Origin of the sequence: Nitrosomonas ureae, assembly GCF_001455205.1 — a bacterium.
In the GTDB taxonomy this organism is placed as follows: domain Bacteria; phylum Pseudomonadota; class Gammaproteobacteria; order Burkholderiales; family Nitrosomonadaceae; genus Nitrosomonas; species Nitrosomonas ureae.
Genome location: NZ_CP013341.1, coordinates 921,049 through 1,036,391, shown reverse-complemented (window position 1 = coordinate 1,036,391; position 115,343 = coordinate 921,049). Strand labels below are relative to the sequence as shown.

The following is a 115,343-nucleotide window of genomic DNA, read 5'->3' as shown; positions in this document are numbered from 1 at the left end:
CTATTAAGCAAACAAGCCGAATCGATCAGATCTGAGGGGAATCGGTCAAAAGCTGGAGAATTATCAGGTTGAACACTCGGAATCGTTCCAATGACAGTGGTAGAAACCTAAATTGAACAAGATCTGATCGTTAAGCTTGAAGAACTCAGATCTATCTATTCTGTCGCTCTGAGTTTTCCGGAGAAAAATGATTTGAGAGGAGGATAAGATGAAGAATCAAATGAGTTATTCACCGGAAGTACGAGAATGAGGCGTAAGATAGGTATTCGAACAGTAAAAGGAGCATGAATCGCAATGGCCGGCGATCAAATCGATCGCATTAAAGATTGGCTGTACAGCGGAGATGTTGCGCACTTGGTTAAGGCGAACAGAGACTGATCAGGGGCACTGCTTAATATTCCACCGGTAACGGATCCAAGCTGCGCCACAAATACCATGTCGCGACCGAGCGCCAGGGTTGCCAGGGTTGGGCGAGTTCCAGCATGGTTTTTTTGTCGATGCTTTGTTTATCGAGGTAATGCAAGCTGATTGCGCGTTGTAGGCCGATGTCATCGAGCGGTAACACATCCGGGCGTTGCAAGTGAAAAATCAGGAACATTTCCGCAGTCCAACGCCCAATGCCTTTTATTTTGCTCAATTGCGCAATGATGGTTTCATCGTCCATGCCAGCCCAGCCGGTTTCATTCAATTTCCCTTCCATAAAGTGCCGCGACAAGTCCTGCAGGTAGATTATTTTTCTTGCGGAGAGTCCGCAGGCGCGTAATGAATCCGGTTCTTGCGCGGTAATCGTGTGCGGCGCGATGTCAGGAATGGCGCCGATGATTTTTTGCCAGACGCTTTCGGCAGCTTTGACGGAAATCTGTTGTCCGACGATGGAGCGCGCCAGAGTGGTGAAAGCGCAGCCGCGCGAAGTGAGCGTGGCATCTTCAAATTGTCGTATCAGTTGGTGCATGACTTGATCGCAGGCGGCCAATTCCTGCGTTGCCTGCGTCCAGTATTCGGGAGTCATATGTGTGATGAAGTGGGAAAATTAATCGAGGTGGATGCATAATTTTGCGTGCACTGCATGTCATTGGAGATCATTATCGCAGCAAAAATCAAAATACGCCGGAGATTTTTCTATCTATCTTATTTATTTGAATAATTTACAGCTCGATTCGTTGTAATTGGCTTCACATTTAAGTCTTTGTCGTATAACTATAAAAACCCAATTTCTTGCTTGACTATCGAGAATTTATTGATTAAAGTGGGAAGCAGTGGGAGAATGTGGGTAAATTTGGTGTGCCTCGATGAATTTTCCCCTTATATGAGGAGACAGCATGTTTCGTGGCGTCACGCAGCTCAGTCTGGATGCAAAAGGTAGGCTTGCGATACCCGCAAGATACCGTAGCGAGCTGATGTCTACCTGCTCAGGACACTTGATTGTAACTGTTGATCCTTCAAAGTGTTTGTTGATTTATCCTCAGCCAGCCTGGGAACCGATAGAACAAAAACTCAATAATCTTTCCAGCTTTGATACGGTAACTCGCAACTTGCAAAGGTTGCTGGTGGGTAATGCCTGCGATGTCGACATGGATGCCGCGGGTCGTATTTTGGTATCGCCTCCACTGCGTCAGTTTGCCGGTCTATCCAAGGATGTGGTTTTGGTTGGCCAGGGCACGAAACTTGAATTGTGGGACGAAGCGCAATGGAATTTACAAATTGAAATTGCAATGGCATTCAAGGATAGCGGCATGCCTCCTGAATTGGAAGGATTTTCGCTGTAGTTGATAGGATAAAAAGGAACACATGCATATCCCGGTGTTGTTGCACGCAGCCGTTGAGGCATTGGCGCTGAAACCGGATGGAATTTATGTGGATGCAACTTTCGGGCGCGGCGGGCATAGTCGATTGATCTTGTCGGGATTGGGTGAATGCGGCCGGTTAATTGCGCTGGATAGAGATCCGGCGGCGGTATTGTCGGGCGCGGCAATTACGGACCAACGATTTTATATTCGCCACGGCAGTTTTTCCAGAGTACGGGAGATTCTTCAGACCATGGGAATTACGCAGATTGACGGCGTGTTGCTCGATTTAGGCGTGTCGTCACCCCAATTGGAAGATACTGCCCGGGGTTTCAGCTTCCGGTCGGCGGGTCCGCTTGATATGCGCATGGACACCAGTGGCGGGCAAACCGCGTCAGAATGGCTGTCGACAGTGACGGAAAGTGAATTGGAATGGGTGATAAAAGAGTATGGAGAGGAACGATTTGCCAGACAGGTTGCACGAGCGATTATTACGGCAAGAACGCGACAGCCTATTGTTACCACTTTACAGCTGGCCGAGATTGTCGCTGCGGTGGTTCGCGCGCGGCAGCGGGACAGTAAACGGCACCCGGCAACACGTACTTTTCAGGCGATACGGATTTATCTCAATCAGGAGCTTGAAGAATTGGCACTGGTTTTGCCGCAATGCGTGGATTTATTAAACCCGGGTGGACGATTGGTAGCAATTAGTTTTCATTCTTTGGAAGATCGGATGGTGAAGCAGTTTATCCGGTCAGCCGCCAGTGCTGACAATTTGCCGCGTGGTGTACCGGTACGGGAAGAAGAATTACAGCGGTTCAGTAAGCAAACTTTACGGACGGTAGGCCGGGCAATTCGTTCGGATGAACTTGAAGTGGCGGAGAATGTTCGATCAAGGAGTGCAGTGATGCGTGTGGGTGAAAAAATCTAGTTCCAATTAAACGGAAAATAAAGTGTTCAAATTGAATATCTTCCTTATTCTGGTGTTAATTGCATGCGCATTAGGTGTGGTGACCGCGCAGCATACGGTACGGAATCTTTTCATGACGCTGGAGAAAGAAAAAGAAATAGAACAGAAATTGGAAGTGGAATGGGGAAGGCTACAATTGGAACAAAGCACTTTGATTATGCATGGACGCATAGAGCGGATCGCGACAGAGCATTTGAACATGAAGGTGCCGACCGCTTCGAGCATACAGATTGTATCGATCAATACGGCAGAAAATGAAATGAATGCGGAAAGGGTTAGACCATGATTAAACCGGCACCACCGCTAATCAAATTGTCAGCATGGCGCTCCAGGCTGCTGTTTGGTATGTTGGTGCTGGGTTTGATCAGTTTGGCGGCGCGTGCTGCCTATCTCCAGGGAATGAATAATGAATTTTTACAAAAGAAAGGCGAAGCGCGTTATAGCCGTGTAGTGGAAATGAACGCCGATCGTGGGATGATCACAGATCGGAATGGTCATATCATGGCAATCAGCTCACCGGTCGCTTCAATATTTGCCGATCCGAAAGTGGTGGTGATTAAACCTGAAAAATTGCAGCAACTAGCTCACTTGCTGGAGATGAGTAGTGCTGATCTTAATGCGCTTCTTACCAAGGAAAATAGGCGTTTTGTTTATTTGAAGCGGCAGATAGTGCCGGATACCGCCGAAAAGATCATGCAAATGAAGATCAAGGGTATTTATTTAACCAGTGAGTCCAAGCGTTATTATCCGGAAGGCGAGTTTGCCGCGCATGTGTTGGGTTTCACCGATATCAATGACGAAGGTCAGGAAGGTGTCGAGCGTGGCTGGGAGCAAACACTTGCCGGAGAGTTGGGCCGCCGTCGGGTGATCAAGGATAACAAAGGGCAGGTCATTGATGAAGATGTCGACAGTATTCGTTTTCCCAAGCCTGGGAAGGATCTGGTTTTGTCCATCGATAGAAGAATTCAGTATCGTGCACATGCGGAACTGAAACAAGCGGTTCTGGCTAATCGGGCAAAAGCCGGCAGTATCGTGGTTCTGGACGCGCAGACTGGGGAAATATTGGCGCTTACCAATTGGCCTGCCTATAACCCAAACAGAAGATCAACCATTAATAATGAAAGGCTCCGCAATCGAGCTTTGATTGATACTTTCGAGCCCGGTTCGACATTGAAACCGTTTACGGTAGCGATTGCACTGGAAGTCGGAAAGGTCAATTTCAATACGATTTTGCAGACCGCGCCTGGAACATGGCAAGTAGGTAGAAAAACCATACGGGACGTCAGCAACAAAGGGGAATTAACCGTTGCCGAGATCATTCAGCAATCGAGTAATGTGGGTACGGCAAAAATCGCACTATCGATGGAGCCGCAGACAATGTGGGAAATGTTCAATCGCTCAGGATTCGGCACGCTGACCAATTCGGGCTTTCCCGGTGAAGCCAGCGGAATATTGCGGCCCTATAATCGGTGGCGTCCGATTGAGCAGGCTACTATGTCCTATGGGCATGGCATATCCACCAGCTTGATACAGCTGGCGCGCGCTTATACGATCTTTACCAGTGGTGGTGAATTAAAACCCGTTTCTTTGCTGAAGCAAAATATCCCTGTCATGGGGCAGCGCGTAATTTCACGCGATACCGCATGGGCAATAAGTCGCATGCTGGAGATGGCGACCCAACCCGGAGGAACGGCGCCATTGGCGCAAATAAGCGGGTATCGCGTTGCTGGTAAAACGGGTACGGCGCATAAACTGATCGACGGGCAGTATGCAAGCAAAAGTTATATTTCCACATTCGTCGGATATGCACCCACATCGAATCCACGCTTAATCATTGCTGTGATGATTGATGAGCCATCAGCAGGAAAATATTTCGGTGGTGCTGTGGCTGCCCCTATCTTTAGCAAAGTCATGTCCGGCGCTTTGCACATTCTGAATGTTCCTCCCGATGCGCCAGCCAATAATGTCATTACCTTTACCGCAACACCGGAAATGGAGGAGGAAGGGTGAGTTTAATGACGGTAAAAAAGAAAGGATCGAAAGGATTTGATTTTCATCGACTTGAAGAATTGGGCGTGGAGATTAAGAATCTGGTGGCGGATAGTCGTCAGATAAAATCGGGCGATACCTTTCTGGCTTACCCAGGGGATACGACGGATGGGAATAAATTTATTCCCCAAGCCATTACAGCAGGCGCCAATGCGGTGCTCTATGATCCGAGAAATTTCGTATGGAAATCTGAATGGCATATCCCTGCATTAGCGGTAGATGATCTCAAGATGAAAGCGGGCTTGATCGCCAGCTATGTTTATGGTCACCCGTCACAAAAATTATGGGTGGTGGGAGTTACCGGAACTAATGGCAAAACATCATGCAGCCATTGGTATGCACAGGCCATGGTGAATTTGGGTCGCAAGACGGCTGTGCTGGGAACGCTGGGGAGTGGGTATATAGAGAATTTACAAGAATCAGAAAATACAACGCCTGATGCCACGGTCTTGCAGCGTTCATTCAAGAAATTCGTCGATGAAGGCGCTAAAAGCGTTGTAATGGAGGTGTCTTCGCATGGTTTGGCGCAAGGCCGAACCCTAGGTACGGCATTTTCAGTTGCTGTGCTTACCAACTTATCCCGGGATCATTTGGATTATCACCAGGATATGGATGCGTACGCGGCTGCCAAATCTAGCCTGTTTTTTTGGCCGGGATTAAAGTACGCCGTGGTTAATATGGATGACGTGCTAGGCGTTGAATTGTCACGGCAACTTGTCAATAAATCCACTAAAATAATCGGTTACGGATTCCGCTACCCCGATGACCGTGATTCAAGGCAATTTAAAATGGTGCATGGCTCAAATCTGAAATTTGATATTCATGGCATGGAATTTGATATTGAATTTGAAGATAGCCATGAACACTTAAGAATAGGTCTGCTGGGAAAATTCAATGCATCTAATTTGCTGGCTGTCGTCGCGGTTTTATTAGCAAGCGGCATTCGATTGTCGGATGCGGTTCGTTCACTTCAAAGCGTGCAATCCATTCCGGGAAGAATGGAAAAATACTACGGAGTTAATCAATCGACTATTATCGTTGATTACGCGCACACTCCGGATGCATTGGAAAAAGTCTTGTGCACGTTACGTGAACTTTTGCGTATCGAGGGTCGAAATGCGCGCTTGTTCTGCGTTGTAGGGTGCGGTGGCGACCGGGACAGGGGAAAACGCGCCATGGTGGGGGAAGTTGCAACACGTTTGGCGGATGAAGTTATTTTTACCAGTGATAATCCACGTTCGGAAGATCCTTTGCACATTATTGAAGATATTGCTGCCGGGGCAGTCGAAGAGAATTATCAGGTAGAAATGGATCGTGCGCTGGCAATTTATCAGGCAATCGCCAATGCGCGTAGCAATGATATTGTATTGATCGCGGGTAAGGGCCATGAAAAATTTCAGGAAATAAAGGGACAAAAAATTTCTTTTAGCGATGCCGAAGTGGTACAACAGGTGCTGAAGGAAGTGTCGGTGAAAGTGAGGGTGCAGCAATGATGATGGTGGATGAAGCTGCACAAGTATTACATGCCGATTGGAGTGGGTCGAATGTACGTTTTACCGGGGTTAGCACTGATAGCCGTACGGTAAAGCAGGGTGAGCTCTTTGTGGCTTTAATCGGTGAAAGATTTGATGGCGGTAAATTTGTTTCTAATGCCAAGGAAAAAGGCGCGGTAGCGGTCTTGCTCCAGAAAGATGCTGAGCTTGCTGGTTTGCCGGGTGATTTTCCCGCGATTCGAGTCAAGGATTCGCGTTTGAGTCTGGGAGAGCTGGCGGCATATTGGCGCAGCCGTTTTTCGCTACCTGTGATCGGTGTGACGGGTAGTAATGGTAAAACAACAACGAAAGAAATGGTTGCGGCAATATTACGCGTAGCAGCAAGCGGTGATGCAATTATCAACGATCCGGTAGAGTACGTACTGGCTACCGCGGGCAATTTGAATAACGATATCGGTGTGCCGCAAATGTTATTGCGCTTACGGCAGCAGCATCAATATGCAGTGATTGAAATGGGCATGAATCATGTTGGAGAAATTGCTTATCTAACGCGATTGGCCCGGCCGAATATTGCAGTGATTACGAATGCAGGTGCTGCGCATATTGAAGGATTGGGTTCTGTCGAAGCTGTTGCGCGTGCCAAAGCAGAAATTTTTGTCGGTTTGGATCAGTCCGGAAGAGCGATTTTTAATGCGGATGATCGGTATGCGTTGTTATGGCGCGAATGTGCCGGCGCAAGAGAGATTATTGATTTTGGTTTAACAGAGAATGCACGGGTAAGTGCTGTGTACCAGCTGGGTCGATTAGTCAATACGCTGCAGCTGAGATTGCCTGACGCAACCGTTGAGGTGAAGTTACAAGCACCAGGGGTGCACAATATCTATAACGCCCTGGCTGCGGCGGCTGTCGCCTGGACTCTGGGCATCGGGAAAGAATGGATTGCTGCGGGCCTTGAGCGCTTCCAAAGTGTACAAGGCCGGTTGCAAAAAAAATGTGGTCTACATCATGCACTGCTAATCGATGATACTTACAACGCAAACCCGGAATCGGTACGGGCTGCTTTGGCTGTGTTGGCTGCGGCTGAGGGCAAAAAAATACTGGTGTTGGGGGATATGGGTGAATTAGGTCAATTAGCCATTGACTTACATCGCACAATCGGTAGGGATGCGCGGAAAGCGGGATTGGATCAATTGTTGACTTTGGGTAAATTAAGCGCCTACGCTGCGGAAGAATTTGGCAAAGGCGCGCGCCATTTTAATTCCATCGATGAATTACTGAAAGTTACGAAGAGCCTGCTTGCCGATGATGTCACTTTGCTGGTGAAAGGATCGCGCTTCATGCAAATGGAGCGTGTAGTGAGGCAGCTGGAACAGACCGAGGAACTGTCATGTTGTTAGCGCTTTCTCAATGGCTGGCGCAGGATATACGAGCTTTCAATGTATTCAGCTATATCACTTTGCGCACCGTGCTGGCTACGCTGACGGCATTAGTGATTTCTTTCATTATTGGCCCTCTGATGATACGAAAGTTGACTGCCTATAAGATTGGGCAATCCATTCGTGATGATGGTCCGCAAACTCATCTGGTGAAAACGGGCACGCCGACAATGGGTGGTGCCTTAATTCTGATGTCAATCCTGCTGACTACTTTGCTGTGGTCTGATCTGGGTAATCGCTATATCTGGGTGGTGCTGCTGACAACGCTGGGATTCGGGGTAATTGGCTGGATCGATGATTATCGCAAAGTAGTTCATCGCAACCCTAAAGGGCTTTCAGCAAAAGCCAAATTTTTTTGGCAATCAATCATTGCAATTGTTGTCGCGGTCTATTTGGCATCAACTGCGGAAATTTCAGCACAAACGGACATGATTGTGCCATTTTTTAAAGAAGTGGCGATCCCACTAGGATTCGCGGGGTTTGTTGTTTTAGCCTATTTTGTTGTTGTTGGCACCAGCAATGCGGTAAATCTAACCGATGGCCTGGATGGCTTGGCTATCATGCCCACAGTGATGATCAGTAGCGCCCTCGCAATTTTTGCTTACGCAGCCGGGCACATTGTTTTTGCAAAATATCTTGGAATTCCCTATATCCCCCATGCAGGAGAATTGGCTGTTTTTTGTGGCGCCATGTCGGGTGCGGGTTTGGCTTTTCTGTGGTTTAACGCATATCCTGCTGAAGTATTCATGGGCGATGTAGGTGCGTTGGCATTGGGCGCCGCTTTGGGGGTTGTTACGGTGATTGTGCGCCAGGAAATTGTGCTGATCATTATGGGTGGTGTTTTTGTGGTGGAGGCTTTGTCCGTCATGTTGCAAGTAGCCTCCTTCAAATTGCTGGGCAAACGAGTTTTTCGCATGGCGCCTTTGCATCATCACTATGAATTAAAAGGCTGGAAAGAAAATCAGGTGGTAGTCAGATTTTGGATTATTACCTTTATCCTGGTTCTGATTGGATTATCAACATTAAAGTTAAGATGAATTTGCAAGGTAAAGCAGTACTGGTATTGGGAATGGGTGAGACAGGCTTGTCAATGGTGAAATGGCTGCTCCGACAAGGCGCAAAAGTTCGTGCTGCTGATAGTCGGCAGGAGCCGCCAACTTGGAAAGAGATGATAGAAAAATATTCTGAAGTACAAGTTTACAGGGGTAAATTTGAAGCCCAAATTTTGGATGGCATAGAGATTATTGCGATAAGCCCGGGCGTTCCTGTGGCGGATTCTTTTGTGCAGCAAGCTATTCGACTGGGTATACCGGTAATTGGAGATCTGGTGCTTTTTTCCTGGGCGCTGGAGCAAAATAAGCTGCCAAAACCCAAGATTCTGGCGATCACGGGATCGAATGGAAAAACAACAGTGACATCAATGGTCGGGGCTATGTTGAGAAAATCCGGTTGGGATGTCGCGGTAGCCGGAAATATCGGTCCAGCGGTTCTGAGTGTACTGATGGAGCAACTGGATGTTGGAAACTGGCCGCAGGCATGGGTTTTGGAAACTTCCAGCTTTCAGCTGGAAACAACCCATAATTTGAATGCCGATGTAGCGACAGTGCTCAATGTGAGTGAAGATCATTTGGATCGCTATACCTGTATGCAAGATTACATCGCAGCGAAATTAAAAATCTTTCTGCGGGAGAACGGTAGTGTATGCGCCCAAATTTTGAATCGAAACGATTCCAGAATCAGCGAAATGGCTTTGGCTGAGGGAAAGCAAATTACATTTGGGTGGGATATGCCGCCCACTCATGTCGACTTCGGTATCTTGCAGGACGGTGATGATCTGTGGTTAATGGAGGGCCCTCATCGCTTAGTGAGAACCACTGAGCTTGTGGTCAATGGATTGCACAATGCTGTCAATGCGCTTGCAGCGTTAGCTATGTGCCGTGCGTTGGATATCGCCATTGATCCCCTTGTATCGGCTTTACGGGAATTTCGCGGTTTGCCGCACCGGATGGAAAAGGTCGCGGCATTTAACGGCGTCACCTTTTTTGATGATTCCAAAAGCACCAATGTGGGTGCGACTATCGCAGCATTAAATGGTATGAAACAGAATGTCATTTTGATTGCAGGAGGTGATGGTAAGGGGCAGGATTTCTCGCATTTACGGCAGGCAGTTGCCGAAAATACCCGTGCGGTGGTGTTGATTGGGCGCGATGCAGAAATTATTGCAGATGAATTGAAAGACTGTGGGGTTCCTATACATTTTGCAACCACCATGGAAGAAGCCATGCAGAAAAGCTTTTTGTTAGCACAGGCGGGTGACGTGGTATTGCTTTCACCGGCATGCGCCAGCTTTGACATGTTTAGAAATTATATTCATCGTGCCGAGGTGTTCGTGGCTGCGGTTAAAGATATTGAAAACAAGTTTTTTAATTTTGGACAGAAAAAACATTAAATAATGATGATTTATCAGGCAATCAATCAAAAACCGAGGATCATGGCCGATTTTGATCAGGCTTTAGTGTGGTCTGCTCTGCTGTTGCTGAGTATTGGCTTGGTCATGGTTTACTCTGCTTCGATTGCAATTGCAGAGGCTCAGTTTGGGCCTGATCGTGCCGGCTACTATTTATGGCGGCACAGTGCTTATCTGGTGCTGGGGCTGATCTTGGGATTGATTGCTTTTCAAGTGCCCATGCAGGTATGGCAGAAATACATCGTATATCTATTTATGATCGGTGTTTTATTGCTGATACTGGTTCTGGTGCCCGGTATTGGGCATGAAGTCAATGGTAGTCAGCGCTGGATATCACTGTATGTGGTAAATATTCAGCCCTCTGAATATATGAAGTTATTCATGGTGTTATATGCTGCTGATTATGTGAATCGCAAAGCGGCTGATCTGAATTCCTTGCAAAAAGGGTTTCTTCCCATAACCGTCATATTATCCATAGTAGGGTCTTTATTGTTGCTGGAGCCGGATTTCGGGGCTTTTTTTGTAGTGTCTGTCTTAGCCATGTCAATTCTTTTTCTGGGGGGGGCTAGCTTAAAAATTTTTATCGGACTAATCGGTATTCTGGCGCTGGGCTTATATGAATTAATCATAAGATCAGACTATCGATTAAGCCGGGTAATTGCATTTATGGATCCTTGGGCTGATCCGTATGGTAAAGGTTACCAGTTAAGTCACGCCCTGATTGCGTTTGGCCGCGGTGAGTGGCTCGGTGTAGGTTTAGGCGGCAGTGTGGAAAAACTGTTTTATCTACCTGAGGCGCATACCGATTTCTTGCTTTCCGTGCTGGCAGAGGAGCTTGGGTTTGTTGGCGTTGCCGTGGTAATCATTTTATTTATGTGGCTTATCGCGCGCGCATTTGTTATTGGCCGACTGGCGGCAAAACTGGAAAATTCATTCTCAGCATTGGTGGCACAGGGGATCGGTATCTGGATTGGTGTGCAAGTGCTGATCAATATGGGCGTCAATATGGGTGTTTTACCTACAAAAGGGCTAACGCTGCCCTTGCTAAGCTATGGCGGTAGTAGTATTACCGCGAGTTGCCTTGCTTTGGCAGTGTTGTTACGAATTGATTGGGAAAACCGTCGGCGTTTGCGAGGACTTCCCGCATGATTAAACAGACTATTTTGATCATGGCGGGCGGCACGGGAGGTCATGTTTTTCCGGGATTGGCAGTCGCTGATTATCTGAGACAAATGGGCTGGCACGTGGTATGGCTTGGAACCGAAGCGGGCATGGAATTAAAGCTGGTGCCGCAGCGAGGCTACGACACTGAGGTGATCAGTTTTTCAGGGCTGCGCGGCAAGAGCCTGGTTACTTGGCTAATGCTCCCGCTGCGTTTGATAAGGGCATTTCTGCAAAGTATCAAAATCATTAGAAGCGTTAAGCCTGACGTGGTTCTGGGAATGGGGGGATATCCCGCTTTTCCGGGTGCTATGATGGCATCGCTATTGAATAAACCGTTGATCATACATGAGCAGAATTCGGTACCCGGTTTAACCAATAAAATTTTGGCAAAACTGGCGGATAGGGTTTTTTTGGGCTTTCCGGATGCAATCTTGAATAACAAAAAGAAATCCATTTATTCAGGCAATCCCGTGCGTACTGAGATTATGTTGATAGAAGAGCCTGAGAAACGATTTTCGGGCAGGCAGGGAAAATTGAATTTGTTGATTGTAGGCGGTAGCCTGGGTGCTCAAATATTAAACACCATTGTGCCGGAGGCGCTGAAATTAATGCCTGAAAATCTCCGTCCACGGATTGTTCATCAGGCTGGTATAACGCAATTTAAGCTGGTTCAGCAGGCATATACCGATCTGCAGATGGATGTCGAAGTCGTTGCGTTTATTGATGACATGGCCAGCCGTTATGCGGCGTGTGATTTAGTATTGTGCCGTGCGGGCGCATTGACGGTCGCAGAATTAAGTATAGCCGGAGTGGCCAGTATTTTAGTGCCCTATCCACACGCGGTTGATGATCATCAAACCTGGAATGCGCGATTCCTGTCCGATCACGGAGCTGCTGTATTAATTCATCAGAGCAATTTGACCGCGAAGAAATTGGCGGATTTGTTAGCGGATTTGTCGCGGGAGAAATTACTCGAGATGGCGATAACGGCTCGCAGCCGATCAAAACCGGAAGCAACCCGGGTTGTAGCTGAGGCATGCATTGAATTAAGTGGAGCGCTGAATGAGGCATAAAGTCAAACACATTCATTTTGTCGGTATTGGCGGTGCAGGCATGAGCGGGATTGCCGAAGTATTCGTTAATATGAAATATCAAGTCAGTGGCTCCGATTTGATGGATAACCCAGTGACTCAGCGTTTGGCCAAGCTCGGCATAAAGATTTATGTGGGTCACGCGGGTGAGCAAGTTAAAGGCGCAAACGTTGTAGTTACTTCAACTGCAGTCAAATCCGATAATCCTGAAGTGATCGCGGCCAAAAACAGAAATATCCCCGTGGTTCCACGTGCCTTGATGCTGGCAGAATTGCTGAGATTGCGCACAGGTATAGCGATAGCGGGTGCGCACGGGAAAACCACCACGACCAGTTTAATTGCAAGTATTCTGGCAGCGGCTGATATGGATCCCACATTTGTTATCGGGGGAAAGCTCGAGGCGGCAGGTTGTCATGCCAAATTGGGTAGCGGTGAGTTTATTGTTGTCGAAGCGGATGAATCCGATGCTTCGTTTTTGTATCTACAGCCGGTACTTGCAGTTGTGACAAATATCGATGCAGACCATATGGAAACATATGGTTATGATTTTAATAAATTAAAGCAAACGTTTGTGGAATTTCTGCAGCATTTACCTTTTTATGGGATGGCAGTGGTTTGTATCGATGACGCCAATATACGCGAGGTAATGCCTGCAATTACAAAACCCATTACTACCTACGGCATGTCTGAAGATGCGCAAGTTCGCGCTACCAATATCCAGCATAGCAATCATCAAATGAAATTTACTGCAGTAATCGGCGTAAATGGCTCTGCCCGCAGACTGGATATCACGCTGAATTTGCCCGGATTGCATAATATACAGAACGCCTTGGCAGCGATTGCGGTCGCCAATGAAATTTGTGTGCCTGATGCCGCCATAGTCAAGGCATTAGCGGAATTCAAGGGTGTGGAGAGACGCTTTCAACAGTTTGGAGAAATTAGATTATCAATGCAGAAGAGCTTTACATTGATTGATGATTACGGTCACCACCCGGCGGAAATGGAAGCAACCATGAAAGCAGCGCGAGGTGCCTTTCCGGGCAGGCGTTTAATCGTTGCGTTTCAACCACATCGCTACACGCGGACACGGGATGTGTTTGAGGATTTTACTAGAGTTTTGTCACAAGCTGATGTGCTGCTGTTAACAGAAGTGTATCCCGCAGGCGAAGACCCCATTGTTGCCGCTGATAGTAAATCCTTAGCCCGTTCAATCCGGGTGCTGGGAAAAGTGGAACCTATTTATATTGAAGATATTGATGATTTGTCAATCGCCATTCTCGATGCTGTGCAGAATAACGATATCGTTCTGGTGATGGGAGCAGGCTCAGTAGCAAAGGTGGCTCCACATATTGCGCAAATGGAAAGCAAGTTAATAGTAGTCAATGGTAATGATTATTGAGGGCCAATGAGTAATGACCGGCTTGTCAGAAAACGCAAGAACAAATATACCAGCAACAGATCTGGCGTTTATTGAAATGAATATGCCATTGATATGCCGCGGGGAAATGCGTGTTGATGAGCCTATGAGCCGACATATTTCATGGCGCACCGGCGGTAATGCGCGGCGTTACTATATGCCTGTAGATTTGGATGATTTTGCGGACTGCCTGCGGGAATTTTCGTATGAACCTATCTTTGTGATTGGATTGGGCAGCAACTTGCTGGTTAGAGATGGTGGAATTCAAGGTACTGTCATAGCACTGCATGCTCAATTAAATGATTTGCAATTGATTGAGCACAATCAATTCGATGGGCTCATTTACGCAGGTGCTGGTGTGGCGTGCGCAAAAGTGGCGCGCTTCGCTGCCAAACATGATTTAGCTGGTGCAGAGTTTCTGGCAGGGATACCCGGTACGGTCGGCGGAGCGTTGGCCATGAATGCGGGCTGTTATGGATCAGAAACTTGGGAATTTGTCGAGCGGGTACAAGTTGTCAATCAGGAAGGGCGAATTTTTATACGCACTCCGGATGAGTACGCGATTGGTTATCGCAGTGTAAAGCTGCATCAGTCGTCAAATGGCAATAACCTGGAATGGTTTGCGGGGGGATATATCAAATTATCGCAAGGAGAGCAGGCAGAATCACGGCAGCGAATCAAACAATTGCTGGCGCAACGCATTGCAAGTCAGCCGCTCAACCTGCCAAACGCCGGATCGGTGTTTCGCAATCCGCCGGGAGATCATGCAGCGCGTCTGATCGAGGCCAGTGGGTTGAAAGGGTGTTGTGTGGGTGGTGCGATGGTATCACCTCAGCATGCTAACTTCATTGTTAACATGGGCAATGCAAAGGCAGCGGACATCGAAGCCTTGATCTTGATGGTGCGCAATAGAGTTAGAAAAGCAACGGGGATCGAGTTGATCCAGGAAGTTCGAATCATTGGCGATGCCAGGAGACTGACATAGTGATAAGTCATAATTTTGGCAAAGTGGCTGTTTTGCTTGGCGGTCGATCCGCAGAGCGTGAAGTTTCTTTGCAAAGCGGTCAAGCTGTTCTGGACGCGCTGATTCGAAGCGAAGTGGATGCTTATTCATTTGATCCGGCGGAGCAAGCACTTGAAGACCTGCTGCGGCAAAGTTTTGATCGTGCGTTTATCGCACTGCACGGACGTTTTGGCGAAGACGGCACCATTCAAGGTGTGCTGGAATGGATGAGGTTGCCTTATACTGGCAGCGGGGTGATGAGTAGCGCCTTGGCTATGGACAAATGGCGTACTAAATTATTATGGCAAGCAGTAGGCATTCCATCTCCACGGTATGTACTATTACAAGCCGACAGTAATTTTGAAGAGGTTTCCGAATTGCTGGGATTGCCATTGATTGTTAAGCCGGCGCGAGAAGGTTCCACAATCGGCTTAAGTAAAGTGACTCATAAAAATGATTTGTTGCCTGCTTATCAATTGGCGGCCCAGTATGATGCTTTAGTGCTGGCCGAAGAATTTATCGTGGGCAAGGAGTTAACGGTTGCCATTCTGGGTGAAACACCTCTGCCTATAGTGAGAATAGAAATAACGGGTGAACTTTATGATTATCAGGCCAAGTACGTATCGAATGACACTCAGTATTTCTGCCCCAGCGGTTTATCGGATGAGCTGGAACTAGAGATTCAAGCCCAAGCCTTGCGGGCTTATAACGTATTGGGCTGCCATGGCTGGGGTAGAGTTGATTTGATCCTGACACAAACCGGGCAGTTTTATTTTCTTGAGGTGAATACGTCTCCGGGCATGACTAGCCATAGTCTGGTTCCTATGGCAGCCAAGACTGCGGGAATTTCATTTGAAGACCTGGTGATGAGAATATTGGATTTATCTCATGTGGAATAACCATCATGCTCTGGATTTGTTAGCCAAATCATTATTTGCCATGGTGGCAATGGCAGTGTTGTATGAAATCGGTATGCAGCTAATCAGGCCGCCGCTGTTTCCGATAAAAGAAATTAATCTGCAGGTTGTTCAGGGTACAGAAGATAATAATTCACAATTACAGAATGTTACCTATGCACAAATAGAGAATCTCGTACGCAAAGAGATCGAGGGAAATTTTATTTCAGTTAATTTAACCGCATTGCGAGAAGCTTTTGTAAAATTACCATGGGTACGGGATGCCCGTGTAAATCGGGAGTGGCCTCACGGATTAAATGTTACGTTAGAGGAACATCAAGCATTGGCATATTGGGGAAGTCAGGCCTTGGTGAATACTCATGGTGAGGTATTTCGAGTTACCGCTGATGTGGATTTGCCAGTTTTTATTGGCCCAAATGAAGCCAGTGCTCTTGAAGTAACGCAGCAATATAGACGTTTTAATCAAATATTAGCGCCTCTACAGCAGCAAATTGAACAAGTCATGTTGACGCAGCGTTATGCATGGCGCATTCATTTGAATACGGGGACGGTATTGGAACTGGGACGGAATGAGATTGAGGAGAGATTGATTCGCTATGTTTCAGTATATGACCACAGCATTGCCCGGTTAAATCAGCAAGAGTCACTGGTATATGTTGATTTGCGTTACCCCAATGGTTTTGCTATCCGCCTGCCCGAAACGATGCAACGAGAGCCTCATAAATCCGCTGTTAAGAGAGAAACGTGAGATAGAATTTAGATGAATAAAACTAGAGACAATAGAAATTTGATCGTCGGACTTGATATTGGTACATCAAAGATTGTAGCCATTGTTGCGGAAATCCTTCCAGAAGGAGGAGTCGAAATTATTGGATTGGGCAGTCATCCTTCACGCGGATTAAAAAAAGGCGTTGTGGCCAATATTGAAACAACCGTCAACGCGATTCAGCGTGCATTGGAAGAAGCGGAATTAATGGCGGACTGTAAAATTCATGAAGTATATACCGGGATAGCCGGCAGCCACATCAAAGGTTTTAATTCAAATGGCATGGTTCCTATCAAGGACAAGGAAGTCACCGAGAAAGACGTGGAGCGAGTCATGGAAGCGGCAAAGGCTGTCAATATACCCGCTGACCAGCAAATTCTACACGTTCTGAATCAGGAATTCATTATTGATGGCCAGGAGGATGTGCGCGAACCGGTCGGTATGAGCGGCATACGCTTGGAAGTGAAAGTACATATTGTGACAGGCGCAGTTTCGGCTGCACAGAATATCGTGAAATGCGTACATCGATGCGGTTTGGAAGTGCGCGATTTGATATTGCAGCCATTGGCATCAGCAATGGCCGTATTATCTGAAGATGAGAAAGATCTGGGTGTGTGCCTCGTCGATATTGGCGGTGGAACGACAGATATTGCGGTATTTACACATGGGGCGATTAGACATACTGCGGTGATACCCATTGCTGGCGATCAAATAACCAATGATATTGCGATGGCCTTGCGCACGCCGACCAAAAGCGCGGAGGATATCAAATGCCGCTATGGTTGCGCATTGAGGAGTCTTGCAGATACTAAAGAAATGGTTGAAGTTCCGGATGTGGGTAATCGTGGTTCGCGCCAGCTTTCCAAACAAACCTTGGCGGAAGTGATAGAACCCCGTGCGGAAGAGCTTTATTGTTTGGTGCAGGCTGAGCTACGTCGGAGTGGATTTGAAGAGCTGCTTTCATCGGGTATCGTAATAACCGGGGGGTCTGCTTCGCTACGCGGGATGGTGGAATTGGGTGAAGAAATATTTCATATGCCTGTGCGGCAGGGCTTGCCCAATTATCACGGCAATTTAAGGGAAGTAATCCATACGCCTCGATATTCGACAGGGATTGGTTTAATTCTGGCAGGTATGCAACAGATGCAGCATCAACATGGTTCAAGATTACAAGGAGGTTCTGCCAAGCAGATTTTCTCCAGAATGAAGGGGTGGTTCCAAAGAAACTTTTAATTAGAAATCTCAAGGGTTGTATTAACAGTCAGGCAGCTTTAATTTCAATGTACTAAAAGGAGAAACAATATGTTCGAAATCATGAATAACGATACTCAAGAGGCGGTCATCAAAGTTGTTGGTGTGGGTGGCTGCGGAAGCAATGCTGTGGATCATATGATCCAGAATGGAATGCAAGGCGTTGAGTTTATCAGTATGAATACTGATGCGCAGGCATTGAAAACTAATAAAGCTCCAACGATCTTGCAATTGGGCACAGGAATTACCAAAGGATTGGGTGCAGGCGCTAACCCTGAAATCGGACGTGAAGCTGCACTTGAGGATCGTGATCGTATCGCTGAATTGATACAGGGTGCAGATATGCTGTTTATTACCGCCGGTATGGGGGGAGGTACAGGTACAGGCGCAGCGCCGGTCGTGGCGCAAGTTGCGAAAGAGATGGGTATTTTGACCGTAGCGGTTGTCAGTAAGCCTTTTTCATTTGAAGGGAAACGTCTGGTTGCAGCTAAAGCGGGTATGGAAGAACTGTCTCAGCACGTTGATTCATTGATTGTTATTCCTAACGATAAACTAATGATGGTGTTGGGTAATGACATCTCTATGTTGGATGCATTCAAGGCAGCTAACGATGTGCTTCACGGTGCAGTAGCCGGAATCGCGGAGGTTATTAATTGTCCAGGCCTAGTAAATGTTGACTTTGCCGACGTCAGAACGGTTATGTCTGAAATGGGTATGGCAATGATGGGCTCGGCGATAGCTATGGGTGTTGATCGCGCAAGAGTGGCTGCGGAACGTGCTGTTTCGAGTCCATTGCTGGAAGATATTTCTTTGTCAGGCGCGCGTGGTATTTTGGTAAACATTACAGCCAGTCAAACACTGAAAATGCGTGAAGTACATGAAGTAATGAATACAATTAAGGATTTGACTGCTGAAGATGCCACAATTATTGTAGGTACAGTTATCGATGAAGGTATGACTGATAATTTGCGTGTGACGATGGTAGCTACAGGACTAGGCAGTCTTGTTGGTCAGAACCAGAACCAAAATTCTCCATTAACCGTTGTACATACTCGTACCGGAACCGATGACAGGGATTCCATTTTTTCTGCTGAAGAGCCAGCTGTTATGCGCACAGGCAGAAGAAGCAATGCCACCGTGGCAGCTATGCGCCAATCAGGTGTAGATCCTATGGATATTCCAGCTTTTTTAAGAAGACAAGCGGATTAATCAGCCTTATTTTTATGATCTTGAGAATACATTACTGACTCGAAAGCGGTACATTGAAAAGAATAATTGATACCCCGCTTCCTGTAGCGGGGATCTTTTATGAACTTTTTGAAAATGTGCTGTGATAAAGAATGATCGAATCATTCATATATGTATGTTTTCCTGACAGTGTTCTGGACGAAATAGTGATGTAGTATTGCGCGCTGCTGATGCATTTTATTTTTTAGCACCTTAAGGCTTATTCCAGCTTTCCCTGCCACTGTTAACAACCTTTCTTTCTTGATTATTCCTTACTACTGAAATAACTCTATTTTTCCGTAAGTTTGATTTATTATCAGTAATTTGTCGAATTGTGGCGGTATTGCTCGTAGTTTGACCGACTTTAAAAATGGAAATTGCTCCGGTCAGATCCTTGGCTTGATTTTCCAGAGATTCTGCGGATGCTGCAGCTTCTTCCACCAACGCAGCATTCTGCTGTGTAACTTCATCCATTTGTGTAACTGCTTGATTGACCTGCTCGATGCCTGAGCTTTGTTCTTGGGAGGCGGCTGTAATTTCCGACATAATTTCAGCAACATGTTTAATCGAAGTAACGATTTCCTCCATAGTCTTGCCTGCTTCATTTACCAAATTGGTTCCATTTTCAACTTTTTCCACCGAGCTATCGATAAGGTTTTTTATTTCCTTAGCTGCCGCTGCGCTTCGTTGAGCCAGATTTCGAACCTCTGTAGCAACAACAGCAAACCCCCGGCCTTGTTCGCCAGCACGAGCAGCTTCTACAGCCGCATTCAAAGCAAGAATATTGGTCTGAAAAGCAATTCCGTCAATTACACTTATAATGCTTGCAATCTTATTGGAGCTCTCACTAATCAAAGACATTGTATTAACCACGTCATTCATTAACTGACCTCCCCGAAGCGCAATATTACTTGCGTCTGTCGAGAGTTGATCAGCCTGTCTGGCATTATCGGCATTTTGTTTTACTGTAGAAGTAAGTTCCTCCATACTGGATGCAGTTTCTTCAAGTGATGAGGCTTGTTCCTCTGTACGCTGTGATAAATCCAGATTACCACTGGCTATTTCACTGGATGCCTGACGCACTGATTCAGCGCTGTTGCGAACATCTGAAACGGTTGCTCTGAGATTAATGCCCATTTGCGTAAGGGATTTAATCAAAACACCAAACTCATCCGAAAACTTATTGGTGATTTTGGATTGCAGATCGCCAGCAGCGAGGGTATTCGCTATTTCAATAGCTTTATTCAAAGGTTCCAGCGTATTTCGCCTTATCAAGAATCCAGCTAAACACATTAATAAAGTACCGCTGGTGGCGGTAGTTAAAATAAAATCATCTAACCATGAAGTTGTTGCTGTTTGCGTTAACCCCCACCAAGCAGCACCTACCGCACTTAATAACAGGAGTGTTGGTATAGACAAATACAGTGCGATACGCTTACCCAAAGTCATTTTAAGAATTGAGGTAACCTTGCCAATAAAATCGGTACGAGCAATGCCGCCATTTTCAATTTTTAGATTTCCAGCTGTCCCATTAATAAATTGACGATATATTGGCGCGATTGTTTCGATTACTTGACGAGAGGGCTTTGTGCGCACAGATAAATAGCCAACAATAGATCCATTTTCTATCAGGGGTGTGGCGTTACCAAGAACCCAATAAAAATCTCCATTTTTACGGCGATTCTTAACCAGGCCAGTCCATGGTTTGCCAGCTTGAAGTGTTCTCCATAAATCTTCAAATGCCTGTGGTGGCATATCAGGGTGCCGCACAATGTTATGCGCTTTACCTATCAGTTCTTCTGTCGAGAATCCACTAACATCAATAAAAGTCTGATTTACATAGGTAATACGTCCCTTTGTGTCAGTCGTGGATAAAATTAGGGTATCATCTTCAATAGGATATTCTGTGTTAGAAACTGGCAGATTTACTCTCATCGCTGTCATCCTTCCTGTATTTATAAAATTTTGTAAGCAATGCAGCGGCCTATATTTTAAAAAATGAAATACTGATAGCGAGAGTATTGATCTAGATCAAATGTGGTGCAAATAAAGTTTTGTAACAATATGGGGAGCCTAATGATTGACGTTTCTGTTTTGTTTACTTGGTAGTGTTGTCGAATTGTGAAAGTATTGCTTGTAGCCTGGCTGACCATTAAAAATAAAAACTACTCCAACCAGGTATCAACAGAAATGAATTATTGATATCAAAATACAGTAAAAGTCTGCTCCGGATAAATCCGTTTAATGAAATGGCAATTACTTAATCATACTGATGAGATTTCTATTTTCATGAAGTGTTAGACGTAGTCCTAATTGTAGCAATTTATCCCAAGCGTCTCCCTGTGCCACCCCTTTAATCATCCGATCTATCATTGCAGCATCGGATAAGCCCTGCATTAATACTTGCAGGCTGATGCGCTTGGCTGCAGCTTGTACTGATTTTTGCCGATCACCCCAGATTCTGGCGGTTTGTAGTAGCTGAACGGGTGATTGACCCGTGTCGAGGCCCTTGCGGATGATAATGAGTTGTCGTATTTGTTCAGTTAAGGTGGCGAGAATGAGTAACGGAGCAACACCTTCAGCCTGCAAACCAGTCAGGATACGGATAAAGCGTGCGGAATCCGCATTGATCATGGCGTCTGATAATTGAAATGCATCATAGCGTGCTACATTCAGCACCGCATCTTTGATTTGCTCGAAAGTTAAAATGCCGCTGGGGTAGAGCAATGCGAGTTTCTGAATTTCCTGGTGTGCGGCGAGTAAATTGCCTTCCACTTGATCCGCAAGAAATTGCAGCGTGGCAGAATTAGTTTTTTGTTGCTGTTTGTCAAGACGTTGTCCGATCCAGATGGGTAGCTGGTTACGTTCTATTGGGTAGGCCTGGATTAGAACGCCGGAGGTTTCAAGTGCTTTGAACCATCGAGTTGCTTGTCCTTGTTTATCGATCCGGGGTAGCGTGATGAGTGTCAGCGTGTCTGGGGGCAGGGTATCGCAATAGGTCTCAATGGCTTTACCGCCTTCCTTGCCGGGTTTGCCGGAAGGGATACGAATATCCATAATTTTGCGCTCACCAAACAAGGACAGGTTATTGCCGGTATACAGCAGATCAAACCAATCGAAGTGCTGATCTACAGTGAAGACTTTGCGTTCGGTGTATCCATGCTGGTACGCGTGAGCGCGAATCAGGTCCGCAGCTTCCAGAATCAGCAGCGGTTCGTTGCCAAATAAAGTGTATAGAGATGCAGTTTGCTTTTGCAGGGATTGCGATAATTGCTCAAGCTTTATGTGCATGGTAAAGATACATTACGCGAAACGATCACAGGATTACTGCGTGCTTTCCGCGGGAAACTTAATCGTCGATAAACGCCACAGGATCTGTTGAATTGCGTCGGATTGCATATCTTTTAGCAATATCCTCTCTTCCGCTTCCTTAGCTAGGATTTGTGCATCCAAAAACGGTAGAACCCGGGTTAAGGATATTTCAGTATTCGGCACGATTTCGATGCCTTTATTATCCAATACGCGATAATTTACCCGGTAAATCAAATTAAAATCCCGTACGCGGCCACCACCGGACAAAGATAAAATGGCTCTTTCATTTATCGCACTGATAATGTCCAGGGTTGCTTTCGCTTCTGCAGCGCTTTGAGATAAACGGGTTGTCGGTGTGGCTTTGATCATGCGCTCCATCTCTATACCGATCGTATGTCCTTCCGGCGCCGTAACATATATTGTCTTGAACGGTAGCGCGGCGGCTTGTCCGCGCAGCTTAAACCCGCAGGCTGTCAATAATAAAATCACAACGATCAGGATAAGAAACTGCTGTTTATGTATTTTTACCATGGACCAAGGGTGTGAATTAGTTATACAACGATATTAACCAGTTTTTTAGGTACGATAATGATTTTTTTAATAGCTTGCCCATCAGTAAATTTCTGTACCTGCTCATTAGCCAGAGCGGCTTTCTCCACGGCTTCCTTGTTTGCATCCTGGGCGACGCAGATTTGCCCGCGCAGCTTGCCATTGACTTGCACGATCAGTTTGATTTCGTCTTGCACCATTGCGGTATTGTCTGGTTGGGGCCAAGATTGCGCAAAAAGCTCAGTTCCCGGTCTTAGCTCATGCCAAAGTTCATGACAGATATGCGGCACAATCGGGGACAGCAATAGTACGATATTCTCCAAAGCTTCCTGCATCAGATTGCGGCTGACGGGATTGTTATCCTGGCATTTCACCAAGCCATTCATAAGTTCCATTACAGCAGCAATGGCGGTATTGAACGTGTGGCGACGCTCCAGGTCATCTGTTACTTTAACAATGGTGTGGTGCAGTTGGCAACGCAGGTCCTTGAGTTCCGGGGATAACGCCTGGTGTAAAGCGGGATCGATCTTGATCACACCAGATTGAAGATGGATATAAGCCTGTCGCCATAAACGTTTGAGAAAACGGTAAGCGCCATCGACACCAGTATCGGCCCATTCCAATGTTTGGGTCGGTGGACTGGCGAACATCATGAACAGGCGGGCTGTGTCGGCGCCATACTCTTGCACTAGGTTTTGCGGATCAACGCCATTATTCTTGGACTTTGACATGGTACCGATCCCGCCCGATTCGATCGGCTGATTATCCGCCAATAAAATTGCGCCGCAACGTTTACCTTGCTCATCATGCTGAATCTGAACCTCGGAGGGATTGTAATAGACAATTCTTCCGCTGGCAGTTTTGCGATAAAAAATTTCATTCAGCACCATGCCCTGGGTCAGTAGATTGGCAAACGGTTCGTCCAGAGCCAATAAGCCAAGATCGCGCATGACCTTGCTCCAGAAACGCGAATACAGCAAATGCAAAATGGCGTGCTCAATACCTCCGATGTACTGATCGGCCGGCAGCCAGTAATTAACGCGCTCGTCGGTCATTGCCTGGTGCTGATCCGGGCAAGCATAGCGTGCGTAATACCAGGATGAATCAACAAAGGTATCCATCGTGTCGGTTTCCCGGCGCGCGGATTTACCGCATTTGGGGCAGGCGCATTCGTAAAAAGACGGTGTTTTTGCTAATGGATTGCCGGAACCATCGGGTACCAGATCCTGTGGTAATACGACCGGCAGCTGATCGTCCGGAACCGGCACCACACCGCAATCGGCACAATGGATCAGTGGAATCGGACAGCCCCAGTAACGTTGGCGCGAAATGCCCCAATCGCGCAAACGATATTGCACGCGTTTGTTGCCCAAGCCTTTTTTTTCAAGGTCAGCAGCAATGGCATCTACCGCAGTACTATGACCGAGGTTATTGTATTTACCTGAATTGATACAAACGCCGATTTCTTTGTTTGCATACCATTCTTGCCAGTGAGTGGTAGAAAAAGGTGTATCAGTTCCGTAGTTATCATCACTAAACGCCCCTTCCCGGCTTTTTGTAATAACTTGTGCGATAGCAAGATCATATTTTTTTGCAAATTCAAAATCGCGTTCATCATGCGCAGGAACCGCCATCACTGCACCTTCGCCGTATCCCATCAAGACATAATTAGCAACCCACACGGGTAACTTCTGTTCACTGAGAGGATGGATTACGAATAAGCCGGTATCCATGCCTTTCTTTTCTTGAGTGGCCAGATCCGCTTCCTTGGCGGAACCGAGTTTGCATTCCTGAATGAAAGCTTGCAGGGATGGATTGTTCTGAGCGGCATGCAGCGCAATCGGGTGTTCGGCGGCGATGGCCACGTAGGTTGCACCCATCAGCGTGTCCGCGCGGGTAGTGAACACCTTCAAGTCTTGCGGCGTACCGGACGCGGTATCGGCGGGGAAGGTAATGTCGACGCCGTAGCTTTTACCGATCCAATTGGCTTGCATGGTTTTGACTCGTTCCGGCCAGCCGGTCAGTGTATCCAGAGCATTAAGCAGTTCGTCCGCATACTGCGTAATTTTTAGATAATACATCGGGATTTCGCGTTTTTCCACTGGAGCTCCGGTACGCCAGCCGCAGCCATCAATCACTTGCTCATTGGCCAGCACGGTTTGATCAACCGGATCCCAATTGACCGTGCCGGTGGTCTGGTACGCCAGCCCCTGTTCCAGCATGCGCAAAAATAGCCACTGATTCCAGTGATAATAACTTGGGTCACAAGTAGTAATCTCACGTTCCCAGTCGATGCTTAATCCCAGACTTTTTAGTTGCTTGCGCATGTAGGCAATGTTGTCGTAGGTCCATTTGGCGGGAGAAACATTATTTTGCATCGCGGCATTTTCTGCAGGAAGGCCAAATGCGTCCCAGCCCATCGGTTGCAGTACGTTGAAGCCCTGCATACGGTGGTATCGTGACAATACATCACCGATGGTGTAATTTCGCACATGTCCCATGTGCAATTTGCCTGAAGGGTAGGGGAACATCGATAAACAGTAATATTTTGGTTTTCCGGGAGTTTCCATTGCCTTGAATGCGGATATGCTATCCCAATATTGCTGCGCGTTTTTTTCGATTTCCTGGGGATGGTATTTTTCTTGCATGAACGTGAAGTCTAGCTTTTACTTGAGATAGCTAATTATACCGTGATGTATCCGGATGAATTGTGTCTATTATTAGCTCATATTGACAGAAGCAATATTTGTTTGATCTTATCAGGGATTCTTTTTAGCGGAATAAGCCCCATTAGAGTTTCGATTTAAATGCATTATCAATATCCTAAGATTACTTGTATTATGTTTTTTAGAACTGACACGATAATCCTGCGCGCAAACTAATCCAGACGAAAGCCGATTTTAAGCTTTACTTGATAGTGCGCAACTTTGCCATCAACGATATGGCCGCGTGTTTCCACAACTTCAAACCAATCCAGGTTACGCAGGCTTGTGCCGGCTTTTGCAACCGCTTGTTGGATGGCATGATCACTGCTTTGGGTTGACGAGCCAACAATTTCTATAATTTTATAAACATGATCGCTCATTCTGGCTACCCTTTCCTTTCTATTGTCGAGAATTGAGTTATACCATATTCTTGCTATCAGGCGCATGAGTCGTTTTGTTCATTATTAACCCAAAGAATTTGCATGTCCTTGCGATTGAAAGATGTATCATCTTAAAATCGAATGAAAAATTTCACTGATCCAATATATGGAGAATATTAATCATGAAGTTTAGATTATTACTAATTTTATTCATTATCCTTTTACTTGCAGCTTGCGCAACCACGCCAACGGGGAGAAGCCAGCTAGCTTTTATGCCTGACAGCGAGCTTGATGCTATGGGATTACAGGCATTCACTACGATGAAGAATGAAAAATCAATTAGTCAGAATACGCGAGAAAATCAGTTTGTACGTTGCGTTGCAAATACTATTACACGCGAGATTGGAGGAGATTGGGAAGTGGTGGTGTTTGAAGACAGCACGTTGAATGCCTTTGCTTTGCCGGGAAACAAAATTGGTGTTCATACCGGATTGGTTGATCTTGTCGATAATCAAGATCAGTTAGCTGCCGTGATCGGTCATGAGATTGGTCATGTGCTGGCGAAACATAGCAACGAACGGATGTCGCAGAAATTAGGTGCGCAAATGGGGATGTCAATCATCGCGGCAGTCGCTGCACCGACTACTCCCATGGGGCAAACCGCATTAGGTTTGCTTGGGGTTGGTACACAATATGGTTTAATTATGCCGTTTAGTCGCCTGCATGAAAGTGAAGCCGATACAATGGGCATTGAATTAATAGCGAAGGCCGGATTTAATCCGGAAGAAAGTATTACATTATGGCAGAAAATGGCACAGGCTAGCCAAGGCGAACAGCCAGCTGAATTTCTGTCGACTCATCCGTCTCATGAAACCCGCATTGAAGATTTGCGGGCACTCTTACCTAAGGCGAATAAGATGATGCAGCAAGCACGTGCAGCCGGTAAAAAACCTAATTGCAAAAAATAAGAACTCATTGCTTAGGCTCTGATTCATGTGCCGGGAAATCCAGTTCAACTTTTGCACCGTCTGGATCATGACAAAATAATTGCCAGATTTCCAATCCTTTGAGGCGTTGCAATTCATAATCGATATTGTATTGTTTTAAGGTATCAACCATGGCTTGTAGATTGGATGCGGTAAAAGCCATGTGGTCTATGACCCCCGCGGCGTTGATTGGCATAGATCTGCCCGCCATGATATGCAGTATTGCTCGATCTCCAACATAAAGCCATGCACCTGGAAATGCAAAGGGTGGGCGATAGCCTTCTTTAAGTCCTAAGATATTGATGTAGAAAGCTTTACTTTTTTCTAAATTGTTACTTAATACGGTGAAATGATTCATATCTATTACAGTCATTTTTATTCTTTCCTATAAATATAGCTATGTAACATGGTGTTATGTAGTGAACTAAACGAATAAATAAAATCGAAACGACCCAAGAATTCATTTGATTGGGTAATTCTCCCCTATATCAGAGGTGCAATACAGTAGAATTTTCTATTCTAAACGAAGAGGAATTTTACTGATGAAGAAGCAACGATTTACGGAAGCCAGATCGTGCAAATATTGAGGCAAGCTGAGGTATTCTGATTTTCATGGAATCCGAAGTTTCATAAAACTGAAGAGATGAAATGGAGGATAAAGGTGGAATAATCGCGTAATCAATATAGCCAGGAATTTTGGTAACAATCAGTCAAGTTTTTAAAGAAAGTGAATTAACTCTGGTTAAAGCAGGGAAACGGCTGTTATTACCCACCAAGGGAACATTAAAGAATTGGATTTATGCTGATAAACAAGGTGAATTCGCAACTGAGAGGTAACCATCATAAGCCGCTGACCGAACTTGAGTCAGAGCAATCCAGAATCAAATGGGGGAGTTAGCACAAGTCAAGATGGAGTGTGATTTCATAAAAAGTGTGATGGAGATTCAACCGGTCATTGCAACACTGCTGAAATTTTCTGAGAGTGACTTTCATGTCGGGAGAGTACGTTCACCTAGTGAGAAAATGCCAGGTTGGAATTAGAAATACTAGCTTCACACCGACGTAAACAAGAAACCTACAGTGCAAAGCGCTTGCTAGCGGAACGCGGTGTACAGGCCACGCATACCATGTTGCGGAAGAAGCTCTGGGCTTGCGCTGTAAACAAAGGCCAAAATTCAAGGTAACGACCGATTCTAAACACAATTTGCCAGTTGCACCTAATATTCTGAACCGGGAATTTGCTGTTAATGCGCTTGGTGAAGTATGGATCAGTGCTATCCTCTATATTCCTACGGCCTTGTATTTGGCTGGAATAAAACAGCTGTTTAATGGTGAACTGGTGTGGGTTATGCCATGAATGAGAGAATGATAAAGAGCTTGGTTATGTAGGCATTATTTCGTGTAGCTGCCGTAAACATCCCGATGAGGAACTCATTCTTTACTCAAATAGTAAGAATACGCATACCAGATTTCAATAATGGATTGACTCAATGCGATTTCTAAGCGCCTGAAAAGAACTAATTATATGTTGCTTAGTATAGATAAGATTTTCTTACGCTACTCTTACATATGGTATGAAATTAAAAAGTACTTAGAAAATTAATCTCTAAGTGCATAATTACTGGTGGGTCTGGCTGGACTCGAACCAGCGACCAAGGGATTATGAGACGCAACTATTAAATTAGAACTTAATATAATCAATTACTTGAAACGCTTGCCAAGCACAAAACCAGTATCAAACAACCTCAAGTAATGCTATTTCTGCAGCACTTTGGCACAAATTTGACACAGTGAGTTTTATGATTACTTAGCAATGACTGTTTCAATATCTGTTTGCTGCTTCAATTTGCAAATCATGCTTATCTATGCCAAGATTAATTATGATTACTTCTGATTAAGGAATATGAAATGGCAAGTGAAACAGGACGCATGAGTGTATCAGTGACACCAGAAAAACAAGAAAAACTGGATGCTGTGGCACACAGTCTGGATCGTTCCAGAAACTGGCTAATTAATCAGGCTATTGATCACTATCTGGAAATTTACGATTGTCAAACAAAAAAAATTCAAGAACGTTTAGATATTGCTTCAGGAAAAAATGCAAAATTTCATTCAAGTGATGATGTTGATTCCACGATAGATAAATTCAAAGCATGAGCACTGTTGTATGGTTAGATGAAGCACTCGAAGATTTAAAATTAATTGGTGAGTATATTGCTCAAGAAAACGCTAATGCTGCCTATAATGTTTTAATTAAAATAAAAGCTACTGCAGATAATCTATCGCTTCACCCCGAAATTGGTCGCTCAGGTCGTGTGTTCGGTACACGCGAGATAGTAATAAGTGACCTTCCTTACATTCTTGCCTATCAAATAACCGACAGAGATATTCGCATATTGGCTGTCATGCATACATCCAGAAAATGGCCTGAAAATTTTAAACATTCTTGATAGCAATACTTTTCTAAATTTTTACAATATGTTTCGAGATAGGAACGGTTCACACTTGATGCAACAATTCTTGTTGTGCTTACCAAGGTTACCGGAATCATTGCTGGTTATTTTGTAGCGAAAACATCACTTTCTTCTAGATAGTGTAGTCATGAGATAAAAGATATGAGATTCTTTTAGTGAAGGAGGATTTTATATGACACAAGTACATCGCAGGCACGATATATCGGATAAGGTTTGGGCATTGCTGGAGCCGCATTTACCTGGACGGGAAGGTAGTTGGGGCGGTATAGCAAGAGATCATCGTCAATTTATTGATGTGGTTTTCTGGATTATTCGCACGGGTGCGCCATGGCGTGACTTACCGCCGGATTATGGAAATTGGAGTAACACGCCACCGACGTTTTATCCGTTGGCGTGATAAGGGAGTATGGGAAAGATTACTGGAAGTTCTGATTGACGAAGAACCGGATTACGAATGGCTAATGATCGATGCTAGCCATTGCAAAGTGCATCCGCATGCGGCAGGTGCAAAAGGCGGCAATCAAGATATGAGTCGCACAAAAGGGGGCTCAACACAAAGATACATCTGGCCGTGGATGCGCATGGTATGCCGCTCAGAATTATTATTACGGAGGGTACCAGCGCAGATTGCACACAGGCTGATCGCCTGATCGAAGGGCTTGATGCTGATTATTTGCTGGCAGACCGTGGTTATGACAGCAACGCAATTATTGAACAGGCAAGGAGGCAGGGTATAAAAGCCGTAATCCCCCCAAAGAAAAACCGCACAGCACAAAGGTTTTACGACAAAGAACTCTATAAATTACGGCATCTTGTCGAAAATGCTTTCCTCCATCTCAAGAGATGGCGTGGGATCGCCACAAGATACGCCAAAAACACCGCATCTTTCCTCGCCGCTGTACAGATCAGATGCATCGCTCTCTGGACAAATATCTCATGACTACACTATCTAAGGATATTGCTTCATACTAGTAAATTATGTATTGTCTTGAACTTAAAATTCCACCGGCTATAGTGGTTATTTTGTTTGCAGTAGTCATGTGGTCTGTTTCATCGATGAATCCATGGGCGGTGATTCAAATTCCGGGTAAGGATTGGATGGCAGGGGCATTATGGATAATAGGTTTTGCATTGATCATTGTCGCTGCCGTTGAATTTATTTCAGCAAAAACAACAGCAAATCCATTGACTCCTGGATTAGCTACTTCGATAGTCACCATCGGTGTCTATAGATTGAGCCGAAACCCTATGTATGTCGGATTTTTGTTGATGCTTGCGGCATGGGGCGTATTTTTAGCAAATGTCCTGTCTATTTTGTTGCTACCGCTGTTTGTTGTGTATTTAAATCAATTTCAGATTATTCCGGAAGAGAATGCTCTATTGGTTAAATTTGGCGATGACTATGCCAGATATTTGAAATCGGTTCGCCGGTGGATATGATATTTCGCATGCTATTTTATAAAAGGACCTCCACGGGAACCTTGCGGTTTTGATTTAGTACGCTATTTCCCACTCCAGCAATATGACTTTAACACAGTAATTTGATGCAATTGATACTGTTACAACTGGAGTGGTTTAATGGCTATATATAGATCCAAAACTTTTATGCTTCCCGTTAAATTTACGCCAATCCATCTTAATAAGTTTATTGAAAAATCTAAGTCAAAAATTAGTCGCTAAATGATTAACTGCTGTTGGCCGCTTGCCTTGAAATGTTTTTCGCCACTCACTTGGTGTTACATCAAATCTATGCTTGAAATGTTGGCGCAGGGACGTAGCGGATTGAAAGCCTACCTGCTCTGCAACGGCATCAATCGGCAATGAGGTGGATTCTAGCAACTCCTGACTTCGCTGTAAGCGCTCAACCAGCAGCCACTCACCAACAGACATCCCTGTTGCCTTGTAAAACTGCCGCGTGAAAGTACGGTGGCTCATCATGATATAGTGCGAAAGTTCATCCAAACCATGTACTTTATTTAAATTGTTTCTCAAATAATCCAGAAGCATATTGATTCTGGCATCCTGTGTTGAAACAGGAACGGGCCGTTCTATAAATTGCGCTTGCCCGCCTTCTCTGTAAGGGGGAATCACCATACGTCTGGCCAGTTTATTAGCGATCACGCTACCGTAATGCTGACGAACCAGATATAAACAACAGTCGAGACCGGCTGCTGTTCCTGCGGAAGTAATCAAACGATCATCATCGACATATAACGCATTGCAGTCCAGTTTTACATCCGGAAAACGGCTGATGAAATCCTGTTCAAACTCCCAATGCGTGGCAGCCTTGTGATTTTTCAGTAATCCGGCATAAGCAAGCACATAAGTACCCAGACACAGCCCGACCACTTGGCTACCTCGTGCATGTGCCGTCACCAAGGCATCAAGCATTGACTGGTCTGGTTTTTCGGCAGGATCCCGCCAGGAAGGTACGATGATGATATCAGCCTGCGCCAGTTCATCCACACTTAGTGATGATTCAACACTCAACCCCTCATTCGAGCGTAGCTTTCCAGGTTCGTCTGCATAGATCCTGAGTTCAAATAATTTCTGATCATGTAAGAGGTCGCCGAAAATAATGCACGGTACCGATAAGTGGAAAGGGCTGAAATGGTTAAAGGCAATAACTGCAACTAATGGGACAGACATGATGAAACCTCGCTGAATAAACGCTAATTAAGCGCTCTTACCGTTCAAATACGATTATTCCTTATATTGTTTTTGTTTTGCAGCATTTAAGCAATTGTTCATATTGTGTAATATGACACTGATGCTTATATCAGACAATATTAAACAGTGACGCACCTGACAAGTCTGATTCATCATTCCGGTCTTGAATCAAAACATATATGATTCACCGTCTTCGGGTACTAATACCCGTTGCATCATTCCCTTTTCACTCAGAAACTCGCGCAGTTCCTTTCTGGATAACGTTGCGTGATTCACTGATTCCATGTGGCTGGCAATGATGGTTGCATCAGGTGCCGCTTTATAGACTTCGTAAACATCTTGCTTGCCCATGATGATCGATTCGTTACCGATGACTTGAGCGTCGCAACTATTGAGGACGACAACGTCGGGATGATATTTCTTCAGGTTATCTTCGACCGCCTGACACCAGATCGTATCCCCCGCAATATAAAATGTTTTCTCATCGGGATGTTTGAAAACGATGCCACAAACATCCCCCAGTAGTTCCTTCATATCTTCCAGCACTTTATCTTTACCATGCTGACCGGGCGTTTTGATCAGCGTAATGCCATCATAAACATTATTTTCGTCGAGAATTCGAATGTTGTTAAATCCTGCTGACCGGATCGATTGCGCATCTTTTTCGTGCTGTGTAAAAATCAGCATGTCCTTAGGAATTGCATTTTTAGCTGCATCGTCCCAGTGATCCGGATGATCATGGGTTAAGATAACTGCATCCACATCAATGATCTCGTTGATAGACATAGGTAATTCAGCCGTCGGATTGCGGATGTGATCGTTGATCGTCCCTCCAAATCCCGGCAATGCTCCCTTTTCTGCCAACCAAGGATCAATCAGTATTTTCTTGCCTGCATAATTAATTATAAGGGTTGCGTTTCTGATTTGCGTGAATTTCATTTTTATGTACTCCTCTATTAGTTTGTATGGAGGATATTATGAGTAAGCTGTTGAAAAATAGTCAGTGGCCTGCGGGACATTTCTCGCAACTTTCGGGCCAGAAGTTCTGATAATTATCAAGTCTGATTAGACGCATTCTTAACCAAAGTAGAAATGTTCGAACCGTTCCAGGACGACTCGATGTGTAGCAAAATCAAGATTGTTCGCGTAAGTAGCAACCCCACAAACAATGACCAACTCTATATAAAACCGATTAGTATATGATGGTTAAACATATTTACTTTTTATAGGAATATAGGCTTATAAAAGCTGCAGAATCTTTGTCTTATAGATCCTCAATATATTTACTTACTTAGAGCTTGCTAAAGAAGTATAAGCAGCTGATCTGGAGTACCCCGATATCGATTGGGTAATTCCATCTGATCGATCAATGCCACAACACGATCATCGGCAGCGCGAACACCCTCGGAATGTTTTACAACCATTCCGGCGACACGGCTATAACAATAAGCCTGTTTCCAGAGTTCGCTGGTCGCACAAAATCCGGGGTCGCAAATCGCCCCCTGCGGTCAAGTATCTCAAGGTGGCGCGACGGTTGTTTTCGTGGTTTCAGGCTGCACAGGGCGAATCGGGTTCGTTTGATCAATATCGCCTGGGGCAGTGGCTAGCTAACGCCGGGAAGGCGAACGACAGATGAACAGCGCGAAATTGGCAGCGAAGCAGCTTCTCTTTTTACAAGACTTGCGAAACGGTTCGCCTGGTTCCCGACAACTTTCAATAAACGGCTTGGTGAATCTTTACCAAAGCGTTCAATATTTTTCATGCCATCAGCAATACTGTAAGCACCAGAAGGAATAAAACCGAGGCTCAAGTAATTTGTAAGCACAAATCTGGTTCTATCTTTGAATTCTGCCAAGACTGTTTCTCGGCCATACATTTTGGCCTCTTCCATGAGCTTGAAGCTATCGATGACAAAGTCCTTATAAGGCCCAAAGATGTGAGAAAGGTCAGCTGTGCGCACAGCTTTAGCTGTGTTACCAAGCTCTTTATCTATATCTTCGGGTAGCTGTTCACCCATCTTTGTAAACATTATGCATGTTTGAACACCTCGGATACACGATTCTTCAAGCCCGTAATTTTGCAAAAGAACATCCATTATATGGGTTGAATACCCCTCTTTACTGCCATGCTTTTTCCAGATATCTGGCGTTATGAGGTCATGTGGGAAACCGGCGTCATGGCCCATGTAAGCAACCTTGGCGATGAAGGAGTTAATTGGGTTGCCTTTTGCCTTTTCTTGCTCACAAAGATTGTCGATGATGCCAAGACCATGCTCAATATGTTCATCCCAATTGTGATAGGGTAAACGCGGTTCATAAAAGGGCTTTAAATCACTCGAGAGTCGCTCCAGAAAACCAGCTTCATCATGAACTTCTTCGTTTGACATGACAAATTTCATAGGATTTGATTATATTCTCGCGTAGTCTCATAATAAAAAGTAATACCGAAGGTTAAAAACGTGCCATTTGCCTCATTACCGAGATAATCCTGAAAATGAAAAAGATGTTGCGTTAATTTAGCATCATCTGCGGTTTCAGATTAAATGAATTCAACATTTCGTAGAGAGTTCGCAGTTTTGACTTGGTATCATCCGTCACATTCTCACAGTCAATCACTCGCTTATAAGGCGCTTAGCGTGGTACGGCTTGTGATAGCGAGTTCCCATGCACTCCTATAATGTATCGAGCAGAAATGATTTGGGTCCGAGTATCCTTGGCCTGGTAATCAATATCGGCGCGGTGATTGCGCAGCTATAGCAGGAGAGCTACCGATACGAGGTGAAGATGTCGCGCGGTTTCCACCCTTCGTTCATGCACGGCACATGAATTAGTTAGGACGCTACGCTTTCGCAGTTCCTGAAGCGGTTACTCGAGACGAGCTACAGGCATTGCGCAATCTCAACGATGCAGATTACCGGGTTTTGCGTTCCATTGCGCCCTAAATCCCATGAACAAGATAGGCTGGCAGAATGTTTCAACATCCGTTACAGTAACAAATCCTGTAATATCTATCCTGTTCTTACTAAAGGGTTTGCTGCACGTATGCAAAATCATCTGGAGAGTAATGTCATACGGCGCGTGATGGTAGGAACCGACCGCTCCGAAACCGCCGACCAGGCCGTCCACTGGGCCGCCGGGTTCGCTGACCGCTACGATGCAGAGCTGTTCGTGGTGCAGGTGGTGGTGCCGCAGTATCCGTTCGTCACAGAATTCGGCGAAGCCGAACAAACGCGCGCTGCGGGTGACAACAATGAACTGGCGCACTTCGCGCGGCAGGTCGCCGGGGACCGCGGTCATGCCAGGGTCGTCATTGATGCTGATCCGGCATTGGCGATCGTTCGCGCCGCTGAGCAGGAGGCAGTCGATGTACTGGTGGTCGGCAATTTTGGCATGGCGGGTCGAAAAGAGTTTTTGCTCGGTAACATACCGAATCGCATCAGTCACAGTGCCCACTGCACCGTGATTATTGTAAACACCGCGCACTCTACCGATGAGCATGCATCGCACTCGGTGCGAGCTCATCTATCTAAGGGTGACACCCCGCCTTTTGAGCCTCCACTGGTAGCGCGTGCTACGCATATCGCAGCCGTGATGGCGAAACACGGCCTCACAGAGCTGTTCGGCCAATCCAACGAGCCGGATATGTCCATCCGCTGTCAGCGGGCCAAACGCTTACGTGCCGCCTTGGAAGAGCTGGGCCCGATATTTTCGAAACTCGGGCAAGTGTTGTCAACCCGCCCCGATCTCCTTCCAGTCGAATACATTGAGGAGCTTGCCCTGTTGCAATCCCGCGTGCCGCCAATGACTGAGAGCGAGGTCGTCCGGGTTTCTGAACAGGAATTGGGAGTCCCGTGGGAGGATGTATTCAAGTCGATCGACCCGAAGCCCCTCGCCGCCGGAACAATCGCTCAGGTCCATCGTGCGACACTCGAAAGTGGTGATCGGGTCGTAGTCAAGGTCCAGCGCCCCACCGCTCGTGCTGATATCGAACAGGATCTCGCCCTGCTCGAGGTGTTTGCGGAGAAAGTCGGAAAGCGTCCTGCGCTCAATCAGGTGATCGATATGGAGGCCGTGTTCAAACACCTTTCCACCTCGCTCCATCGTGAACTCGACTTCCGTCAGGAGGCCGACAACATCGGGCGGATGCAGGCGGTGCTCGCAGACTATGACCGTCTTGCCGTACCCAGAGTACACCGGGATCTGTCCACGTCTCGATTATTGGTGATGGAAGAGATCCAGGGCATACCGATCAAGCAGGCGCCGGCTGGTCCAGAGCGCATCCAGGCCGCTCGTCAACTGTTGGAGAGCTACTACAAACAGATCATCGTCGACGGCTTCTTCCATGCCGATCCCCACCCAGGCAATCTGATGTGGTGGAAGGATTGCATCTATTTTCTCGATTTCGGAATGGTCGGCGAGGTAGGGGCCGATCTTCGTGAGCATCTCTTGTTAATGTTGATGGCTCTTTGGCAGGAAGATGCCGGGTTTCTCACCGATGTCACATTGATGATGACGAGCGCCGTCAATAGCAGCGATCTCGATGTGGCCCGATTCCAGAGCGAGATCGGGGAAGTGATGGCAAAATATCGCACAGCCTCGCTTGCCGAGATGCAGATCGGGCCGCTTCTGCAAGAAATGAGCGCGGTCTCATTACGGCACGGAGTGCCGCTACCGGCTTCGCTCACGCTCGCCACAAAAGCACTTGCGCAGGTACAGCTGGCGACTGCCGAGCTTGATCCAGCACTTGATCCTTACGACGTAGCAGGTAAGTACTTGATGCGCTTAATGGTCAAACGCATGGGTAACGCACTCAATCCAAAGACATTCGTGTATCAATCGCAGAAGTTAAAAGTACGAGTTCTGCGCGTGGTCGAGGCGGTCGAAAACCTCGTCGGTGTTCGTCCTGGCGGCCCAAAGCTTGTGGTGAACTTCCGGGCCAATTCGCTGGAGGATATAGTGCGTCACACGGGACAACGGCTGGCGCTCGCCCTGACCGCTGCCGCAAGTGTTTTGGCTAGCGGATTCACGGCCACCTCGACGGTTGTTGCCGAGTGGGTGCCGATAACATTCGGGGTCGTCTCAGGTCTGCTGATCCTTGGCCTGGTTATCGATCTGCTGCGAGGGCGTTGACGATAAAAATGGTTCAAGAAGCAGGGTTGTTCTACGTCGAAGATTTCGTGCCACTGCGCTTGATCGAACGCAACACGGCTTTCTCGATCAGGTAGGCGATGACCATCATTACCATACCAATCAGTCGGTGTTCCATTTTTCGAGTAAAAGACCTTTTAGAGATCGTATTCATGGATGCATTGTTCATCATAGGTCTATTAATAATTAAAGGATTACGATCCGCAACGAGTAAATTCTTACGCTCAACGCAGTTAATCCTACCCTTGCCGGGTCGGAATATCCACCATCGACGTTGTCTATGATGAATGATCGTATATCAGCATGGCTGGATAACCTTGGTCTCAGTATATATCGCGAGTCGTTTCAGCACAATGCGATCACCTGGGATGTCCTACCCGAGCTGAATGAGGGCGATCTGGAGGCGATGGGTGTCTTACTGGGACATCGGAAAAAGCTCTTGCGCGCGATCGCTCAATTGCCACAGAGCGCTGAAGTTATGGGCCCGGGGTCTATACCCGTTGGCGTCATTCCGGAAGAGCAGCCATTCCCTCCCGAACGAGATCAAGCAGAACGTCGCCAGTTGACGGTGATGTTTTGTGATCTTGTGGATTCGACAGTACTGTCTAGCCGGTTGGACCCTGAAGACCTCCAGGACGTGATTCGACGATTTTTAGATGCTTGTAGCCAAACCATTGTTCGATTCAATGGCTATATCGCCAAATACATGGGGGATGGGATGTTGGTCTATTTTGGATACCCCCAGGCCCACGAACACGATGCGGAGCGAGCGGTACATGCCGGACTGGCTATTCTGGATACGGTGAGGACGCTTCATCAAGACAATCCCCATCCACAGTTTAGTATGGCTGCACGAATCGGGATCGCTACTGGTCAAGTCGTAGTCGGCGAACTTATGGGGCTGGACACCGCCAAGGAACGGTCAGTGTTCGGTGAAACCCCAAATCTCGCTGCCCGCCTCCAAGCACTGGCTAAACCCGATCAATTGATCATTGATCCGGCGACGAAACGGCTTGTCGGAAATGAATTCGAGTTCTTGGATCTTGGCGCCTTTTCGCTGAAAGGATTCGACACACCTATCCAAGCTTGGCAGGTTCTGAGTATCAGGCCGTCGGCCAGCCGGTTTGAGTCCTATCGATCCAGCCAATTAGCCAAATTCGTAGGCAGAGAACAGGAGATCTCACTCCTGTTGGGGCGCTGGCGCGAGGCCGTGGGCGGCGAAGGACAGGTCGTGCTCCTTTGCGGTGAGGCCGGGATCGGAAAATCGAGAATCGCCCGTAGTTTGTGTGACCGCCTCGCAAATGAACGGTACCAGTCGATTCAATTTCAATGTTCACCGTACCATACCAATACGGCGCTCTATCCGGCGACCACTTTTCTGCGGCAAGCTGCGGGGCTGGCCAGTCAGGACAGTGCCCAGGCACAACGGGAGAAGCTCGATGCCATGGCTCGCGAAAGCGGCATCGAGAACCAGGACACGGTGTCATTGCTGGCGGATCTGCTCTCGATCCAAGGCGATCATTGGGACCCACTGCTCGATGTGTTATCCGAAAAACGTAAGGACATGACGCTGGAAGCACTCGTGCAATATCTACAAGGACTGGCCGATCACGCCCCCGTGTTGTTCATTATGGAAGATGCCCATTGGCTGGATCCAACAACGCTGGAACTCATGACGAGAATCATTGGCCGCATCCGGCAGATGCGCGTGTTGTTGCTAATCACATTTCGCCCCGACTTCAAGCCGGTGTGGACGGAATATAGTCACGTAACGTCCCTGACGCTCAGTCGGTTGCCACGTCGACATAGCGCTGAACTCGTTGCGACGATGACGGGAGGAAAAGTGCTTCCGCCCGAGGTGCAGCAGGCGATTCTGGCGAAGGCCGATGGCATACCTCTCTATATAGAAACGTTGACGGAAAATGTGCTGGGATCCGGGCTTCTGGCTGAGGAAAACGATTCATTTACTTTGACGTGTCCCCTAAAGGGATTGCCCATTCCGGACAGTCTGCAAGCGTTGCTCATGGAACGGGTGGACAGGTTGGGGTCGGCCAAGAAAATTGTACAAACAGGTGCAGCAATTGGACGTGAATTCACCTACGAACTGCTGCAGGGCATTGTTGAAGTGCCGGATAACGAGCTGAAGAATGCACTTGACCTGATCGTCGCGACTGGGCTCATTTTCCAAGAGGGCGAGATACCCCTTGCGACCTATCATTTTAAGCATGCGCTGGTCCAAGACGCGGCCTACAACACCCTTCCCAAGAAATCCCGGCGATTACTCCATGCTCGCATTGCCAAAGCACTAGAGCATCGGTTCGCAGATCGGGTCACAAGGGAACCGGAACTCCTGGCGTATCACTATGAGCAGGCTGGATTGGCCGGTCCGGCCGTTGAGTATTACCATCGTGCGGCTCGTCGCGATGCAGAACGATCAGCCAATATCGAAGCACTCAATCATTTTAATAGGGCGCTGGATTTGCTAAAGGAATTGCCGGAAGGCTTGGAGCGAAATGCTTTGGAATTGGAGCTCCTTCTCGCACGCGGAGCCCCCTTGCTGTCCGTCAAAGGCTATGCATCCGACGACATGGAACAGAATTATCGAAGAGCGAAGGATTTGTTACAGGAGCACAGCAGCTTCGTGCAGCAGTTTCTAGCCATTCGGGGATTATGGGCATTTCATCTGGTCAGAGGGCACCTCGTCAATGCGCGCGGCCTAGCCGAAAATCTTCACGCGCTGGCTCACCGCGAGCAAAGCTCGGATCTACTGATTGAAGCTCACCATGCTTTGGGTGTGACCAATTTCTTTCTTGGCCGGTTTGACGAAGCCAGAACCCATCTGTTCGCTGCAAAATCCCTTGATGATCCGAATCAACAGCGTTCACAGGACTTCTTTTATGGCCAAGATCCCGGAATTACCGCGAGGATTTTCCTGGCCAGGACATTCTGGATATTAGGTGAAATTGAGCACATTGAACCGCTGGCGCTCGAGGCCGTTGGTTTGGCGAGAGAGTTAGCACACCCATTCACCATGGTTTTTGCCTTGACGTCCCTCTCCTGGATCTACTCCACTCTCCGCAACGCGAAGAAAACGCGGGAGCTTACCGACGAAGCCATTGCGATTTCCGCACAATACTCCTTTGAATTGGGATTGGCGTGGGCGACTTCGTTTCAAGGCTGGGCGTTGGCTGAAAATGGGCATGAAGAAGGGCTCGGCCAATTACTCAACGGACTCTCCGCTACTCAGGTCACAGGTGCAAATACGAACAACACCTTTACCTTGTCGTTGCTTGCAGACATATATTTACGCGAACAACGCATTGACGAAGGCTTGGCCACAATAGAGGAAGCGCTGACGCTTGCTGTCACTGGGGAAGAACTGTTTTGGCACGCGGAACTGCTTCGACTGAAAGGCGAACTGCTATTGAGACAGTCCGACGAATCAATCCAAGAAGCAGAAGAGTGTTTGTGTGAAGCTTTGAAGATCGCGCAGGATCAGCATGCAACAATGCTTGAACTTCGAGCCGCCACGAGCCTGGCTAAACTTTGGAGAAAACTCAATAAATTGGATGATGCCAAATGCGTTTTACATTCTATTTACTCCAGATTCAACGAACGAGTCGACAACCTCGACTTGATTGCAGCGAAAACAGTCCTGGAACAGCTTAGTGATACGTAGAACTTCAAATCTGAAATAGCATGCCCCGCGTTACCACAAAATTAAATCGTAAAATTGATAAATTTAATTAATACCGGACAGTTCTATTTGTTGCTGCCATAATAATGGACTGCCCGGTTTGTCCTTAATTCAACACACCATAAAACATACTCATCGCTTGAAATCCCAAGCGCAACTACGATATTAATGTTGTCAGATTATCCGCAATATGTATAGATCAGACTTCACGTCCGAATAGTCCTCCAAGGGTTCGTCTGTCGATATGCTTGTCAAGATAGGCCGCACCAAACCCACCGTAGAGTTCCTTCTTCGTAACATCCAGTTCCAATTCTTTAGCCGCCAGTATTTTTTGGGTAGAAGGACGCTCGCACATAGCATCGTAAAACGTCTGCAATGCTGGATCGTCTCGGAACAGATGCATCTCGGGTATTTCGAACAATTCAGAAAACATCTGGCTAAGCTCGAGCGTGTAGAACAACTGAAAATCTGGCAGAAAAGGTTCTTTGCCAAGTAGGAACGGCTCCATTCTTGAGCCATTAACTAGTCGGGATAACCACAATTTGCTCAGCAAGACCGAAAATAGATTATAAATATGTGCTTCTTTTTCAATCTTGAGTTTCCAAGCTTTTGGAAAATATCCGCTGACAACAAACCAGTTGAAGAATGGACCTGCTATGGAGAAAGTGATGAAGTCATTCTTGGCATCGACCTCTGCACAGAGCATTGGATCATCAATAGGATAAAACTTTCGTACTTCTGGGTAGATTCTCGCGAGATAACGACAGATTGCGTGACTTTCCGAAATATCAATACCATTGACCTCCCTAAGAGTGGGAATTTTCCCAAGAGGATTTCGTTCTATGTGCTCTGGCGTGAGCGTGCTCCCTTGAAACGGAGACACTCGTTCATATTGATAAGCTAGACCGGTTTCCGAGAGGACATGCGCAACTTGGCACATATAAGGCGAGAGCCAGAATCCGTACAACGTGCGCTCGACATTTAATTGATCTGACATTTAAAACTCCTTCTGCATTGCGGTTTAATGTTGAGAGATGCCAATTAGAGGCATGGTGCTGATATGCCGACAATAGTGCCATGGGCGTTTGCTTCATTCTCCATAAATATCAAATGAGGATAAATCCCGTTACACCATTCGCTCTTGCAAATACCTCACCTGTCAGGCAAAGGTTTGAAACCCGTTCCAGAATAGTGCTAATCTAAGCAGATCCAGAGCAGGCCAAACTTATACATTGCTAATTCGTGCGATGACGGCACGTTGGAAGCACGAATATCTGCTTTCGGATAATTGCTGCAACCTTCGATACTTTGTTGTCATTTCAGCACTCCTTTTGGTTAGCTCACTACCACTTCTTTCTGTAGGGAACCGCTTGCTAGCACAATTGGCAAATATTGCTTGCGATTAACAAGTGGTTAGAGTATAGACCTGGAAGCGGACAGGTGGTAGTCTGCTGATTCAGTTATCAGAGTTCTATTTTTGAAACAATAGGTGGCTCCTATGCAAGACCTGAATGATCTCTACTACTACGTCCAAGCCGTGGATCATGGCGGCTTTGCTCCGGCAGGCCGGGCCTTGGGCATGCCGAAATCGAAGCTTAGCCGCCGCATCGCCAAGCTGGAAGAACGCTTGGGTGTGCGCCTGATCCAACGCTCGACACGTCACTTTGCAGTTACCGATGCCGGCGAGGCTTATTATATGCATTGCAAGGCGATGCTGGTAGAAGCTGAAAGAGCTCAGGAAACAATAGATACACTAACAGCCGAACCCCGGGGTGTAATCCGGATGACATGCCCCATACCGCTGGTAAATGCTTATGTGGGAGCAATGCTGGCCGATTTCATGGTGCTCTATCCGCACGTCACGGTGCAGATGGAGGCGACCAACCGACGTGTCGATTTGGTCAGTGAGTCGGTGGATGTTGCCCTTCGTGTACGACCCCCGCCCCTGCAAGACAGTAACCTGGTTATGCGTGTTCTGGCTGATCGAGGCCAATGTTTGGTAGCCAGTCCTGTCCTTGTCCATCGGTTTGGCCTCCCTGCTGCACCAGGTACTTTGAGCAACTGGCCGAGCCTTGGCCTGGGGATCCTGCAACAAATCCACGCCTGGGCGCTGCTTGGGCCAGATGGTGCAAACGTTACGCTTCATCACACGCCACGCTTCGTGACGACGGACATGATTGCGCTGAGAGATGCCGCGGTGGCCGGTGTGGGTGTAGTGCAGCTGCCGATGGTCATAGCACGGGATCAGCTGGCGGCTGGCACACTCATCAGGCTTGTGCCGGACTGGGCACCTTGCCAGGAAATCATTCATGCGGTGTTTCCGTCCCGGCGCGGTCTTCTGCCATCCGTGCGGGCATTGATCGATTTTCTCGCACAGCGTTTCGAGATGCTGCATGAGGACTAAGAAAGCTACCGGAACCTGCGCAACGGATCGATTTCTGCTATTGCACCTCTCATCGTTCCAAAAACAGAACTATGATAACCGAATCAGCAGACTACACGCTGTCCGCTTCCAAGCCTATACTTTGGCTACTTGTTTAATGCAAGCAATATCGGGAAGAATAAATGTCAAAACAATTATCTTGCAGCGAGCGTACAACAACTATCGACGAATCTCTTCGGCCGTTATTAATTCATGGCTTGAAAGGCATCGAGAAAGAAAGCCTCCGAATTAACCGGGAGGGATCAATATCATTGTCACCTCATCCGGTTCAGCTTGGAGCCGCGTTGACTCATCAGAGTATTACAACTGATTATTCTGAAGCCTTACTTGAGTTGATCACGCCAGCATTATCAGATGAAACAGAAATGCTGGATTCCTTGACGGACTTGCATAAATATGTCTGCGCCAATATCGATGACGAATTATTGCTGGCGGGCAGTATGCCTGTCGGCGATTTGCGGGACCCGGCCATTCCCATCGCCGAATATGGTTCATCCAATGTCGGGAGGATGAAGCACATCTACAGACAGGGCTTAAGCTATCGCTATGGCCGCTGTATGCAGGCCATCGCCGGGATCCATTTCAACTACTCGCTTCCTGAAGCATTCTGGCTGCAATACCAGCATTTCATGAAAAGTGCCAGCGATCTGCAATCCTTCACGACGCAGGCTTATATGAGAATGATCAGAAACCTGCAGCGTTATGGCTGGCTTATCCTATATTTATTCGGCTCGTCCCCGGCAGTGAGCAAGAATTTCCTGGATAGCCGCAATTCTGTTTATTCCCGTACGTTACAGGAATTTGACGAGACTTCCTGCTATAAACCCTTTGCCACCTCGTTGAGGATGAGCGAGATAGGCTATTTGAATCCCGTTCAATCAATGTTTCATATTTCCTTCAACAGCCTCGAGGAATACATACGGGATTTGAGCAAGGCAACGATGATACCTTATCTTGGGTATGAAAAAATCGGGATTAAGGCAGGCAACGAGTACCGGCAATTGAATACCAATTTCTTGCAAATCGAGAATGAGTATTACACTTCGGTGCGACCGAAACAGCCGACGCGATCTGGAGAGAGGCCGCTGCAGGCGCTGGGAAGCCGAGGGATTCAATATGTTGAAATACGCTCCGTGGATGTTGATGTGTTTGAACCTGCGGGCATTGCGCTCGAAACCACGCGTTTTCTTGAGGCGCTAAGTCTTTTCTGTTTGTTCCAGTCCAATTCATGGCATGACTTGAAGCAGCATACCGAGATCAGCAATAACGCATTGTTGGTGGCTAATCGCGGCAGGGACCCAAAGCTTAAGCTGCTGGACAACAGGCGTGAAGTCCCGCTGCGGCAGTGGGCCCTGATGCTGTGTGAGCAGATGCAGGAAATCTGCGAGATCCTGGATAACGGCAATGCCGATATCCCCTACACCTGCGCATTGCACCTGCAGATCGAAAAAATTCGTCATCCCGAGTTGACAGCTTCAGCAAGGATGCTGACAGTCATGCGCGCGCAAAAGATGTCAATTACCGAGCTGGTATTGCAGAAGTCCCAGGATTACACCCGTTATTTCAGGAATGCCGCGCTGGATGCAGCAATAAAGAGGAATTTTGATCTCCAGGTCAAAGCATCGCTGGCGCAACAGAAACAGCTCGAGGCCACGGATGAGATCCCTTTCGATCAATACCTGAGCAATTATTTCTCGCAAAACACCTCAGCCCGGCTACTCGACGAATTTCGTAAACCCATGCAAACAACGCAGGCGCCGGCAAGGAATGGCCATGTTGAGGCCCATTCCCAATAACGGAATGATCACTCTGCACAATGAAACTCACCTTCGTTCTCGACCAGCGGGATTCCGTCAGAACTTATAAGGATCCGAGCGTTGCCATGATTCGCGGAGCGGCAGCTTGCGTGGCAGATGCGTCCAAAAGCCGTATAGCCGGGCGATACGCAATTGTCATTTCTCCACCTAAAAAGGAACTTTCTCCATGACGCCGGCAATCGAAATCAAGCAGGTGCACAAGCGTTTCGGCACATTGCATACCTTATGCGGCGTTGATCTCGAAATCAACGCCGGCGAATTCTTTGCTTTGCTTGGTCCCAATGGAGCGGGAAAGACGACGCTGATCAATATCATCGCAGGTCTTGCCCTTGCCAGCAGCGGCAGTGTCAGGATAATGGGGCATGATGTCGTCACCGGATACCGTGAAGCACGTCGCATGCTGGGCGTGGTGCCGCAGGAGTTGGTATTTGATCCGTTCTTTACCGTTCGGGAAACACTTGTGTTTCAATCCGGCTATTTCGGTATGAAAAAAAATAACGGCTGGATAGACGAGATAATCCACCATCTCGACCTTGCCGATAAAGCAGATACCAACATGCGTTTGCTGTCCGGCGGCATGAAGCGGCGCGTACTGGTAGCGCAAGCATTGGTCCACAAGCCCCAGGTAATCGTTTTGGATGAACCCACCGCAGGCGTAGATGTGGAATTGCGCAAAGCCCTTTGGCGTTTCATCACGCAATTAAACCGCAACGGTCATACCATTGTACTCACTACGCATTATCTCGAAGAAGCAGAGACTTTATGCAACCGCGTGGCAATGCTCAAAAATGGCAGTATCGTTGTGCTTGATAGCGTCAGAAATCTCATCAGCAACATTTCAGGACACCGGATACGCCTGCGGCTAACTACCGATACGCTGCCGACAGCGTTACAGCTACTGACAATCAGCCACGACCAAGGCTACCACGTTCTGGCGATCGAGGGATACTCTCAGCTTGAAAATGTGATGACAGCATTACACGCGGCTCAGATCCAAATTCTGGATATGCAGATATTGCAACCTGATCTGGAAGAAGTGTTCGTAAAACTCATGCACGGAACAGAGAATTTGGAATCTGCATCGGTATGAATGGATTTCTTACATTGCTCTACAAGGAACTGCTGCGATTCTGGAAAGTCGGTCTCCAGACCGTATTTGCACCCATGCTGTCCACCTTGCTTTATCTGTTGATTTTTTCTCACGCGCTGGAAGAACGGGTGCAGGCATATCCCGGTGTAACCTACACGGTTTTTCTGATTCCGGGATTGGTGATAATGGCTATGTTGCAAAACGCTTTCGCTAACTCTTCATCAAGCCTAATTCAATCGACGGTCTCGGGTAATCACATCTTCATGCTGTTATCGCCGCTTTCTTACCAAGAAATATTCACTGCTTATGTACTGGCATCGGTAGTTCGTGGTCTGATGGTAGGACTGGGTATCTACTTGGTGACGCTGGCGTTTTTTGAACTTCCCCTGTACTCGTTCGCATGGGTATTCGCATTTGCCTTGATGGGCACTGCGTTACTGGGCGCCTTAGGCATCATTGCGGGAATCTGGGCGGAAAAATTTGAGCAGCTTGCTGCGTTGCAAAACTTTATTGTCCTGCCACTGACGTTTTTATCGGGGGTTTTCTATACGATCCCCTCGTTGCCTCCATTCTGGCGAGAATTATCGTATATGAATCCGTTTTTCTACATGGTAGACGGGTTTCGCTACGGCTTCTTTCGCGCCTCGGATGTTTCACCTTACCTCAGCCTTGGGATTCTGGTGGCATGGTTCCTGGCGGTATCGTGGTGCACATTGCGAATGCTGAAAACAGGGTACAAAATCCGAAAATAATCCGTAGTGGTTTATCCACGAAATTGCTAATACGCAAGTTCAATAACTATGAATAAATTCACTACACCAAGCGGCGAACGAGTTAGATGCTCTGCTGCAACTGAAGATAAAACCCAGGCGCAAGAATTCCACGGTAAGTTAAAAGCGGAATCCTGGCGCGTTGTAAGACTGGGGAATAAGCAAAAGCGAACTTGGGATGAAGCGGCATGCAAGTTTTTGTTAGAAACACAGCACAAAGCAACGCATGAACGCGACAAGGAGAAATTACGATGGCTACATCAGTTTTTACGTAAAAAGCTATTGAATGAGATTGATCGGATGCTGATAGATCATATTGCACTTACCAAGGCCAAAGAAACTAGACCATCAACTGCTAATCGGCATTTAGCGCTGATACGGGCAATTTTGCTCAAGGCATGCTATGACTGGGAGTGGACTGACAAGGTTCCGAAAATTAGATTATTTCCGGAACCTGAACATCGAGTACGTTGGTTAACCCCTGAACAGGTGAAAATGCTTCTTAAGGAATTACCCGCTCATCAACAGGATATGGTTATTTTTGCTTTATCAGCTGGATTAAGACAATCAAACGTAATCAACATGGAATGGAGCCAGGTTGATCTGGAGCGCAAGGCTGCATGGGTTCATCCTGATCAGGAAAAAGCAAGAAAGGCAATCCATGTGCCGCTAAATTCAATAGCTTTGGCTGTTCTATTTCGGCAAAGTGGCAGGCATCCAAGCAGAGTATTTATTTGTAAAGGTCGCTCAATTTCTTAGGCAAATACCAGCGCATAGAGAAATGCTTCGAAACGGGCCGGAATAGATAATTTCAGATGGCATGACCTGCGCCATACATGGGCAAGTTGGTTAGTCCAACAAGGTGCACCCATGAATGTGTTACAGGAGCTTGGCGGCTGGGAATCGGAAGAGATGGTCAGGCGGGTATGCTCACCTATCAAAACCCCAACTTTTACAGCATGCCAAACTGGTTTCAAATGTCTTTATTGGCACAAATTTGACACACCCTAAGAAAAAAGAGGTTAGAGAAACACTCTAACCTCTTGATTTATTGGTGGGTCTGGCTGGACTCGAACCAGCGACCAAGGGATTATGAGTCCCCTGCTCTAACCAACTGAGCTACAGACCCCTATTTTTAACTGCTCCCAGTATCTAAGAAGCTACGGAGGCGCTCAGAGCGGGCAGGGTGACGTAACTTCCTCAACGCTTTGGCTTCAATCTGACGAATGCGCTCACGAGTAACATCGAACTGTTTTCCGACTTCTTCCAGAGTATGATCGGTATTCATTTCTATGCCGAAACGCATACGTAACACCTTGGCTTCGCGTGGTGTTAATGAGTCTAATATATCTTTTGTAACACCACGCAAACTGGCATAGACGGCTGCATCGGCCGGTGCCATCGTAGCCGCATCTTCGATAAAGTCACCGAGATGTGAGTCTTCATCATCGCCAATCGGTGTTTCCATAGAAATCGGTTCTTTGGAAATTTTAAGAATTTTACGAATTTTTTCTTCGGGCATTTCCATTTTCTGTGCGAGTACAGCCGGCTCAGGTTCTTGCCCTGTTTCCTGCAGTATCTGTCGTGAGATACGATTCATTTTATTGATTGTTTCAATCATATGCACTGGTATTCGTATAGTGCGTGCCTGATCGGCAATTGAACGGGTAATTGCTTGACGTATCCACCATGTTGCATAAGTTGAAAATTTGTAACCACGCCGATATTCAAATTTATCCACTGCCTTCATTAAACCAATATTACCTTCTTGAATTAAATCAAGAAATTGTAATCCACGATTGGTATATTTCTTGGCAATTGAAATTACCAAGCGTAAATTTGCTTCCGTCATTTCGCGCTTGGCACGACGGGCTTTTGCTTCACCGGTAGACATCTTGCGATTGATTTCTTTCAAATCCTTTATTGGAATTCCAATTTTACTTCTAAGTGCCAGTAAATTGTGTTGCTCTTCAAGAATTGCGGGCTTGTAATGCTCGAGTGCTTGACTATAGGGTTTTCCCACTTTGATTTCTTGCGCGATCCAATCAAGATTTGTTTCATTCCCAGGGAAAGTCTTGATAAAGTGGTTTCTTGGCATTTTTGCTTTAGATACGCATAAGTCCATTATTTTACGTTCATAGTTACGCACATCGCCAACTAATTCGCGTTGAGTGTCACAAAGCTTTTCCACCATTTTTGCAGAAAATCGAATGGCCATCAATTCAGACGAAATTTTATCTTGTAACTCAATATAGCCCAGATGATAAGGTCCATCGCTTTCAAGTAATGTCTGCATTTCGTTGTGCATTTGGCGAATTACTGCAAAACGTTCAAGCGCATCCGCTTTAAGTTTTAACAGATCAGCGCTGGCAATGGCTGCACCGTCGCTGTCTTCATCCCCATCCTCATCCTCGGCGAGCTCGTTGGAAGCAAGCTCTTGCTCGATAGCTTCTTCTGATAATTCTTCATTGATAATATCTTGTGCATTCGCGTCTAATAATCCATCGACAACTTCATCGATGCGCATAGTCTCTTTCTCAACTTCAGCAGCCAAATCAACTATTTTTGCAATAATTGGGGGACAGGCTGAAATAGCTTGAATCATGTGGCGTAGTCCGCCCTCGATACGTTTTGCGATTTCAATTTCACTTTCACGAGTGAGTAAGCCTACTGAGCCCATTTCGCGCATATACATGCGCACTGGATCGGTCGTGCGTCCAAATTCGGAGTCAACTGTTGAAAGTGCAGCTTCTGCTTCTTCCGCGACATCCTCATCAGCTACCGTGGTTGCTGCATCGGACATTAACAAGGTTTCCACATCCGGTGCTTCATCATGCACTGATATGCCCATATCATTGATCATGCTGATGATACCTTCAATTTGCTCTGCGTCCAGCATATCATCAGGCAAATGATCATTGATTTCCGCGTAGGTGAGATATCCGCGCTCTTTCCCTAATCCAATAAGTATTTTCAAGCGCATGCGGCGCGCTTCAATATCCTGAGGCTGTGAATTGCTGCTTTGGATAATCGAGGCAGAATTAATTTTATCAACCTGATCTTTACTTATGTTTGTTTTGTTCTTTCTGGGAATTCTTCCCCTGGTTTTCTTGATTTCACTCAGGCCGCCAGAATTTTCATCCATTATCTCTTGAGAACTTTCAACGATAACTGAGGTGGCTTTAGCAGATATTTCTGCTGGGATCGTTTTATCTGTTGCTTTTTTTACAGTCATTTTTACTTTCTTTTCTGCCATTTCTTTATCGATATTCTTTGTTTTTTTTGTGGATAATTTACTGATAACTTCATTTTCGGTATCTTTAGGCTTGGATGTTCCTGTTGTTCTTGTTTTTGACATATTGGATTCCCAATAATATGGATGATTTATGGCTGAAAAAGTCGAATTATAGCAAAGTTCCTTGCTACTGACACTTTCTAAACCTGCTTCATCGCATTGCTAGTTGTTGTAGTTCCCGTTTTTCATCATTAGTCAGCATGCTTAAAGGCTTGCTATATAATTCTGTGATACGTTTCTCGCGTTGCGCCTGCTGTAGCTTTTCTAACGTACCTAAAAATTCTGCTTCCAAATCAATTGCATCATCCCATTTTAAAGTTTCACTTTCGATATTTTCAAACAATGTTCTATGTGAGCTGTCGTGTAAATAAGCAAATATTGTTGAAGTTGGTAATTCACTATTAATCAAGTGAGGATTTTTGTCAAAAAGTTCAATCAGCGCTTTTAGTGCAGTTATTTCTTTTGAATTTTCTTTTTCCTCTGAAAACCAGTTTCTATTTAGCCTATTGATATAATTCGGATTGTGCAACAGCATCATAATTAGCCGACGATAAGGTGTAGCCAGTTGTTTGGGTGCTGCTTTCCTTGTTACATGCTTCTTGGAGGATGGCTTTATTTGCAATTTTTCTTCTAATTCAGGTTGATCAATGTTACTGAGCTCTGCCAAGCGTTTCAATAACATCAACGAAAGCGCTGCTGCGGTTACTTGCTGCAATAACGGCTTGGCATCATTTATTAGTTTGGCACGACCCTCGCTGGTTTGGATGTCAATTTTTGAACATAATTCCTTAAATAGAAATTCTGATAAGGGTATTGACTGTTTCAGTAGCTGTTCAAAAGATTTTCTTCCATTTTGTTTTATATAACTGTCGGGATCTGTTCCTTCAGGTAAAAAAAGAAAGCTCAGTAACTTACCATCTGAAAGTAGCGTAAGACTATTTTCAAGAGCCCGCCAAGCAGCTTTTCTACCGGCTTTATCTCCATCAAAACAAAAAATGATTTGATCAGTCTGACGCAATAGCTTTTGTAGATGAAAACTGGTTATGGATGTGCCCAAGGAAGCTACTGTATAATCAATCCCATGTTGTGTAAGCGATATGACATCCATGTATCCTTCTACAACAAGTGCACAATTTACCTCACGAATAGCGCGACGCGCAGAAAAAAGATTGTATAATTCGCGCCCTTTCTCAAATAAAATTGTCTCTGGAGAATTCAGATATTTGGGCTCTTCATCGTCTAATACCCGTCCGCCAAAACCTATGATCTGGCCTTTCTGATTAAGAATTGGAAACATAATACGATTTCTGAATCTGTCGTATTGCTTATTTTCATCTCCCACAATGACTAATCCGGCTTGCACTAATAGATTACGGGTTTTTTCTGATTTGTAATCAGAAAAAACAGTTTGCAGATTCTGCCAGCCAGCTGGTGCATAGCCAATAGCAAATCGTGCTGCTAATTCACCCGACAAGCCACGTTTTTTAAGATAAGCAATAGCTTTTTCGGAATTTTTTAATTGCTCTCGATAAAAACGCGTGGCAATTTGTATTACATTTAAAAGATCTTGAGAAGATATCGCCGGATCATCAGTATAGTGGTCATTTGCTAAATACTCAAAATCATTACGGACGACTGAATTGGAAGGTGTTCCTGCTGGCTGAATTGGCACTTGCATTCCAACAGAAACTGCTAAATCGCGTACTGCTTCAACAAAGCTCAATCCACTGTATTCCATGAGAAAGTGGATGGCACTGCCATGCGCACCACAACCAAAGCAATGGTAAAATTGTTTAGATTGACTGACTGTAAATGAGGGCGTTTTTTCATTATGAAACGGGCAGCACGCAACATAATTGGCACCTGCTTTCTTAAGTGATACATGGCGATCAATCGTATCGACAATATCCGCACGATTAAGCAGGTCATGAATAAAAGTTTGTGGAATCATTTATCAAGAAATAATACATCCCGCAAGCAACTAAAAGAAATTATCCCAACTAAAATTACAACAAGCAGAATCTTCAGGTGGATAACATCAGATCGACATTTTTTCTTTAATCAATATAGATACTTTGGCCATATCGGCACGTCCGGCAAGCTTTGGTTTTAGTATTGCGATTACTTTTCCCATATCCTGCATACTTACTGCGCCAATTTCCACTATTGCTTCAGAGATTAGAGTATTTATTTCAGACTCATTAAAAGGTTTTGGCATATATGCACTAAGAACCAAAACCTCATCCTTTTCATTATTGGCAAGATCAAATCTCTGCGCTGCTTCGTACTGAGTAATTGAATCCTTACGTTGCTTGAGCATTTTTTCGATAATGGCTATGACTCCCGAATCGTCAAGTATTATGCGCTCATCAACTTCTTTTTGTTTGATAGCGGCTTGCAATAAACGAATAGCGTCACGTTGCTTAGTATTGCCTGCACGCATCGCAATTTTCATATCTTCGGTAATTTTCTGCTTTAAATCGATGACCATAATGAGCGAGCCTGATATTATTCTTCGACTCTAATGTTCATTCAAACATAGCTAAAAACCGTTTTAGCTACTTTCAAATCTATTATTCTGACTATAAATCACTTAATAAAGTTTGGGTGGTAGCAATTGACTGCGCAAACGCTTGTAGTTACGTTTCACAGCTGCTGCAAGTTTACGTTTTCGTTCTGCAGTTGGTTTTTCATAAAACTCACGAGCGCGTAGCTCTGTTAGTATTCCTGTTTTCTCGATAGAACGTTTAAAGCGTCGCATTGCAACTTCAAATGGCTCATTTTCCTTAACTTTAATAGTTGTCATATATAGGCGTAACCTCTTGGTTAGTAGTTAGTGATAAACAAAAAAATTATTTTTCACCCATTAACGGGCGCAGGCACAACAAAAGCTTTTAATTATAACACTAAGAAATTTAGTGCAAAAGAAAATCTGCAATCCAGATGTTGCTAATCATAAGCAAGATATTGATAGTATGGCCATAAATGGATACATTGATTTAGTAGAAATGATTATAGCTTTATAGGTAAGTTTAGTTATCTATTATTAAATATTTTACATATAGATCATAATATTATCCCATTCTTAGGGAAGATGCTCTTCGTCACAGATACACCAATTAACGCTATTGTGGTCAAATAGAATCAGATACTTCCTAGAAAACTAATTTGAGTAATGATGATCGCACACGCAATAAAAACAATTAGTCTGATCAATGCCCTGCAGTAATTTCCTGCAATTCCTGAAACAACAAGCGGAAACTTTTAGGTGGTTTGCCAGCGACTTTTTCCTTGTGTGCATTACGGATCAGCGATCTCAGGGGCTGCAAATCAGCAGCCGGATATTGCTGCGCAAATTCAGTAAGTGCGTGTTCATCGCTCAATAGGCGTTCGCGCCAACGTTCCAGCTGGTGCAACCGGGCAGTTTGGTGTATCGATACCTGACGCCAGGAATCGAGTTTCTGCTGGATCGGCAGCGCATCGACTTCACGCATCAAGCGGCCGATATATTGCAATTGGCGTCGGCGTGCACCGTGTTTCTGCATGCTCCGGGCTTGCCGAATCGCATCGCTCAAAATTTCCGGTAAATCAAATTCAGTCAGCTTCCTGGGATCCAGCTCTACCAGTTGCTCGCCGATTTCCTGCAATGCATGCATATCTTTCTTGCGCTTCGTTTTGCTTGGCGCGATGTCTTGTTCGATCTCGTTTTCCAGCTCTTTTTGCACGGCAACCTATGTAATGCGGTATCAATAAGCTGTTATCATAGCGCTTTATCTCACTCGAAATTCGCTAATATTTTCGTTTATAGTGCACGCCATGAATAATTTAACCATCTCTGAAACCCGATTTTCATATCCTATCAGCACCCTGCAGCAAATTAGCCAGGATATTCTGGCACATGCGAGAAAAGGTGGCGCGACTGCTTGCGAAACCAATGTCTCCGATGGTTTTGGTCAAACCGTCACCGTGCGTCAGGGTGCTGTGGAAACGATTGAATACAATCGCGACAAGGGATTGTCCGTGACCGTCTATATGGGACAAAAGCGCGGCCATGCCAGTACTTCCGATTTTTCCCCGCAAGCCATCAGCGATACGGTTGCAGCGGCGTTGTCAATCGCTCGTTACACCGCGAACGATGACTGCGCAGGGCTGGCGGAAGCGGAATTGCTGGCCAAAGATTATCCTGATTTGGATTTATATTTTCCTTGGCAAATCTCGGTTGAAGAAGCTATTGAGCTGGCACGAACCTGCGAACAAGCAGGTTATGCCGCAGATAAGCGCATCGCCAATTCCGAAGGTGCGTCAATCTCAGTCAGTGAATCGCAATTCATCTATGCCAATAGTCTGGGTTTCATGGGTGGATATCCGCTTTCACGTCACAGCATCAGTTGCGCTATGATCGCCGAGCATGGCGACAGTAAGCAACGCGATTACTGGTATGGCATCGCGCGCGATGCCATGGATCTGGAGACGGTGGAAAGCATCGGGCGAAAAGCGGGTAAGCGTAGCGCAGCGCGCTTGGGAGCAAGAAAAATCGATACCTGTGAAGTGCCGGTATTGTTTGAAGCTCCGATCGCTTCCAGTCTGATCGGACACTTTGCTTCTGCCGTAAGCGGTGGCAATTTGTATCGCCAATCTTCTTTCCTGCTGAACAGTATCGGTCAGCAGGTTTTTGCGCCTCATATTCATATTCTTGAATTACCTTATTTAAACAAAGGCTTATCCAGCTGTGCATTCGACGATGATGGCGTCACAACGGTTGAGCGGAATATAGTGGAAAATGGTGTTGTACAAGGATATTTCCTAAGTAGCTATTCCGCTCGCAAACTGGGTTTGCGTACTACCGGCAATGCTGGTGGCTCGCATAACCTGATCATGCGAGACGACGCTGGGTCAAGTTTTGATGCTTTGCTGCAGAAAATGGGTACCGGCCTGCTGGTCACGGAATTGCTCGGGCATGGCATCAATGCAGTTACCGGGGATTACTCGCGCGGAGCATCCGGATTCTGGGTGGAAAGCGGTGTAATCAGTCATCCGGTGGAGGAAATCACCATCGCGGGTAATTTGAAAAACATGTTTCAGGGAATTCTTGCAGTCGGTGATGATGTCATTGTACGAGGGTCAAAACAGTGCGGTTCGGTACTGATCAATCGTATGACAGTGGCGGGTGGTTAAAATGTGAGCGTAAGATTTGTATTTATCTGTATATAAACTCTTACACAAGAGCCATCTGCTTTTGGCAAAATTTTTCCACCATATATTTTGGGTTATTTTACGAGGTGGAAATTTGATTGCGATGTTTTTTATTGAAAATTACAAAGATTTGCGATATCCCTTGGCGATGATTGTTTTTTACAGCCTGAAAAGATAAAAGATTGATGTATTTTTCTACGTTATATGGATCATATTGTTCCATGAAAAAATCATGAAGAATAAATCTTTCAATTATTCCAAACAAGCCTCGGCCAGTTCATTCAATACAGTGCCCTCTTGCTGCCTACTGTCTCGGTATTTATTCTTCGCACGGTCTCTTGTTGGTTATACGTATAGTCTATAGCGTCCGACGTACTAGTAATAGGTAGTACAAATGCACTAACGAACAAGTATTGATTTCCCATTGCGAAGACAAATGACGATGGATAGTATTGGCACTCGGTAAAACCGAAAGTTACTCAAACTTAAATTATTAAATTTTTAAATCCAGAAACAAAAAGAGAACAAGCAAGTCAGACAAACTTTTTAAGGACCTATCGAAATGACTTTACGCAAATTTACGACATCGATGATAATCACTGGCTTTCTACTTTGTGGAGGAGCCGTTCAAGCAGCGTCTTATCAATTTGGACAGTTACTAGCCGGAAATGGGCCAACCAATCCATATTTTGCAGATCTGGAAATTACCGATAATGGTAGTGGAAATTGGACATTTACTCTCACCGCTTTAGATTTAAATACTATCTTTGGTTCCAGTTCATTTATTGGATCAATGGCTGTGGACGGAGTAAAACCAACCTCTATTTCTACTGTTGCAGGTGGCGGCGTAACCGCAGTTAACCTGCAGAATGGTGGAGGGCCAACTGGTATATTTGATTTTAGATACGATATGATCAATCCAAAAAATGACAAGCTGACCGGTCTTGAATCGGTTACTTGGCATGTGGGTGGCTTAGGATCTGCTACACTACCTGGCTTCAATGGAGAATTGGCATTACACGTGCAAGGAATAGGCAGTAATGGCGATTCCGCTTGGTATGTTGCAACTTCACCAGTTCCAGAACCAGAAACCTACGCCATGCTGTTAGCAGGTTTAGGCTTGATTGGATTTATGACGCGTCGCAAAAAAAGATTGGCAGCATAATTCTGAATTCAGATTTAATCCAAAACGGGAGCTCGAGCTCCCGTTTTTGTTTGTTGAATAGAGCAACCACTCATTTCCGAATTACTGACAGACATGCAAATTCTTAAAACAGGGTCGACAACTGTTGGCAGATCGAATCGATCTCATCTTCGCGGCAATATTGATCAATAGAAAATATGCCTATCAACTATTTTCAGTCATTTTTACCTTTCTTATTAAGATCAGAAGGATAAGGGGCTGGAACATGAAAGGATGAGAGATGAATTTAATGGAATGGCCCAGCGTTATAAAACGGGGGAACTCTGTGCACAAGAACTCGCCCAGCAGGCTCTGAGCGGAAGGTTTTCGTTGCCAATGTTGCGGACATGATCACGGTTTTGCGATTACCCGCTCGTCATTGCTGGGAATGTAACCCTACCCCGACTTCGCTGACCGCAGGAACGGTGTTTCTTTCTACCAATCTGTCGCTTGGTAAATGGTTTCGAGCAATTTATCAGGTTGCTTCGGACAAAGGCGGTATCTCTGCGTGGTGTTTGTCCGGGTAGATTAATGTGTCGTGGATTAGCGCCATTCAGATGTTACGCAAGCTTCGCATTGTTATGGTCTCCGTGAGAGTATTATCGTTTACCCAAATTGATTGAAATTGATGATGCACTGATTGGAGGGCCTCATACCAGGGGAAAGCAGGAGTGAGGTGTTAAAAGAAAAATGCCGATACTGGCCGCCGTTGAGAATCAGGAAAAGTGTGCTGGTTTTCATTGCCATGCAGCATGGTTTCAGGGATTAATCAAGAAACGGTATTGCAATTCGTTAAACGACATCTTGCACCTGACCAATACGTGCAAAGTGATACTCTGCCTTCATTGGCAGAGATCGGCACAACTCAGAATCTACTCCCCATTAGGCTGGTGAATAGTTACCATGAGTACACAACATCGCTATTGGTAACCTTAAAATGTTCTTGCTCGTTACCTTTCACAGCGTATCGCCAAGGTATCGGAGTATCTTAACGAATTTTGCTATCATTTTAACAGAAGAACATGGCAACATGAGCTACCATCCCGCTTACTCAATACGCGTTTGTCGCATTCTTGGATTAATCTGAAAATGGCTAGAAGTATATGACATTATTACTTAAATTTTAACTATAAAATCATATGGTTAGATATTTTGTAAGGTCTGCGGGGAAAATTGAAACTACCTTCCCCCTTGATATTGTGAATTCTAATTTAACCTCCTTGCCTAGATTAAAGAATTGTGCCACAGCAATGGAATTGTCAGCGTTGTCATTATCGATAACAATGTAGGCTGCCAATATCAGCTCCTCAAAGTAGATGTCTTTTTCTCACATTGTTAGTTGTTAGGGATGCATACTATAACCAGCAGGTCTTGCAAGGCTGACATGCTTGTCTCATGGAGTTTGTCGAGGTATATATTTTGTTCAATTTCAGCTTGAATGAGCGCTTTTTAGTAAGTGTAATATTTTTCTTGACATTCTGAATCATCCACAATTTCTACGAGTCACGATGGACACTCAGAATATCTTCACGTCAAGGTGGAAAATTTCATCATAACATCATGATAGATATAATATAATTAAAGATGTTCACTTATTAATCAATTCAATAAAAACCTTTAAAAATATTTAAGTTAGCCAGTTAAATAAAGACTTGTTCACAAAGTTATCCACAGAAACTGTGCGTAACAGAAGAAACTTCATTACAAATAAGGCAGTAATTCGAGAAATGCCAGCCTTATGTGGAAATTCTTCTTTCAAGATGAGATTCATATTACCTATGAAGTTACCCACATTCCGAACATAGTAAATGAGGAAGCTTAAAAAATTACTTTCCGCCACTCTCGAAATGACACTTGTTCAAAGTTTTTCCAAATTGCTATATCTTTTAGAAGACCACAGCTAGATGATATCTGCCTATTTATTCATCCAGATAATTAATTTTATGATTAGGCACACCGTCTGGCCAAGCGCTGAATGGAAATGGGCGTTGTTCACTGTTATAGGTTAAAAATAATGTAACTTGATAAAGATACGTACTAAGATTCTGTCCAAATCTCAGTAATTGTTCATTGACGTTACCGGTCACGATAATCGTAAGAAATTGAAATAACATGACGCCTATGACCACAAATTTTGAAACCCCATAGATGAAAATGAAAAATAGCATATAGAGCCCACGCTGCCAGATTTCATTCTTTTGTAATCTTTGTTTAATTTCTTCTTTCATTCTTTCTGTTTCTCTGATAGATCAATCAATAAGTTATGGCTAATATTATCAGCAATAACCTATGTGTTTATAAACCAGTTTTTAACTCCTCTGCTTTGGCGATATCAGCTACCGCCTGATTAACGATAAGTTTATTTCCACATGACGTCACATTCAGCTTCTGCTGCTGCGGTCAATAGGTTAATTAGGGGCAACGCTCTGTCAGCAATGCTAACTGCCGGTTGATCCTCTTCCTCGCCTTCACCTCTACCTTCAACCGGTGGCAATGCTTTTTCTGCATTTATAGCAGTTTTTAACCGGTTCAACGCCATGGGAACATCCGCAGCCAGAATAGCCCCCGGTACAGTCTTGCTGTGTCCCATCATTCTCAGCAAGATAAGGGCAACATCCCCAAACATGGTGATGTTGGCATGCGCATCAGTTGTAAAAGTCACGAGCATATCGTTTCCCCTTGAATGAACACAAAAGTATGTAAATCAATCTATTATAAGCCGATTTTAGAATATCAAGTGATAAGCTTCAATCCATCTATTCAAAACCATATATTCATTATCTCTATACCGCAATCTGTGTTATCTTTAATCAGAAGCATCTAATGCTTTGCGATTTCATTTTGAAAGATCAGATCTGATTTTGTCTGTGTGTTAACTAACAATAGTTAAAGTTTACTCACTCATAGCAATAGATAGGCGATCGTCCTATCAAACTTGAGGAAGCGCTGAATAAATGTCATTTGGAACAATGCGGAAAATCTATTCTATTAATTGTTAGAGACTCCTCACAGCATTCGGAATGACAGGTGCAAATTCTCAGAATTTCCTTACCCTGCAGCTATTTCCACGCTCACAAGCAATCACGCATAGTTTCGATGGTACAGTCATTTTTAACGATACCGCTGTCTTAATATGTATGTTCCCTCACCCATTCCAAGACTCGCTTGGTTGAGGACATAATCCATAAGCCTCCGGTAGAATTTCTCTAAAAGTGATCCGGCTATTATCCATCAGGGTGATTCTATCGCCCTTGCTGGAAAAGGCTTTTCTTTTCCTTGAAAATGTGCGCACTCGTCAGTGCATTCAATTTTTTCTTGACACTCTGAATCATCCACAATTTAGACAAGATACAGTGGCTATCGAAAATAACTTCATGTCAAGCCGCGAAATATCCCATAACTATTTGATAAATTATCTATAATGAAAGTGTTAATTTATTCATCAATTTAAGAGAAACCCATGGTAAATTGTGGGTTAGCTCGTCAATTAAAGAAGTTATCCACAAAGTTATCCATAGAAATTGGGGATAGCAGAAGAAACGCACCTTTATCAAAAGTATCAGGGAGATTCATCAGAATCTTTCGAACACTTTCAGAAAATTCCATTAGCAATTTTCGGATGTGATTTTTATCACAGCACTAAGCAATAGTGAAATGCTACTGTTAGCGCCTATGTGTATTTGTAACTTCATAAAAATATTTATAGATCATCAAAAAGATAGACACACCTAGAAAGGTAAATAAAAGCTTTTTGAATTATTTCATTCATAAATGCGCTGGGGAAAATGTTGTGACTAAGAACACTGTAATTTCATGCACAATGTTTGCTGTATTAATCAGTGCTCATTGCATCATGGCTGATACAGTTTCGGCAACAAGCTTTCGATTGCAGGCAATGCTTCTATCCGATGATGCGCCGGTTCTTCTTGGTTCGAATCTACATCCAGCCAGTTTTAATACACCGAGTATTATTTATTTACAAACGGTCATTTCTAATGTGAATTTTTCATCTCGACCAGCTCAGCACATTTCTTTCATTAGCAATCAGGATGCGATAATTAATAATATTACACACTTCAAAACCTTCACTGTCGGGACGTTTATTCCTACGGAAAATCAATACCATAGTGATATAAAATCATTAGGCGAGGTTAATTTTAAGCTGCTTGGCACGGTTACGGAAAACCTCGGTATTTTTCATAGTAGCGATAATAGCTTCGATGTAAAAACCGAAATAAGGACTGTGCCAAAGCCGGAAATTTATACCATATTGCTTACTGGATTGGGATTACTTGGTTTCACGACACGCCGCAGGAAACACAATGCTTAATCATAGTACTCGTACCGTGGTGAAGTAACACTGAAAGATTTGTAAATACATTGTGGTGAGCATAACGCTAATTCTTCAGGGTGTGCCTGAATAACATCCGAAACGGATCCGATTGATTGTGATCCAGTCACGATTTACCGGAATCTCGTGCATGAATGATTAATACAATTCAATCTCAATCACTGGCTCCTGCTTCCATAGTATCAGAATCATGCATCAACCGAAGTGATCCGAGCAATGTGAATGGACGTTTACGCGATAAAATTACTACTCGCCCTACATTTCTTCCGCATGTAACATCCGTATATGCGCCACCACACAGCGAGCCAATGAATGCAATTCATAACCGCCTTCCAGAACGGATACAATACGACCCTGGGAATACTGATCCGCAATCGCTCTAATCTGCTGCGTGATCCAGACATAATCGTCGTCACTCAGATATACTTGCGACATATCGTCATCCCGGTGCGCATCAAATCCTGCGGAGATAAAAATCATTTCCGGCTTGAATCGATCCAATGCCGGTAGCCAAGACTCGCTCACTGCCTTCCGGAAAACCGCACCATCGGCGTCACGCCGTAGAGGCACATTGACCATGCGATCACTACCGCTATTGGCACCGCTATAGGGATAGAAGGGGTGCTGGAAAGTGGAGCACAACATAACATGCTGATTGTCTGAGAAAATTTCTTCACTGCCATTGCCATGATGCACATCAAAATCCAGAATCGCAACACGTTGCAAATGGTGGTGTTCAAGCGCATGTGCCACCCCGATTGCGACATTATTGAACAAGCAGAAGCCCATGGCACGACCCGATTCCGCGTGATGACCCGGTGGGCGCACAGCGCAAAATGCATTATTGACTGGGTTCGTTAGAACCAAATCCGTCGCCAGCACAACCGCTCCCGCCGCACGTAATGCAGCATTCAGCGAAAAGGGATTCATCGCGGTATCCGCATCCAGCGCAATCCATCCGGCGTCTGGAGCTATCTGTCGGATGCTTTCAATGTAGTCCGGTTTATGTACACGCGCCAATTGTTCTGTGGTTGCCAGCGGCGCATCATAACGCTGTAACTTTGCCAGCAAGCCGCTGGCACTTAATTCATTTTCGATTGCGATCAATCGCTGCGGACTCTCCGGGTGATACCCGCCCTGATCATGCTTAAGACAATCGGAATGACTGATATAGGCTGTTTGCACTTTATTTCCTAGTCTATCGAGATTTAATGTTGATCACGGTCATACACCCAATGGGTTGGTGATGCTGAAAGCTAAAGTTTATACAATCAACCGGCTATACCATGATAAATTATCGGTATTCTAAGATAGCGGTTACATTTAATTGCATTTTTTTCGTCATATGGGGAGTCATTGATGAACGAGTTTATTACCAAGATGTTGAAATTTGTTTCGATTGAAACGTTGATAGAAAGAGGTTGGCTGGAAATAGCGCAAATTTTGATGCCGATTTTCATTCTTGCGCTAGTATTTCTTGGGCTGAGTTTTTATATCCAACACAAGCGCTGGAAAACGGTGGCTTCCGTGATATGTGCTGCTCTGGCTCTGATTTATTTGCCCTATGAATTCTACCGCCAGTCACTGATATTAAGCCGGGCGGATGCCAATATCAGCGAGATTCAAGGTAATTTGCAGAACTTATTGGATTCCGCCAACTTGACGCATATGAAAAGTGTTGCGGATAAGGAAGCAGCCGGGAGTATTTTGGATGAAATGATCCACGGCCTGGATCAGCAAAAGAAAAAGGAACTAGTACTGATTTCCTGGCTGGTTGCGGAGAATGAAAAAAATGCGCTCGAGCAAATCAACGACAAGCAGAAGTTGCTTGCAGACGATCTCAAATCCAGCTTAACCGATGCCAAAACCGAAATAATCGATTCACGCCCGCCGGTGGAGAAAATCTCGGACACCATTGTGAAAAAACTGGATGGCGATGTCAAAGTGCTGGTTGAAAAGAAAATGCAAACATTCAAGGAAGAAATTGACGGTTCTTTGGAGGGCTTTAAAGAAGCCATCAATACTTTTGTTCAGGATGAGCTCAATAATTACCAAACGAAATTGGCCGATATCACGCAACAAAATGTGGATGAATTAAGAAATTACTCCAATAGAGCCAACCATGCTTTCGCTGCGCAGGCTAAAAAAATCAATCAAGAATCCCTGCTTAGACTGGATGCAACCAAAGAAAAAATAGAAGGCTTGAGCGCCGCATCGGACACCGGTTTAAAAAATGTCGTTCAACAAGTTAAGCAGCTCTCAGCTTCATTGGACGTCGCACAAAAAAAGAATGATATTTTGTTTGAATATAATGAATGCATGAGAACTACCGGCGTACTGGATTTAGGCGGCAAGGGTGAACAATGCAAGGCTAAATATCAAGAAGATATGAACAGTTTGAATTAAGTGAAACTACATCCACTGAGCTTAAGACTATTATTTTACTTGGCATAACAGTTCAGTTTCGTTGACACGATTTTAGTCATGAATATCGCGCCAACGGAGGCGCAGAGACCGATACCGGAAATCGATCAAGCCAAGAATGAAAAAACATAGCAAAATGCTGCAGGAAAAATCTTCCTGTAGCATTTAGACTGGGCTAACTGTCACATCTGAGACTGCAGGTAATTCTGCAACCCTATTTTTCCTATCAGTCCCAGCTGTTTTTCCAGCCAATATGCATGATCTTCCTCGGTTTCAGTCAGCATACCAACAAGAATTTCCCGCGTCTGGAAATCCTGCTCCTGCTCACAAGTAACAATGGCATTTCGTAATGAAACTATCACGGCGCGCTCCAGATCCAAATCGTTTTGCAGCATTTCCTTCACGTTACTGCCAATCCTCAGCGGGCTGCGATTACCTACAGCAGGCACGCCCTCAAGAAACAGAATTCGTTTGATCAAATGGTCTGCATGCTGTTTCTCATCATCCATTTCATGATCAATGCGCTCATAGAGTTTGCTGAATCCCCAATCTTCATACATCCGTGAATGCGTGAAATATTGATCCATTGCCGTCAGCTCACCTGCCAAAAGATTGTTCAGGGTATCGATAATTTTAGTATTGCCTTTCATAGGAATTCTCCCTCGATTATTTATTGGATTACGGACAGGCACTGTATTTTTTGTCTAAAAAACTTCAATAAGGCAAACAAATAAGCGTAGTATGCTATTTAATCCATACGGTTTGTATTATAAGAATTACATAACAAGAATACAATAGCAAGTTATTGATAATAAATGATAATGGTTCTTGATGCCGTTCTCATTCCAATCTTTGAAGTGACTCCGCTGATTCAAGCAGTTAAAACAAATAGTCAAATTTAATTGTCAAAAATCTCCAAATACTCAGCAAAAATAAACACCCGGTTACGGGTTTGCCCGGTAATTTCCTGCAAAATTCCATGCGCGCGCATCTGGGCAACCAGTTCATTGGCAGCCTTGTAGCTGATGTCGCATATTTTTTGGACGGTTTCAACGCTGGTAGCAGGCTGTATGAACAAGGCATTGAGCAAGCGTTGCGCGCTCACAGCCCTGCGTCCGAGCTTGAGTTGTAGGCCCTGCTCCAATCTAACTTTCAAGGCAATGATGTTGGATAAGGTACTTACCGCCAATGTCGCCGTTTGCTCCACCCCCACCAAAAAATACTTAAGCCACTGCAACATATCGTTTTTCTCGCGCACCACCATCAAATTGTCATAATACAGCCCCTTGTTCTTCTCAAAATAGCTAGAGAGATAAAGCAAAGGTTTATCCAGAATCCCCTCGCTCACCAGAAACAAGGTAATTAGTAAACGTCCAATACGTCCGTTGCCATCCAGAAACGGATGTATGGTTTCAAACTGATAATGCGCAATTGCGATACGAATTAGCGCTGGAACATGAATATCGTGGTTATGCAGAAAATGTTCCAGATCTCCCATTAATTCATTAACATGTTGATGGTGTGGTGGAATGAATGCGGCATCCGCCAAGCTATGACCGCCTATCCAGTTCTGACTGGTACGGAACTCGCCGGGCGTCTTATACTCGCTACGCACACTTTGTAGCAAAGTAGCATGCGTTTGTTTCAACAGCCGCGAAGATAAAGGCAGTGTTTGCAGATCGCTGATCGCCTGATTAAGTGCTTGCGTGTAATTCTGCACCTCGCGCCAATCATTGCGATGCTCGGGCAAGATTTCCGATTCCGGCAGCACCGCCTCGCGCATGTTGGTTTGTGTTCCCTCGATGCGGCTGGATACCACCGCCTCCTTAGTGACATGCAACTGAATAAATAAATCTGCATTGGGCACTAAGCGCGCAAACGAATTCAACTCTCCGAGTTTGACAGCAGCTTTTTCCAGTAGCAGATTTATCTGCGGCGTTTGCCATACCCATTCGTCATTGATACTGGAAGGCAAGAAATAACGATATTCATAGCCTTTTTGATATTGCCCGGATTGATACTGCTCGAGATGTATCGTCATGTCATTTGCATGCGGAAAGTAACATATAAAATCCTTTATATTACTTTACTCTCTAAAAGTAAAATATAAATTATCTTATGTTACTTTGATTGGGCTTCGGTCAGTTAGCGCAATGACATTGCGTCTTACCTTGCTCGTTTGCGTTCTGAATATCCTCATCAACTACATTCAGTAGTGTCCGGCAATTTACCCAAGATGATTGTATAACAGATTGATCTGTAGAATGAAATGGTATGTTTGGGGGTGTCACCGATTTGAAAGTGAATTTTTTGCGAAACTGGAGGTTTCCCTACGTGGCTTCTTATCATGCATTCAGGCAAATTGGTATTCGCACAACTCATGGATTACTTGCCCCTTCACACATTCCGCCGCTGTGTACAGCGTTACCCTTCCAAATATCCCACCAAGACTCTTTCGCATCTCGATCAATTTCTTTGCATGGCTTTCGCGCAGCTGACTTACCGCGAGAGTCTGCGCAACATCGAAACCTGTCTGCGCGCTCACCAAGCTAAGCTTTATCACTTGGGCATACGAGGCAACATCGCCAAGAGTACGTTGGCCGATGCCAACGAGCAGCGCGATTGTCGCATCTACATGGATTTCGCGATGAGCTTGATCCAGATCGCCAGAAAGCTTTACTCCAGCGATAGCTTAGCGGTGGAGTTGGAACAGACAGTCTATGCACTCGATACCACGACCATCGATCTGTGTTTGAGCGTCTTTCCATGGGCGCGCTTTCGTCAGACCAAAGCTGCCGTCAAGATGCATACACTGCTTGATCTACGCGGCAACATTCCAACGTTCATCCATATCAGCGACGGCAAGATGCACGAAGTCAATGTGCTCGATTTCCTGATCCCCGAAGCTGGCAGCTTTTACATCATGGATCGGGGCTTTACCGACTTTGCTCGCTGGTTCACTATGCATCAAGCACAAGCATTTTTTGTAACGCGCGCTAAATCCAGTCTCCTTTTTCGCCGTGTCTACTCTCACTCAGTGGACAAATCCACGGGACTGCGATGCGATCAGACCATTGCATTGACCGCTACGAAGGCCAGCAAGGATTACCCGCAGCACCTACGACGTATTAAGTTCTATGATGCCGAACACGACAAGCATCTGGTATTTCTAACCAACAACTTCGATTTACCTGCACTGACCATCGCTCAGCTTTATCGTTGTCGCTGGCAGATCGAACTATTCTTCAAGTGGATCAAACAACATCTTCGTATCAAGCAATTCTACGGAACCACTGAAAACGCAGTCAAGACACAGATATGGATTGCCATCTCGGTTTATGTCTTGGTTGCCATCGTAAAAAAGCGACTCAATACCGAGACTTCACTTTACACAATCCTACAAATCCTGAGCCTAACTCTTTTCGAGAAAACTAACCTAGATCAATTACTTAAAAATACTGAGATGCAAATGATCACTCACCATAACAACAACCAACTGAATCTATTCAACTAAATTGCCGGACACTACTGAACTACATTATGAAAATTTTTAGGATGATTAAATGCCCCTTTGTTTTTCCAGTAAATATAACCATGTTCTAGAATTGGATATTCCTTTAGGTTCAGGACAACGCCTGGACGAATTCGACCTTTCCACATTTCCTCCGGAAGAAGTTTTTTTTCGTTTAACCAGTACTCCTCAGAATAAAGGTCAAAGTATTGCCGTATCCAAATTTTGATTTCTAGATCATCAGATTCAATCGAACAGGAACCTAGTTTTATTTTCTCGGGAATTTTTCCAAGTAACTCTGCATAACGAACATTCATTTCATTGAAGTTTTGCCAGTGTCTTTGAGTTTTTAGCTCTTTCAAATGTTTGCTAGCTAGACAGACACTACAAATCAGTACAATCAAAGTAATAACAGTAGCCCAGTGAGCTAATAACTCGCTAATATTCTTCAAATACTCAAACATGACCCCCCTAATAAAAAATACTTTGAATGCATCGTGAATCAGGATCGCAAAAAAACCTAACTCCAATTTGTGCTAGCAAGAACTATCATCAGCCATAGCCTTTGAGTAATTTGCGTACTTCCAGATATTTCGGATAAACACTCTCCACCAGCTTCCAAAACGCCTTTGAATGATTCATTTCGATCAAATGCGCCAATTCATGTGCGACGACGTAGTCGATCAAGTGCAGTGGCAATTGAATCAAGCGCCAGTTCAGGTGAATGATGCCGCGGCTGTTGCAGCTGCCCCAGCGGGTTTTGGCATTTGATAAGCGGAAGGGTGGTACCGGTAGATTGAGTGCCGGAGCGTAGATTGCGATGCGCTGTTTGAAGCAGGTGATCGCTTGCTGGCTATACCAGGCCATGACGAATTTCTCGATGTGATGAGAACAGAGTTGTGGCAAAGATGGTTCTGCAATTTCCGCATGTGTGGTTTCATTAACGAAATGCTGCGCCATTTCAATCTCGCCCGATGGTTTCAACACAATACGCCACGGTTCGCCTAGTAACGGGTAGATGGCATCATGCGTCCATGATATGGCCAGACTCTTTTTACTTTGCCACTGTTCCAGTTTTTTAGTGATCCAATCGGCTTTTTGTTGCAGAATGCTTTCGATATGCGACACGCTGGCCTGCAACGGCACGCTGATTTTCAAACCTTCGTGATTGATGGTCAAACCCACCGACTTGCGTTTGCATCGCCTCAGTGTGTAGCTGATTTTCCTGTCATTTAAAACAGTGTGAACGAGCACGCTTATGCTTTTTGTTGATTTTTCTGGCTGATGCGTAGCATTTCGAACTCAATCCAGGCTTCCACTTGCGCGTTTAATTCGCCGGGTTCCATGCCGGTCGGATCGATGGGTTCGCCAATACTGACGGTGATGGTGCCAGGGTGTTTGATGAAAGAATTTCTTCCCCACAATTCGCCGGCATTGTGTGCGACGGGTACTACCAGCGTGTTTGTATGCGTTGCCAGCCATGCACCGCCGATCCGGTATTTGCCGCGTTGTCCCGGCGGGATGCGCGTGCCTTCGGGGAAGACCACGATCCAGAATCCTTGTTTTAATCGATCCTTGCCTTGCTCGACAATCTGTTCTAGCGCCTTCTTCTTGGCACTCCGATCGATCGCGATCGGGCTGGTCATCGCCAAGCCCCAGCCAAAAAACGGGATGCGCAATAATTCCTTTTTCAGCACCCACACCTGGGGCGGAAAAATTTTCTGGAACGCCAGTGTTTCCCATGCCGATTGATGTTTGGATAGCACGATACTCGGAGTTTTTGGAATATTTTCCGCACCGATGATTTGATAACGTATGCCGCACACATTGCGCAGCAAAAACAGCATGATGAACGTCCAGCTGGAAGTCACGCGATAACGGTTATGCGGCGATAATGGAAAGCACGCGAGTGTCAGTAATGCATACGGGGGCGTGATGATGATCTGCAACAACATGTACAGGGTTGACCGTAAAACTGCCAATCTCATTCCTCCCCGATTAAAGTATCAGCGACAACCGACAAATCTGCAAAAATCTGCGTATTGAAGGGAATTTCCTGGCAGGTTTGCGTTATCTGGCCGTGGCCGGTCAGCACCAAAACAGGTATTGCACCCACTGCTGCTGCAGCGTGCAGATCTTTTAATGAATCACCGACAACTGCAACATTCGTTAAATTAACGCCATAACGCTGCATGATCTCATCGAATAAACCCGTGGCCGGTTTGCGGCAGGCGCACTTATCCGCATGGGTATGCGGGCAAAAAAATATCGCATCGATGCGGCCACCAACATGATGAATGGCTTTGTACATTTTGTCATTGATGGCATTGTAAGTCGTCATATCGATCAAGCCACGGCCAATGCTCGATTGATTAGTAGCGATGACCACGCGATAGCCGGAATGCGTCAACCGGGCAATTGCTTCCAGGCTGCCTGGAATGGGAATCCATTCCTCCGGTGTTCTGATAAAGGTATCGCTGCATTGATTAATCACACCGGTTTGGTCGAGGATGATCAGTTTCATGTTAATTGACCGCCAATTTTGAAAGATCAGCTACACGATTCATCGTTTGCTGAAGTTGCCTCAATAAGGCCAGCCGATTATTACGCAACGGCTCATCTTCTACATTCACCATCACATGATCAAAAAAAGTATCGATCGGCAACTTGAGCTTGGCGAGAATTTGCAGCGAAGCGGTATAATCACCTGCTGCAAAAGCTTTTTCTGTTTCCGGCAATAGCGTTGTCAATGTTTGATGAAGCGTTCGTTCGGCTTCTTCCTGTAATAATTTGGTGTGAACTTCGTCGTGGATATGGCTTTCCGATTTTTTAAGGATGTTGCTTACCCGCTTGTTGGCAGCCGCCAGACTGGCTGCTTCGGGCAGTGCTGCAAAAGCGCGTACTGCAGCCAGCCGTTTGGGAATATCGCTTAATTGTTGCGGATTCAGACTAAGAACTGCGTCGACTTCCTGGGCGGTGGAGCCTTGTTCGCGTAAATTACCTGCCAAACGTTCGCAGATAAAAGTCAGTAACAATTCGCTAGATCCTTTTGCAATAATTTGCTGCTGTGTAACAACAGTCGATTGCTGCGAGCTTGCCCATTGTGTGGGGATATTTTTATCTTCAATTATTTTAATTACCTGCGAAATTAATGCATTCAGATCAAGCAGTAAATTTTTCTCAGTCAATATGCGAATAATCCCCAATGCATGGCGGCGCAATGCAAACGGGTCTTTATCACCAGTCGGAATTTCACCGATACCAAACATATTCACCAATGTTTCTAATTTGTCGGCCAGCGCCACGCAGACGCCAACCGGATTGCGTGGTAATGCATCGCCGGAAAAGCGCGGTTTATAATGATCCTCAATGGCAAATGCGACTTCGTCGCTTAACCCTTCATATTGCGCATAGTAGCGTCCCATAATGCCTTGCAACCCCGGGAATTCGCCCACCATATCGGTCAGCAAATCTGCTTTTGCCAGTGTGGCAGCTTCGTAAGCTTGATCGGCGAGTGCATCGCCACCCAATTGTTCACCAATCATTTTTGCGATGGCTCGGACATAGTGCATGCGTAAACCTTGCGAACCCAGTTTGTTGTGGTAAACGACTTTATCCAATTCCGGCACACGCGAAGCCAATGTTTTTTTGCGATCCTGATCGAAGAAAAACTTGGCATCGGCCAGGCGCGAACGCACCACGCGCTCATTGCCGGTGATCACTTGCGCGGGATCGGTTGGTCGTATGTTGGAAACCAGCAAAAACTTGTTGGCCAATTCTCCCTGCGCATCCAGCAACGGGAAATATTTCTGATTCGCTTTCATGGTCAGAATCAGGCATTCCTGCGGCACTTGCAGGAAATCCTCAGCGAATTTCCCTACCAAAACGTTGGGATGTTCGACCAATGCGGTGACTTCGTCCAATAGAGCGTCATCGTCAATCGGAGTGAGATTTTCCTTTGCGGCTGATACTGCGAGTTGATGCGCGATTTCCGCGCGGCGCTCGGAAAAATCGGCCATGACAGCGCCTTCAGTCAGCAGTTGTTGCGCGTAGCTATCCGCATTGTGCAACACGATGGGATTTACTTTTGCTTCAAAACGATGTCCCTGCGTTTCGCGCCCGGCTTGCAAACCCAGAATATTGACCGGAACGATATCCGCACCATGCAATGCGATCAATGCATGTGCCGGACGTACAAAATTGACGCTACTCCAGCCGTCTGCTAGCTGATACGTCATCATCTTGGCGATCGGCAGCTTCGTAATTAAGGTGTGTAGTACCTGCTGCAAATTCTTTCCCAGAGGAAATCCAACAGCTACATCAGTGTGGAATAGAAATTCTGTCTTTCCATCAAATTCGCGGGAGATTCGTTCCTCAAGGGTCCGAGGAGATATTTCATCCGAGTATCCGCAGCTTTGTCGTAGTTTTTTTTGGAAGGCTTGTGTGTATTCCCCATTTGCATCAATCCCAATTGATACTGGCATGAGTTTTATTTTCTGGGGTGGATGCACAGCAATTTCCATGACGTTAGTGATATGCGCTGCAAGCCGTCTGGGAGATGCGAATGCAGTAAGTTGCGCATCGTTGCCAAGATTATGAAGTGTCTGCAATCCTTCAAACAAGAGCACTCCAAATGATTCACCAAGTGTCTTCAGCGATCTGGGTGGCAGTTCTTCCACCAATAATTCAACGAGCAGGTTCTGAGTCATCATGCAGATTTCACCCTATCCGGCATCTGTGTGACCCATTCACGCGGTGCCATCGGGAAAGGAGGATTCAGGTTTGCGCGGCTATCGTAATACGCCCTAGCAACTTGTCGCGACAGATTGCGAATGCGACCGATATACGCGGCACGCTCCGTGACTGAAATAGCTCCGCGCGCATCGAGCAGATTAAACGTATGTGCCGCTTTCAACACTTGCTCGTACGCGGGCAGCGCCAACTGCTTTTCGATGAGATGGTTGGCTTGCGCTTCGTACTTGCCAAACGCCAGAAACAAAAATTCCGTATCACTGTGTTCAAAGTTATACGTGGACTGCTCCACTTCGTTTTGATGATACACGTCGTGATAAGTCAATCCTTTGGTCCAGACCAGGTCAAACACGCTTTCCACGCCTTGCAAGTACATCGCAAGCCGCTCCAACCCGTAGGTTATTTCGCCGGTCGCGGGTTTGCAGTCAATACCGCCAACCTGCTGGAAATAGGTAAATTGGGTCACTTCCATGCCATTGAGCCAAACTTCCCAACCTAGCCCCCAAGCACCCAGCGTGGGATTTTCCCAATCATCTTCCACCAAGCGCGCGTCATTTTGCGTCAAATCAAAACCCAGCTCACGCAACGAGTCGAAATATAAATCCAGAATATCTTTCGGTGCGGGTTTGAGCACCACCTGAAATTGATAATAATGCTGCAAGCGGTTGGGGTTTTCGCCATAGCGCCCGTCTTTAGGCCTACGCGACGGTTGCACGTATGCGGCTTTCCAGGGTTCAGGGCCGAGCGCGCGCAGAAAGGTGGCGGTATGGCTGGTTCCCGCGCCGACTTCCATATCGTAAGGCTGCAGAATCGCGCATCCTTGCTTATCCCAATACCGCTGCAAGGTCAGGATGATTTCCTGGAAAGTAAGTGTTGACATGAAGAATCTGGATTAAACCACTCTCAAATGAAGTAATGCGGATTTTACCGGTTTTTCCTGGCTGCGTGAAAGGCGGATAACAATCCGATACACAATAACAGACCGGCGAGCCCGAGTACCGGGTAATTTCCCATCCGCACATAGGGCGTGGCTCCGGTAAAACCTTGCGCCAGCCCGTGCAACGCCGCAGTGGTGAAAATTTCAATGGTCTGCAATACCCGGCCGCGCTCGTCGATAATTGCGGTTACGCCTGTATTGGTGGCCCGCAGCATATAGCGCCCGGTTTCCAGCGCGCGCATCTGCGAAATCTGTAAATGCTGCTGCGGCCCGATCGAGCGTCCGAACCAGGCATCATTACTTACATTGACCAACATCGTCGCTTGCGGCAACTGATTAATAATCTCTTCCCCGAATACATCTTCATAGCAAATATTGATTGCAACGCGCTGCCCCGCAAGATTCATCGGCTGTTGATCCAGACTGCCTCGTGAAAAATCCGATAATGGTATTTGTAATACATCGATAACCCAACCGAATATGGGCTTTAGCGGTATAAATTCGCCAAAGGGTACTAAGTGATGTTTGCGGTAACTTTGTTCCGGTGCGGAACCAAAACTGAACATGGTATTGTAATATTCGTTATCATCATGGGCGGCGCGTTCGGCCAGCCCGATCAACACATCGCCATTGTTGCTTCTGGCATGCTCGGCCAGATACGACAGATAGGATTTCGGCACAACATTGCTGAACAGCGGGATAGAAATTTCCGGTGTTACGATCAGACGGCTGTCACTTTCCAGAATCAACCGGGCATAAGTCTGCATCGTATTTTCCAGATGATCCTCGCGCCATTTCATGTCCTGAGCGATATTGCCCTGCAGCAGGCTCACGGTAACCGGTTCACCTTGCGGCTGCACCCAATGAATTGCTTGCAAACCATATCCGCCGAACCAAATCAGTATTAAGGGCAACCCGAAACGCCATTGCCTGATCCCTTTATCAATCCAGAAAAAAAGCAAGGCAGCACTGAATACCACAATCATTGAGATACCATATACCCCGATAATCGGTGCAAAGCCAGCCAAGGGACTGAAAGGCGCTTGTGAGTAACCCATCAGCAACCAGGGAAAACCGGTAAACAAGGTTCCGCGCAACCACTCAAACATTATCCACAATGCAGCGGCCAGTGCGGCCCAGAGGAGCGACGAAGTCAGACGAAGTTTAGTCAATAACCCCAGGCCCAGGGCGGGAAAAAGCGACAGATAAGCACAGAGTATAATCAATGCGACAATCGCGGTGGCCATCGGCATCGCACCAAAATCGTGCAAGCTGACATAAATCCATGTGACACCGGCACTGAACAATCCCATACCAAAACAAAATCCCAATGCCGCGTTTTTAATCGGGGATAAACTATTATGGCAATAACCCAGCAACACGGCGAGCGTAACCACCGGAACAGGGTAAAGATAAAAAGGCGCAAAACCCAGAACGGTCAGCACCCCCAGCAAATAAACAATAATTAATTTAACGTAAGAATTATTCAAGAGAATCAAAATTGGAAGTATCCATAGATAAAATTCATGCGGATACGATAGTATGCTTGAATTTTAGCGCAGCCGGTACAATTATGAACTTTCATGATTTAATGTCGTTCTCAGCCTTTCCTGATCAAAAACTCATCAATGATCCCTATTCTTGCAATCCAATTCATTTTTCATGATGACATTCAATTCCACTTATGCTAAATAATTATTTATTCACTTTTTTGTAAGTATAAAAGTAGAATATGCGCATTATGCTAAAAATGATCACGCAATGAATCCGAAGCACTGCAGAAAAAGAATAATAATGGACTAAGCTTTTAGGGTCTAATTATGGATCATGAAAATGAACAGACTGTAAGATTTATCTTATTTTTGAAAACCAATCGGATTTCTCATGAAATTTAAACTTCTATGTGTGTTATTGCTATCCGTACTGACTGCTTGTGCGCAGATACCTGCAAACAAGGAAATAGAAAATACGGAGGAATCCAACGAGCAGGAAGACGTCACTCAGGCTAATTTACCCAAGCAAGAATTAACCGCCCCGATCTTATTTGATTTCCTGATCGGTGAAACCGCATTGCAGCGTGGCAATTTGGATGTTGCGGTAAACCGCTATGTCAAACTGGCCAAAACCACGCGCGATCCCCGGATTGCCAAGCGTGCAACAGAAATTTCCCTGCATGCGGGCAATACTTTTGCCGCCGAGCAGGCGGCAACGATGTGGATTCAGCTTGAACCGGATTCAGTGGATGCCCGTCAAACCATTGCAGCTTTATTGGTCAATCTTGGCAAGCTGGATGTGGCGGAACCTCATCTTGAAAAATTGCTCGCCACGGAAAAAGAAGGGTTAGGCAATGCATTTATGCAGCTTAATCAGCTGTTGTCACGGAATCCGGATAAGGCGGCAACGTTACAGTTGATACAGCAACTATCCCGACCTTATAAAGAACTTCCAGAAGTTCATTTTGCCATTTCTCAGGCAGCATGGTTTGCCAATCAACATCAACTGGCATCCGATGAAATGCAACGTGCACTGGCGTTGCGTCCGGATTGGGAAATCGCCGCAATCCATAACGGACGAATACTGCAGCGTATCTCAATTGACGATGCCAGCGAATTTTATCGCGACTATCTAAAAAAATACCCGGAAAGCAATGAAGTACGAATCGCGTATACCCGGGTATTAATAAGCGGCAACGAAGCTGATTTGGCGCGAGAACAATTGCAATGGCTGATGGACAAAAATTCGGATGATGCCGAAATCATGTTGGCTGCCGGGCTTTTAGCTACGGAAATGGGTGATTTTGATGTCACCGAAACGAGCTTTAAAAAAGCGCTTAGTCTGGGATACAAAGATACCAATGCGGTGTATTTTCATTTGGGCCAGATTTATGAGGAAACGAATCGCCCTGAAAGGGCGATGGAATCGTATCAGATGGTAACAAGCGGGGGGCGTTATTTGCCTGCACAGATACGTTACGCAGATCTATTGGCAACAAAAGGATATCTGAAAGAAGCTCGTGAACATCTGCAAAAACTTCCGGCCGCCAATGATCAGCAAGCCGCTCATTTAATTCTGGCGGAAGCGCAGATTCTGCGCAAATCAAAAGCATACCAGGAAGTATTTGATCTGCTTGATGAGGGATTGAAGAAACTGCCTGATTATCCGGAACTGCTTTATGATCGTGCGCTGGCCGCAGACAAACTTGGTAAATTTAAGATTCTCGAACAGGATCTGCGCAAGCTGATACAGCTCAAGCCTGACAATGCTCATGCCTACAACGCCTTAGGTTACAGTCTTGCTGAACGTGGCATTCAACTACCGGAAGCACTCAAGCTGATAAGGAAAGCCGTTGAACTCGCTCCGGAGGACCCTTATATCATGGATAGTTTGGGGTGGGTGTACTACCGCATGGGTAACCTGACAGAAGGGTTAAATTACTTGAACTTGGCATTTTCCGTTCGTCCAGATGCCGAAATCGCCGCACATTTGGGTGAAGTGCTGTGGATGCAAGGCGCTAAGAACGATGCCATAAATATTTGGCGCTCCGCTTTAGAAAAAGAACCGGGTAATGAAGTTTTACTTGAGACATTACAACGGCTTACCAAAAAGAAAGTTATCGACTAAACTTCCTTATCCGGAAGACTTTATCAACCTCATGATAAAAAGTCATTAATCACATAATGAATGAATCCCAATGCGGGTCTCATACTGCTACAATGCGTTCTAAAAAATGTTAAATACTTCTCCAATTCTTGAGTTTAAAAGCAGTACTTTTTTCTCACCCATTCTTATTCTTTATACGAACGACATGGTTGCGATAGAGCAAATGCTGCACGAGAAAATCAATCTGGCACCGGATTTTTTCAAAGATTCGCCTTTGATTATCGATTTACGTGAGCTGAATAAATCGAACCTGGATTTGGATTTTGCTCAGATCGCGCAGCTATTGAAAAGAAATGGTTTTTTTCCTGTCGGAATTCGTGGCGGTAATGAACAACAAAATAAGCAAGCACGTGCTCTATCACTTCCAATCGATACGGTACGCGAGCTAGGTAACCCGATCATCATGGGTGAAACACAAAAACAGGAAAGCATCCAGCAGCCTCCTGCGCAGCCGGAAGTAGCCATCGTCAAAGAATCCGTGCAACCCGCTGCAATTCCGCCCGTGCCTGCGACCTCAGTATTGGTTACTCAGCCGATCCGCTCTGGACAGCGTATCTATTCGTCCGGGGATTTGATCATCTTGTCTCAAGTCAGCGCAGGTGCTGAAATTATGGCCGAGGGTAACATACATGTCTATAATACCTTGCGAGGTCGCGCCCTGGCAGGTGTACACGGCAATACAGCTGCCAGAATATTTTGCTTCGATTTGCAAGCAGAGCTTATCTCTATTGCGGGAGATTATAAAACCAGTGAAGATTTAAATAAGCAAACATACAACAGTCCGGTACAAGTATATTTACAGAATCATGCGTTGATCATTAAAGAGATTGCTTAAAACCAAATAGCAAAGGAGGCTCAATTGGCAAGAATTATAGTCGTAACGTCGGGCAAGGGCGGCGTTGGCAAAACAACAACAAGCGCAGCAATTGCCATGGGGTTGGCGAAAAGAGGTCACAAAACAGCGGTGATTGATTTTGATGTAGGCTTGCGAAATCTAGACTTGATTCTCGGCTGCGAGCGTCGTGTTGTTTATGATTTTATTAATGTTATCAATGGAGAGGCCAGTCTCAACCAAGCACTTATTCGTGACAAAAACTGTAATCTTCTCTATATCCTGCCAGCTTCGCAAACGCGCGATAAAGACGCGCTGACACACGAAGGCGTGGGTAAAGTACTGGATGAACTATCCAAGGATTTCCAATATATTGTTTGCGATTCGCCCGCGGGTATCGAAAAAGGCGCCAATTTAGCACTTTATTTTGCCGATGACGCTTTTGTGGTAACTAACCCGGAAATTTCTTCCGTTCGGGATTCCGATCGCATGTTGGGTATTCTGTCGAGCAAATCACGCCGCGCTGAAAGAAACGAAGAACCCATCAAGGAATATTTATTGTTAACCCGGTATGATGCCGACCGGGTAAGATTAGGTGAAATGCTGAGCCTGGAAGATGTGCAGGAAATCTTATCTCTGGAGTTGTTAGGCATTATTCCTGAGTCAAAATCTGTCTTATCCGCATCCAATGCGGGCATACCAGTCATTCTGGACGAGAAAAGCGAGGCAGGTCAGGCCTATGCCGATGTCGTCGCACGTTATTTAGGAGAGACACTGCCACATCGATTTATCGATGGCAAGCAAGGGTTTCTCAGGAGGCTTTTCGGAGGAAGAAAATGAGCTTACTGGACTATTTCAGATCATCCAAACCCAAGACCGCATCGCTTGCCAAAGAAAGATTACAAATTCTTGTCGCGCATGAGCGCACTTATCGCAACCAGCCTTCTTATTTGCCGCAATTGCAGAAGGAGCTTTTAGACGTTATCCGCAAATATGTTAATGTGGATCAGGACGCAATCTCCGTTAATTTCGAGCAAGACGAGAATCAAGAAACACTGGAACTGAATATTGTTCTGCCCGATTATCACCAAACCAATAAAACCATAAATAATTAAAATCTCTTATGCACTTCTTGCGCATTGGTAATTAATGAATTGAAATTGATTAATTTTTGTATTAAGCCTAGAAATTCTAAATTACCCGCAAGCCGGATCAGAGCGCATCAACCGAATGTTATTCTGGGCTTTTTGATAAGCTGCTTCATTCTGTTCTTTCCCGCCTGTAGGACATTACCGACTCAACCTCCATCTGATGCGATTGCAACGACTATTTTTACCGAACCACTTGCTGCTAATACTCAGAATATTCCCGCCGGTGATTTTAATATCCTGGGAAGAATATCCGTCCAAGACAAGAGCCAAAGCTTTTCCGGTAACTTTCGCTGGCAGCATATGACTGCCAGCGATGAGATTTTACTATTCACACCTTTAGGTCAGGCAGTCGCGGAAATCACGAAAGACAGCGCAGGAGTGCGCTTAATTACTTCAAAGCTAGAGGCGTTTTATGCCACCGATGTGGAAAGTCTGACTGAGCAAATTTTGGGCTGGCGCATGCCACTTGACGGCTTGCAGTACTGGATTCAGGGAACGCATTCGCCACTCACCGCTGCCGAAAAAGATCTGGATAGAAAGGATCAGGTTATCGCCATCCGTCAAGATGGCTGGCATATTCATTATAGTAGCTTCACTCCAGCTCGATCAGATTCTCCAATGCTCCCCCGCGTGATCAATTTGTTCTACGACAACTTGAGAATCCGGTTGGTAGTAGACAATTGGAGCATCGAGTAATTTTTCCTGATAAAACATTACCGCCTTATCATTATTCATGCATACGTTTTCTGCTCCTGCCAAGCTGAATCTTTTTTTACATGTTGTTGGCCGCAGACAGGATGGCTATCATTTGTTGCAAACCGTTTTCCGGTTTATAGATTTCTCTGATCAACTCAGTTTTGCATTACGCTCGGATGGCCTCATCAAACTCCATACGCCGATTGTCGGCGTGCCGGAAGAAAAAGATCTATGCGTGCGTGCCGCCAAGCTGCTGCAACAAAAAACCGCAACCATGCAGGGCATCGACATCTTTCTGCAAAAGCAGATTCCGATGGGCGGCGGTCTGGGCGGCGGCAGCTCGGATGCGGCCACTACACTGCTAGCATTAAATCATTTGTGGAAGACTAATTTAAGTAAGCAACAATTGCTCGAATTAGGGCTGCAGCTAGGTGCCGATGTTCCGGTATTTATTTTTGGAGAAAATGCTTTCGCCGAAGGAATCGGTGAGAAATTGACCGGGATTAAATTGCCGCCCGCTTGGTATGTCGTCCTGATACCGCCCGTACAAGTATCAACCGCTGAAATTTTTACGAGTAAAGAATTGACACGCAACACAATTCCTATCAAAATACCGCCCTTTTCCGTCTGGCAAGGCCATAATGACTTGGAACGAGTGGTTTGTCGGCTATACCCGGAAGTTGCGCGTTGTTTGGAGTGGCTAAAGCAGCAAGAAAATACTACAATAACGGCGATGAGCGGATCAGGTGCTTGCGTTTTTGCTGAGTTTGCATCTGAAGCGGCGGCGCAGGCGGTTTTCGAATGTATTCCTGATAGTATGACAGGCTTTATGGCAAGAGGACTGGACTACCATCCGTGGCAACAGACAATAAAATAAAGATATAGGGGAGTCGCCAAGTGGTAAGGCACCGGATTTTGATTCCGGCATTCGTAGGTTCGATCCCTACCTCCCCTGCCAGTTTATATAAATTTCATCGATTCTTAATACATATATAATAGTCAAATCTGACAACGGATCGTTGAAAGTAGCTCGTTTAACAAAATAAATCAGTGCTCCCTTTTCCAGCTAATTAGCTCAAAGAACGAAGAAAAAACATGTCTTATGACAGTTTGATGGTTTTTACCGGCACCGCGCACCCTAAATTGGCCCAGGATGTTGTGAAGCATCTTAACATTCACCTGGGGCGAGCAAATGTAGGGCGTTTCAGTGACGGTGAAGTTATGGTGGAAATCCTTGAAAATGTGCGTGGAAAGGATGTTTTTGTGCTGCAATCGACCTGCGCACCGACCAATGATAGTTTGATGGAAATATTGGTGATGGTCGATGCCTTAAAACGTGCGTCTGCGAGTCGCATTACTGCTGCAATCCCGTATTTTGGTTACGCACGACAAGACAGAAGACCCCGCTCGGTACGCGTGCCGATCACCGCCAAAGTGGTAGCCAATATGCTGACTACTGTTGGCGTTGACCGGTTATTGACTATGGATCTGCACTCGGACCAAATCCAGGGTTTTTTTGACATCCCTGTTGATAATATATACGGCATGCCCATTTTGCTGGGAGACATCTGGAAACATAATTATCAGAATCTGATCGTGGTCTCGCCAGATGTGGGTGGAGTAGTGCGCGCCAGGCATTTGGCCAAACGTTTGGAATGTGATTTGGCTATTATCGATAAGCGACGCCCCAAACCCAACGAAGCGAAGGTGATGAATATCATTGGAGAAGTCAAGGATCGCACCTGTGTCATCATCGATGATCTGGTAGATACTGCAAATACGCTGTGCGAAGCGGCGAAAGCATTAAAAGAACACGGGGCGCGAACAGTGCTGGCCTATTCGACCCATGCCGTTCTGTCAGGCAGTGCGATAGAGCGCATTCAGAACTCGGCGTTGGATAAGCTGGTGGTCACGGATACGATACCGCTGCGCAACGATGCGATGGCGTGTGATCGCATTTGCCAGCTAAGCATTGCGAATCTGCTGGCGGAAACTATGCTGCGCATTAGCAATGAAAGCTCATTGAGCTCGTTATTTATGGAATAAACCGATTTTTTAACCGGCTTGTTTGGTCGCGAACAAGCCATCAACATGGAGCAGTAAAGATGAAAATAGAAATCAGTGCCGACAAACGCACATTGCAGGGAAAGGGTGCGAGCCGCCGCCTGCGTGGTTCCGGTAAAGTGCCAGCAGTCATTTATGGTGGCGAACAGGCAGCGCAATCCATCGAGATGGATCATAATGATCTGTTTCATAAGCTCAGGCTGGAAGCATTTCATGCATCCATTCTTACATTAAGCGTTGCGGGGAAAAAAGAACCCGTATTATTGCGTGATGTGCAAATGCACCCTTTCAAAAAACAGGTGCTGCATGTGGATTTTCAGAGAGTCGACAAAAACAAGAAAATACACATGAAGGTTCCACTGCACTTTATCAATGCAGAAATTTCACCGGGCGTAAAAACCTCCGGCGGGATTGTTACGCATATCCTGACCGAAGTGGACATCACCTGTCTTCCTGGTGATTTACCTGAATTTATTTCTGTCGATTTGGCAGAACTTACCGCAGGACATACCCTTCACTTGAGCGATCTGGTGTTGCCTAAAGACGTGGAGACCGTTGCATTGGCCAAAGGTGACGATTTACCTGTAGCAACGATCGTCATACCAAGATCGGTATTATCTGAAGAAGCTGCTGGTGAAGAGGCCAGCACCGAGAAATCATAATCTCCAGTAAAGACTTGCCCCAGACTGATCTGCTGGGGATTTGACTCATCTGCCGGAATTAAAGAACATGCCGGCAGATCCTTATTTTTAAATCCATTCTCAGCAATCGGATTAACACACACTGCAGCTTGACATCACTTCATGAAACTTATTGTTGGATTGGGTAACCCGGGCAGGGAATATGCAGGGACACGCCATAATGCCGGTTTTGAGTGGGTGGATCGATTATCTCAAATGCTGCACGCTCCGCTGAAGGCGGAAGTGCGCTTTCATGGCTTATGCGCGCAAATCCGCCAGAATGACATCGATGTATGGCTATTGGAACCGCAAACCTTTATGAACCGTAGCGGTCAAGCGGTTGCTGCGCTGTGCCAGTTTTATAAAATTCTGCCGGATGAAATCATCGTGGTGCATGACGAGCTGGATCTGCAGCCCGGCGTTGCCAAGCTAAAAAAAGGCGGCGGTTTGGGCGGACACAACGGCCTCAAGGATATCGCGGCAAGACTGGGCACGCAGGATTTCTGGCGGTTGCGCATCGGTATCGGCCATCCGGGCGATCGCAACGCGGTAGTCGGCTATGTGTTACACCCGCCGCAAAAGGAAGAAGCGCCGCTGATCGATGAAGCTATTCAAAAAAGCCTGGAAGTCTGGCCGCTCATCGCGCAAGGCGCGTGCGAAGCGGCGATGCTGAAACTGCACACCAAAGCATAAATCCCGGCAATAATTCATAACATTGTTATTTAACCCTTTTTAATGAGAAACCGGTCATGAGTCTGAAATGCGGAATCGTAGGCCTGCCCAATGTCGGCAAATCCACCTTGTTTAATGCCTTGACCAAAGCGGGTATCGCGGCGGAAAACTATCCTTTTTGCACCATCGATCCGAATGTCGGCATCGTCGAGGTACCGGACCCACGCCTGCAAAAACTCAGCGACATCGTCAAGCCGCAAAAAATCCAACCGGCCATCGTCGAATTCGTCGATATTGCCGGATTGGTCGCGGGCGCGTCCAAAGGCGAAGGGCTGGGCAATAAATTCCTGGCCAACATCCGCGAAACCGACGGCATCGTCAACATGGTGCGCTGCTTCTCAGATGATAACGTCGTACACGTCGCTGGCAAGGTCGATCCGATATCGGACATTGAAGTGATCCAAACTGAACTGGCCCTGGCTGATCTTGCCACTGTGGAGAAAGCCATTCAGCGCGAATCCAAGGTCGCCAAATCCGGCAATAAAGACGCCATCAAACTGTGCGCTTTACTGGAAACGGTGCAAGCGCACCTGAACGAAGGCAAACCCGCCAGAATGCTCGAGCTCGACAAAGAACAAAAGCACCTGTTGCAACCGCTGTGCTTATTGACCGCGAAACCGGCGATTTACGTCGCCAATGTCGACGATCACGGTTTTGAAAACAACCCGCTGCTCACCCGCGTGCAAGAATACGCCGCCAAGGAAGGCGCGCCCGTTGTTGCCATCTGCGCCGCACTCGAAGCGGAAATCGCGGAACTGTCCGACGAAGACAAAAAAATCTTCTTAGCCGACCTCAACCTCGAAGAACCTGGCCTCAACCGCCTGGTGCGCGCCGGTTACGACCTGCTCGGACTGCAAACCTACTTCACCGCCGGTGTCAAAGAAGTCCGCGCCTGGACCATCCACAAAGGCGACACCGCCCCGCAAGCCGCCGGTGTCATCCACACCGACTTCGAAAAAGGCTTCATCCGCGCCGAAGTCATCAACTACGACGATTTCATCACGTACAACGGCGAACAAGGTGCCAAAGAAGCCGGCAAAATGCGCCTCGAAGGCAAGGAATACATCGTCAAGGACGGCGATGTGATGCACTTCCGCTTTAACGTTTAATCGATATGTCGCAAAAAATGAGAATTTGCGACATATTGAGTTGACCTGTCGCTGCGAACGACATAAACTGACGACGTGTCGCAAAAATGCAAAAATTAAACCATGACTACCTGGCGTCCGGATCAACCTTACAACGACCTACCGCTGTTGCCTCCCGCAGCCGAGCTGGAAACACGCACGGTGCTGAAGCAATGCATCGCCGCCCGGGCGGCACTGGCAGAACTGAAACAAGCCGCTGAGCTCATTCCCAATCAAGGCGTTTTGATCAATGCCCTGCCGCTGCTTGAAGCCCAAGCCAGCTCGGAAATCGAAAATATCGTTACAACAACCGACCGGCTGTTTCAGTTTCAAAGCGCAAATGAGTATGCCGACCCAGCGACGCGCGAAGCCCTGCGCTATAGCAGTGCACTGCTGGAAGGGTTTCGGGCACTAAAGCAATACCCGCTGAACACGCGCACGGCGGAACAAGTATGCACCCGCATCAAGGGCATGGACATGCAAGTGCGGCGGATTCCGGGAACAGCACTGGCCAACCAGGCAACGGGAGAGGTGATCTACACCCCGCCAGCCGGAGAAGACCTACTGCGCACCAAATTGGCTAACTGGGAACGTTACCTTCATGAGGAGCGCGAAATCGATCCGCTGATCCGCATGGCAGCCGGGCATTATCAATTTGAAGCGATTCACCCGTTCACCGATGGCAATGGCCGCACCGGACGCGTGCTGAATAGTCTATTTCTGATCCAGGAAGATTTATTGACGCTGCCGATTCTTTATCTCAGCCGCTACATCATCAAGAACAAAACCGAATATTACCGCCTGCTGCTCGATGTCACGCGCAATCAAGCATGGGAACCGTGGATTAGCTTCATACTGCAAGGCATTGAAGACACGGCGCATTGGACCACCGCCAAGATTGCCGCGATCCGCGCCCTCTCCGGATTGACAATTGATTATGTGAAGCAAAAAGTACCGAAAATCTACAGCCGCGAGCTGGTCGATCTGATCTTCGATCTGCCATACTGTCGGATTCAGAACCTGGTTGAAAAAAATATCGCGGGGCGCCAAGCGGCTTCGCGCTATCTTAAACAACTGGTAGACATCGGTGTGCTTGAGGAAAGAACCGTCGGGCGTGAAAAGCTCTTTATTCATCCCAAGCTGATGCAATTACTGACGCGGGATGACAACACCGTCGCCGTTTATGGATATTTGGCATGAATATATTTTCTTTATCGAAGCTGGGTCTGGCATGCTCTCAAATTACCTACAAGCTATCGCCTAAAGACTTTTGCCCATGAACCTTATTAAATCTCGAAAGCGCGTCGCTGACCACGGAGAGGTATTCACTCCCGCGTGGCTGGTAGATGCCATGCTCGACCTCGTGAAGGACGAATCGGAGCGCATTGATTCCCGCTTTCTGGAACCGGCCTGCGGAAGCGGTAATTTTATTGTCAAGGTCTTGCAGCGCAAGCTCGCGGCCGTCGAGTGTAAGTTCGGGAAATCTGACTTCGAAAAGCAGCACTATGCGATGCTGGCACTGATGTGCATCTATGGGATCGAGCTTCTGGCAGACAACATCACCGAATGCCGGGAAAATATGCTGGAAATCTTTGCCGACTACCTGAACGTGCAGGGGTCAGATGACATTTATCGTGCCGCTTCCTACGTGTTATCGCAGAATCTTGTCCATGGTGACGCCTTGACGATGTGCACTAGCCACAAAGAGCCGATTACCTTTGCCGAATGGGGTTATCTGGGCAAGGGCAAGTTTCAACGTCGCGATTTTCGCTTCGACGTCCTCACCGGCATGTCGAACCACGTTGAACAGGGATCACTGTTTGCCAAGCATGAGATATTCACACCAATTATGGCTTACCCGCCGATGACCGTTCGTGAGCTTGCTCGCATGACGAACGGTAATACTGCAAAGGAGATCGCATGAACGGTCAGGCTTCCTTCACCCTGCGAGGTCGCAATCCTGATGTACTGACCTGCATTTCGAATCTTTCCAACGACGAGGTGTTCACACCACCGGAACTTGCCAACAGGATGCTGGATACTGTTGCCGAGGCATGGGCGGCCAGTCACAACGGGGCAAACCTCTGGGCGGACAAGACGATTCGATTCCTCGACCCGTGCACCAAGTCGGGCGTGTTCCTGCGGGAAATCACCAGCCGACTGACCAAAGGCCTCGCAGACGAAATGCCGAACCTCAACGAGCGCGTCAATCACATCCTGACCAGGCAGGTGTTCGGCATTGGTATCACGAATCTCACCAGTCTGCTGGCGCGGCGTAGCGTGTATTGCTCGAAGCACGCCAATGGGCAGCATTCCATTGCCAAATCCTTCACGAGTGACGCGGGGAACATCTGGTTTGAGCGGCTGAAGCACACTTGGGCCAGTGGCAAATGCACATTTTGCGGCGCCAGCCAAACGGCACTGGATCGTGGCGCTGTCTTGGAAACCCACGCTTATGCATTTATTCACACGGATAACATCAAGACTCGGATGGCCGAGTTGTTTGGAGGCAATATGCAATTCGATGTCATCGTTGGTAACCCGCCGTATCAGTTGGACGATGACGGCTTCGGTACAAGCGCCGCTCCGATTTACAATAAGTTCGTCGAGCAAGCTAAAAAGCTTGAACCTCGCTTGTTGAGCATGGTTATTCCCGCCCGCTGGTTCTCGGGCGGCAAGGGCCTCGACGATTTCCGTGCTTCCATGTTGAAAGACGAGCGCTTGCGTATCATCGAAGACTTTCCAGACAGCAACGACGTGTTTCCAGGTACCCAAATCAAAGGTGGTATCTGCTATTTTCTCTGGGATAGAGATAATCGTGGAAATGTACGCGTTACTACTCATGACAAGGGCGAAAAAAACACGCCAGTTGAGCGACCGCTGCTTGAAGCGGGAACGGACGTATTCATCCGCTACAACGAGGCACTGCCTATCCTCAAGAAGGTAATAAAGGTAGAGGTTGGCAGCGACAAGTCTTTGGCTCTCCCCGAAGACAAGCAGTTCAAGACTTTGGTGAGTTCGCGAAAACCGTTTGGTTTCGACACCACATTCAAGGGAAGAGCGGCAAGCAAGAACGCAGTACTTATCTACCAGAATGGAGGAACGAGCTACGTTGCTCGTTCCGAAATCACGAAGAACGCAGACGTAATAGATAAATGGAAGGTCTTTATTCCGCCATTGGGTAGCGGAAGTGATGCTTTTCCCCATCCTATTCTCGGCAAGCCATTTGTGGGCGAACCCGGAAGCGTTTCTTCTGAGACTTATCTATTCATCGGCCCCTTCAAAAATGAGGCGGATGCGAAGAACGCCCTTACATATATCTCAAGTCAACTATTCAGACTACTCGTCTTGCTCCACAAGCCATCGCAGCATGCGACGCAAATTGTCTACACATTCGTACCCATTCAGGATTTCTCGCAGTCATGGACAGACGAGAAGCTCCGCAAGAAGTACGGTATTACGCACGAAGAGTGGGCTTTCGTTGAGAAGATGATTCGCCCAATGGATCTCAGCAGCAAGGGCGACGACTGATGGCCAGGACGATCGAGGAAATCCTTGCACCCAAACCGGAAGCCCGGCCGCGCATCTATGCCTACTCGATTGCCGATGCCGCGCATAAGGGGCTTCTCAAGGTCGGGCAGACCACGCGCGACGTGAAGCAGCGCATCGCCGAGCAGCTCAAGACCGCGGCTATCAAGAATTATAGGATCGAACTCGATGCACCTGCCGAGCGCGATGACGGCACCCTCTTTAGCGATCACGAAGTGCGTGCGGCGCTGGTCAGAAAGGGCTTCGAAAAAGCCGAGCTAGAGTGGATGCGCTGCTCGGTCAAGGATGTAAAGACCGTACTCACCGGGCTGCGCACTGGCCAGCGCTTCATGGGAACGCATCACGAAACCTTTCCGATGCGCCGGGAGCAGGCCGAGGCGGTGGACAAGACCTTTGACTACTACCAGTCAATCTGGAGTGAAAACAAGAACGCCGTTCCGCGCTTTCTGTGGAACGCGAAGATGCGCTTCGGCAAAACCTTCACCGCCTACCAGTTGGCCAGGAAGCTCGGGGCGAAGCGCGTGCTGGTGGTCACCTTCAAGCCTGCCGTCGAAGATGCGTGGCAGACTGATCTTGAGTCTCATGTGGACTTCGACGGCTGGCAATATCTCTCACGCTCGTCCGGCAGCGACCCGACGCAGATCGACCGCAAAAAAACCCGTCGTCTATTTCGGTTCATTTCAGGATTTGCTCGGCCGCGACGCCGCAGGCAACATCAAACCGAAGAATGAGTGGCTCCATACGGTGAATTGGGACCTCGTGGTGTTCGACGAATACCACTTCGGGGCGTGGCGTGAGACCGCGAAGGAACTGTTCGAGGGCGAGGAGGATGCCGTCGCAAAAAAGGAGGCCAGGCTGGAATATGCCGTCGGTCTGGAGGGCATGAACGAAGACCTCACCGTGCTCTCGGAGAAGGAAGCCGAGTTCCTGCCCATCACCACCCAGGCTTACTTGTACCTTTCCGGCACGCCGTTCAAGGCGCTGGCGACGGGTGAGTTCATCGAAGAGCAGATATTCAACTGGACTTACACCGACGAGCAGCGTGCCAAGGAAGCGTTCGCCGCCACGAATCCAGGTCAGCGCAACCCCTACGGCGCGCTGCCGCAGATGCGGCTGCTGACTTATCAGATGCCGGATGAACTGCTAGCCATTGCGAGCGGCGGCGAGTTTGACGAGTTCGATCTCAATACGTTCTTCGAGGCAAGGGGCGTGGGCAGAACGGCACAGTTCAAGCACAAGAACGATGTGCAAAAGTGGCTGGACATCATTCGTGGGGGTTACGCACAAAAATCGGTCGAGCACCTGAAGACCGGTACGCGGCCACCTTTTCCATATTCCGACGTGCGCCTGCTGCCTTATTTGCAGCATTCATTCTGGTTCCTGCCCAATGTTGCGGCGTGCCATGCGATGGCAAACCTGCTGGCCGAGAAGCAAAATGTGTTCTGGCATGACTACACGTTGGTCGTCGCCGCAGGCGCCTCGGCGGGAATCGGATTGGAAGCGTTGCCGCCGGTGCGGAAAGCCATCGGCAGCGGATTCGACACCAAGACCATCACGCTTTCGTGCGGCAAGCTCACCACAGGTGTCACCGTGACGCAGTGGTCATCCATCCTGATGCTACGCAACCTTCAGTCGCCCGAGACCTACTTCCAGGCTGCGTTCCGTGTGCAATCGCCATGGTCCATCAAAAACCCCAACGGCGACAACCCGAACGAGGAAGAGATTCTCAAACCCGTCTGCTTCGTGTTCGACTTCGCGCCCACGCGCGCCCTGCGGCAACTCTCGGAGTACGGGATCGGGCTGTCGCCCAACGAGCCAAATCCGGAAAATGCGGTCAAGGAACTTGTGTCATTCCTGCCCGTGCTCGCTTACGATGGTGCGAACATGACGCAGATCGACGCGGGCGGCATCCTCGACATCGCGATGGCGGGCACCTCGGCGACGCTGTTGGCGCGCAAATGGGAGAGCGCGCTACTGGTGAACGTGGATAACGATACGCTCCGGCGCATCATGGACAATCCCGAGGCAATGGCCGCTGTGGAGCGCATCGAGGGCTGGCGCGCGCTGGGCGACAATATCATCGAGACCATCATCAACAAGAGCGATAAGGTCAAGGACCTCAAGAACAAGGCGAAGGACAAGGATTTGTCGGCCAAGGAGAAGAAGGAACTCACCGACGAAGAGAAGGAATACAAATCCAAGCGCAAGCTGGTTCAGGAGAAACTGATCAAGTTCGCAACCCGCATCCCGGCGTTTATGTATCTCACCGATTTCCGCGAAAACACGTTGCAGGATGTCATCACCAAACTCGAGCCGGACTTATTTTTGGCCGTGACTGGCTTGACCGTGAAGGACTTCCATCTACTCGTCCGCCTCAAGGTATTCAATACCGAGCAGATGAACCAAGCCGTCTTCGCCTTCCGTCGTTACGAAGACGCGTCGCTACGCTATACGGGTATTGAGAGTCACCAAGGCTTGTCTCACTATGGGCTTTACGACACTGTTGTGGCAAAGGATTGAAGGGCGGAGACTCTCCGTGTTCCGGGAATCGAAGTTGAAACTTCTTCTGGTTGCCCAAGCAGGAAAGATTTTACTGATTCATGACTTAAGTTGCCACGATCACCCGTACCGCATCAAGCCGCAGATTACTGGGTTTCTTCGTCGCGCACATTCGGATTGACTTGTTGCAAGGTTTTGAGGCGTTCGAGTTCCGGGGTGAAGCAAAACCACTGGATTCCCGCCTGTGCGGGAATGACGGATAGGTGCGCCACGATGCCGCTACTGCTGCCGGGAGTGCGCCGCATCCTTGAGCAACACTGCTTTGCTGTATTGCAGGAATTCATCCAGATGTTTTTCTATCACCGCTACAGTAATCGATAATTGCAGCGCCTGATAATCATGCATCGCAATGTTGCGAAACCCTACCATGCGCTTGAGTTTTTCTGCCAAGATCGCATCGATCCAGCGTGCCTGCGCCAGCAGCGTAAACACATCGCGCGCACTTTGCGGAATACCCAGCCGTTCACGCCGGATCAAGTGCTGCCCCATATCCAGCGCCGCTTCGCAGGCGCGTTGAATGTTCAGAATAGCGGCATCCTGCCGTGTGGGACTCTCGGAAAAGGTAGCGAGGTCAACCGCATATTCCTCACGCGCACGCAGCACACATCGCTCAATGGTGGCGGCCTTGTTGAGCAAGACGTCATCGGCCATACACGCTCCCCCGGTGCTGAATGTCATCGATCAGTGCATTGCGGGCCTCATCCAGCGCGGTCTTTTCGCTCAGAATGGCCACTTCATAAAGCGCCGCCTGACTGTCTTTTTGCCACCAGCGCTCGCCCGTAGTGATAATTTGGTATTGCATGACCGTCGATGCCGCCCGCAGATCGAGTAAGTCCACCGCACAGCCCGCGTCATCGGCTAATTCTCCCGCCAGATCGAACATCAGCAGTGGATCGGCATAACCGGGCACCAAAACCGCCAGATCCAGATCGCTTTCAGCACTGGAAAGACCCTGAATGCGGCTGCCAAAGGCATACAACGCCAGCAGATCGGGCCAGCGGTTTTGCACTCGCTTCACGATGATTTCTTTGTTCACGCGGCCTCCTGATTTCAAGGATTGGGATAGATTCTGGCGTGTATCATACCCTCTCATCACTGATTTCACTGCTTTTTTCGTTATTCCCGAGCGACCGGATGGCTTCACGTCGCCACAATCACCCGCACGGCATCAAGCCGCAGATTGCTGGATTTCAGTGCACCGGTCAGTTGCTGCAATTGTTGCTCGAAGAATTGAATTTCTTCGTCGCGCACGTTCGGGTTGACTTGCTGCAGCGCTTTGAGACGTTCGATTTCCGGAGCGAAAGTTTGCTGGATGCGCTTTTCGGCTGCGGAGATGAGTTGCGGGGCTTGCGCGCTGGCTTGTTGTTCGCTGACGGTTAGCAGCTCGCGGATGGTGTCTTCTTTCAGTTGGATCACTTGTTTGGCGATTCCGGTCGCGACCGGTTGCAGGTGTTGATTGACCGAATCGTGATCGAGATACGGATAGTCGCCGCTGCTTTGCTCATTCAATAGGATGCGAATCACGGCGGGAGGCAGGTAGCGGTTGCTTTGCTGCACGTTGTGTCCGCTCGCTTCGAGCACAAACAGGGTTTCCAGCAGCAAGGTGCCCGGCTGCACGCGTTTGTGTTTCAGCATGGCCACCACGGCGTTGCCGTTTTCGTGGCTCAGAATCCGCTCCATCGCGTGCGTGACCATCGGGTGTTCCCAGGTCAGAAAATGCACATCCTCATTGCTCAGCGCCACGTCGCGCGAATAGGTGATGATCGAACCTTCATCCTGCAAGCCGGGAAACGGCATGCTCATGTGTTCGCTCGGTTCGATCAGAAAGCTGCCGCTGCGGTGGTCTTCGATATGCACGCCGCAGCAATCGAATACCGTTTCCATATATTGCGGCAGCAGCGGATCGTTATCCTGCGCGCGCGCGGCTTGTGTGAGCTGTTCTGCGGCGATGGGCCGGAACGAGTTGTATTCCAATAATTTGTCGCGCCCGCGGTCGAGTGCTTCGTTCAATTCCCGGTGCGCCGTTTGCGTAACGCCGATTAATCCGGCTAGCATTTCGGCTTGAGTTTGGCGCTGATGCAATGCGGTGATGAGCTGTTCTTCGACTTTCACAAATACCGTTTGACCGGCCGGGCAGGTTTTTTCGAACGCATTCAAGCCTTCATGATACCAATGGAACATCACTGCCAGCGCGCTGTTTTCCAGGTAGGGTACGTGGATTTGGATGGTGTCGGTCTGGCCGATGCGATCGAGCCGGCCGATGCGCTGCTCGAGCAGATCGGGATTGAGCGGCAGGTCGAACAACACCAGATGATGCGCAAACTGGAAATTGCGGCCTTCGCTGCCGATTTCCGAGCAGATCAGCACCTGGCCGCCGGTTTCCTTGTCGGCAAAGAACGCCGCGGCGCGGTCGCGTTCGATCAGGCTCATGCTTTCGTGAAATACCGGGATAAATTGCCCGGTGGTTTGTTTCAGCGCTTGCGCCAGATCGCGCGCGGTTTGCGCGTTGGCGGCAATGACCAGCACTTTTTCCGGCTTTACCCGCTTGAGTGTGGCGATCAACCAATCCACGCGCGGGTCGATTTCGCTCCAGTATGGCTGATCGTCTTCGCATCGCACTTGGTAGATCAATTCCGGGCATAGCAGCAATTGCGGCTTGGATAAAGGCGTGGATTCAAATGTTACCAAGCAGGGCAGATATTCCGCCGGTATTGGCAGCGGATAGGCGACCAGCTTGCGTGCCGGAAATCCTTTGACCGCCGCGCGGGTGTTGCGGAACAGAATGCGTCCGGTACCGTGCCGGTCGAGCAATAATTCCGCGAGTTTATTCCGGGCTTGTCCGATCTGCGCTTGATCCGCCGAAGAATCTTGCAATTGCGCGATTAAAGCTTGCGCTTGATCGGAATCGAGCGTATCGGCGATGCGCTGTCCGATTTCAGCGGTTAATGCTTGGCCTTCGAGCAAGGTTTCGACCGCTTGGGCGATCGGTTCGTACGATTGCTCTTCGGTGACAAACTCGGAAAAACTGCTGAAACGGTGCGGGTCGAGCAGGCGCAGGCGGGCGTAGTGACTGGCTTTGCCCAATTGTTCCGGCGTCGCGGTTAACAGCAGCACGCCACGGGTGCACATGGCCAATTGCTCGATCATGGCGTATTGCGGGCTGGCGGCTTGTGGCGACCAGTGCAAATGATGCGCTTCGTCGACTACCAGCAAATCCCAGCGACCTTCCAATGCTTGCTGAAAACGCTTCGGATTTTGCCGCAGAAAATGCACACTGCACAGCACCAATTGCTCGCTTTGAAACGGATTTTCGCCTTGCTCATCTTTCCCGTTTTCTTCGTCTTCATCGCTTTCTTCCATAGACAAACAGCGCGCTTCGTCGAAAATGCTGAATTGCAGATTGAAACGCCGCAGCATTTCCACCAGCCATTGGTGGATCAAGGTTTCCGGCACCACGATGAGCACGCGCTTGGCACGCTCGGTGAGCAATTGCTGATGCAAAATCAATCCGGCCTCGATGGTTTTTCCCAGCCCGACTTCATCGGCCAATAACACCCGCGGCGCAAAGCGGCGGCCCACTTCATGGGCGATGTACAGTTGGTGCGGGATGAGGTTAGTGCGCGTGCCCACCAGACCGTACAGCGGTGTCTGCGCCATCCGGTTACGGATCAGCAGTGTTTGATAGCGAATCCTGAACCATTTGTCCTGATCAAACTGACCCGCGAACAAGCGTTCTGCCGGACGGTTCAATAGTAAGTGGTGTGCTAGCTGCTCTTCGGCAAGTTCCAGGCTATCTCCGCCTTCGCTAACGCCCGAATAGACGATTAATCCATTGCGCTCATTGGCGTGAGTCACTTTCAATGTAAGACCCGCTTGGCTACTGACAACATCGTCTGCCTTGAAAACCACGCGTGTCAATGGCGCGGAGTGTTTGGCATAGGAACGGATCTCACCCGCCGAGCTGAAAGTGATAGTGACAATCCTATGCTCAACATTCTGAACCGTGCCCAGTCCCAATTGTAAATCAACATCGCAGATCCATCGTTGACCCGGCTTAAAATCGTGCATGTATTACTCTGTAATTGATCGGAGCAGTATAGTAATAGAAAGTGTATCGTAATAAAAAGTGGAAAAATATTTCCACTCTTTAAATCATATACTTACTGCTATCCGAAAATACAATCAGATGTGTTTAATAATGATAATAGGAAAAATAGAGCCGGTAATTTTTTATCGCAAGAAAATTACCGGCTCAGGAGGCACGGGGTATGTCTATATAATCAGTGTTGAACGATTGATCATTAGAAATTCAGAAACAAACTCGCAATAAAATTATGCATCATTTGATCGGGGCGCGCACTGTGCGGCCGATTGATAAATTGATTCATATAACCTACTTCAACGGTCGCATACTGGTTGACTTTGTAGCCTAATCCGACGAATGCGCGGTTCTGATCGTAACCCCGGGAAATGAAAGCAGGATTATCAACGCTATTCATTGCAATAAACAATTCGCTCTGAACGATAAAACTTAGATTCTCATTTATTGACGGCATTGGAACCGCCAGTTTAACCAGTTGGCGGAACCGATGACCCACATCATCATTACCAGGATTGGCTGCATTATGGTCGAAGAAGCGTTGCTCAAAACGGCTACGCGCTGATAATCTCCCGAATGAAAAATTATCGTCCCAGGTCACCTGTTGCCAGATTCGATGTTCATTAAATGGGCGTGCCGCCAACGGTTCGGCTGTGGGTGCCCACGCATAACCGGCCCATACCACCACCTTATCGGTTAACGCATAACCCACACCCGGGCGGATCAGGGATTGCGTGAATTGCGTCGCATCATTACCAAAACGGCCTTGTCCTTCCATCCACCATCTGAATTTTTTTAAGTCCGGATTGTTTGGATTCACGAAACCAAAATTACCTTGTGAGAAAACACCTCCCCACACTTGAAAATCTTCGGCTGTGGCATCGGCGGCAACCGGATTACTGATAACGAAACCAAGTACAATAAGAATAGCAAAAATGTTTATTTTCTTGAACATAAGATCCTCTTTCAAACAGTTTGTTTCTATAAAGTTGTTAATCGGAAATACTTGTTATTTATACTAATTGAAAAACCTATCACCTTCATATCCTTATAACTTCGCTGCCACCATAACATAGCAATTGTTAATAAAATGTTAAGAAACTCAACTCCGGCAAGTAATAGGATATAAAATAATTCTATTTTATATTTAATGGCTTAACTAAAAACCAAAGAATTTTTATTGTGATTTGATTACATACAATACAGCTAATATGAGTAAACGATAACATGACAAATGTTAAGAAAATGTCAAGAAAAAGTGTTCCAACTAAGAATTACATCAATTGTTGTTTTATTACAACTTGATGTTATCTATAGGGGATATTAATGATGAAGATACTTTTGTGGAACTTGGAAACAACCTAGGGGAAATCCTGATAGTAAAAAAGAAGCAATGGAAAGGATCTGCATTTTCTAATACATTTTTTTGACGAACTGTCATAATATCGACATGTTAAGTGCGCCAAATCTCTAAATCTGATTATAAATTCTGAATATCAAATCTATATTGAATAACTCAATGTGGTATCGGGACCGATCCTGATATTTTTTAAAATAAATAACCTGGAGTCAAGAAATGAAAAAAACACATTTTTTAGTAGCAGTATCCGCGCTGTTCATCCTTGCCGGTTGCGGTGGAAGTTCGAACGATTATAGTCCGCCAGCAGATGCTTCCGGGGAGAGAATCTTTAGCACTGCCTGTAGCGAATGCCACAAACCATTGAGTGCAAACAAAGCCATGATTCTGAGTGAAAAAATGGCTAACAAGGAAGCTATTATCAAGAAATTTCAGTCAGGCAGTATGCGGATGCCCGCTTTCAAAAATATTCAAGGCGAAGCCGCCGATCGACTGGCTGAATATATTTTAACGAACAGTGAAGTCAAATAATAAATTGTTACTGATACTTGAGGATCTTTTCCGGTTCTCAAGTATATTTGTGTATCATCAGTAGTTGGTAGGTTATGGTGCTAATGCTGTTTACGTAAATACTTATCAAAGACTCCACAGATACTGTTGATAAATAACTGACCCTTCGGTGTTACAACAATCTCTTCATTATCCAAAGCAACCAAGCCGGCTTCTACATACGCTTGCAAGTCTGCCAATTCAGTTACAAAGTACTGCTTGAAATTTATTGGAAAAAAAGCTTCCACTGCGTCATAAGAAATAACCGAATGACAAATCAGCGCATACATAATTGAACGGCGTAACAGGTCATCCGCGCTTAATGCTAGACCATGGAAAATGGGAGGAATGTTTTTTTCCAATTTATCATAGTATTGCAATAAATCACATTGATTCTGATGTAAAGTCGGCCCGATGCGGCTAACTCCTGAAGCACCTAATGCTAGATGGTCACAATCAGGGTAAGTTGAAAAACCACGCACACCATAATGCAGCCTTCCTTGGCGCTGGGCAACCGCCAATGGATCATCATATCGGGCAAAAAGATTCATGCCGATATGGCTGTAGCCTGCTTCTATCAAACAAGAAATTGCCAGCAGCATCATTTCAAACTTGGCTTCTGTTTCAGGTGATTTTGTAAAACTACTATTCCTTTGTAGCTTAAGTATTCCTGCACATTGTTTATAATTCGAAAGCCTAATCTGATTTGGGTTGGTTGCAATAATTTTAAGTAGGCTATTAGCGGTTTCATCCAAATTCTGCCTAGGCAATCCATAGTTAAATTCGACTCTTACCGAATTAAATCCTGCCCTCCGGATATCGCAGATGGCTTGAACGATAGTTTCTTCGGATTGAATACGCTGTTTCGAATGATTCGTTTGTTGATCAAGATCATGTATGCCCACAACTGCGGAGTTAAATCCTATTTTGTTTAAAACTTGCATGGAACAATTTGTTAAGGGTCGTGCTGCAATCTCAATACAAAAATCACCTCCTTCAATTAAGTTAAAATACTGCTTAATTTCCTCGGTAAGCGCTCTGAGTTGAATATCACTTAAGAATGTCGTGCCTCCCCTGAAATATATCTGTTCAATTTTAGTATCACCGCTGAATAATTGCCCTTGCAGCCTTATGTTCCGCAGTAAATAATCCACGTATGTTTCAATACTGTCCTTATCAGGGGAAAAGATCTGATTGGAATGACAATAAAGGCATAATGGCCAGCAAAAAGGGACATATAACTCTAACGATAAAGGACGACGAAAGTACCCAAGTTTTCTATTATTTATCCAATCTGAATATGTATGCGCATCAAATGCTTCAACAAAATAATCAAGTCCGGGATATAAACAAGGATCGGAATAACAGCCTTCAGAGCGGTATATAAGATCCGAATTAGTCTCCGATGAGCTTGAAAATGAGTCGAGGAATTGTAATGAATACACTAGCTTCCTGCCTTGCGAAAAATACGCTCAATAGTCATCATATCGATATAGCACCCCCGTATTATCCATTCGGTCAAATCACTTACTTGCTATATTTTTGCTATCCAAAAATGTTGTCCGCCCGTCGTCGTATTAACGTAAAATTGTAAAAGAGTTAAAAAAATTGGTTTTGATACAGATCAATCGGCGTACTAATAAAATAGGATTTAAAACCCTACCGTTGGAAAATAGTTTGCTACACGATAGTTCACAACCCGGCCATCTTGATATTAAGCAAATAAGGTCAAGCTGCGCGACTTGCAGTTTGCGTGAGTTATGTTTGCCAGTCGGGCTTAATGATCAGGAAATCCAGATACTGGGTGATGTTGTTAGCCATAAACGCAAGGTTCGGCGCGGAGGATATCTACATCAATCAGGCTTAAAATTTCAATCACTGTTTGCCATTCGTAGTGGCTTTCTAAAAACTTGTGTACTTGAAGAGGATGGACGTCAACAAGTTACAGGTTTCCATATGACCGGAGAGTTGTTGGGGCTGGATGCCATCAGCACAGAAATACATACTTGTGATGCGATAGCGCTTGAGGACAGTGAGGTTTGTGAAATTCCTTTTACCAAACTGGAAGAGATTGGTATTATAATTCCGTCGCTTATGCGTCACTTCCATAAAATCATGAGCCGTGAAATAGTACGGGATCATAGTGTAATGCTATTATTGGGCAGTATGAAGGCAGAGGAACGCTTAGCTTCATTTTTACTTAATTTATCGCGTCGCTTCTTTTTGCGTGGTTATTCCGAAACCGATTTTAATTTACGCATGACACGTGAAGAAATTGGCAGTTATCTTGGCCTTAAGCTGGAGACGGTTAGCCGCGCATTTTCCAAGCTTCAGGAAGAAAATATCATTACCGTAGATCATAAGCACGTTCGGATAAATGATATTAATCGCTTAAAAATCAAAATGGGTAATTCATCCTGCATTACTTAATAAACAATAATTCCAATGGGCTGAATAATAATTTGTTTGCCCCATCATTTGATGAAGAGGAAATTTATTTCTTTTCAAGCAAACAAATGACCCATACTCACTCTCGTAACCTATCAGCTTGAGTAAGTAAACAAAAATGTTATAATATACAGATAATTTGGTGATTCACGCATATATGCACACCGGATTAAATTCACACATTTGCCTGAAAATAATTGGATATCAAGGTAAATGGAGGCTCAATCCTTAAGGAGAACTTATGTCAGTAACCATGCGACAAATGCTGGAAGCAGGTGTACATTTTGGACATCAAACGCGCTTCTGGAACCCCAAAATGGCACCCTATATTTTCGGCCATCGTAACAAAATCCACATCATAAATCTTGAAAAAACCTTGGTGATGTACGAAGAAGCCATGAAATATATACGTCTATTATCAGCAAACAAGGGAGTGATTTTATTTGTCGGTACAAAAAGACAGGCGCGGGATATTGTGCGCGAAGAAGCAATGCGCTGCGGATCTCCCTATGTCGACCAACGCTGGTTGGGTGGAATGCTGACTAATTTTAAAACCATTAAACAATCTATCAAACGCTTACAAGACATGGAAAACATGGTTCAAGACGGAACCCTGGATAAGCTTGTAAAAAAAGAAGCGCTTGATCTTCAGAGAGAGCTGGATAAGCTCAACAGCAGCTTAGGTGGAATCAAAGATATGAAAGGTTTGCCGGATGCGCTATTTGTTATTGATGTTGGATATCAAAAAGGAGCTATCACAGAAGCAAGAAAGCTTGGCATTCCTGTAATTGGAGTAGTCGATACTAATCACAATCCGGATAATTTGCACTATGTCATTCCTGGAAATGACGATTCCAGTCGTGCAATACGTCTATACGCCCGCGGTGCGGCAGATGCGATCCTGGAAGGGCGCAATCAGGCGATTCAAGAAATCGTTGAAATGACTACTGAAGCTGAATAGAGACCTATTTTCTTTTATTGATTAATTTTGTTCCTGGAGTAAATATGGCGGAAATTACCGCAAGCATGGTCAAAGAATTGCGTGAAATGACCGGGCTGGGCATGATGGAGTGCAAAAAAGCATTAGCAGAGACCGGCGGCGATATGAGGGCAGCAGAAGATCTGTTAAGGATTAAAAGTGGTGCCAAGGCAAGTAAAGCCGCCGGGCGGGTTGCGGCGGAAGGTGTGATTGGAGCATATATTTCAGCAGACAGAAAATGTGGTGCGCTGATTGAAGTTAACTGTGAGACAGACTTTGTCGCCAGAAATGAAGATATTATTACTTTCGCTAAAAGCCTGGCTGAATTGAGTGCGACAAAAAATATACTCGATACCGCAGCTTTAAGCGATGCAAATTTGCCAAGTGGTGAAACGGTTGAAGCAGTTCGCAAGGCATTGATTATGAAACTGGGTGAGAATATAAGTATTCGCCGTTGCGGTCGCCACGTAACACAAGGCCAATTGGCTCATTATCTACATGGAACCAAGATCGGCGTAATGGTGGATTTTACTGGAGGAGATGAATCTCTAGGTAAAGATCTGGCTATGCACATTGCGGCAAGTAAGCCTATGTGTGTCTCCAAAGAACAAGTATCTGCTGATACTTTAGCGCATGAGCGTGAGATTTTTACTGCACAGGCGGCTGAAAGTGGCAAGCCGGAAAATATTATCGAAAAAATGGTTGATGGACGCATTGCAAAATATCTTGCTGAAATCACACTATTAGGTCAGCCTTTTGTAAAAGACCCGGAACAGACGATAGAAAAATTACTGGCGCAAAAATCTGCAAAAGTTAATGCTTTCACTATGTTTGTGGTAGGTGAAGGAATAGAAAAGAAAACTGAGAATTTTGCAGATGAAGTTAAGGCTCAGATGGAACAAGCAAAGTAAACCAAGTCTTTTCAATATATTATCGATGACTGCCCCAATCTATAAACGCATTTTACTGAAACTATCCGGCGAAGCTCTGATGGGTGAAGACAAGTATGGAATTAACCATGCTGTAATGGGAAGGATTGTTGCCGAAATTGAGGAAGTTAGTAAACTGGGGATTGAAATTGCCATTGTTGTTGGTGGCGGAAATATTTTTCGCGGGATGAAGTCAGCCAACGACGGATTGGAACGTGTAACTGCTGATTATATGGGCATGTTGGCCACTGTAATGAATGCCTTGGCGTTGCAAGACGCGATGAAACTAGTTGGGCTGGTGCCGCGAATACAATCTGCTTTGCGTATCGAGCAAGTTGTAGAACCTTATGTCCGCGGACGTGCTATACGTTATTTGAAAGATGGAAAAATAGTCATATTTGCGGCAGGTACCGGTAATCCGTTTTTTACCACTGATACTGCAGCCGCTTTGCGCGGTATGGAAATGAATGTCGATATCATGTTAAAAGCTACCAAAGTGGATGGAATTTACACGAGCGATCCTAAAATTGATCTTGAGGCAACACGCTTCCACAAATTAACATTTGACGAAGCGATTGCTAAAAATTTACAGGTAATGGATGCAACGGCATTAACGCTATGCCGTGACCAGAAATTACCGCTTAGCGTATTTAGTATTTTCAAGGCTGGTGCACTTAAACGTATAATAACAGGCGAGGATGAAGGAACTTTGGTAACAGTCTGATTCCAAAATAATTGTAGCCTCGTGAAAATTGATGCATAAGGGAACGACATTATGATTGTCGATGTAAAAAAATCTGCTGAACAAAAAATGCAAAAGAGTCTTGAAGCATTAAAAGTAGATTTGAGTAAAGTCAGAAGTGGACGGGCTCATGCTGGTTTTTTAGATCATATCACCGTGGATTATTACGGAACGCAAACCCCCATTAACCAAGTAGCCAATATCAATCTAATCGATGCACGTACGATTGGTGTCATTCCTTGGGAGAAAAAAATGGGGAATGTAATTGAGAAAGCCATCCGTGAGTCTGATTTAGGTTTAAATCCTATGCCTGTAGGTGAGACTATTCGTGTACCCATGCCCCCCCTCACTGAAGAGCGTCGTCGCGATCTGATTAAAGTAGTTAAACAAGAAGCGGAAAACGTTCGTATTGCCATGCGTAATATTCGTCGGGATGCCAATACTCACCTGAAAGATTTATTAAAATCCAAGGAAATTTCTGAAGATGATGAACGTCGTGGTCAAGATGAAATTCAAAAATTAACGGATCGCTATATCACGGAAATTGATAAAATTTTGCAAATCAAGGAAACCGAACTAATGGCTGTTTGATATGCCTCAAGGTCCAAGCTCAACTAGAGAAATACCTGAAACTGGCTCAATACCCAAACATATTGCTATCATTATGGATGGTAATGGCCGTTGGGCTAAAACTCGCTATATGCCTCGGATTGCGGGACATAAGCAAGGTGTTGAAACAGTTCGCGGCGTTATCAAAGCCTGCATAGAACGCAATATTCCATATCTCACTCTGTTTGCTTTTAGCAGCGAAAATTGGCGGCGCCCGGTAGATGAAGTAACCTCTTTAATGCAGCTTTTCCTTGGTGCGCTGGAACAAGAGATCACCAGGCTGCATGAAAACGGTATTTGCTTTAAAGTTATTGGTGATCTATCAAAATTCGAACCAAAGATAACTGAATTCATCCGAATTGGCGAACAGCTAACCGCAGAAAATAAACGTCTTACCTTCACTATAGCTGCCAACTATGGCGGGCGCTGGGATATCATGCAGGCCATGCGTAAAATGATGATGCAGTCTGCCGAACTGCCCTTGAATTTTGAAGAGGAAAATCTAGCGCAATATCTTGCACTGAGCTATGCCCCGGAACCGGACCTGTTTATCCGGACTGGTGGAGAATATCGCATCAGTAATTTCTTATTATGGCAGCTTGCTTATACTGAATTGTATTTTACCGATACATTATGGCCTGATTTCGATGAGCATGAACTTGAACGAGCGATTCAATCTTATCAGCAACGTGAGCGCCGGTTTGGCTGCACCAGTGAACAGATTCAAGTAGCAGGATAAAATCACCTCTCATGTTTAAGACCCGCGTTCTTACTGCTGCCGTTATACTCCCTTTATTCTTGTCAGCATTATTTTTATTGCAGGATATATTTTGGGCTATCGTGCTACTTGCCCTTTCGATTATCGGATCTCGCGAATGGAGCCGATTAGCCGGATTCTCAGTAAAAAATACAATAATCTTTATGCTCCTGACTACTTTGGCAGGAGGGGAATTGTTGTTTCAAATGAGTGAATCGATAAAAGCTAATGTATATTCTGTTGATTTGATCTGGGTGTATGTCCTATCAGTGGCTTTCTGGACGATTGGTGTACCGCTATATCTGAAACAGGCGTACACGATAAAAAGCCCCTTAACCTTGATGCTGATTGGTTGGATATTGTTGTTACCAACCTGTCTCGCACTTTATCAGCTACGTGCTATCAGTCCACTTCTTTTATTGGGGTTTATGGCGACAATCTGGATTTCCGACACAGCAGCTTATTTCACAGGAAAATCATTGGGTAAGCATAAACTTGCCGACCGGATTAGTCCGAATAAAACTTGGGAAGGTGTCGCTGGAGCCTTAATTGCAGTATTAATTTACGCGCTAATCTGGGATTTCTGGTTTATCGAAGAACCTTTAGCACTATTGTTAATACCACTGCTTTTACTGATGGCTATATTAGGCATTGTCGGAGATTTATATGAATCACTTATGAAGCGTCATGCCGGTGTAAAGGATAGTGGAAGTATTTTGCCAGGCCATGGTGGTATTTTAGATCGAATTGATGCTTTAATTTCGTCATTGCCATTTGCCATTCTGGCCTTACTAATTTTTTATGCACCCGTATCATGAAAACCACCCGTAAAATCACTATACTCGGATCAACCGGCAGTATCGGGGTAAGCACATTAGATGTAATTGCACGCCATCCTGATCGTTTTCAAGCTTTTGCATTAACAGCTCACAATAATGTTGAAAAAATGTTGTCGCAGTGTCAACGTTTTCAACCAAGGTTTGCAGTCATGTTGGATCAGAAAAGCTCCGAACAGCTTGCTGGTGCAATTAAAACAGCGAATATCAAGACGGAAGTTTTATCAGGAATCGAATCCCTGGAAAAGGTAGCTTCACTCCCGGAAGTGGATACAGTGATGGCCGCTATTGTAGGCGCTGCTGGCATTCGCCCCACATTTGCGGCAGCACAAACAGGCAAACTGGTATTGTTAGCCAATAAAGAAACCCTGGTAATGGCCGGCCGTATATTCACAGATTTGGTAAAACAGCACCATGCCACACTACTGCCCATTGATAGCGAGCATAACGCAATCTATCAATCACTACCCCATCATTTCAATGGTGATTTAGTCGCTGCAGGTATCAGTCACATACTACTCACAGCCTCAGGCGGACCGTTCCGATGCGCATCTTTAGATTCCCTGAAAACCGTGACCCCGGAACAAGCATGTGCGCACCCCAATTGGGACATGGGACAAAAAATTTCCGTAGATTCCGCCACCATGATGAATAAAGGATTGGAAGTCATTGAAGCGCACTGGTTGTTTGAAGCACCCCCGGATAAAATTCAAGTAGTCATTCACCCCCAAAGTGTGATTCACTCTATGGTTGCGTATGTAGACGGCTCGGTCATTGCACAACTTGGTAACCCGGACATGCGAACACCCATTGCTCATGCAATGGGGTATCCCGAGCGAATAGAAAGTGGCGTATCGGCTTTAGACATGTTTAAGGTGGCTCATCTTGATTTTGAAGCGCCTGATTTCGAAAGATTTCCATGCCTGGACTTGGCCTATCAAGCGCTGCGTGCCGGTGGAAATATGCCGGCAGTGTTGAATGCTGCAAATGAGGTAGCAGTAGAATCTTTTCTTCAAAAACGCATGGTATTTACAGCAATTCCTACCATGATTAAACATGTCATGCAGACAATACAACAAGAAGAAATGATGACGCTGGATGATGTTTTAAGAACAGACAAACTGGCTCGAGCTAAATCCCACGAATGGCTTGCAAACTTACAATAAAGCACGCTGACTCAGAAAGAAAATTGCTGGTAAATGACCGGATTCAATTTTCTTAATTAATGGTAGTATCCCAACATCCATTTTTTGTAACATACGATAGAAATGCGGTGAAGTTAAAATTAATACACATTTGTCTTAAGCGCAATAAATAGATATGTCAATAACTTATACAATTATTTCTTTCATTATTGCCTTAGGCACATTGATAACTTTTCACGAATTTGGCCATTATTTGGTGGCACGATGGAATCGCGTAAAAGTATTACGATTTTGCATCGGCTTTGGTCAACCCATTTTTCGCAGGCGCTGGGGAAAAGACCAGACTGAATGGGTAATTGCTGCGATTCCATTAGGTGGTTATGTCAAGATGCTCGATGAGAATGAAGGCAAAGTGGCTTCTGAAGACTTACCTCGCGCTTTTAACCGACAGCCGGTAGCCCGTCGCTTTGCTATCGTCGCCGCCGGCCCCATTGCCAATTTCTTACTCGCCATTGTTCTATATTGGTTAATTTTTATTCTAGGTGTCACCGGAATGAAACCCGTGCTGGGTCCGGTCGAACCCGCTACGCCTGCTGCTAAGGCAGAGTTTACAATGGGTGAAACCATTGTCAGCATCGAAAATGAGCCTGTTTCCAGCTGGCAGGATGCTCGCTGGGCTTTGTTGCGATATGCCGTCAATCAGTCTGTCAGTGTAAAAGTGCAGACCATTAATAACAATGGCGAAATTAATTTGCGGCAATTGGATTTAAGTCAGATCGATCCCGACAAGCTCAATGAAAATTTTCCCGGAATTATAGGGTTTAGCGGCTACCAACCGGTAGTAAAACCTGTTATTGGACAAGTCATCTCTGACGGCGTTGGTTATCATGCCGGTATGCAAGTCGGTGATGAAATTATTGCAGTCAATAATACCGAGATTCATACCTGGATGGATTTTGTGCAGGAAATACGCGCAAATCCAGAGCATTTACTGGAACTGGAAATTTTGCGCAGTAATCGAATGATCATGCTGAAGGTTACTCCTGAGGCATCTCTGGAGAATAATCAGCGAATAGGCAAAATAGGTGTTGCGCCTATCGTCAACCAGGCGGAATTTGAAGAATTATTGGTTACTGTCAGTTATTCACCTGGTACAGCATTGCAGAAAGCTGCTGAGAAAACTTGGGAAACAACCGTACTGACACTGCAGATGTTGTCTAAAATGATTACCGGCGATGTATCGTGGAAAAATGTCAGCGGGCCGATCTCTATTGCTGATTATGCCGGTCAATCCGCACAAATGGGATTAACGTCTTATCTCGCTTTTCTTGCACTGATCAGTGTTAGTATTGGCGTGTTGAATTTACTGCCAATTCCCATACTCGATGGCGGGCATCTCATGTATTATCTTATTGAGATGGTCAAAGGTAGCCCACTCTCAGATAAGGCAATCATTATTGGTCAGAAAATTGGTTTGATTATGCTGTTTACACTTATGACGTTTGCCATCTACAACGACATTAGTCGGCTTATTACTGGTTAAATAATGAGATTCCAGTATTTCGTTGCATTAATCGCCTTTTTTTACGTATTTCCATCTTGGGCGAGCGAATCTTTCATTGTTGAAGATATTCGTGTTGAAGGCATCCAGCGTACTGAAGCAGGCACTGTATTTAGTTATTTACCCATTAAAGTCGGTGAAGTACTGGATGCGGAAAAAGCCACAGAGGCGATTAAGGCACTTTATGCAACCGGTTTTTTTAAAGATGTAAAATTAAAGAATGAGAATAACATTCTGATTGTAGAAGTTATTGAGCGTCCTGCGATTGCACAGATCAGTATCAATGGTGCCAAAGAATTTGAGAAAGATAAACTGCTTGAAGGCTTAAAACAGGCGGGCATATCCGAATCCCGAATTTTCAGTCGATCGCTTCTGGAACGAGCCGAGCTGGAATTAAAACGACAATACATCAGCCGTGGCAAATATGCCGTCAAAATTACAACGACTTCAACACCACTGGAACGTAATCGTGTCGGAATAAATTTTGATATTAATGAAGGCCGCACTGCCCGAATAAAAAGAATAAGTTTTGTCGGCAACGAAAAATTTCCTGATAAAGAACTGCGCAGTATACTGGTACTTAGAAGACCCGATTTACTCAGTTGGTTCACTAAAAACGATCAATATTCAAAACAAAAGCTCTCCGCTGACCTTGAGACACTTCGCTCGTATTATCTTGATCGTGGTTACCTGGAATTCAATATCGAATCCACTCAAGTTTCCATAACGCCTGATTTACGCGATATCTATATCACCATTAACGTGACGGAAGGCGCTCAATATTCAGTCTCCGATATCAAGGTGGCGGGAGAAACTATCATACCCGAGGAAGAAATTCACAAACTAATATTACTCAAAAATGGGGATGTTTTTGTACGTGAGAAATTAACCGAATCCATCAAATTAATCACTGATCGATTAGGCGATGATGGGTATGCTTTTGCTAATATTAATGCTTCCCCTGAAATAGATTATGAAAATCGGCAGGCTGCTTTTACATTTTTTATTGATCCGGGCAAGCGGGTATACGTTCGCCGTATCGATATTGAAGGTAACGATCGCACCCGCGATGAAGTCATACGGCGTGAATTTCGCCAAATGGAAGGCGCTTGGCATTCCACAAGTCAAATTAATCTCTCTAAAGTCAGAGTTGATCGTTTAGGGTTTTTCAACAGTGTCGATGTAGAAACGCCAGCGGTACCCAATAAAACCGACCAGGTAGACATCAAAGTCAGAGTTGAAGAGCGGCCAACCGGATCTATCATGTTTGGCGCGGGCTATTCCGATCGTCAGGGGATCATTTTGAATGCCTCAATTTCTCAGAATAATATTTTTGGCACGGGCAATTTTTTTAGTCTTGATGCTAACCGTGGCGCCATTAACGAAACCTACTCCGCATCCTTTACCAATCCTTATGCCACAGTGGATGGCGTAAGCTTCGGTGTGGATGCTTACAAGCGTGTTTTGGATACACGCGCATTAACACAATTTGGCTCGTTCAAGACAGACACCTTGGGTGCCGGTTTCAGACTTGGAATACCGATTGCAGAAAATGATATTGTTTCGGTTGGCTTGGCCGCGGAAAATACCTCGATCGGTACATTTGAAAACAGTCCACAACGTTATAAGGATTTTGTTAATGAATTTGGCACATCAACCAATAATTTTCCGGCAACCTTAAGCTGGGCACGTGACCGGCGTGATAGCGCCATTTGGCCAACCTCAGGAACAACGCATCGATTATTCGGCGAAGTCAGCGTACCGGGCGGAGATTTAAATTACTACAAAGTCAGTTACAATCAGAAATGGTATTTTCCGATCACTGATTTCTTTACGCTTCTGATTAATACGGAATTTGGTTATGGCGATGGTTACAGAGGAAAAAGTCTTCCTTTTTTCAAAAACTTTTTTGCCGGAGGTAATAACTCGGTCCGGGGTTATGATCTGAATTCTTTGGGTCCTCGCGATGACACATTGCTTCCCAGTAATGTTGCTACGACTACCCGAAGATTGCTGGCAGTCGGCGCTAGCAAACGTGTGGTCGGAAATATTGAGCTGATGTTTCCTGTCCCATTCTTGCGCGATGACCGATCATTACGTTTTAGCGTGTTTGTTGACGGGGGTACTACATTTAACCAGTTCAGCGAATTGAATAATTTCATGCGTTACTCAACCGGTATTGCGTTAACCTGGATATCTCCCATGGGGCCACTGAAAGTCAGTTTAGCAGAGCCATTAAATGATATACCGGCTGATAACCTGCAAAGATTCCAATTCATGTTCGGACAACAATTTTAATTTCTGCCGGGAATTTGCTTCAGGTGATAATGCACAAACGAATCTATCGCTGCTGGTTCAATACGATGATGGTTTTATTCACTATAGCCATCACTTGTAATTCCGTAGCTGCCGCCTGTGATATTAAAATTGGCGTAGTCAATACCGAACAAATTCTGCGTGAATCCATGCCAGCCATACAAGCTCAAAAAAAAATCGAACAGGAATTTGTTCCACGTGATGAAGCTATCAAAAAAATGGTGATTAAAGCCAAAACGCTGCAAGACAAGCTAGAAAAAGAAAGCATTAACATGGAAGAATCTGATCGGCGCAATTTGGAAAGGAATCTTGCCAATTTAAGTCGCGAGTATCAACGCGCCCAAAAGCAAATGCGTGAAGACCTGAGCGTACGCCAGAATGAAGAATACAGTATGATTCTAGAGCGTACCAACCGTGCTATCAGTAAAATCGCAGAAAATGAAAATTATGATCTGATTTTACAATTACAAGACTCTGTTTACAGAAGTCAACGCATCGACATTACCGACAAAGTGATCAAAGCGCTCGATAAAGAATAAGCACCGCTTCCAGCACACGCCGCTGATCCAGTGACATTGAACCCAGGACCAAACCTAACAGGGAAATAACACCATGAGTAGCATGAATATCCACGAAATCTTAAAATATCTTCCGCATCGCTATCCACTTTTGCTAGTAGATCGGGTAATTTCATATGAAGCGGGTAAAGATATCGTCGCATTAAAAAATGTTTCTATCAACGAGCCTTTCTTTTCCGGGCATTTCCCCCATCATCCAGTGATGCCGGGGGTTTTGATTGTTGAGGCACTCGCTCAAGCAGCCGCTATTCTGACCCTTAGAACAGAGAATACAACGAATAAGGAAGATACGGTTTATTACTTTGTAGGTATCGATGGCGTTCGTTTCAAGAAACCCGTCATGGCCGGTGATCAGTTAATTCTAAAAGTTTCTATCCAGAGAAAAATCAAAGGTTTATGGAAGTATTCAACACGCGCTGAAGTGGATGATCAGCTTGTCACCGAGGCACAGCTTATGTGTACTTCCCGGAGTGTGTAAGCACTGTAATTGAACTAGCCGTCAAATCAGGAGTGCTAACGCATTGAAACGTCAACTATCGAATTGATTTGCGGTGTCGACGAAGCTGGCAGAGGGCCATTGGCTGGGCCAGTCTATGCGGCTTGTGTTGTCTTGGATCAAACCTTCATAATAGATGGATTGGCTGATTCCAAGAAACTAAGCGAAAGAAAGCGAAACGCACTGGCAGTCACAATCAAGAAACAGGCTAAAGCATGGTCAATTTCCTATGCCTCGGTACAGGAAATTGACCGCATGAATATCCTTCAGGCAAGTTTGCTGGCCATGAAGCGCGCTGTCGAAAACCTGCCTTTCGTGCCCGATATTGTACTGGTCGATGGTAATCAAAGTCCGCATTTGCACTGTCCAATGCGAACAATCGTTCGCGGTGATAGCTTAATCCCCGAGATCTCTGCCGCTTCGATACTGGCTAAAACTGCGCGTGACGCTGAAATGCAAAGATTGCACAGGCATTTTCCCGGATATGGATTCGATAAACATAAAGGATATCCAACCAAGGCGCATTTGGCTGCCCTACAGCGGTATGGGGCTTGTGCAATTCACCGGCAAAGTTTTGCGCCTGTCAGGACATTACAATTCAAGCAAAATCAAGATTGAATCATTAATTGTTCAACTACGGTTATTCCGGATCAAGGAAAATAATAACTTTGTGCGTATAATGACGGCTATTCAATCAATGCTGCCAATACATAATCGCTTTGATTGTTATAAGCATTTGAGCTCTTAATCAAACCAAGGAAATTTACTATGCGCGTGGAAAAAAATACTGTCGTTTCTCTTAACTATGAATTGTCGGATGCTTCAGGAGAAATTCTGGAAAAAACAGATACGCCCATCAGTTATTTGCATGGCGGTTACGGAGGCATTTTTCCCCTGGTCGAAGAAGCATTACACGAAATGGAAACGGGTCATTCATGCTCCATCACCATGGAGCCGGAGGACACTTTTGGTGAGTATGATGCGGAACTGGTTCGTGTTGAGCCGCGCGATTCTTTTCCTACTAATGTGACCGTTGGCATGCATTTTGAAGGTGGCGCTGAAGATTCGGACGACTTTATCGTCTATAAAGTCACTGATGTCACGGATGATAGCGTTATTGTTGACGGTAATCATCCTTTCGCAGGCATGAAACTAAATTTCGCATGCACAATAACCGACGTCCGTCCGGCCACAGCAGAAGAAATTTCTCATGAACATGTGCATGGCGCGCATGGTCATGAGCATTAACAAGTTCCTGGTTGGATAAAAATTCAGCTGTCATGTTCGCTGTCTGTCATTTTTTTCAGTAAATAAATCTGCTCCAATGCCTGCATGGGACTGAGTTTGTCAGGCGAAAGATTTCGAAGCATTGGAATTACGGGGTGTTCTTGCATAACAATCCCTTCCGGCTCCGAAATCGAAAAAGCGAATAAGTCCAATTGCGGCTCCCTATTGATACTTTCCTGCTCGAGATTAATCAGGTATTTTCTTGCTACTCTAATCGCCGATTCAGGAACCCCTGCCAATGCTGCCACTTGCAAACCATAGCTCTGACTCGCGGGGCCTTCAGTGACTTTATGCAGAAAGACAATATGTTGTTTATATTCCACAGCATCCAGATGAACGTTCTTGACTTGCTTAAACTCATCTGCAAGTTTTGTCAGCTCGAAGTAATGCGTAGCAAATAAAGTAAGACTGCGGTTTTTTGTCAGTAAATGCCGAGCAATAGCAAACGCTAGCGCCAAACCATCAAAAGTCGATGTACCGCGACCAACTTCATCCATCAGTACCAGACTCTGGGCTGTTGCGTTATGGAGTATATTGGCTGTTTCCGTCATTTCCACCATAAACGTGGAACGGCCGCTGGCAAGATCATCGGCGGCACCGATACGGGTAAAGATTTGATCGAGTATGCCAATGCACGCCTTTTTAGCCGGAACGTAACACCCACAATGCACAAGCAAGCTAATCAGTGCTATTTGTCGCATGTAGGTAGATTTCCCACCCATGTTGGGGCCGGTAATCAACAACATGTGCTGTGTTCCGATTTGTTTGGTGCCTAACTGAACATCGTTAGCGACAAAGTTTTCAACTTGGCTTTCTACCACCGGATGGCGGCCGGTATCGATGCTAACAATATTTTCACTGGATAAATAAGGTACAGTGTAGTCAAGCACTTGCGCACGCTCTGCCAATGTGCATAGCACATCGATCTCGGCAACGCTGAGCGCCATTTTCTGTAATGCATCAACATGCTGTAACAGTGCCTCGATTAATTCATCGTATAAATATTTTTCTCGCGCCAGCGCCCGATCCTGCGCCGATAATGCCTTGTCTTCAAAAGTTTTCAGTTCAGGCGTAATATAGCGTTCCGCACTTTTTAGAGTTTGTCTGCGCCGATAATCCGCAGGAATTTTCTCGCTATGCGCATGCGTGACTTCGATATAGAAACCGTGCACGCGGTTATATTCGACTTTCAGATTGGGAATACCGGTACGTTCCTTCTCACGAATTTCCAGCTGTAACAAAAATTCTCCGCAATTGTTTTGCAATGCTCGTAATTCATCCAATTCAGCATCATATCCATCGGCAATCACATTGCCCTCGCGCAACACCACACCGGGCTCTTCCAGCAAGGCTGTATTCAAGAGCTCACCAAACGCAGGCTTAACTTGCAGCGCCTGAATCAATTGATCAATTCTCTCGCTCTGGCACTGCGCAATCGTTGTAGAAATTTCCGGAAATAGTTTCATGCTGTCGCGCAAACCCGATAAATCCCTCGGACGCGCTGATTTAAGTGCAATACGCGCCGTAATCCGCTCAATATCCACGATCTGCCGTAAAAGATTGCGCACCGCCACATAGCTATTTGATCCATTTTCTCCAATCAAGGCGGTAATGCTATCCAGCCGTTTTTGAATTTCGCCTCGATCGCGCAATGGATGATGTAACCAAAATTGCAATAAACGGCTGCCCATATTGGTTGAGCAAGTATCCAGCAAAGACAATAGCGTGGGCGATCTTTCACCCCGGATGGTTTCAGAAATTTCGAGATTGCGGCGGGTTGCGGCATCCATGCGGACATAAATACTTTCCCGCTCAGCTTGTAATGATGTGATATGAAGTGCAGCCGCCCCCTGTGTTAAACGCGCATATTCCAATAACGCGCTCGCCGCGCACAGAGCCGTAGACAAATCCTCACAGCCAAAACCGCAAAGATCATGCGTTTCAAATTGTCGTTTCAGGTTGTTGATCGCGTTATCGCGATCAAATTGCCACGCAGGTAATCGCTTTATAACCCAATTCTTTCCTTGCAACTCATCCAACATAAGCGCTTCAGGGATAAGAATTTCTGCTGGCTGCAAGCGCTCGAATTCGCTGAGTATATTTTGCGGCGATGTCTCCATTATACGTAATTGGCCCGCAGCCAAATTCAACCATGCCAATCCCAGAATCGACTCCTGTATCCATAATGACAGCAAAATACAGTTGCGCTTATCCTCCAGTAAAGCTGCATCCGTTAATGTTCCGGGTGTAATGATACGGACAACCTCGCGTGCTACCGGTCCTTTACTGGTAGCCGGATCACCTACTTGTTCACAAATCGCAATGGATTCGCCTGCCTTGACCAGCTTAGCCAGATATTGCTCGGCTGCATGATAGGGTACCCCCGCCATCTTGATTGGCTCCCCTGCAGAAGCGCCGCGCCGCGTTAATGTGATCCCAAGCAGTTTTGCAGCTTTCTCGGCATCATCAAAAAACAACTCATAAAAATCCCCCATGCGATAAAACATCAACATATCCGGATACTGTGCCTTAATGCGCAAGTATTGCTGCATCATCGGCGTATGCTGCTCTTTAGGGGGTGTCATCTGTTAAATTTAGGGCTGTGTTGCATAAAAGAAATCACAATCTGACGTAACTGACGCTAAGAAATTTATGAACAATCTCGTTTATCATTCCGAATATGGCAAGGAATATTTTGAATCAACAATATAGCTTTCTCTACGTACTCAAAATGACAGCCATCTAGAAACTCCTTAAACTCATTGTAAATCGATCTTGCGCGAAGTATTTTCCAATATGAAAATGAATTTGAAAGAAGATTGGTAAAGTCCGGTATCAAACTTAGTTCTGTCCTAACCCGGATTAAAAATGCGTCCTTATATTCTACCATTGCATCATCAGATAAATTGCTAGAGTGCTGTGGCTGTCAATCATCTCTTAAATTCTCCCGCCTAAAATTTAGGCAAGATACGTGAATTACCCGGTCAGTTTTCAATCGGTACAACAAGGCTTTTACGGTCAAGTTTCAAGCGGTGTCAACAGCCAAGGAAGATCCGCTGTGATAATGGGCCGGAAAATATCAGCGGCATGCTCAAAGTTGGGCACAAAAGCGAGGTATCCAGCTTGATTACATTCAACCAGGAAAACCACAGAATAAATGCCTACGTTGAACGCTATAACAAGACCGTTCGGCATGAAGGACTGGAGATGAATGAATTTTCAACCATTGAGGAAGCGCAACTTACCGCAACACAGTGGTTGTGGATTTACAATAATGAACGTCTGAGTATGGTACCGGAGGTATTGCACCAGCGATGAAGCTGACAGAAGCTTTTAAACTAAAAACTCTCTACTGTAATTTCCCATTAAAAATGGGGATTATCATTGGATCTGTAAATCGATAATCTTCTTACAGCAATTATTCATACAAATATAAAGTGATTTTGTGCACTTATTCCACGTTTGATTGGCTGCTGATTCAAATAGAATCAGCAAACTCATTTAAGAAAGAGTTTCTTTTTCCGTAAATCATAACCTGCGAACCAGCAGAAGGTTCGTGTTTTTCATATATAAAATGGAGTGAGATTTATGCTGCAAGAGCGACCTGCAGGTTCAACAGTTAGCCACTTTATTAATGAATTCCTGACTTTCCGCTTAGGAAATGAAGAATATGGAATAGAGATCCTCAAGGTGCAGGAGATTCGTGGCTATGATGCTATTACTAAAATTGCTAATGCGCCTGATTTTATCAAAGGTGTAGTCAATTTGCGCGGGATCGTTGTGCCGATTATTGATATGCGGATTAAATTTGAATTGAGCGACGTAACGTATGATCAATTTACCGTGGTAATTATATTAAATGTATCCGGACGTGTCGTAGGAGTCGTAGTGGACGGTGTATCAGATGTGATCACTTTGGAAGCCGAACAGATGCGACCTACACCGGGATTGGGTTCAGTAATTGACACTGAATATATTATGGGGCTAGGTGCCGTCGGTGAACGCATGTTGATATTGATAGATATTGAGAAACTGATGAATAGTGACAGTATGGGGTTGTTGGATCCAAGTATCAATTAATAAACATGGAAGTTTGTAAATTAAGATTAAGTTAAAGGAGAATTTGATGTTTAATAACATGACGATTAAATCAAGGCTGGTGTTTGTCATTGGCATGCTGTCGGTTTTGCTGATTGGTGTTGGCAGTATGGGAATATATGGCTTAAATCAGACCAATGACTCCTTGAGAGGCGTTTATGAAGATCGCGCGGTTCCATTGGGAGATCTTGGTTTGGTTCTGGATCGGATGCAACGCGCAAGACTTAATGCTGCTATGTCTGCTTATGGAAGGAGTGCTGAGATTGTAAAAGAACGCCAAGTTATGACGAATCAGAGAGATGCAGAGATTGCAGATCTCTGGAGAAAATATATGGCCACTAATCTAACGCCTGAGGAAGCGACGCTTGCTGAAAATTTTAATCAGCAATGGAAGATATATACAGAATCGCGAAATCACACAATGGCTTTAGCCGCTGCAGGAGATTATGATGCCGGGGTTGACAATTTGACAAATGATGCCGGCACTAAATTTGATGCGGTCCATGGAACCATGTTGAATCTGCTGGAATTGCAACGCAATGAAGCTTCTAAAGAATATGCAGAAGCACAAAGCAGCTATAACAGTATTTTCATGATTTCTTCTACGGTGATTACCTTGGGCGTATTATTGGCTGTGATTATCGGTTTCTTGCTGATAAGAGCAATTGTGATCCCATTGAATGAGGCGGTTGCGGTTGCGAATGCAGTGGCATCGGGTGATTTGACTAGTCATATTGATGTTCATTCAACTAATGAAACAGGACGTTTATTGCAAGCACTTAAAAC

General features: G+C 45.9%; 102 protein-coding genes, 2 tRNA genes and 4 pseudogenes (1 of these 108 running past the window's edge). 71 read left to right on the top strand and 37 right to left on the bottom strand.

Features of this window, described 5'->3' with window-relative positions:
• Nucleotides 1–391: 391 nt before the first annotated feature.
• The gene (locus ATY38_RS04860) at nt 392–1,009 is read right to left on the bottom strand and encodes a DNA-3-methyladenine glycosylase family protein (protein WP_062558312.1); all 618 of its coding nucleotides are present in this window, start codon (nt 1,007–1,009) and stop codon (nt 392–394) included.
• Between the two features lie 310 nt (nt 1,010–1,319).
• On the opposite strand from ATY38_RS04860, the gene mraZ reads away from it, so the two are divergent.
• From mraZ to ftsZ, 16 genes are all read left to right on the top strand, one after another.
• The gene (gene mraZ, locus ATY38_RS04855) at nt 1,320–1,766 is read left to right on the top strand and encodes a division/cell wall cluster transcriptional repressor MraZ (protein WP_062558311.1); all 447 of its coding nucleotides are present in this window, start codon (nt 1,320–1,322) and stop codon (nt 1,764–1,766) included.
• 22 nt (nt 1,767–1,788) lie between these two features.
• Nucleotides 1,789–2,715, top strand: a complete 927-nt coding sequence (gene rsmH / locus ATY38_RS04850; protein WP_062558310.1) for a 16S rRNA (cytosine(1402)-N(4))-methyltransferase RsmH — start codon at nt 1,789–1,791, stop codon at nt 2,713–2,715.
• A 22-nt stretch (nt 2,716–2,737) separates the two neighbouring features.
• Nucleotides 2,738–3,040: a cell division protein FtsL gene (ftsL, locus tag ATY38_RS04845; RefSeq protein WP_062558309.1), complete on the top strand. Its 303-nt coding sequence runs from the start codon at nt 2,738–2,740 to the stop codon at nt 3,038–3,040.
• A complete protein-coding gene (locus tag ATY38_RS04840; protein ID WP_062558308.1) occupies nt 3,037–4,764 on the top strand; it encodes a peptidoglycan D,D-transpeptidase FtsI family protein in 1,728 nt (575 codons plus the stop codon). Before ftsL ends, ATY38_RS04840 begins: the two co-directional genes overlap by 4 nt.
• A 5-nt stretch (nt 4,765–4,769) precedes the next feature.
• Nucleotides 4,770–6,296: a UDP-N-acetylmuramoyl-L-alanyl-D-glutamate--2,6-diaminopimelate ligase gene (locus tag ATY38_RS04835; RefSeq protein WP_062558307.1), complete on the top strand. Its 1,527-nt coding sequence runs from the start codon at nt 4,770–4,772 to the stop codon at nt 6,294–6,296.
• Nucleotides 6,293–7,693 carry a UDP-N-acetylmuramoyl-tripeptide--D-alanyl-D-alanine ligase gene (locus tag ATY38_RS04830; RefSeq protein WP_062558306.1) on the top strand — a complete coding sequence of 467 codons (1,401 nt, stop codon included), beginning with the start codon at nt 6,293–6,295 and terminating at the stop codon, nt 7,691–7,693. The genes ATY38_RS04835 and ATY38_RS04830 overlap by 4 nt, the downstream gene beginning before the upstream one ends.
• Nucleotides 7,684–8,769: a phospho-N-acetylmuramoyl-pentapeptide-transferase gene (mraY, locus tag ATY38_RS04825; protein WP_062558305.1), complete on the top strand. Its 1,086-nt coding sequence runs from the start codon at nt 7,684–7,686 to the stop codon at nt 8,767–8,769. The genes ATY38_RS04830 and mraY overlap by 10 nt, the downstream gene beginning before the upstream one ends.
• Nucleotides 8,766–10,181 carry a UDP-N-acetylmuramoyl-L-alanine--D-glutamate ligase gene (gene murD, locus ATY38_RS04820; RefSeq protein WP_062558304.1) on the top strand — a complete coding sequence of 472 codons (1,416 nt, stop codon included), beginning with the start codon at nt 8,766–8,768 and terminating at the stop codon, nt 10,179–10,181. Before mraY ends, murD begins: the two co-directional genes overlap by 4 nt.
• Nucleotides 10,182–10,187: 6 nt before the next feature.
• The gene (ftsW, locus tag ATY38_RS04815; protein ID WP_062560099.1) at nt 10,188–11,348 is read left to right on the top strand and encodes a putative lipid II flippase FtsW; all 1,161 of its coding nucleotides are present in this window, start codon (nt 10,188–10,190) and stop codon (nt 11,346–11,348) included.
• Nucleotides 11,345–12,436: an undecaprenyldiphospho-muramoylpentapeptide beta-N-acetylglucosaminyltransferase gene (gene murG / locus ATY38_RS04810; RefSeq protein WP_062558303.1), complete on the top strand. Its 1,092-nt coding sequence runs from the start codon at nt 11,345–11,347 to the stop codon at nt 12,434–12,436. Before ftsW ends, murG begins: the two co-directional genes overlap by 4 nt.
• On the top strand, nt 12,426–13,853 hold the full coding sequence (gene murC, locus ATY38_RS04805; RefSeq protein ID WP_062558302.1) for a UDP-N-acetylmuramate--L-alanine ligase: 1,428 nt from the start codon (nt 12,426–12,428) through the stop codon (nt 13,851–13,853). The genes murG and murC overlap by 11 nt, the downstream gene beginning before the upstream one ends.
• Nucleotides 13,854–13,866: 13 nt before the next feature.
• Complete coding sequence (gene murB, locus ATY38_RS04800) at nt 13,867–14,856, top strand: UDP-N-acetylmuramate dehydrogenase (RefSeq protein WP_176767902.1); 990 nt, start codon at nt 13,867–13,869, stop codon at nt 14,854–14,856.
• The gene (locus ATY38_RS04795) at nt 14,856–15,773 is read left to right on the top strand and encodes a D-alanine--D-alanine ligase (RefSeq protein WP_062558301.1); all 918 of its coding nucleotides are present in this window, start codon (nt 14,856–14,858) and stop codon (nt 15,771–15,773) included. The genes murB and ATY38_RS04795 overlap by 1 nt, the downstream gene beginning before the upstream one ends.
• Entirely contained in the window at nt 15,763–16,539 is a 777-nt protein-coding gene (locus ATY38_RS04790) for a cell division protein FtsQ/DivIB (protein ID WP_062558300.1), read from the top strand. The genes ATY38_RS04795 and ATY38_RS04790 overlap by 11 nt, the downstream gene beginning before the upstream one ends.
• 12 nt (nt 16,540–16,551) lie before the next feature.
• A complete protein-coding gene (gene ftsA / locus ATY38_RS04785; RefSeq protein ID WP_062558299.1) occupies nt 16,552–17,790 on the top strand; it encodes a cell division protein FtsA in 1,239 nt (412 codons plus the stop codon).
• A gap of 69 nt (nt 17,791–17,859) precedes the next feature.
• Complete coding sequence (ftsZ, locus tag ATY38_RS04780) at nt 17,860–19,017, top strand: cell division protein FtsZ (RefSeq protein WP_062558298.1); 1,158 nt, start codon at nt 17,860–17,862, stop codon at nt 19,015–19,017.
• 231 nt (nt 19,018–19,248) lie between these two features.
• Here ftsZ and ATY38_RS04775 read toward each other — a convergent pair whose 3' ends face one another.
• The 5 genes from ATY38_RS04775 to ATY38_RS04755 all read right to left on the bottom strand — a co-directional run bounded on the left by ATY38_RS04775 (nt 19,249) and on the right by ATY38_RS04755 (nt 25,981).
• Nucleotides 19,249–20,970 carry a methyl-accepting chemotaxis protein gene (locus tag ATY38_RS04775; protein ID WP_062558297.1) on the bottom strand — a complete coding sequence of 574 codons (1,722 nt, stop codon included), beginning with the start codon at nt 20,968–20,970 and terminating at the stop codon, nt 19,249–19,251.
• Nucleotides 20,971–21,291: 321 nt separating this feature from the next.
• Nucleotides 21,292–22,326, bottom strand: a complete 1,035-nt coding sequence (holA, locus tag ATY38_RS04770) for a DNA polymerase III subunit delta (RefSeq protein ID WP_062558296.1) — start codon at nt 22,324–22,326, stop codon at nt 21,292–21,294.
• Between the two features lie 33 nt (nt 22,327–22,359).
• Entirely contained in the window at nt 22,360–22,878 is a 519-nt protein-coding gene (locus ATY38_RS04765) for an LPS-assembly lipoprotein LptE (RefSeq protein WP_062558295.1), read from the bottom strand.
• Between the two features lie 20 nt (nt 22,879–22,898).
• The gene (gene leuS / locus ATY38_RS04760; protein WP_062558294.1) at nt 22,899–25,544 is read right to left on the bottom strand and encodes a leucine--tRNA ligase; all 2,646 of its coding nucleotides are present in this window, start codon (nt 25,542–25,544) and stop codon (nt 22,899–22,901) included.
• Nucleotides 25,545–25,774: 230 nt separating this feature from the next.
• Nucleotides 25,775–25,981, bottom strand: coding sequence for a dodecin (locus ATY38_RS04755; protein ID WP_062558293.1), 207 nt, complete (start codon nt 25,979–25,981; stop codon nt 25,775–25,777).
• 182 nt (nt 25,982–26,163) lie between these two features.
• Between ATY38_RS04755 and ATY38_RS04750 the strand changes: the two genes are divergently transcribed.
• Nucleotides 26,164–26,949, top strand: a complete 786-nt coding sequence (locus ATY38_RS04750) for a M48 family metallopeptidase (protein WP_062558292.1) — start codon at nt 26,164–26,166, stop codon at nt 26,947–26,949.
• A 4-nt stretch (nt 26,950–26,953) separates the two neighbouring features.
• On the opposite strand, the gene ATY38_RS04745 is transcribed toward ATY38_RS04750, so the two are convergent.
• The gene (locus tag ATY38_RS04745) at nt 26,954–27,340 is read right to left on the bottom strand and encodes a VOC family protein (RefSeq protein ID WP_062558291.1); all 387 of its coding nucleotides are present in this window, start codon (nt 27,338–27,340) and stop codon (nt 26,954–26,956) included.
• A 777-nt stretch (nt 27,341–28,117) separates the two neighbouring features.
• On the opposite strand from ATY38_RS04745, the gene ATY38_RS17025 reads away from it, so the two are divergent.
• The 5 genes and pseudogenes from ATY38_RS17025 to ATY38_RS04715 all read left to right on the top strand — a co-directional run bounded on the left by ATY38_RS17025 (nt 28,118) and on the right by ATY38_RS04715 (nt 30,881).
• Nucleotides 28,118–28,324, top strand: a complete 207-nt coding sequence (locus ATY38_RS17025; protein ID WP_062558290.1) for a hypothetical protein — start codon at nt 28,118–28,120, stop codon at nt 28,322–28,324.
• 551 nt (nt 28,325–28,875) lie between these two features.
• On the top strand, nt 28,876–29,124 hold the full coding sequence (locus ATY38_RS04735; protein ID WP_062558289.1) for a CopG family ribbon-helix-helix protein: 249 nt from the start codon (nt 28,876–28,878) through the stop codon (nt 29,122–29,124).
• Nucleotides 29,121–29,417, top strand: coding sequence for a type II toxin-antitoxin system RelE/ParE family toxin (locus tag ATY38_RS04730; protein ID WP_062558288.1), 297 nt, complete (start codon nt 29,121–29,123; stop codon nt 29,415–29,417). Before ATY38_RS04735 ends, ATY38_RS04730 begins: the two co-directional genes overlap by 4 nt.
• A gap of 196 nt (nt 29,418–29,613) precedes the next feature.
• Nucleotides 29,614–30,381: pseudogene (locus ATY38_RS15410) on the top strand (IS5 family transposase).
• A 38-nt stretch (nt 30,382–30,419) separates the two neighbouring features.
• On the top strand, nt 30,420–30,881 hold the full coding sequence (locus ATY38_RS04715) for a methyltransferase family protein (protein WP_074701373.1): 462 nt from the start codon (nt 30,420–30,422) through the stop codon (nt 30,879–30,881).
• Between the two features lie 222 nt (nt 30,882–31,103).
• On the opposite strand, the gene ATY38_RS04710 is transcribed toward ATY38_RS04715, so the two are convergent.
• Together ATY38_RS04710 and ATY38_RS04705 are read right to left on the bottom strand one after the other, a co-directional pair.
• Nucleotides 31,104–32,090 carry a GlxA family transcriptional regulator gene (locus ATY38_RS04710; RefSeq protein WP_062558285.1) on the bottom strand — a complete coding sequence of 329 codons (987 nt, stop codon included), beginning with the start codon at nt 32,088–32,090 and terminating at the stop codon, nt 31,104–31,106.
• A 189-nt stretch (nt 32,091–32,279) separates the two neighbouring features.
• The gene (locus ATY38_RS04705; protein ID WP_062558284.1) at nt 32,280–33,050 is read right to left on the bottom strand and encodes an MBL fold metallo-hydrolase; all 771 of its coding nucleotides are present in this window, start codon (nt 33,048–33,050) and stop codon (nt 32,280–32,282) included.
• 430 nt (nt 33,051–33,480) lie between these two features.
• Between ATY38_RS04705 and ATY38_RS15750 the strand changes: the two genes are divergently transcribed.
• Entirely contained in the window at nt 33,481–33,747 is a 267-nt protein-coding gene (locus ATY38_RS15750) for a hypothetical protein (protein ID WP_143023428.1), read from the top strand.
• Here ATY38_RS15750 and ATY38_RS04700 read toward each other — a convergent pair.
• Complete coding sequence (locus ATY38_RS04700; RefSeq protein WP_143023427.1) at nt 33,715–34,497, bottom strand: hypothetical protein; 783 nt, start codon at nt 34,495–34,497, stop codon at nt 33,715–33,717. The two genes, ATY38_RS15750 and ATY38_RS04700, sit on opposite strands and share 33 nt — an antisense overlap.
• Before the next feature lie 517 nt (nt 34,498–35,014).
• Here ATY38_RS04700 and ATY38_RS04695 point away from each other — a divergent pair.
• Entirely contained in the window at nt 35,015–37,240 is a 2,226-nt protein-coding gene (locus tag ATY38_RS04695) for an AarF/UbiB family protein (RefSeq protein ID WP_235590392.1), read from the top strand.
• A gap of 31 nt (nt 37,241–37,271) precedes the next feature.
• Here ATY38_RS04695 and ATY38_RS16040 read toward each other — a convergent pair whose 3' ends face one another.
• Nucleotides 37,272–37,412, bottom strand: coding sequence for a hypothetical protein (locus tag ATY38_RS16040; protein ID WP_158441760.1), 141 nt, complete (start codon nt 37,410–37,412; stop codon nt 37,272–37,274).
• A gap of 126 nt (nt 37,413–37,538) precedes the next feature.
• Here ATY38_RS16040 and ATY38_RS04690 point away from each other — a divergent pair, with 126 nt between their 5' ends.
• Nucleotides 37,539–40,937, top strand: a complete 3,399-nt coding sequence (locus tag ATY38_RS04690) for an ATP-binding protein (RefSeq protein WP_062558282.1) — start codon at nt 37,539–37,541, stop codon at nt 40,935–40,937.
• Between the two features lie 217 nt (nt 40,938–41,154).
• Here ATY38_RS04690 and ATY38_RS04685 read toward each other — a convergent pair whose 3' ends face one another.
• Nucleotides 41,155–41,952, bottom strand: coding sequence for a glutathione S-transferase family protein (locus ATY38_RS04685; RefSeq protein ID WP_062558281.1), 798 nt, complete (start codon nt 41,950–41,952; stop codon nt 41,155–41,157).
• Between the two features lie 501 nt (nt 41,953–42,453).
• Here ATY38_RS04685 and ATY38_RS04680 point away from each other — a divergent pair.
• The 6 genes and pseudogenes from ATY38_RS04680 to ATY38_RS16915 all read left to right on the top strand — a co-directional run bounded on the left by ATY38_RS04680 (nt 42,454) and on the right by ATY38_RS16915 (nt 48,114).
• On the top strand, nt 42,454–43,359 hold the full coding sequence (locus ATY38_RS04680; protein ID WP_062558280.1) for a LysR family transcriptional regulator: 906 nt from the start codon (nt 42,454–42,456) through the stop codon (nt 43,357–43,359).
• Nucleotides 43,360–43,520: 161 nt separating this feature from the next.
• Nucleotides 43,521–45,194 (top strand): glutamate--cysteine ligase, encoded by a 1,674-nt coding sequence (gshA, locus tag ATY38_RS04675; RefSeq protein ID WP_062558279.1) that lies wholly within the window; start codon nt 43,521–43,523, stop codon nt 45,192–45,194.
• A 20-nt stretch (nt 45,195–45,214) separates the two neighbouring features.
• The gene (locus ATY38_RS16035) at nt 45,215–45,385 is read left to right on the top strand and encodes a hypothetical protein (RefSeq protein WP_158441759.1); all 171 of its coding nucleotides are present in this window, start codon (nt 45,215–45,217) and stop codon (nt 45,383–45,385) included.
• A complete protein-coding gene (locus ATY38_RS04670; protein WP_062558278.1) occupies nt 45,382–46,305 on the top strand; it encodes an ABC transporter ATP-binding protein in 924 nt (307 codons plus the stop codon). The genes ATY38_RS16035 and ATY38_RS04670 overlap by 4 nt, the downstream gene beginning before the upstream one ends.
• A complete protein-coding gene (locus tag ATY38_RS04665) occupies nt 46,302–47,057 on the top strand; it encodes an ABC transporter permease (protein WP_062558277.1) in 756 nt (251 codons plus the stop codon). Before ATY38_RS04670 ends, ATY38_RS04665 begins: the two co-directional genes overlap by 4 nt.
• 48 nt (nt 47,058–47,105) lie before the next feature.
• Nucleotides 47,106–48,114: pseudogene (locus tag ATY38_RS16915) on the top strand (tyrosine-type recombinase/integrase).
• Between the two features lie 13 nt (nt 48,115–48,127).
• Here the strand turns inward: ATY38_RS16915 and ATY38_RS04655 are convergent.
• The 6 genes from ATY38_RS04655 to yjgA all read right to left on the bottom strand — a co-directional run bounded on the left by ATY38_RS04655 (nt 48,128) and on the right by yjgA (nt 54,095).
• Nucleotides 48,128–48,204: transfer RNA gene (locus tag ATY38_RS04655), tRNA-Ile, on the bottom strand.
• A 6-nt stretch (nt 48,205–48,210) separates the two neighbouring features.
• Entirely contained in the window at nt 48,211–50,433 is a 2,223-nt protein-coding gene (rpoD, locus tag ATY38_RS04650; protein ID WP_176492704.1) for an RNA polymerase sigma factor RpoD, read from the bottom strand.
• A gap of 88 nt (nt 50,434–50,521) precedes the next feature.
• Nucleotides 50,522–52,321 carry a DNA primase gene (dnaG, locus tag ATY38_RS04645; protein WP_062558276.1) on the bottom strand — a complete coding sequence of 600 codons (1,800 nt, stop codon included), beginning with the start codon at nt 52,319–52,321 and terminating at the stop codon, nt 50,522–50,524.
• Between the two features lie 87 nt (nt 52,322–52,408).
• A complete protein-coding gene (locus tag ATY38_RS04640) occupies nt 52,409–52,855 on the bottom strand; it encodes a GatB/YqeY domain-containing protein (RefSeq protein WP_062560096.1) in 447 nt (148 codons plus the stop codon).
• Nucleotides 52,856–52,963: 108 nt separating this feature from the next.
• Nucleotides 52,964–53,176: a 30S ribosomal protein S21 gene (rpsU, locus tag ATY38_RS04635; RefSeq protein ID WP_013648785.1), complete on the bottom strand. Its 213-nt coding sequence runs from the start codon at nt 53,174–53,176 to the stop codon at nt 52,964–52,966.
• Between the two features lie 406 nt (nt 53,177–53,582).
• Nucleotides 53,583–54,095: a ribosome biogenesis factor YjgA gene (yjgA, locus tag ATY38_RS04630; protein WP_062558275.1), complete on the bottom strand. Its 513-nt coding sequence runs from the start codon at nt 54,093–54,095 to the stop codon at nt 53,583–53,585.
• A 91-nt stretch (nt 54,096–54,186) separates the two neighbouring features.
• Here yjgA and pmbA point away from each other — a divergent pair, with 91 nt between their 5' ends.
• From pmbA to ATY38_RS15745, 3 genes and pseudogenes are all read left to right on the top strand, one after another.
• On the top strand, nt 54,187–55,545 hold the full coding sequence (gene pmbA, locus ATY38_RS04625) for a metalloprotease PmbA (protein WP_062558274.1): 1,359 nt from the start codon (nt 54,187–54,189) through the stop codon (nt 55,543–55,545).
• 580 nt (nt 55,546–56,125) lie between these two features.
• Nucleotides 56,126–56,728: an FxDxF family PEP-CTERM protein gene (locus ATY38_RS04615; RefSeq protein ID WP_062558272.1), complete on the top strand. Its 603-nt coding sequence runs from the start codon at nt 56,126–56,128 to the stop codon at nt 56,726–56,728.
• Between the two features lie 259 nt (nt 56,729–56,987).
• A pseudogene (locus ATY38_RS15745) lies at nt 56,988–57,853 on the top strand (IS1595 family transposase).
• Between the two features lie 812 nt (nt 57,854–58,665).
• Here ATY38_RS15745 and ATY38_RS04610 read toward each other — a convergent pair.
• Both ATY38_RS04610 and ATY38_RS04605 read right to left on the bottom strand, forming a co-directional pair.
• Nucleotides 58,666–58,974, bottom strand: coding sequence for a DUF4389 domain-containing protein (locus ATY38_RS04610; RefSeq protein WP_062558271.1), 309 nt, complete (start codon nt 58,972–58,974; stop codon nt 58,666–58,668).
• 131 nt (nt 58,975–59,105) lie between these two features.
• Entirely contained in the window at nt 59,106–59,414 is a 309-nt protein-coding gene (locus tag ATY38_RS04605) for a DUF1840 domain-containing protein (protein WP_062558270.1), read from the bottom strand.
• Between the two features lie 1,083 nt (nt 59,415–60,497).
• Between ATY38_RS04605 and ATY38_RS04600 the strand changes: the two genes are divergently transcribed.
• On the top strand, nt 60,498–61,076 hold the full coding sequence (locus ATY38_RS04600; protein ID WP_144429454.1) for a hypothetical protein: 579 nt from the start codon (nt 60,498–60,500) through the stop codon (nt 61,074–61,076).
• A 276-nt stretch (nt 61,077–61,352) separates the two neighbouring features.
• Here the strand turns inward: ATY38_RS04600 and ATY38_RS04595 are convergent, their stop codons facing one another.
• The gene (locus ATY38_RS04595; protein ID WP_062558268.1) at nt 61,353–62,282 is read right to left on the bottom strand and encodes a histone deacetylase family protein; all 930 of its coding nucleotides are present in this window, start codon (nt 62,280–62,282) and stop codon (nt 61,353–61,355) included.
• 174 nt (nt 62,283–62,456) lie between these two features.
• Here ATY38_RS04595 and ATY38_RS04590 point away from each other — a divergent pair, with 174 nt between their 5' ends.
• Nucleotides 62,457–63,503: a hypothetical protein gene (locus tag ATY38_RS04590; RefSeq protein ID WP_062558267.1), complete on the top strand. Its 1,047-nt coding sequence runs from the start codon at nt 62,457–62,459 to the stop codon at nt 63,501–63,503.
• A gap of 200 nt (nt 63,504–63,703) precedes the next feature.
• Here ATY38_RS04590 and bfr read toward each other — a convergent pair whose 3' ends face one another.
• Both bfr and ATY38_RS04580 read right to left on the bottom strand, forming a co-directional pair.
• Nucleotides 63,704–64,171, bottom strand: a complete 468-nt coding sequence (bfr, locus tag ATY38_RS04585; protein WP_062558266.1) for a bacterioferritin — start codon at nt 64,169–64,171, stop codon at nt 63,704–63,706.
• A gap of 248 nt (nt 64,172–64,419) precedes the next feature.
• Nucleotides 64,420–65,562 carry a Fic family protein gene (locus tag ATY38_RS04580; RefSeq protein ID WP_082632999.1) on the bottom strand — a complete coding sequence of 381 codons (1,143 nt, stop codon included), beginning with the start codon at nt 65,560–65,562 and terminating at the stop codon, nt 64,420–64,422.
• 306 nt (nt 65,563–65,868) lie between these two features.
• Here ATY38_RS04580 and ATY38_RS04575 point away from each other — a divergent pair, with 306 nt between their 5' ends.
• Nucleotides 65,869–67,035, top strand: a complete 1,167-nt coding sequence (locus tag ATY38_RS04575; protein WP_062558265.1) for an IS4 family transposase — start codon at nt 65,869–65,871, stop codon at nt 67,033–67,035.
• An 11-nt stretch (nt 67,036–67,046) separates the two neighbouring features.
• Here ATY38_RS04575 and ATY38_RS04570 read toward each other — a convergent pair whose 3' ends face one another.
• The 7 genes from ATY38_RS04570 to lnt all read right to left on the bottom strand — a co-directional run bounded on the left by ATY38_RS04570 (nt 67,047) and on the right by lnt (nt 74,211).
• Nucleotides 67,047–67,496 (bottom strand): hypothetical protein, encoded by a 450-nt coding sequence (locus tag ATY38_RS04570; RefSeq protein ID WP_143023444.1) that lies wholly within the window; start codon nt 67,494–67,496, stop codon nt 67,047–67,049.
• Between the two features lie 88 nt (nt 67,497–67,584).
• Nucleotides 67,585–68,286, bottom strand: a complete 702-nt coding sequence (locus ATY38_RS04565) for a M48 family metallopeptidase (RefSeq protein ID WP_062558263.1) — start codon at nt 68,284–68,286, stop codon at nt 67,585–67,587.
• A gap of 2 nt (nt 68,287–68,288) precedes the next feature.
• Nucleotides 68,289–69,020, bottom strand: coding sequence for a lysophospholipid acyltransferase family protein (locus ATY38_RS04560; RefSeq protein ID WP_176492702.1), 732 nt, complete (start codon nt 69,018–69,020; stop codon nt 68,289–68,291).
• Nucleotides 69,017–69,556 (bottom strand): D-glycero-beta-D-manno-heptose 1,7-bisphosphate 7-phosphatase, encoded by a 540-nt coding sequence (gene gmhB / locus ATY38_RS04555; RefSeq protein ID WP_062558262.1) that lies wholly within the window; start codon nt 69,554–69,556, stop codon nt 69,017–69,019. The genes ATY38_RS04560 and gmhB overlap by 4 nt, the downstream gene beginning before the upstream one ends.
• A 1-nt stretch (nt 69,557) precedes the next feature.
• Nucleotides 69,558–71,744, bottom strand: a complete 2,187-nt coding sequence (glyS, locus tag ATY38_RS04550) for a glycine--tRNA ligase subunit beta (protein WP_176767910.1) — start codon at nt 71,742–71,744, stop codon at nt 69,558–69,560.
• Nucleotides 71,741–72,664, bottom strand: a complete 924-nt coding sequence (gene glyQ / locus ATY38_RS04545) for a glycine--tRNA ligase subunit alpha (protein ID WP_062558261.1) — start codon at nt 72,662–72,664, stop codon at nt 71,741–71,743. The genes glyS and glyQ overlap by 4 nt, the downstream gene beginning before the upstream one ends.
• A 44-nt stretch (nt 72,665–72,708) precedes the next feature.
• Nucleotides 72,709–74,211 (bottom strand): apolipoprotein N-acyltransferase, encoded by a 1,503-nt coding sequence (lnt, locus tag ATY38_RS04540; protein WP_062560092.1) that lies wholly within the window; start codon nt 74,209–74,211, stop codon nt 72,709–72,711.
• Nucleotides 74,212–74,605: 394 nt separating this feature from the next.
• Here lnt and ATY38_RS04535 point away from each other — a divergent pair, with 394 nt between their 5' ends.
• The 16 genes from ATY38_RS04535 to ATY38_RS04465 all read left to right on the top strand — a co-directional run bounded on the left by ATY38_RS04535 (nt 74,606) and on the right by ATY38_RS04465 (nt 89,732).
• Nucleotides 74,606–76,342 (top strand): tetratricopeptide repeat protein, encoded by a 1,737-nt coding sequence (locus ATY38_RS04535; protein WP_062558260.1) that lies wholly within the window; start codon nt 74,606–74,608, stop codon nt 76,340–76,342.
• A 106-nt stretch (nt 76,343–76,448) separates the two neighbouring features.
• Nucleotides 76,449–77,216 (top strand): septum site-determining protein MinC, encoded by a 768-nt coding sequence (gene minC, locus ATY38_RS04530; RefSeq protein WP_062558259.1) that lies wholly within the window; start codon nt 76,449–76,451, stop codon nt 77,214–77,216.
• A gap of 24 nt (nt 77,217–77,240) precedes the next feature.
• Nucleotides 77,241–78,053, top strand: a complete 813-nt coding sequence (minD, locus tag ATY38_RS04525) for a septum site-determining protein MinD (protein ID WP_062558258.1) — start codon at nt 77,241–77,243, stop codon at nt 78,051–78,053.
• Nucleotides 78,050–78,328 (top strand): cell division topological specificity factor MinE, encoded by a 279-nt coding sequence (gene minE / locus ATY38_RS04520; RefSeq protein WP_013648810.1) that lies wholly within the window; start codon nt 78,050–78,052, stop codon nt 78,326–78,328. Before minD ends, minE begins: the two co-directional genes overlap by 4 nt.
• Nucleotides 78,329–78,373: 45 nt before the next feature.
• The gene (lolB, locus tag ATY38_RS04515; RefSeq protein ID WP_235590391.1) at nt 78,374–79,060 is read left to right on the top strand and encodes a lipoprotein insertase outer membrane protein LolB; all 687 of its coding nucleotides are present in this window, start codon (nt 78,374–78,376) and stop codon (nt 79,058–79,060) included.
• Between the two features lie 37 nt (nt 79,061–79,097).
• On the top strand, nt 79,098–79,937 hold the full coding sequence (gene ispE / locus ATY38_RS04510; RefSeq protein WP_062558256.1) for a 4-(cytidine 5'-diphospho)-2-C-methyl-D-erythritol kinase: 840 nt from the start codon (nt 79,098–79,100) through the stop codon (nt 79,935–79,937).
• A 6-nt stretch (nt 79,938–79,943) separates the two neighbouring features.
• Nucleotides 79,944–80,018 (top strand) — tRNA-Gln (locus ATY38_RS04505).
• A gap of 137 nt (nt 80,019–80,155) precedes the next feature.
• Nucleotides 80,156–81,106, top strand: a complete 951-nt coding sequence (locus ATY38_RS04500) for a ribose-phosphate pyrophosphokinase (protein ID WP_062558255.1) — start codon at nt 80,156–80,158, stop codon at nt 81,104–81,106.
• A 59-nt stretch (nt 81,107–81,165) separates the two neighbouring features.
• The gene (locus ATY38_RS04495; protein WP_062558254.1) at nt 81,166–81,786 is read left to right on the top strand and encodes a 50S ribosomal protein L25/general stress protein Ctc; all 621 of its coding nucleotides are present in this window, start codon (nt 81,166–81,168) and stop codon (nt 81,784–81,786) included.
• A 141-nt stretch (nt 81,787–81,927) separates the two neighbouring features.
• Nucleotides 81,928–82,497 carry an aminoacyl-tRNA hydrolase gene (gene pth, locus ATY38_RS04490; protein WP_062558253.1) on the top strand — a complete coding sequence of 190 codons (570 nt, stop codon included), beginning with the start codon at nt 81,928–81,930 and terminating at the stop codon, nt 82,495–82,497.
• 56 nt (nt 82,498–82,553) lie between these two features.
• Complete coding sequence (ychF, locus tag ATY38_RS04485; protein WP_062558252.1) at nt 82,554–83,645, top strand: redox-regulated ATPase YchF; 1,092 nt, start codon at nt 82,554–82,556, stop codon at nt 83,643–83,645.
• 102 nt (nt 83,646–83,747) lie between these two features.
• Nucleotides 83,748–84,863, top strand: coding sequence for a protein adenylyltransferase Fic (fic, locus tag ATY38_RS04480; RefSeq protein ID WP_062558251.1), 1,116 nt, complete (start codon nt 83,748–83,750; stop codon nt 84,861–84,863).
• Nucleotides 84,864–84,939: 76 nt separating this feature from the next.
• Nucleotides 84,940–85,587: an N-6 DNA methylase gene (locus ATY38_RS04475; RefSeq protein ID WP_062558250.1), complete on the top strand. Its 648-nt coding sequence runs from the start codon at nt 84,940–84,942 to the stop codon at nt 85,585–85,587.
• Nucleotides 85,584–87,194: an Eco57I restriction-modification methylase domain-containing protein gene (locus ATY38_RS04470; protein ID WP_062558249.1), complete on the top strand. Its 1,611-nt coding sequence runs from the start codon at nt 85,584–85,586 to the stop codon at nt 87,192–87,194. Before ATY38_RS04475 ends, ATY38_RS04470 begins: the two co-directional genes overlap by 4 nt.
• Nucleotides 87,194–87,943, top strand: coding sequence for a GIY-YIG nuclease family protein (locus tag ATY38_RS16200; protein ID WP_201011914.1), 750 nt, complete (start codon nt 87,194–87,196; stop codon nt 87,941–87,943). The genes ATY38_RS04470 and ATY38_RS16200 overlap by 1 nt, the downstream gene beginning before the upstream one ends.
• Nucleotides 87,900–89,732, top strand: coding sequence for a restriction endonuclease (locus tag ATY38_RS04465; RefSeq protein ID WP_201011913.1), 1,833 nt, complete (start codon nt 87,900–87,902; stop codon nt 89,730–89,732). Before ATY38_RS16200 ends, ATY38_RS04465 begins: the two co-directional genes overlap by 44 nt.
• 125 nt (nt 89,733–89,857) lie before the next feature.
• Here the strand turns inward: ATY38_RS04465 and ATY38_RS16800 are convergent, their stop codons facing one another.
• The 5 genes from ATY38_RS16800 to ATY38_RS04445 form a co-directional block, all read right to left on the bottom strand.
• Complete coding sequence (locus ATY38_RS16800) at nt 89,858–89,983, bottom strand: hypothetical protein (RefSeq protein WP_256325510.1); 126 nt, start codon at nt 89,981–89,983, stop codon at nt 89,858–89,860.
• 7 nt (nt 89,984–89,990) lie between these two features.
• The gene (gene hepT, locus ATY38_RS04460; protein WP_062558248.1) at nt 89,991–90,422 is read right to left on the bottom strand and encodes a type VII toxin-antitoxin system HepT family RNase toxin; all 432 of its coding nucleotides are present in this window, start codon (nt 90,420–90,422) and stop codon (nt 89,991–89,993) included.
• Nucleotides 90,412–90,807 carry a type VII toxin-antitoxin system MntA family adenylyltransferase antitoxin gene (gene mntA, locus ATY38_RS04455; RefSeq protein ID WP_062560091.1) on the bottom strand — a complete coding sequence of 132 codons (396 nt, stop codon included), beginning with the start codon at nt 90,805–90,807 and terminating at the stop codon, nt 90,412–90,414. Before mntA ends, hepT begins: the two co-directional genes overlap by 11 nt.
• Nucleotides 90,808–90,911: 104 nt before the next feature.
• Nucleotides 90,912–93,839, bottom strand: a complete 2,928-nt coding sequence (gene rapA, locus ATY38_RS04450) for an RNA polymerase-associated protein RapA (RefSeq protein ID WP_062558247.1) — start codon at nt 93,837–93,839, stop codon at nt 90,912–90,914.
• Nucleotides 93,840–94,072: 233 nt separating this feature from the next.
• Nucleotides 94,073–94,825 carry a DUF2490 domain-containing protein gene (locus tag ATY38_RS04445; RefSeq protein WP_062558246.1) on the bottom strand — a complete coding sequence of 251 codons (753 nt, stop codon included), beginning with the start codon at nt 94,823–94,825 and terminating at the stop codon, nt 94,073–94,075.
• A 621-nt stretch (nt 94,826–95,446) separates the two neighbouring features.
• Between ATY38_RS04445 and ATY38_RS04440 the strand changes: the two genes are divergently transcribed.
• The gene (locus tag ATY38_RS04440; RefSeq protein WP_062558245.1) at nt 95,447–95,758 is read left to right on the top strand and encodes a c-type cytochrome; all 312 of its coding nucleotides are present in this window, start codon (nt 95,447–95,449) and stop codon (nt 95,756–95,758) included.
• Nucleotides 95,759–95,838: 80 nt separating this feature from the next.
• Here the strand turns inward: ATY38_RS04440 and hemN are convergent, their stop codons facing one another.
• Complete coding sequence (gene hemN / locus ATY38_RS04435; RefSeq protein WP_062558244.1) at nt 95,839–97,221, bottom strand: oxygen-independent coproporphyrinogen III oxidase; 1,383 nt, start codon at nt 97,219–97,221, stop codon at nt 95,839–95,841.
• 232 nt (nt 97,222–97,453) lie between these two features.
• On the opposite strand from hemN, the gene fnr reads away from it, so the two are divergent.
• From fnr to ATY38_RS04365, 14 genes are all read left to right on the top strand, one after another.
• Nucleotides 97,454–98,206: a fumarate/nitrate reduction transcriptional regulator Fnr gene (gene fnr, locus ATY38_RS04430; protein ID WP_062558243.1), complete on the top strand. Its 753-nt coding sequence runs from the start codon at nt 97,454–97,456 to the stop codon at nt 98,204–98,206.
• Nucleotides 98,207–98,465: 259 nt separating this feature from the next.
• A complete protein-coding gene (gene rpsB / locus ATY38_RS04425; protein WP_062558242.1) occupies nt 98,466–99,185 on the top strand; it encodes a 30S ribosomal protein S2 in 720 nt (239 codons plus the stop codon).
• Nucleotides 99,186–99,229: 44 nt separating this feature from the next.
• A complete protein-coding gene (gene tsf, locus ATY38_RS04420) occupies nt 99,230–100,114 on the top strand; it encodes a translation elongation factor Ts (RefSeq protein WP_062558241.1) in 885 nt (294 codons plus the stop codon).
• A 25-nt stretch (nt 100,115–100,139) separates the two neighbouring features.
• A complete protein-coding gene (pyrH, locus tag ATY38_RS04415) occupies nt 100,140–100,856 on the top strand; it encodes a UMP kinase (protein ID WP_062558240.1) in 717 nt (238 codons plus the stop codon).
• Between the two features lie 51 nt (nt 100,857–100,907).
• A complete protein-coding gene (gene frr, locus ATY38_RS04410) occupies nt 100,908–101,465 on the top strand; it encodes a ribosome recycling factor (protein WP_062558239.1) in 558 nt (185 codons plus the stop codon).
• Nucleotide 101,466: 1 nt separating this feature from the next.
• Entirely contained in the window at nt 101,467–102,222 is a 756-nt protein-coding gene (gene uppS, locus ATY38_RS04405) for a polyprenyl diphosphate synthase (protein WP_062558238.1), read from the top strand.
• An 11-nt stretch (nt 102,223–102,233) separates the two neighbouring features.
• Entirely contained in the window at nt 102,234–103,058 is an 825-nt protein-coding gene (locus tag ATY38_RS04400; protein WP_062558237.1) for a phosphatidate cytidylyltransferase, read from the top strand.
• On the top strand, nt 103,055–104,242 hold the full coding sequence (ispC, locus tag ATY38_RS04395) for a 1-deoxy-D-xylulose-5-phosphate reductoisomerase (RefSeq protein WP_062558236.1): 1,188 nt from the start codon (nt 103,055–103,057) through the stop codon (nt 104,240–104,242). The genes ATY38_RS04400 and ispC overlap by 4 nt, the downstream gene beginning before the upstream one ends.
• Nucleotides 104,243–104,396: 154 nt before the next feature.
• Nucleotides 104,397–105,764, top strand: coding sequence for an RIP metalloprotease RseP (gene rseP, locus ATY38_RS04390; protein WP_062558235.1), 1,368 nt, complete (start codon nt 104,397–104,399; stop codon nt 105,762–105,764).
• Nucleotides 105,765–105,767: 3 nt separating this feature from the next.
• Nucleotides 105,768–108,080 carry an outer membrane protein assembly factor BamA gene (bamA, locus tag ATY38_RS04385; RefSeq protein ID WP_062558234.1) on the top strand — a complete coding sequence of 771 codons (2,313 nt, stop codon included), beginning with the start codon at nt 105,768–105,770 and terminating at the stop codon, nt 108,078–108,080.
• A gap of 29 nt (nt 108,081–108,109) precedes the next feature.
• Entirely contained in the window at nt 108,110–108,637 is a 528-nt protein-coding gene (locus ATY38_RS04380; RefSeq protein ID WP_062558233.1) for an OmpH/Skp family outer membrane protein, read from the top strand.
• A 73-nt stretch (nt 108,638–108,710) separates the two neighbouring features.
• Entirely contained in the window at nt 108,711–109,154 is a 444-nt protein-coding gene (fabZ, locus tag ATY38_RS04375; protein WP_062558232.1) for a 3-hydroxyacyl-ACP dehydratase FabZ, read from the top strand.
• Nucleotides 109,155–109,217: 63 nt separating this feature from the next.
• Nucleotides 109,218–109,790: a ribonuclease HII gene (gene rnhB, locus ATY38_RS04370; protein ID WP_062558231.1), complete on the top strand. Its 573-nt coding sequence runs from the start codon at nt 109,218–109,220 to the stop codon at nt 109,788–109,790.
• A 150-nt stretch (nt 109,791–109,940) separates the two neighbouring features.
• Nucleotides 109,941–110,420 (top strand): FKBP-type peptidyl-prolyl cis-trans isomerase, encoded by a 480-nt coding sequence (locus ATY38_RS04365; RefSeq protein ID WP_062558230.1) that lies wholly within the window; start codon nt 109,941–109,943, stop codon nt 110,418–110,420.
• Nucleotides 110,421–110,443: 23 nt separating this feature from the next.
• On the opposite strand, the gene mutS is transcribed toward ATY38_RS04365, so the two are convergent.
• Nucleotides 110,444–113,044: a DNA mismatch repair protein MutS gene (gene mutS, locus ATY38_RS04360; protein WP_062558229.1), complete on the bottom strand. Its 2,601-nt coding sequence runs from the start codon at nt 113,042–113,044 to the stop codon at nt 110,444–110,446.
• Nucleotides 113,045–113,498: 454 nt separating this feature from the next.
• On the opposite strand from mutS, the pseudogene ATY38_RS04355 reads away from it, so the two are divergent.
• The 3 genes and pseudogenes from ATY38_RS04355 to ATY38_RS04345 all read left to right on the top strand — a co-directional run.
• A pseudogene (locus tag ATY38_RS04355) lies at nt 113,499–113,785 on the top strand (integrase core domain-containing protein); the annotation flags it as partial.
• A 262-nt stretch (nt 113,786–114,047) separates the two neighbouring features.
• Complete coding sequence (locus ATY38_RS04350) at nt 114,048–114,539, top strand: chemotaxis protein CheW (RefSeq protein WP_062558227.1); 492 nt, start codon at nt 114,048–114,050, stop codon at nt 114,537–114,539.
• 46 nt (nt 114,540–114,585) lie between these two features.
• Nucleotides 114,586–115,343: the beginning of a methyl-accepting chemotaxis protein gene (locus tag ATY38_RS04345; RefSeq protein ID WP_062558226.1), read on the top strand. Its footprint extends 961 nt past the window's final position; only the first 758 of its 1,719 coding nucleotides appear in the window; the start codon lies at nt 114,586–114,588; its stop codon lies beyond the right edge, outside the window.

Coding starts and splice junctions, on each gene's coding strand:
- ATY38_RS04590 (WP_062558267.1), top strand. CDS start 62,457: ATGAACGAGTTTATTACCAAGATGTTGAAATTTGTTTCGATTGAAACG.
- ATY38_RS04710 (WP_062558285.1), bottom strand. CDS start 32,090: ATGTCTGTCCCATTAGTTGCAGTTATTGCCTTTAACCATTTCAGCCCT.
- murC (WP_062558302.1), top strand. CDS start 12,426: ATGAGGCATAAAGTCAAACACATTCATTTTGTCGGTATTGGCGGTGCA.
- ATY38_RS04775 (WP_062558297.1), bottom strand. CDS start 20,970: ATGAGAGTAAATCTGCCAGTTTCTAACACAGAATATCCTATTGAAGAT.
- minC (WP_062558259.1), top strand. CDS start 76,449: ATGTTAAATACTTCTCCAATTCTTGAGTTTAAAAGCAGTACTTTTTTC.
- ATY38_RS04840 (WP_062558308.1), top strand. CDS start 3,037: ATGATTAAACCGGCACCACCGCTAATCAAATTGTCAGCATGGCGCTCC.
- ATY38_RS16040 (WP_158441760.1), bottom strand. CDS start 37,412: ATGAATACGATCTCTAAAAGGTCTTTTACTCGAAAAATGGAACACCGA.
- ATY38_RS04705 (WP_062558284.1), bottom strand. CDS start 33,050: ATGAAATTCACGCAAATCAGAAACGCAACCCTTATAATTAATTATGCA.
- ATY38_RS04690 (WP_062558282.1), top strand. CDS start 37,539: ATGATGAATGATCGTATATCAGCATGGCTGGATAACCTTGGTCTCAGT.
- minE (WP_013648810.1), top strand. CDS start 78,050: ATGAGCTTACTGGACTATTTCAGATCATCCAAACCCAAGACCGCATCG.
- bfr (WP_062558266.1), bottom strand. CDS start 64,171: ATGAAAGGCAATACTAAAATTATCGATACCCTGAACAATCTTTTGGCA.
- ATY38_RS04860 (WP_062558312.1), bottom strand. CDS start 1,009: ATGACTCCCGAATACTGGACGCAGGCAACGCAGGAATTGGCCGCCTGC.
- ATY38_RS04695 (WP_235590392.1), top strand. CDS start 35,015: ATGCAGATTACCGGGTTTTGCGTTCCATTGCGCCCTAAATCCCATGAA.
- ATY38_RS04715 (WP_074701373.1), top strand. CDS start 30,420: ATGTATTGTCTTGAACTTAAAATTCCACCGGCTATAGTGGTTATTTTG.
- glyQ (WP_062558261.1), bottom strand. CDS start 72,664: ATGTCAACACTTACTTTCCAGGAAATCATCCTGACCTTGCAGCGGTAT.
- ATY38_RS04400 (WP_062558237.1), top strand. CDS start 102,234: ATGTTTAAGACCCGCGTTCTTACTGCTGCCGTTATACTCCCTTTATTC.
- mraY (WP_062558305.1), top strand. CDS start 7,684: ATGTTGTTAGCGCTTTCTCAATGGCTGGCGCAGGATATACGAGCTTTC.
- ATY38_RS04755 (WP_062558293.1), bottom strand. CDS start 25,981: ATGAGCGATCATGTTTATAAAATTATAGAAATTGTTGGCTCGTCAACC.
- ATY38_RS04440 (WP_062558245.1), top strand. CDS start 95,447: ATGAAAAAAACACATTTTTTAGTAGCAGTATCCGCGCTGTTCATCCTT.
- ATY38_RS04495 (WP_062558254.1), top strand. CDS start 81,166: ATGAAAATAGAAATCAGTGCCGACAAACGCACATTGCAGGGAAAGGGT.
- rpoD (WP_176492704.1), bottom strand. CDS start 50,433: ATGTCAAAAACAAGAACAACAGGAACATCCAAGCCTAAAGATACCGAA.
- ATY38_RS04380 (WP_062558233.1), top strand. CDS start 108,110: ATGCACAAACGAATCTATCGCTGCTGGTTCAATACGATGATGGTTTTA.
- ATY38_RS04350 (WP_062558227.1), top strand. CDS start 114,048: ATGCTGCAAGAGCGACCTGCAGGTTCAACAGTTAGCCACTTTATTAAT.
- ychF (WP_062558252.1), top strand. CDS start 82,554: ATGAGTCTGAAATGCGGAATCGTAGGCCTGCCCAATGTCGGCAAATCC.
- ftsZ (WP_062558298.1), top strand. CDS start 17,860: ATGTTCGAAATCATGAATAACGATACTCAAGAGGCGGTCATCAAAGTT.
- ATY38_RS04560 (WP_176492702.1), bottom strand. CDS start 69,020: ATGAGATTGGCAGTTTTACGGTCAACCCTGTACATGTTGTTGCAGATC.
- ATY38_RS04575 (WP_062558265.1), top strand. CDS start 65,869: ATGCATTCAGGCAAATTGGTATTCGCACAACTCATGGATTACTTGCCC.
- ATY38_RS15750 (WP_143023428.1), top strand. CDS start 33,481: ATGCCACAACACGATCATCGGCAGCGCGAACACCCTCGGAATGTTTTA.
- ATY38_RS04610 (WP_062558271.1), bottom strand. CDS start 58,974: ATGAAAGAAGAAATTAAACAAAGATTACAAAAGAATGAAATCTGGCAG.
- ATY38_RS04500 (WP_062558255.1), top strand. CDS start 80,156: ATGTCTTATGACAGTTTGATGGTTTTTACCGGCACCGCGCACCCTAAA.
- ATY38_RS04445 (WP_062558246.1), bottom strand. CDS start 94,825: ATGTTCAAGAAAATAAACATTTTTGCTATTCTTATTGTACTTGGTTTC.
- ATY38_RS04790 (WP_062558300.1), top strand. CDS start 15,763: ATGTGGAATAACCATCATGCTCTGGATTTGTTAGCCAAATCATTATTT.
- ATY38_RS04680 (WP_062558280.1), top strand. CDS start 42,454: ATGCAAGACCTGAATGATCTCTACTACTACGTCCAAGCCGTGGATCAT.
- glyS (WP_176767910.1), bottom strand. CDS start 71,744: ATGATGACTCAGAACCTGCTCGTTGAATTATTGGTGGAAGAACTGCCA.
- hepT (WP_062558248.1), bottom strand. CDS start 90,422: ATGGCCGATGACGTCTTGCTCAACAAGGCCGCCACCATTGAGCGATGT.
- ispE (WP_062558256.1), top strand. CDS start 79,098: ATGCATACGTTTTCTGCTCCTGCCAAGCTGAATCTTTTTTTACATGTT.
- gshA (WP_062558279.1), top strand. CDS start 43,521: ATGTCAAAACAATTATCTTGCAGCGAGCGTACAACAACTATCGACGAA.
- ATY38_RS04615 (WP_062558272.1), top strand. CDS start 56,126: ATGACTTTACGCAAATTTACGACATCGATGATAATCACTGGCTTTCTA.
- ftsW (WP_062560099.1), top strand. CDS start 10,188: ATGATTTATCAGGCAATCAATCAAAAACCGAGGATCATGGCCGATTTT.
- ATY38_RS04665 (WP_062558277.1), top strand. CDS start 46,302: ATGAATGGATTTCTTACATTGCTCTACAAGGAACTGCTGCGATTCTGG.
- murG (WP_062558303.1), top strand. CDS start 11,345: ATGATTAAACAGACTATTTTGATCATGGCGGGCGGCACGGGAGGTCAT.
- pyrH (WP_062558240.1), top strand. CDS start 100,140: ATGACTGCCCCAATCTATAAACGCATTTTACTGAAACTATCCGGCGAA.
- dnaG (WP_062558276.1), bottom strand. CDS start 52,321: ATGATTCCACAAACTTTTATTCATGACCTGCTTAATCGTGCGGATATT.
- fic (WP_062558251.1), top strand. CDS start 83,748: ATGACTACCTGGCGTCCGGATCAACCTTACAACGACCTACCGCTGTTG.
- mraZ (WP_062558311.1), top strand. CDS start 1,320: ATGTTTCGTGGCGTCACGCAGCTCAGTCTGGATGCAAAAGGTAGGCTT.
- murB (WP_176767902.1), top strand. CDS start 13,867: ATGACCGGCTTGTCAGAAAACGCAAGAACAAATATACCAGCAACAGAT.
- ATY38_RS04570 (WP_143023444.1), bottom strand. CDS start 67,496: ATGTTTGAGTATTTGAAGAATATTAGCGAGTTATTAGCTCACTGGGCT.
- ATY38_RS04605 (WP_062558270.1), bottom strand. CDS start 59,414: ATGCTCGTGACTTTTACAACTGATGCGCATGCCAACATCACCATGTTT.
- frr (WP_062558239.1), top strand. CDS start 100,908: ATGATTGTCGATGTAAAAAAATCTGCTGAACAAAAAATGCAAAAGAGT.
- ATY38_RS04580 (WP_082632999.1), bottom strand. CDS start 65,562: ATGACGATACATCTCGAGCAGTATCAATCCGGGCAATATCAAAAAGGC.
- ispC (WP_062558236.1), top strand. CDS start 103,055: ATGAAAACCACCCGTAAAATCACTATACTCGGATCAACCGGCAGTATC.
- ATY38_RS04830 (WP_062558306.1), top strand. CDS start 6,293: ATGATGATGGTGGATGAAGCTGCACAAGTATTACATGCCGATTGGAGT.
- ATY38_RS04535 (WP_062558260.1), top strand. CDS start 74,606: ATGAAATTTAAACTTCTATGTGTGTTATTGCTATCCGTACTGACTGCT.
- holA (WP_062558296.1), bottom strand. CDS start 22,326: ATGCACATAAAGCTTGAGCAATTATCGCAATCCCTGCAAAAGCAAACT.
- ATY38_RS04475 (WP_062558250.1), top strand. CDS start 84,940: ATGAACCTTATTAAATCTCGAAAGCGCGTCGCTGACCACGGAGAGGTA.
- mutS (WP_062558229.1), bottom strand. CDS start 113,044: ATGACACCCCCTAAAGAGCAGCATACGCCGATGATGCAGCAATACTTG.
- ATY38_RS16035 (WP_158441759.1), top strand. CDS start 45,215: ATGAAACTCACCTTCGTTCTCGACCAGCGGGATTCCGTCAGAACTTAT.
- ATY38_RS04685 (WP_062558281.1), bottom strand. CDS start 41,952: ATGTCAGATCAATTAAATGTCGAGCGCACGTTGTACGGATTCTGGCTC.
- pmbA (WP_062558274.1), top strand. CDS start 54,187: ATGAATAATTTAACCATCTCTGAAACCCGATTTTCATATCCTATCAGC.
- leuS (WP_062558294.1), bottom strand. CDS start 25,544: ATGCAAGAAAAATACCATCCCCAGGAAATCGAAAAAAACGCGCAGCAA.
- pth (WP_062558253.1), top strand. CDS start 81,928: ATGAAACTTATTGTTGGATTGGGTAACCCGGGCAGGGAATATGCAGGG.
- gmhB (WP_062558262.1), bottom strand. CDS start 69,556: ATGAAACTGATCATCCTCGACCAAACCGGTGTGATTAATCAATGCAGC.
- ATY38_RS04700 (WP_143023427.1), bottom strand. CDS start 34,497: ATGTCAAACGAAGAAGTTCATGATGAAGCTGGTTTTCTGGAGCGACTC.
- ATY38_RS16200 (WP_201011914.1), top strand. CDS start 87,194: ATGGCCAGGACGATCGAGGAAATCCTTGCACCCAAACCGGAAGCCCGG.
- murD (WP_062558304.1), top strand. CDS start 8,766: ATGAATTTGCAAGGTAAAGCAGTACTGGTATTGGGAATGGGTGAGACA.
- ATY38_RS04470 (WP_062558249.1), top strand. CDS start 85,584: ATGAACGGTCAGGCTTCCTTCACCCTGCGAGGTCGCAATCCTGATGTA.
- rpsU (WP_013648785.1), bottom strand. CDS start 53,176: ATGACAACTATTAAAGTTAAGGAAAATGAGCCATTTGAAGTTGCAATG.
- ATY38_RS04365 (WP_062558230.1), top strand. CDS start 109,941: ATGCGCGTGGAAAAAAATACTGTCGTTTCTCTTAACTATGAATTGTCG.
- uppS (WP_062558238.1), top strand. CDS start 101,467: ATGCCTCAAGGTCCAAGCTCAACTAGAGAAATACCTGAAACTGGCTCA.
- bamA (WP_062558234.1), top strand. CDS start 105,768: ATGAGATTCCAGTATTTCGTTGCATTAATCGCCTTTTTTTACGTATTT.
- rsmH (WP_062558310.1), top strand. CDS start 1,789: ATGCATATCCCGGTGTTGTTGCACGCAGCCGTTGAGGCATTGGCGCTG.
- ATY38_RS04750 (WP_062558292.1), top strand. CDS start 26,164: ATGAAGTTTAGATTATTACTAATTTTATTCATTATCCTTTTACTTGCA.
- ATY38_RS04730 (WP_062558288.1), top strand. CDS start 29,121: ATGAGCACTGTTGTATGGTTAGATGAAGCACTCGAAGATTTAAAATTA.
- fabZ (WP_062558232.1), top strand. CDS start 108,711: ATGAGTAGCATGAATATCCACGAAATCTTAAAATATCTTCCGCATCGC.
- tsf (WP_062558241.1), top strand. CDS start 99,230: ATGGCGGAAATTACCGCAAGCATGGTCAAAGAATTGCGTGAAATGACC.
- ATY38_RS04745 (WP_062558291.1), bottom strand. CDS start 27,340: ATGACTGTAATAGATATGAATCATTTCACCGTATTAAGTAACAATTTA.
- rpsB (WP_062558242.1), top strand. CDS start 98,466: ATGTCAGTAACCATGCGACAAATGCTGGAAGCAGGTGTACATTTTGGA.
- ATY38_RS04835 (WP_062558307.1), top strand. CDS start 4,770: ATGACGGTAAAAAAGAAAGGATCGAAAGGATTTGATTTTCATCGACTT.
- rseP (WP_062558235.1), top strand. CDS start 104,397: ATGTCAATAACTTATACAATTATTTCTTTCATTATTGCCTTAGGCACA.
- ATY38_RS04735 (WP_062558289.1), top strand. CDS start 28,876: ATGGCAAGTGAAACAGGACGCATGAGTGTATCAGTGACACCAGAAAAA.
- rapA (WP_062558247.1), bottom strand. CDS start 93,839: ATGCACGATTTTAAGCCGGGTCAACGATGGATCTGCGATGTTGATTTA.
- ATY38_RS04670 (WP_062558278.1), top strand. CDS start 45,382: ATGACGCCGGCAATCGAAATCAAGCAGGTGCACAAGCGTTTCGGCACA.
- ftsA (WP_062558299.1), top strand. CDS start 16,552: ATGAATAAAACTAGAGACAATAGAAATTTGATCGTCGGACTTGATATT.
- ATY38_RS04765 (WP_062558295.1), bottom strand. CDS start 22,878: ATGGTAAAAATACATAAACAGCAGTTTCTTATCCTGATCGTTGTGATT.